Annotated in this window: 85 protein-coding genes, 1 tRNA gene and 1 pseudogene; 56 read left to right on the forward strand and 31 right to left on the reverse strand. The window is 47.6% G+C overall.

Annotation, left to right across the window (positions count from 1 at the left end; genetic code table 11):
- Window positions 1-386, reverse strand: a pseudogene (locus P8H32_RS02790) (aspartate carbamoyltransferase); the annotation flags it as partial.
- 13 nt (window positions 387-399) lie between these two features.
- Between P8H32_RS02790 and P8H32_RS02795 the strand changes: the two are divergent.
- From P8H32_RS02795 to P8H32_RS02810, 4 genes are all read left to right on the forward strand, one after another.
- Window positions 400-1,032 (forward strand): dimethyl sulfoxide reductase anchor subunit family protein, encoded by a 633-nt coding sequence (locus P8H32_RS02795; protein ID WP_367279144.1) that lies wholly within the window; start codon window positions 400-402, stop codon window positions 1,030-1,032.
- Window positions 1,033-1,180: 148 nt separating this feature from the next.
- Complete coding sequence (locus tag P8H32_RS02800; protein ID WP_301088412.1) at window positions 1,181-2,227, forward strand: Fic family protein; 1,047 nt, start codon at window positions 1,181-1,183, stop codon at window positions 2,225-2,227.
- A gap of 631 nt (window positions 2,228-2,858) precedes the next feature.
- Entirely contained in the window at window positions 2,859-3,116 is a 258-nt protein-coding gene (locus tag P8H32_RS02805) for a type II toxin-antitoxin system Phd/YefM family antitoxin (RefSeq protein ID WP_301088413.1), read from the forward strand.
- Window positions 3,104-3,424, forward strand: a complete 321-nt coding sequence (locus P8H32_RS02810; protein WP_301088414.1) for a type II toxin-antitoxin system RelE/ParE family toxin — start codon at window positions 3,104-3,106, stop codon at window positions 3,422-3,424. Before P8H32_RS02805 ends, P8H32_RS02810 begins: the two co-directional genes overlap by 13 nt.
- Before the next feature lie 112 nt (window positions 3,425-3,536).
- Here P8H32_RS02810 and P8H32_RS02815 read toward each other — a convergent pair whose 3' ends face one another.
- Window positions 3,537-4,469 carry a DMT family transporter gene (locus tag P8H32_RS02815; RefSeq protein WP_297290874.1) on the reverse strand — a complete coding sequence of 311 codons (933 nt, stop codon included), beginning with the start codon at window positions 4,467-4,469 and terminating at the stop codon, window positions 3,537-3,539.
- A gap of 377 nt (window positions 4,470-4,846) precedes the next feature.
- Here P8H32_RS02815 and P8H32_RS02820 point away from each other — a divergent pair, with 377 nt between their 5' ends.
- Window positions 4,847-6,145, forward strand: coding sequence for an AAA family ATPase (locus tag P8H32_RS02820; RefSeq protein WP_301088415.1), 1,299 nt, complete (start codon window positions 4,847-4,849; stop codon window positions 6,143-6,145).
- 192 nt (window positions 6,146-6,337) lie between these two features.
- On the opposite strand, the gene trpC is transcribed toward P8H32_RS02820, so the two are convergent.
- Genes trpC through P8H32_RS02835 form a run of 3 tightly spaced genes read right to left on the reverse strand, consistent with a single transcriptional unit; the run spans window position 6,338 to window position 8,765 of the window.
- The gene (gene trpC / locus P8H32_RS02825; RefSeq protein WP_297290875.1) at window positions 6,338-7,132 is read right to left on the reverse strand and encodes an indole-3-glycerol phosphate synthase TrpC; all 795 of its coding nucleotides are present in this window, start codon (window positions 7,130-7,132) and stop codon (window positions 6,338-6,340) included.
- 8 nt (window positions 7,133-7,140) lie between these two features.
- Window positions 7,141-8,166 carry an anthranilate phosphoribosyltransferase gene (gene trpD / locus P8H32_RS02830; RefSeq protein ID WP_301088416.1) on the reverse strand — a complete coding sequence of 342 codons (1,026 nt, stop codon included), beginning with the start codon at window positions 8,164-8,166 and terminating at the stop codon, window positions 7,141-7,143.
- Window positions 8,167-8,180: 14 nt separating this feature from the next.
- Window positions 8,181-8,765: an aminodeoxychorismate/anthranilate synthase component II gene (locus P8H32_RS02835; protein ID WP_297290877.1), complete on the reverse strand. Its 585-nt coding sequence runs from the start codon at window positions 8,763-8,765 to the stop codon at window positions 8,181-8,183.
- 141 nt (window positions 8,766-8,906) lie between these two features.
- On the opposite strand from P8H32_RS02835, the gene P8H32_RS02840 reads away from it, so the two are divergent.
- The 3 genes from P8H32_RS02840 to P8H32_RS02850 are packed head-to-tail and all read left to right on the forward strand — an operon-like array spanning window position 8,907 to window position 11,259.
- Complete coding sequence (locus tag P8H32_RS02840) at window positions 8,907-9,158, forward strand: Trp family transcriptional regulator (RefSeq protein ID WP_297290878.1); 252 nt, start codon at window positions 8,907-8,909, stop codon at window positions 9,156-9,158.
- A gap of 20 nt (window positions 9,159-9,178) precedes the next feature.
- Window positions 9,179-10,579 (forward strand): anthranilate synthase component I family protein, encoded by a 1,401-nt coding sequence (locus P8H32_RS02845; RefSeq protein ID WP_297290879.1) that lies wholly within the window; start codon window positions 9,179-9,181, stop codon window positions 10,577-10,579.
- Window positions 10,580-10,590: 11 nt separating this feature from the next.
- Window positions 10,591-11,259 (forward strand): aminodeoxychorismate/anthranilate synthase component II, encoded by a 669-nt coding sequence (locus tag P8H32_RS02850; protein WP_297290880.1) that lies wholly within the window; start codon window positions 10,591-10,593, stop codon window positions 11,257-11,259.
- 9 nt (window positions 11,260-11,268) lie between these two features.
- Here the strand turns inward: P8H32_RS02850 and rpe are convergent, their stop codons facing one another.
- From rpe to P8H32_RS02865, 3 genes are all read right to left on the reverse strand, one after another.
- Window positions 11,269-11,943, reverse strand: a complete 675-nt coding sequence (gene rpe / locus P8H32_RS02855; RefSeq protein WP_297290881.1) for a ribulose-phosphate 3-epimerase — start codon at window positions 11,941-11,943, stop codon at window positions 11,269-11,271.
- Window positions 11,944-12,046: 103 nt separating this feature from the next.
- On the reverse strand, window positions 12,047-12,727 hold the full coding sequence (gene murU / locus P8H32_RS02860; protein WP_301088417.1) for an N-acetylmuramate alpha-1-phosphate uridylyltransferase MurU: 681 nt from the start codon (window positions 12,725-12,727) through the stop codon (window positions 12,047-12,049).
- Entirely contained in the window at window positions 12,724-13,749 is a 1,026-nt protein-coding gene (locus tag P8H32_RS02865; RefSeq protein WP_297290883.1) for a phosphotransferase, read from the reverse strand. The genes murU and P8H32_RS02865 overlap by 4 nt, the downstream gene beginning before the upstream one ends.
- Before the next feature lie 188 nt (window positions 13,750-13,937).
- Between P8H32_RS02865 and P8H32_RS02870 the strand changes: the two genes are divergently transcribed.
- The 11 genes from P8H32_RS02870 to P8H32_RS02920 all read left to right on the forward strand — a co-directional run bounded on the left by P8H32_RS02870 (window position 13,938) and on the right by P8H32_RS02920 (window position 28,096).
- Window positions 13,938-16,502 carry an LPS-assembly protein LptD gene (locus P8H32_RS02870; RefSeq protein ID WP_301088418.1) on the forward strand — a complete coding sequence of 855 codons (2,565 nt, stop codon included), beginning with the start codon at window positions 13,938-13,940 and terminating at the stop codon, window positions 16,500-16,502.
- Window positions 16,486-17,805, forward strand: coding sequence for a peptidylprolyl isomerase (locus P8H32_RS02875; RefSeq protein ID WP_297290885.1), 1,320 nt, complete (start codon window positions 16,486-16,488; stop codon window positions 17,803-17,805). The genes P8H32_RS02870 and P8H32_RS02875 overlap by 17 nt, the downstream gene beginning before the upstream one ends.
- Before the next feature lie 53 nt (window positions 17,806-17,858).
- The gene (pdxA, locus tag P8H32_RS02880; protein WP_301088419.1) at window positions 17,859-18,863 is read left to right on the forward strand and encodes a 4-hydroxythreonine-4-phosphate dehydrogenase PdxA; all 1,005 of its coding nucleotides are present in this window, start codon (window positions 17,859-17,861) and stop codon (window positions 18,861-18,863) included.
- A gap of 3 nt (window positions 18,864-18,866) precedes the next feature.
- Complete coding sequence (rsmA, locus tag P8H32_RS02885; RefSeq protein WP_297290887.1) at window positions 18,867-19,667, forward strand: 16S rRNA (adenine(1518)-N(6)/adenine(1519)-N(6))-dimethyltransferase RsmA; 801 nt, start codon at window positions 18,867-18,869, stop codon at window positions 19,665-19,667.
- A gap of 1 nt (window position 19,668) precedes the next feature.
- Window positions 19,669-20,046, forward strand: coding sequence for a Co2+/Mg2+ efflux protein ApaG (apaG, locus tag P8H32_RS02890; RefSeq protein ID WP_301088420.1), 378 nt, complete (start codon window positions 19,669-19,671; stop codon window positions 20,044-20,046).
- Complete coding sequence (locus tag P8H32_RS02895) at window positions 20,046-20,849, forward strand: symmetrical bis(5'-nucleosyl)-tetraphosphatase (RefSeq protein WP_301088421.1); 804 nt, start codon at window positions 20,046-20,048, stop codon at window positions 20,847-20,849. Before apaG ends, P8H32_RS02895 begins: the two co-directional genes overlap by 1 nt.
- A 521-nt stretch (window positions 20,850-21,370) precedes the next feature.
- A complete protein-coding gene (locus P8H32_RS02900; RefSeq protein WP_301088422.1) occupies window positions 21,371-23,293 on the forward strand; it encodes a PrkA family serine protein kinase in 1,923 nt (640 codons plus the stop codon).
- Window positions 23,294-23,391: 98 nt separating this feature from the next.
- Window positions 23,392-24,657: a YeaH/YhbH family protein gene (locus tag P8H32_RS02905; protein WP_297291831.1), complete on the forward strand. Its 1,266-nt coding sequence runs from the start codon at window positions 23,392-23,394 to the stop codon at window positions 24,655-24,657.
- Complete coding sequence (locus P8H32_RS02910) at window positions 24,654-26,189, forward strand: SpoVR family protein (protein WP_297291832.1); 1,536 nt, start codon at window positions 24,654-24,656, stop codon at window positions 26,187-26,189. Before P8H32_RS02905 ends, P8H32_RS02910 begins: the two co-directional genes overlap by 4 nt.
- 62 nt (window positions 26,190-26,251) lie before the next feature.
- Window positions 26,252-27,346 (forward strand): multifunctional CCA tRNA nucleotidyl transferase/2'3'-cyclic phosphodiesterase/2'nucleotidase/phosphatase, encoded by a 1,095-nt coding sequence (locus P8H32_RS02915; protein ID WP_301088423.1) that lies wholly within the window; start codon window positions 26,252-26,254, stop codon window positions 27,344-27,346.
- Window positions 27,347-27,349: 3 nt separating this feature from the next.
- Window positions 27,350-28,096 (forward strand): pteridine reductase, encoded by a 747-nt coding sequence (locus tag P8H32_RS02920; protein ID WP_297291834.1) that lies wholly within the window; start codon window positions 27,350-27,352, stop codon window positions 28,094-28,096.
- A gap of 20 nt (window positions 28,097-28,116) precedes the next feature.
- On the opposite strand, the gene folK is transcribed toward P8H32_RS02920, so the two are convergent.
- From folK to tsaD, 3 genes are all read right to left on the reverse strand, one after another.
- The gene (gene folK, locus P8H32_RS02925; RefSeq protein WP_297291835.1) at window positions 28,117-28,632 is read right to left on the reverse strand and encodes a 2-amino-4-hydroxy-6-hydroxymethyldihydropteridine diphosphokinase; all 516 of its coding nucleotides are present in this window, start codon (window positions 28,630-28,632) and stop codon (window positions 28,117-28,119) included.
- Window positions 28,633-28,647: 15 nt separating this feature from the next.
- Window positions 28,648-29,004: a dihydroneopterin aldolase gene (gene folB / locus P8H32_RS02930; protein WP_297291836.1), complete on the reverse strand. Its 357-nt coding sequence runs from the start codon at window positions 29,002-29,004 to the stop codon at window positions 28,648-28,650.
- A gap of 113 nt (window positions 29,005-29,117) precedes the next feature.
- Window positions 29,118-30,155: a tRNA (adenosine(37)-N6)-threonylcarbamoyltransferase complex transferase subunit TsaD gene (gene tsaD, locus P8H32_RS02935; protein ID WP_301088424.1), complete on the reverse strand. Its 1,038-nt coding sequence runs from the start codon at window positions 30,153-30,155 to the stop codon at window positions 29,118-29,120.
- A gap of 235 nt (window positions 30,156-30,390) precedes the next feature.
- Here tsaD and rpsU point away from each other — a divergent pair, with 235 nt between their 5' ends.
- From rpsU to P8H32_RS02985, 10 genes are all read left to right on the forward strand, one after another.
- Complete coding sequence (gene rpsU, locus P8H32_RS02940; protein ID WP_085758431.1) at window positions 30,391-30,606, forward strand: 30S ribosomal protein S21; 216 nt, start codon at window positions 30,391-30,393, stop codon at window positions 30,604-30,606.
- Window positions 30,607-30,652: 46 nt separating this feature from the next.
- Window positions 30,653-31,105 carry a GatB/YqeY domain-containing protein gene (locus tag P8H32_RS02945; protein WP_301088425.1) on the forward strand — a complete coding sequence of 151 codons (453 nt, stop codon included), beginning with the start codon at window positions 30,653-30,655 and terminating at the stop codon, window positions 31,103-31,105.
- A gap of 51 nt (window positions 31,106-31,156) precedes the next feature.
- Window positions 31,157-31,540 carry an aspartate 1-decarboxylase gene (gene panD / locus P8H32_RS02950; RefSeq protein WP_297291839.1) on the forward strand — a complete coding sequence of 128 codons (384 nt, stop codon included), beginning with the start codon at window positions 31,157-31,159 and terminating at the stop codon, window positions 31,538-31,540.
- Between the two features lie 241 nt (window positions 31,541-31,781).
- Entirely contained in the window at window positions 31,782-33,611 is a 1,830-nt protein-coding gene (gene dnaG / locus P8H32_RS02955) for a DNA primase (RefSeq protein WP_301088426.1), read from the forward strand.
- Between the two features lie 159 nt (window positions 33,612-33,770).
- A complete protein-coding gene (gene rpoD / locus P8H32_RS02960) occupies window positions 33,771-35,567 on the forward strand; it encodes an RNA polymerase sigma factor RpoD (protein ID WP_297291841.1) in 1,797 nt (598 codons plus the stop codon).
- 177 nt (window positions 35,568-35,744) lie between these two features.
- Window positions 35,745-36,710 (forward strand): cysteine synthase A, encoded by a 966-nt coding sequence (gene cysK / locus P8H32_RS02965; RefSeq protein WP_297291842.1) that lies wholly within the window; start codon window positions 35,745-35,747, stop codon window positions 36,708-36,710.
- Window positions 36,711-36,798: 88 nt separating this feature from the next.
- Window positions 36,799-36,875 (forward strand) — tRNA-Ile (locus tag P8H32_RS02970).
- Window positions 36,876-36,916: 41 nt separating this feature from the next.
- Window positions 36,917-37,288, forward strand: coding sequence for a glutathione S-transferase N-terminal domain-containing protein (locus P8H32_RS02975; protein WP_301088427.1), 372 nt, complete (start codon window positions 36,917-36,919; stop codon window positions 37,286-37,288).
- A gap of 319 nt (window positions 37,289-37,607) precedes the next feature.
- Window positions 37,608-38,348 (forward strand): VPLPA-CTERM sorting domain-containing protein, encoded by a 741-nt coding sequence (locus tag P8H32_RS02980; protein WP_297291844.1) that lies wholly within the window; start codon window positions 37,608-37,610, stop codon window positions 38,346-38,348.
- Window positions 38,349-38,487: 139 nt separating this feature from the next.
- Entirely contained in the window at window positions 38,488-38,730 is a 243-nt protein-coding gene (locus P8H32_RS02985) for a hypothetical protein (RefSeq protein WP_301088428.1), read from the forward strand.
- 88 nt (window positions 38,731-38,818) lie between these two features.
- On the opposite strand, the gene P8H32_RS02990 is transcribed toward P8H32_RS02985, so the two are convergent.
- Complete coding sequence (locus tag P8H32_RS02990; protein WP_297291845.1) at window positions 38,819-39,061, reverse strand: hypothetical protein; 243 nt, start codon at window positions 39,059-39,061, stop codon at window positions 38,819-38,821.
- Between the two features lie 177 nt (window positions 39,062-39,238).
- Window positions 39,239-40,090: a 3'(2'),5'-bisphosphate nucleotidase CysQ gene (gene cysQ, locus P8H32_RS02995; RefSeq protein ID WP_297291846.1), complete on the reverse strand. Its 852-nt coding sequence runs from the start codon at window positions 40,088-40,090 to the stop codon at window positions 39,239-39,241.
- A 112-nt stretch (window positions 40,091-40,202) separates the two neighbouring features.
- Between cysQ and yrfG the strand changes: the two genes are divergently transcribed.
- From yrfG to P8H32_RS03025, 6 genes are all read left to right on the forward strand, one after another.
- Complete coding sequence (yrfG, locus tag P8H32_RS03000; RefSeq protein ID WP_301088429.1) at window positions 40,203-40,871, forward strand: GMP/IMP nucleotidase; 669 nt, start codon at window positions 40,203-40,205, stop codon at window positions 40,869-40,871.
- Window positions 40,868-41,290: a S4 domain-containing protein gene (locus P8H32_RS03005; protein WP_301088430.1), complete on the forward strand. Its 423-nt coding sequence runs from the start codon at window positions 40,868-40,870 to the stop codon at window positions 41,288-41,290. The genes yrfG and P8H32_RS03005 overlap by 4 nt, the downstream gene beginning before the upstream one ends.
- A 246-nt stretch (window positions 41,291-41,536) precedes the next feature.
- Complete coding sequence (gene hslO / locus P8H32_RS03010; protein ID WP_297291849.1) at window positions 41,537-42,391, forward strand: Hsp33 family molecular chaperone HslO; 855 nt, start codon at window positions 41,537-41,539, stop codon at window positions 42,389-42,391.
- Between the two features lie 311 nt (window positions 42,392-42,702).
- Window positions 42,703-44,307 (forward strand): phosphoenolpyruvate carboxykinase, encoded by a 1,605-nt coding sequence (locus P8H32_RS03015; protein ID WP_297291853.1) that lies wholly within the window; start codon window positions 42,703-42,705, stop codon window positions 44,305-44,307.
- A gap of 269 nt (window positions 44,308-44,576) precedes the next feature.
- Entirely contained in the window at window positions 44,577-45,788 is a 1,212-nt protein-coding gene (locus P8H32_RS03020) for an HD-GYP domain-containing protein (RefSeq protein ID WP_301088431.1), read from the forward strand.
- 124 nt (window positions 45,789-45,912) lie between these two features.
- Window positions 45,913-48,279, forward strand: a complete 2,367-nt coding sequence (locus tag P8H32_RS03025; protein ID WP_301088432.1) for a Tex family protein — start codon at window positions 45,913-45,915, stop codon at window positions 48,277-48,279.
- Here P8H32_RS03025 and P8H32_RS03030 read toward each other — a convergent pair.
- Window positions 48,276-48,929 carry a class I SAM-dependent methyltransferase gene (locus tag P8H32_RS03030; protein ID WP_297291852.1) on the reverse strand — a complete coding sequence of 218 codons (654 nt, stop codon included), beginning with the start codon at window positions 48,927-48,929 and terminating at the stop codon, window positions 48,276-48,278. The genes P8H32_RS03025 and P8H32_RS03030 overlap by 4 nt on opposite strands.
- Before the next feature lie 299 nt (window positions 48,930-49,228).
- Between P8H32_RS03030 and P8H32_RS03035 the strand changes: the two genes are divergently transcribed.
- On the forward strand, window positions 49,229-49,705 hold the full coding sequence (locus P8H32_RS03035) for a peroxiredoxin (RefSeq protein WP_297292942.1): 477 nt from the start codon (window positions 49,229-49,231) through the stop codon (window positions 49,703-49,705).
- Window positions 49,706-49,734: 29 nt separating this feature from the next.
- On the opposite strand, the gene P8H32_RS03040 is transcribed toward P8H32_RS03035, so the two are convergent.
- Both P8H32_RS03040 and P8H32_RS03045 read right to left on the reverse strand, forming a co-directional pair.
- Entirely contained in the window at window positions 49,735-50,166 is a 432-nt protein-coding gene (locus P8H32_RS03040) for a VOC family protein (RefSeq protein ID WP_297292941.1), read from the reverse strand.
- A gap of 25 nt (window positions 50,167-50,191) precedes the next feature.
- Window positions 50,192-50,617, reverse strand: coding sequence for an OsmC family protein (locus P8H32_RS03045; protein WP_297292940.1), 426 nt, complete (start codon window positions 50,615-50,617; stop codon window positions 50,192-50,194).
- Window positions 50,618-50,865: 248 nt separating this feature from the next.
- Here P8H32_RS03045 and crp point away from each other — a divergent pair, with 248 nt between their 5' ends.
- Window positions 50,866-51,501, forward strand: a complete 636-nt coding sequence (gene crp / locus P8H32_RS03050) for a cAMP-activated global transcriptional regulator CRP (RefSeq protein ID WP_297292939.1) — start codon at window positions 50,866-50,868, stop codon at window positions 51,499-51,501.
- A gap of 63 nt (window positions 51,502-51,564) precedes the next feature.
- Here the strand turns inward: crp and P8H32_RS03055 are convergent, their stop codons facing one another.
- Entirely contained in the window at window positions 51,565-51,942 is a 378-nt protein-coding gene (locus P8H32_RS03055; RefSeq protein WP_297292938.1) for a DUF4870 domain-containing protein, read from the reverse strand.
- A gap of 97 nt (window positions 51,943-52,039) precedes the next feature.
- Window positions 52,040-53,413: an SLC13 family permease gene (locus P8H32_RS03060; protein ID WP_301088433.1), complete on the reverse strand. Its 1,374-nt coding sequence runs from the start codon at window positions 53,411-53,413 to the stop codon at window positions 52,040-52,042.
- Between the two features lie 99 nt (window positions 53,414-53,512).
- Here P8H32_RS03060 and moaA point away from each other — a divergent pair, with 99 nt between their 5' ends.
- From moaA to gshA, 6 genes are all read left to right on the forward strand, one after another.
- Complete coding sequence (gene moaA / locus P8H32_RS03065; RefSeq protein ID WP_297292936.1) at window positions 53,513-54,517, forward strand: GTP 3',8-cyclase MoaA; 1,005 nt, start codon at window positions 53,513-53,515, stop codon at window positions 54,515-54,517.
- A gap of 348 nt (window positions 54,518-54,865) precedes the next feature.
- Window positions 54,866-55,318 (forward strand): hypothetical protein, encoded by a 453-nt coding sequence (locus P8H32_RS03070; protein WP_297292934.1) that lies wholly within the window; start codon window positions 54,866-54,868, stop codon window positions 55,316-55,318.
- Window positions 55,319-55,371: 53 nt separating this feature from the next.
- The gene (locus tag P8H32_RS03075; RefSeq protein ID WP_301088434.1) at window positions 55,372-56,001 is read left to right on the forward strand and encodes a DUF502 domain-containing protein; all 630 of its coding nucleotides are present in this window, start codon (window positions 55,372-55,374) and stop codon (window positions 55,999-56,001) included.
- 12 nt (window positions 56,002-56,013) lie between these two features.
- Window positions 56,014-56,385 carry a glutaredoxin family protein gene (locus P8H32_RS03080; protein WP_301088435.1) on the forward strand — a complete coding sequence of 124 codons (372 nt, stop codon included), beginning with the start codon at window positions 56,014-56,016 and terminating at the stop codon, window positions 56,383-56,385.
- A 13-nt stretch (window positions 56,386-56,398) separates the two neighbouring features.
- Window positions 56,399-56,746: a PilZ domain-containing protein gene (locus P8H32_RS03085; RefSeq protein ID WP_301088436.1), complete on the forward strand. Its 348-nt coding sequence runs from the start codon at window positions 56,399-56,401 to the stop codon at window positions 56,744-56,746.
- Between the two features lie 144 nt (window positions 56,747-56,890).
- Window positions 56,891-58,474 carry a glutamate--cysteine ligase gene (gene gshA, locus P8H32_RS03090; protein WP_301088437.1) on the forward strand — a complete coding sequence of 528 codons (1,584 nt, stop codon included), beginning with the start codon at window positions 56,891-56,893 and terminating at the stop codon, window positions 58,472-58,474.
- Window positions 58,475-58,497: 23 nt separating this feature from the next.
- Here gshA and P8H32_RS03095 read toward each other — a convergent pair whose 3' ends face one another.
- On the reverse strand, window positions 58,498-58,929 hold the full coding sequence (locus tag P8H32_RS03095; RefSeq protein ID WP_297291671.1) for a flagellar basal body-associated FliL family protein: 432 nt from the start codon (window positions 58,927-58,929) through the stop codon (window positions 58,498-58,500).
- A 148-nt stretch (window positions 58,930-59,077) separates the two neighbouring features.
- Between P8H32_RS03095 and P8H32_RS03100 the strand changes: the two genes are divergently transcribed.
- From P8H32_RS03100 to P8H32_RS03120, 5 genes are all read left to right on the forward strand, one after another.
- A complete protein-coding gene (locus tag P8H32_RS03100; RefSeq protein ID WP_301088438.1) occupies window positions 59,078-59,563 on the forward strand; it encodes a disulfide bond formation protein B in 486 nt (161 codons plus the stop codon).
- Between the two features lie 51 nt (window positions 59,564-59,614).
- Window positions 59,615-59,971, forward strand: a complete 357-nt coding sequence (locus P8H32_RS03105; protein WP_301088439.1) for a CidA/LrgA family protein — start codon at window positions 59,615-59,617, stop codon at window positions 59,969-59,971.
- Window positions 59,971-60,666 (forward strand): LrgB family protein, encoded by a 696-nt coding sequence (locus P8H32_RS03110; protein ID WP_301088440.1) that lies wholly within the window; start codon window positions 59,971-59,973, stop codon window positions 60,664-60,666. Before P8H32_RS03105 ends, P8H32_RS03110 begins: the two co-directional genes overlap by 1 nt.
- A 245-nt stretch (window positions 60,667-60,911) precedes the next feature.
- The gene (gene rsd, locus P8H32_RS03115; RefSeq protein ID WP_297291675.1) at window positions 60,912-61,376 is read left to right on the forward strand and encodes a sigma D regulator; all 465 of its coding nucleotides are present in this window, start codon (window positions 60,912-60,914) and stop codon (window positions 61,374-61,376) included.
- A 169-nt stretch (window positions 61,377-61,545) separates the two neighbouring features.
- Window positions 61,546-62,529, forward strand: a complete 984-nt coding sequence (locus P8H32_RS03120; protein WP_301088441.1) for a hypothetical protein — start codon at window positions 61,546-61,548, stop codon at window positions 62,527-62,529.
- A 73-nt stretch (window positions 62,530-62,602) separates the two neighbouring features.
- Here P8H32_RS03120 and P8H32_RS03125 read toward each other — a convergent pair whose 3' ends face one another.
- Both P8H32_RS03125 and P8H32_RS03130 read right to left on the reverse strand, forming a co-directional pair.
- Entirely contained in the window at window positions 62,603-63,331 is a 729-nt protein-coding gene (locus P8H32_RS03125; protein ID WP_297291677.1) for an FKBP-type peptidyl-prolyl cis-trans isomerase, read from the reverse strand.
- A 47-nt stretch (window positions 63,332-63,378) separates the two neighbouring features.
- Window positions 63,379-63,741, reverse strand: coding sequence for a DUF4124 domain-containing protein (locus tag P8H32_RS03130; protein ID WP_297291678.1), 363 nt, complete (start codon window positions 63,739-63,741; stop codon window positions 63,379-63,381).
- 301 nt (window positions 63,742-64,042) lie between these two features.
- On the opposite strand from P8H32_RS03130, the gene P8H32_RS03135 reads away from it, so the two are divergent.
- Window positions 64,043-64,816, forward strand: coding sequence for a hypothetical protein (locus tag P8H32_RS03135; RefSeq protein WP_301088442.1), 774 nt, complete (start codon window positions 64,043-64,045; stop codon window positions 64,814-64,816).
- 1 nt (window position 64,817) lies between these two features.
- On the opposite strand, the gene P8H32_RS03140 is transcribed toward P8H32_RS03135, so the two are convergent.
- Window positions 64,818-65,291: a TIGR02444 family protein gene (locus tag P8H32_RS03140; RefSeq protein ID WP_297291681.1), complete on the reverse strand. Its 474-nt coding sequence runs from the start codon at window positions 65,289-65,291 to the stop codon at window positions 64,818-64,820.
- Window positions 65,292-65,347: 56 nt separating this feature from the next.
- Here P8H32_RS03140 and P8H32_RS03145 point away from each other — a divergent pair, with 56 nt between their 5' ends.
- Window positions 65,348-67,243, forward strand: coding sequence for an ATP-binding cassette domain-containing protein (locus tag P8H32_RS03145; protein ID WP_301088443.1), 1,896 nt, complete (start codon window positions 65,348-65,350; stop codon window positions 67,241-67,243).
- Between the two features lie 225 nt (window positions 67,244-67,468).
- Window positions 67,469-69,016 carry a hypothetical protein gene (locus P8H32_RS03150; protein ID WP_301088444.1) on the forward strand — a complete coding sequence of 516 codons (1,548 nt, stop codon included), beginning with the start codon at window positions 67,469-67,471 and terminating at the stop codon, window positions 69,014-69,016.
- 7 nt (window positions 69,017-69,023) lie between these two features.
- Here P8H32_RS03150 and dbpA read toward each other — a convergent pair whose 3' ends face one another.
- The 3 genes from dbpA to P8H32_RS03165 all read right to left on the reverse strand — a co-directional run bounded on the left by dbpA (window position 69,024) and on the right by P8H32_RS03165 (window position 73,870).
- Window positions 69,024-70,406, reverse strand: coding sequence for an ATP-dependent RNA helicase DbpA (gene dbpA / locus P8H32_RS03155; RefSeq protein WP_297291683.1), 1,383 nt, complete (start codon window positions 70,404-70,406; stop codon window positions 69,024-69,026).
- A gap of 53 nt (window positions 70,407-70,459) precedes the next feature.
- Window positions 70,460-71,578: a methyltransferase domain-containing protein gene (locus P8H32_RS03160; protein ID WP_297291684.1), complete on the reverse strand. Its 1,119-nt coding sequence runs from the start codon at window positions 71,576-71,578 to the stop codon at window positions 70,460-70,462.
- Window positions 71,579-71,728: 150 nt separating this feature from the next.
- Entirely contained in the window at window positions 71,729-73,870 is a 2,142-nt protein-coding gene (locus P8H32_RS03165; protein ID WP_301088445.1) for an FAD-dependent oxidoreductase, read from the reverse strand.
- 337 nt (window positions 73,871-74,207) lie between these two features.
- On the opposite strand from P8H32_RS03165, the gene trxA reads away from it, so the two are divergent.
- The 4 genes from trxA (at window position 74,208) to hemW (ending at window position 78,670) form a co-directional block, all read left to right on the forward strand.
- On the forward strand, window positions 74,208-74,534 hold the full coding sequence (gene trxA / locus P8H32_RS03170; RefSeq protein ID WP_301088446.1) for a thioredoxin TrxA: 327 nt from the start codon (window positions 74,208-74,210) through the stop codon (window positions 74,532-74,534).
- 218 nt (window positions 74,535-74,752) lie between these two features.
- Entirely contained in the window at window positions 74,753-76,012 is a 1,260-nt protein-coding gene (gene rho, locus P8H32_RS03175) for a transcription termination factor Rho (RefSeq protein ID WP_297291687.1), read from the forward strand.
- A gap of 45 nt (window positions 76,013-76,057) precedes the next feature.
- Window positions 76,058-77,524: a 4-hydroxy-3-polyprenylbenzoate decarboxylase gene (ubiD, locus tag P8H32_RS03180; RefSeq protein ID WP_301088447.1), complete on the forward strand. Its 1,467-nt coding sequence runs from the start codon at window positions 76,058-76,060 to the stop codon at window positions 77,522-77,524.
- Between the two features lie 12 nt (window positions 77,525-77,536).
- Window positions 77,537-78,670 (forward strand): radical SAM family heme chaperone HemW, encoded by a 1,134-nt coding sequence (gene hemW, locus P8H32_RS03185; protein WP_301088448.1) that lies wholly within the window; start codon window positions 77,537-77,539, stop codon window positions 78,668-78,670.
- A gap of 60 nt (window positions 78,671-78,730) precedes the next feature.
- Here hemW and P8H32_RS03190 read toward each other — a convergent pair whose 3' ends face one another.
- A complete protein-coding gene (locus tag P8H32_RS03190) occupies window positions 78,731-79,570 on the reverse strand; it encodes a PEP-CTERM sorting domain-containing protein (protein ID WP_301088449.1) in 840 nt (279 codons plus the stop codon).
- 406 nt (window positions 79,571-79,976) lie between these two features.
- Between P8H32_RS03190 and ilvD the strand changes: the two genes are divergently transcribed.
- Window positions 79,977-81,821, forward strand: a complete 1,845-nt coding sequence (gene ilvD, locus P8H32_RS03195) for a dihydroxy-acid dehydratase (RefSeq protein WP_301088450.1) — start codon at window positions 79,977-79,979, stop codon at window positions 81,819-81,821.
- 138 nt (window positions 81,822-81,959) lie between these two features.
- Here ilvD and P8H32_RS03200 read toward each other — a convergent pair whose 3' ends face one another.
- The 5 genes from P8H32_RS03200 to P8H32_RS03220 form a co-directional block, all read right to left on the reverse strand.
- Window positions 81,960-83,315, reverse strand: coding sequence for a hypothetical protein (locus P8H32_RS03200; protein WP_301088451.1), 1,356 nt, complete (start codon window positions 83,313-83,315; stop codon window positions 81,960-81,962).
- A gap of 41 nt (window positions 83,316-83,356) precedes the next feature.
- On the reverse strand, window positions 83,357-83,965 hold the full coding sequence (locus P8H32_RS03205) for an energy transducer TonB (protein ID WP_297292499.1): 609 nt from the start codon (window positions 83,963-83,965) through the stop codon (window positions 83,357-83,359).
- A 6-nt stretch (window positions 83,966-83,971) separates the two neighbouring features.
- The gene (locus P8H32_RS03210) at window positions 83,972-84,382 is read right to left on the reverse strand and encodes a biopolymer transporter ExbD (protein WP_297292498.1); all 411 of its coding nucleotides are present in this window, start codon (window positions 84,380-84,382) and stop codon (window positions 83,972-83,974) included.
- Between the two features lie 10 nt (window positions 84,383-84,392).
- Window positions 84,393-84,917, reverse strand: coding sequence for a MotA/TolQ/ExbB proton channel family protein (locus P8H32_RS03215; protein WP_297292497.1), 525 nt, complete (start codon window positions 84,915-84,917; stop codon window positions 84,393-84,395).
- Window positions 84,918-85,871 (reverse strand): MotA/TolQ/ExbB proton channel family protein (locus P8H32_RS03220; protein WP_301088452.1); only part of this gene is annotated, 954 nt, incomplete at its 5' end. It abuts the gene before it with no gap.

Genomic DNA, 85,871 nt, shown 5'->3' on the forward strand with positions numbered 1-85,871 from the left:
GATTGGGTTAGCCATAACAGTACGGGCGTTGCGATCACAGCAATCACCACAGCACCCAGCGTTAGCATAGAGCCGGCAAAGCTGGTGCCGGTTTGCCAGTGGTTCCAAAACGGGCGGGCTTTGATGCGGTAGCAGCGGTACATATAGTAAAGGGCGACTAAACCTGCAGGGATGGCCAGTGCACCAAATACAGTGGCGGTGATGGCGGCAAGGCGGGTGAATTCGCTGAGTGCTGGGACTAGGTCCAGTACAAAGTTATTGGCAGGTAATGACGCCAGCATATGAAAACCGACACAGGCCATAAAGACGACAATGCCTAAACCTTCTCTGGCAACGGGGGAGTAGCGGAGGTTATTAAAGCCTCGATAAAAACGTAGCGAATTCACCCGCCTTGCCGCTATCACCGACACTGTATTTGGTGCACTGGCCATCCCTGCAGGTTTAATCGCACTTTACTATATGTACCGCTGCTACCGCATCAAAGCCCGCCCGTTCTGGAACCACTGGCAAACCGCCACCAGCTTTGCCGGCTCTATGCTAACGCTGGGTGCTGTGGTGATTGCTGTGATCGCAACGCCTGTATTGTTATGGGTAAGCCAATCCCCCGCTTCACTGCTAAGTCTGCTGGGTGGTTTTATGGCGATAGGGATTGCGCTTGAAGGTATTGGTCTTAGTTTTCATCATAAAGATTTAAGTGCTGCGGATCATGAAGGGGCGGCTTCTCACTATATTCAGCGTAGTACGTTTGGGAAAACGTATTTACTGCGTAATGGATTAATGGGTTTGAACTTCTTAGCGGCTATAGGCTTAAGTCTTTGGGCCAGTGAGAGTCTTGCCAGCCTAATGTTATGGACTGTCTTGTTGGGTTCTATTGTGATTACTGCACTGATAGGTCGGGCGTTGTTTTATGTCTTGGTAGTACCAACGACTATGCCTGGGGCCTTTTTCTGGAAGAATAAAGGCTTTGAGCAGCATGCCAGGGATATTGGCTTGGCGGATATGCCTCAGGTTGGGGTGGCGCCGTTGCATTGAGTTATGACATAGATTTAATAAGTAAATAGGCTATCAATAGCTCATAACTACACTCAAAACAAAGCCCTAAGCCAATCCAGCGACTGTACCGGCCATTTTAAGGCTACTTCTCCTTGATTTACGGCTACTTTACGGCTACTTTACGGCTATGACATGGCAACCCAAATACATCATCACAGATAAACTCCTGCTCACCATTCGAGAGATTGGTGAGTCTATTGGCGAGATCAAAGCTCAGCAGCTGACTCACAGCCGTTTGGCCAAACTGGAGCTCAGTGCCAGAGAGCTATCGTCATATGCCTCAACCAGTATTGAAGGCAACCCACTGCCACTGACCGACGTAAAGCGCCTGCTAAAAACCCACAAAGAAAGTATTCGTGATACCGAACGAGAAGTGCTCAATTACAACAGCGCGCTACAAAGCTTATACCAATCCGTAAGCCAGAATCGCTTCAAGTTAAGCGTTAAAACCCTGGAACACATCCAGGGCCAGGTGGTGGATGGTTTGATGGAAAACCCTTCCCATTGCGGCGCCCTGCGACAAGACCCCGTGATTATTCGCAACCCCCGCAAAACAGATGAAATTGTTTTTATCCCGCCAGACGCAAAGCACGTACGGCCACTAACAAAAGAACTCATGGCATTTGTGAATGCAAAGAGCGGGAAAGTTGACCCGGTTATTCTCGCCGGCATTTTTCATCGCCAGAATGTGATTATTCATCCCTTTATTGATGGTAATGGGCGAACCACTAGATTGCTAACAACCGCCATACTAGGCCAGCTTGGTTTGGATTTTTTTGAAATATTCAGTTTTGAAGATTATTACAATCGAAACGTTACCCGCTATTTTAAAGCCGTTGGCCTTGAAGGTGATTATTATGACCTGGCTGATGATATTGATTTTTCTGAATGGCTGGAATACTTCTCCGAAGGCATACTTGACGAGTTGCGTCGTGTTATAAAAATATTGCCAGAACCATCGAGCGCCAAGCCGCGATTAGAGCCGCATCATCAACAGGTGCTAGATTATATATATGAGCGAGGCAGCATTAACCAGCGAGAATATGGCGGTATTTCACAACGTAGTTTGTCGGCGCGTAAGCAAGATTTCGAAAAGCTTCTTAGGTTGAAATTAATAGAAACCAAAGGCACAGGGCGAGGGACTTATTATGTGCTGCCTGACACACCTCTTTAAAATAGACAGCTTGTCAGCAAAAAATTATTCTGCAAAGCTGGCTTACAACCCATAGGGTGGATTACATTCCACCACATACCCCCCGTCATTCCCGCGCAGGCGGGAATCCAGCTTACGGCAACGCCGTAAGCCACTCGGTAAAACCAACAACGAGCCTTCTATTACCTAAGCAATGCAATAGATTTTGAGTTAATCAAAAATCAATGGGGTCGAAATCAATGGGGTCGGAGTCATTGGTCCGAAATTACACCTCAAACCATAGGCTTTCAACGACTCTGACCCCATTGATTATTTCAAAAGTATGTCCGAAGAATCCGGTGTCCCATACCAAAGTCTTATTAATTTGTATCTTCGCGATTGCGCTAATCAGCACCGCAAAGTTGACATCCAGTGGCAGCCTTAAGAATCAAGGGTCAGACTCCTTGATTACTGCATTAAACCAAGCGGTGGGTTTAAATAATTAAACCCGCATATCTTCTTTGTACCAACCAGCATTGGCTCATCAAATTCTTCCCAATCAGCAAAAACGTAGACTTCCCTATTCATCACTATCAACTCATCAATTGTATATTCCTTTAGTCCACACCACTGAATACTTGCAAAGAAAAAAGTATCACTACAGTATCACTCTATGAAAATCGAATTAGTGACCACATTAAAACGTCAGGCCACAAAGATCCTCGCGGATCTGCACGCCTCTAAAGAGCCAGTGCTTATTACAGAACACGGCCAACCCTCTGCTTATTTGGTGGATGTAGACGATTATGAAATGATGCAGGATCGCATCGCATTGCTGGAAGGACTAGCAAAGGGAGAGGTCGCCTTCTCTGAAGGGCGCATTACTTCCCATGCTCAAGCCAAGAATCGAATGAGTAAATGGCTCAAATAATTTGGACGGAATCGGCTCTAAACGAATTAAATGTCATTGCTGAATTTATTGCATTTGATAAGTTTTCTGCTGCACAAAAACCGGTTCAATCTGTCTTCGGATGTGTTGAACAGCTCAAGGCGCACCCTAATTCTGGTCGCAAGCATCCAGAACTTCCCCGAAAATCAATCTATAGAGAGGTCATAGTTGGCCCATGCAGAGTTTTTTATCGCACTGAAAAATCCAAGATCATCATTATTCATGTTATGCGCAATGAGCGAATGTTACGTAAGTTTATTTTGGAAGACCGCGCTAAAGTCAGCAGTTAACAAGTCAAAGCCAAAACCGATATTTTAGTTTGAGTATTGTGCAGAGCACTGCCGAAAACGTCAGGCGATACACTCCAAACCATGCCGATACGCCAGGTTTAGCAACTTCAAATTACCCTCTTCCAACCGCTGCCGCCTTAACGTTCGCAGGCACCACCTGAACCACCAGAATTGCCGCAAACATAATCGCACAACCAAGATACCCAGCCAGTTCCAATCTATCACTTAAAAACCACGCCGCAAACAATGCCGCAAAAACACTTTCCGATGAAAGTAAAATAGCGGCCTCAGCTTCACCGGTATAACGCTGGCCAATGGCTTGTAAAGTAAAAGCAAAAGCGCCGGCAATTAATGCTGCATAGAGAATCTCCGGCAAGGCAGCCCTTAAAGATTCGAGTGCCAGAGGTGGTTCCAAATCGATCCCTAACAAGGCACTACACACCCAATGCCCGATAAGACCCAGCAGGCCGCAACAGGCAAATTGCACGGTGGCCACCAAAACGGGGCGGCGGGTTCGTTGAGCAATTTTTCCCATCATAATAACCTGCACCGCCCAAAATACCGCGCCAGCGGTCACCAGGCTATCCCCGATGTTTAAACCGCCGAGATGACCACCCCCCAGTAAAAATATCCCTAACAAACAGGCCAGGGCAACAGGCCAGATAATCCAGTGCTGTTTTTCTCTTAAAACTATCCACAAAATAAATGGCACAAACACCACATAAAGCCCGGTTAAAAAACCGGCGTTGGTTACCGTGGTTGTTAGCAGGCCAATCTGCTGAAGAATCATCCCCAGAAAAAACACCAAACCCAGTAGCAACATGGTGTTTAGATCTTTAACTGTTAAGGTTTTGGTTTCTTCGGCGTGAATTTTTGATCGTTCGTAATAGACAAAGGGCAATACGGCCAAAGCCGCCAGACAAAAACGTACCCCAACGAACAGAAAGGGACCTATATCCTGCATAGCGGTTTGCTGCGCGACAAAGCCCATGCCCCAAGTTATGCCGGCTACCAATAAAAGAAGATTTGCTGAGTAACGGTACATCTGTTTATACGACCTCTATGATCCTTTCCATATAGCTTTAGTTGCAAAATGGGATTGTGGCCTGCCTCTGATTTTCAAAATCAGGCCCTCAGTGTAAAAGCGCCGCCGGTGACAGGCAATGCTCGCTTCGATAATGAGTTTATTTATGTGGAGGTGAGCTCTGGGCTCATGGGGATAATACTATTGCCAAAAATTAATAAACCCATTTAATATCAATTAGTTATAACGCAAAAAACACAAAAGCCGGGAGAAAATGCACCGCTTACAACACTATCATCGACATAAAAGTGACAAAATACTACACTTTTATTGAGATAAAAGTGATTAAAGCTTACACTTTTACCGACACATGTAATATAGGTGACCCCATGGAGCGCTTGGCAGAGCAGGACCTTGTAGACTGGATACAGCAAAAAACCCGAAAACCTTTGCTACTCGACGGTGCCCGGCAAACAGGAAAGTCATATCTAATAGGAAAGCTGTTTGGCGAAAAATATTTCAAGCACACCCACATTCTGGACTTTCGAACCAACAAAGCGGCCCATGCCTTATTTGAGAACAGCCTGGAGCCGGAAGACATCATTAGCAATATCGAAGTGTTTTTAGGTATTGATATTGACCCTGCTAGCGATCTGATATTTTTTGATGAAATAGGCGAATGCCAGGATGCTGTTGATAGCCTGAAATATTTTGCCGAAAAAAGGCCCGACTTATTTCTTTGTGCGTCCGGGTCAAATATCGGCTTATTGAATTCCTTCCCCGTAGGAAAAGTGCAATCACTGGCATTGCAGCCCTTATCTTTTGAAGAGTTTCTAATGGCGTCGGGAGAACATAAGTTATTAGACAGTTACCGATCAATGTCCAGGCTAAAGATAGTCCACGATAAACTGTGGCATTACCTGCTTGATTACTATTTTGTGGGCGGCATGCCTGAGGCGGTTAAGGTATGGTACGAACATAGCTCTTCCGGCATCAATGAACGAGCAGCCAAAACCAGCAAGGTGCATCAAGATTTGATTATGGGCTATGAAAGAGATTTTGGTAAATACAGTGGCACCATTAGCGCCATTGAAATAAGCGCTGTTTTCAAAAATATTCCTCTGCAACTGTCTAAAAATACAAATGACTCCGTTAAGCGATACTTATTCAAAGATGTTATTGCAAAGAAAAATCGATACCAGCAATTAAAAGGGGCTATTGACTGGCTAGAAAAAACCAAATTAGTTTCTAAGTGCTTCCCCATTGGCTCAGAACCGGTATCACCACTTAAAATATTGACCAAAGAAAATATTTTTAAACTGTTTTTCTTTGATGTTGGTCTATTAGGGCATATTTTAGAAATAACCTATAAAGAGCAAAGGGCGCAATCCATGATTGTAAAAGGTTATATCGCAGAAAACTTTGTACAGAATGAGCTTTATGCCGCCGGTATCAACCCAACCTATTCCTGGAACGAAGGTAATTCTGAAATAGAATTTTTATATAAAACGGCTAGTGGTGACATTCTGCCCGTAGAGGTAAAGAGTGGAAAACGAACACGGGCAAAAAGCTTTGTGGCCTATAAAAACAGATATCAGCCCAAGCGAACAATGAAGCTGATTGGTTCAGTTGGGGGCAACGATACTAAAAGTTTGGTATGGCCTATTTATTATGCAAAGTCTATAAATAAGCTCTGACATCTCCGCAATTTACCAAAACTGTCAGCATCCCTGGCGGTGATAGTGAGAGACGCCGGGCGCATATCATCGGCCCAACTTTTCGGTAACTAAGACATAGTGCAAACCTAAATTTGAAGCTAGTGAACCTTGCCATTGATTGATCGGCAAGCCATTTATCTCGGCGGTAAATTGTTTGCCAAAGCATCTTTCCTAAACAAACAACTCTCGAAGCCTCTCTCCAGGCTCCTCTGCCCGCATAAATTCCTCACCCACTAAAAACGCATTGACATTATGCTTACGCATAGCCGCCACATCTGCTGGGGTATGAATACTACTCTCGGTCACCACAATTCTGTCGTCAGGAATATGCGGTAATAAATCAAAGGTGGTATTCAGGGAGGTTTCAAAAGTATGCAGGTCACGATTATTGATACCGACCAGGGTATTACCTAGCGATAAACTGCGATCAAGCTCTTCCCGGTTATGCACTTCGATTAAGACATCGAGGTTAAGCTCTTTGGCGGCGGCATCCAGTTCAGCCATTTGTTGATCGTCCAAACAGGCAACAATCAATAAAATACAATCAGCGCCAATCGCGCGCGCTTCAACCACTTGATAGGGATCAACGATAAAATCTTTACGTATAACAGGAAGCGAGCAGGCATTTCTGGCTTGTTGTAAAAAAGCTTCGCTACCCTGGAAAAAATCTTTATCGGTTAATACGGACAAACAAGCCGCCCCACCTTGCTCATAGCTGGCTGCAATAGCGGCGGGATCAAAAGACTCACGAATAACACCTTTACTTGGCGACGCTTTTTTTGCTTCCGCTATAACAGCGGATTGGCCGGCAGATAATTTATTCGCCATAGACTGAACAAAACCACGGCAAGGGCTTTGCGCTAAACTCTGCTGTTGTAAATCACTAATGGAAGTCGCTACTAAACGCTCGGCCACTTCCTCATGCTTGCGTTCAACAATTTTCTTAAGGATGGTTGGGGTACTCATAGCAAGCCTTAGGCCTCTTTCATCATTTGCGTGACTTGCGCCAACTCTTTTAATTTTTCTCCGGCGGTACCGCTGGCCAGAACATCCTGTGCAATCTTAACGCCCTCTTCCAGACTGGAAGCTATATTAGCTGCATAAATAGCTGCGCCGGCATTTAAAGCAACAATATCACTGGCACCACCGTCAGTACCGGACAGCAAAGACTGTATTACCGATAAGCTTTCCGCCGCATCCGCAACTTTTAAATCGGTCAGTGAGCTGCGCTGCATACCAAACTGCTCTGGTGAGATGGTGTACTCAGTTATTTCGCCATCTTTTAATTCAGCAACAAAGGTTTTATCAGCAATACTGATTTCATCCAGGCCATCGGCGGAATGCACTACTAAAATATGCTCGCTACCTAAATCTTTTAACACTTCTGCAATGGGGCGGACCCACTGTTTGCTAAATACACCTAATAATTGATTGGGCACACCCGCGGGATTGGTGATTGGCCCCAGTAAATTAAAGACAGTGCGAGTAGCCAATTCTTTACGTGGGCCAATCGCATGTTTCATCGCACTATGATGATTAAGCGCAAACATAAAACCGACGCCAACCGCCTCCACACAACGCGCCACCTCTTCTGCGGATAAATCCAAACGCACACCGGCAGCCTCTAATAAATCAGCTGCCCCGCTTTTTGAACTAACGGAACGGTTGCCGTGCTTGGCCACTTTACCGCCAGCGGCGGCAACAACAAAAGTACTAGCCGTTGAAATATTAAAGGTACTAATACCATCACCACCGGTACCTACAATATCAACCAGGTGATCACCACTAACGGAAACCCCCGTGGCTAACTCACGCATCACGGTAGCCGCACCGGTAATCTCTTCTACGGTTTCGCCCTTAATACGCAGAGCTACTAAAAAACCGGCAATTTGTGCATCGGTGCATTCACCCGTCATAATCTGACGCATCACGGCGATCATATCTTCAGTGTTCAGGGACTGGCCTTCTATAACACTGGCAATAGCTTTTTGTATATTCATGTTAAAGACTCTAATTAAATTCCGCAGCGCAAAAAATTTCTCAGCAAATCATGCCCGTGTTCGGTAAGGATGGACTCCGGGTGAAACTGCACCCCCTCAACACCCAGTGTTTTATGTCTTACACCCATTATTTCATCCACCTCACCGCTCTCGGTTTGCGTCCATGCCGTCATTTCCAGACAGTCCGGCAAGGTTTCTTTCTCTATCACCAGCGAGTGATAGCGCGTTGCCTCAAAGGGGTTGCGCAAGCCCGCAAACACCCCTTGATTATTGTGGTAGATCGGTGAGGTTTTACCATGCATCACCTGGCGAGCGCGAACGACGTTACCACCAAATACCTGGCCGATGCTTTGATGCCCGAGACAAACACCCAATACGGGCACCACACCGGCAAATCGCTCGATCAATGCCATCGACACACCAGCTTCGTTAGGTGTACAGGGGCCCGGTGAGATCACGATTCGTTCAGGGTTTAAGCTTAAAACCTGCTCCACACTGATTTCATCATTGCGCACCACCGTAACATCTGCGTCCAGCTCATAGAGGTATTGCACCACGTTGTAGGTAAAAGAATCATAATTGTCGATCATCAACAGCATGGTCTGGCGTGCTTTTTGTCTAGTGAGCGGCGATTGTACGCAAGCCCTATGGGGAATACACCCCCTCCAATGGATCATCTAAAGCCATCATTTTTAAAACAGCGGTTGACCTCTGCAAATTTTGTGTTAGTGTACTAGTACATGAATACAGAAAGCAAGTCCTATAAGCGGGAATTAATCGACCATTTACTGGCCGCCGACAATGCTGGCAGCCTGGAACAACGGCTGGGTGATTTACTCACACCCTCAGAATTTTCGGAGATCAGCAAGCGTCTGCAGATTTTTAAATTGCTTGAAGCCGGTGTGCCGCAAAGACAGATTGCCGAGCAACTGGGCGTCGGTATTGCCACTGTAACCCGGGGCTCAAGGGCCCTGAAAGAACATTCGTCCTAATTTAGAAGCCACTAATTATTATGAACAAACAACCCGCAACCATTGAACTACCAAGAAAACCCCATTACATCACCATTAGCGATGATGTGGATTTCTTTGGCCTGTTCAAAAAAATTGAACGGCGCAATAAACACTGCTTCTACCTGGAGTCACTGGGTGAAGACAGCCATATGTCTCGCCACTCAATTATTGGCTTTGATCCGGAACAATTACTCTATGCCAATGGCAACACCCTGACCATCGAACAACGCGACGGGAGTGCCGAGCACTTTACCAGCGACAACCCCTATCAGTTGCTACGGGATATTGTGCCGCAAAATATTATTTCACGAAAATATGCCGGCGGCCTGACGGGCTATCTCGGCTATGATGCGATGAATTATTTTGAACCCTCTTTGCAAATGCAGGACAGCGAACTGTTTGACGCCTTTCGTTTTGGCTTATACAAAGATGGCTTGATTCTGGACAAAATGACCGGCGAGTTAATTTATTTTTACTATACCGACAGCCGTCTTGAACTGATCAATGAACTTTTAGCAGAACCCGATGTAATTAACGGCGAGCTGAAGATTTATTCCATGGGTGAAACCATGAGTCGCGAAGATCATCGAGCAGCGGTTTTAAAAGTAAAACAGGATATTATTGACGGGAAAATTTTCCAAACGGAGGTGGGCTTTAAAAAGCGCTTCCGCCTGGAAGGCGACACTATTAATATTTATGAGCAGTTGCGAGAAGTTAACCCATCCCCACAAATGTACTATGTGAAATTCGATCAGCAAAAATTAATAGGCGCCAGCCCCGAATTACTTTTCCGCCTACGACAGGGAGAAATGGAAACCTTCCCCCTCGCCGGCACAGCAAAACGTGGCGACACAGAAAAAGAAGATACCGCCTTAGCCAGAACCCTTTTGAACGACCCCAAAGAAATTGCCGAACACAATATGATTGTTGATTTGCACCGCAATGATATCGGCCGCGTTGCACAATTCGGCACAGTAAAAGTACGCAACTTGATGGACATTAAGCGCTTTAGTCACGTGCAACATATTTCCAGCGAAATTGTTGGCATTATTGCTGAAGATGAAGATATGTTTTCCGCATTAGCCAGTAATTTCCCGGCGGGGACCTTAACCGGCGCACCCAAAATTGAAGCCATGAAAATTATTAACGATTTGGAAAGCGATGGCCGCGGTCCCTATGGTGGCGCTGTAGGTCATTTTTCTTTTAATGGTGATTGTACCTTTGCCATCCCCATCCGTACGGTTTTTGCCAGCGGAGAAGACGCATATGTACAAACCTGTGGCGGCAATGTCTATGACTCCAACCCGGAAGATGAGTACGAAGAAATCGTTCGCAAGTTCGCTGGCACCAAAAAAGTGTTAGACAAATTTATTGTTGATGATTCAACCACAGCCGCCTGACAGGAATAACCATGAACATTTATATTATCGACAACTATGATTCCTTCACCTATAACCTATATCAGTTTATTGGCGAAATACTGACGGCAAAACAAAGCCACGGTGAGATTGATCGTTTTACTATTACCGTAAAACGCAATGACGAAGTAACGCTGGATGATGTCCGCCAGGCAAATCCCGACCGCATTATTATTTCTCCAGGGCCCGGCTCTCCGGATGACAGCGATTATTTTGGAGTTTGTGCCGAGGTTATTCGCGAATTAGGCAGCACCATTCCACTGCTAGGTGTTTGTCTTGGCATGCAAGGTATTACTCATGTGTTTGGCGGCAAGGTAGTGAAAGCCGCCCTTCCCATGCATGGCAAAATCAGCCCGATCACACACAATGCCAAAGGTATGTTTAATAATATACCGGATCAGCTAGAGGTGATGCGTTATCACTCACTGATGGCCGAGCCTGCCAGTTTTCCAGACTGCCTGGCACTAACAGCGGTTGTTGGGGATTTTTCTGCGGAGGACTTTTTTAACCAGGAAAAAATACGTCGAGGTGGCGAGTTTGAAATTATGGGCATCCAGCATCGTGAATATCCGATTTACGGCATCCAGTTTCACCCGGAATCCTTTGCCACCGAAGGCGGCAAAGAATTGATTAGTAATTTTTTATTTTTAGCGGGCCAATAACCCCTGCTATCAGGCGTTAGCCAATGCCAGCTGCTCGCGCATGGCATCAATCGCTGCTTTGTAATCGGGTTTATTATAAATAGCCGAACCGGCAACAAAAGTATCCGCACCCGCTTCAGCGATTTCTCGAATATTGTCTGCGGTGACTCCGCCATCAATTTCCAAGCGAATATCATGGCCGCTGGCATCAATCAACTCACGCACTTCACGCAGTTTATCCAGCGTTGCCGGGATAAATTTCTGACCACCAAAACCGGGATTAACCGACATTAATAAAATCATGTCGACTTTATCCATCACATATTTTAATGACTCCACACCCATGGCAGGGTTTAATACCAAGCCGGATTTGCAGCCCGCATCACGAATCATCGCCAGTGAGCGATCAACATGAGTTGAAGCATCAGGGTGGAAAGTAATGTAGGACGCCCCCGCCTTGGCAAAGTCACCGATCAAACCGTCCACCGGGCTTACCATCAAGTGCACATCAATGGGAGCGGTCACGCCATAGTCACGTAGTGCTTTGCAAACCATCGGACCAATAGTCAGGTTAGGCACATAGTGATTATCCATCACATCAAAGTGTACGATATCGGCACCCGCATTCAGTACCGCGTCAACTTCTTCACCCAGGCGGGCAAAGTCTGCGGATAAGATAGAGGGGGCTATTAAAAAATCACTCATGGGCTGGTTTCTCAGGTTACATTCTTGGAATAAATGACAAAAAAAGTTATCGCTTGGTAATCGACGCCGCTATTCTACTGAAAAGCCAAGCCTAAATCACACTTTAGCCGTTGGCGAGGATTTGCTGTTCCAGGGCTTCCAATCTTTCCGGAGTGCCCACATCCGTCCATCGGCCTTGATGATGCTGGGCACTAACCCTCTGTTCTTTCATCGCTTCGATTAAAGGTTGGCGCAGCGGAAATGGCCCATGGGGGCAAAAGGCAAACAGCCTGGGGTGTAACAGGCTAATACCAGAATAGGTTAAGGCAACACCATCGGCGCTATCGCGGTCCGGTAGCAGGCGGCCATCTTTCTTTAATGAAAAATCACCCTGGGGATTATGCTCCGGATTGGTCACCATCACCAGATGCGCCAACTCAAGTGGCTGGTTGAGCAACTGGCCATAGTTATAATCTGACCAGACATCACCATTGGTTAAGATAAACGGCTTATCTCCCAATAAAGGCAATGCCTTAGCAATACCTGCGCCGGTGTTTAAGGGTTCTTTTTCCGGGGAGTAACTGATGCTTGCACCAAAGTCCGAGCCATCGCCCAGGGTAGCCTCAATCTGCTCACCCAAATAGGCGTGATTGATCACAATCTCGGTTACCCCTACCGCTACCAGTGCCTCTATATGGTAAACAATCAACGGCTTGCCAGCGCAAAGTAACAAAGGCTTGGGGGTATTATCCGTTAAGGGCCGCATACGCTTGCCAAGCCCAGCGGCCAATATCATCGCTTTCATGAGATTTGTACTCGCTTATCCAGTGCTACTAACAGTTGCGTTAAGGCAGGCAGCTCCGGCCGACGCTGGGCAACGGTATTTAAATAATCAAAGAAGCGCGGCGCATCGGCTAAATAGCGGGGCTTACCATCCCGGTGACAAATACGGGCAAAGATACCAATCACTTTCAGGTGGCGCTGGGTCACCATCACATCGCAATCACGCTGGAAATCCTCAAACTGTGCCGGTACCGGCAAACCCGCCTGCTGTGCCATGGACCAATAGCGCTGCAACCACTGGGTGACTTGCTGTTCTGGCCAGCTGATAAAAGCATCTTTAAACAGGCAGCTGATGTCATAGCTAACAGGGCCATACACCGCATCCTGAAAATCCAGCACGCCAACGCCCTGACCCTGATTTACCATCAAGTTGCGGGGCATATAGTCACGGTGAACATAGACATTTTGCTGGGGTAAAATCTGGCTGACTAACTGATCAAACAAGTCTTCAAGTAACTGGCTTAACTCTTCGTCCAGCTCCAGGCCCAAATGGCGCTGTAAATACCACTCCGGGAACAGTGTCAGTTCACGTCTTAACAGCGCCTCGTCATAAGGCGGTAACTGGCCTGGCTGGCTACTTAACTGAAATTTAATCAAGGCCTCGGTGGCATCGGCAAAATAACTATCGGCCTGGTCGAGGGTAAAATCCGGATCATTCATCACATCCAGATAGGTCTGTAGGCCCAAATCACTCAGTAGTAAAAAACCCTGCTCAAGATCTTGCGCCAGTATCTCTGGCACATGCACCCCAGCCTGGGCCAGCATGGCTGCCACTTTAATAAATGGGCGACAATCTTCTTTATCGGCAGGGGCATCCATCGCAATCAGCGAACGTCCCTCGTGCTGGTAGCGAAAGTAGCGCCTGAAACCCGCGTCACTACCGGCAGCCTGGCCCGACAGGCGAACGCCCAGCTGTTCCGCCAGCCACTGTTCCAATTGCTCCTGTCGCCGATCCACTAATGGCTGTGCAGTATCCGAAGGCAAACTATTTCTCTCTATCGATCATTATCATGCGAGGATACTATCATAAAGAGGCCAGAGTAAGGTTTAAAGGCGCTGGCACGGGCATTCCTGCTCATAATGCTTTATGATCCACGTTCTAAAAAACAGGGATAAGCCCCTCTGTAATTTGTAAGATACTGTACTAAGAAGAAGAGAATAACCCACGCGTTATGGCCGCCAATCACTATTCATTACCTACCATTGCCAAGCACCTATTAGTGGCTGCTATTGCTGCTTCCCCGATGCCCGTTGTTGCCAGCGCTGAATTGACGCCAGACCAGCAATGGATCTGTAAAGCGGATGCCAATAACCAGTGGCAGTGTGAAGGCCAAAGTAAGGTGAGCCATAGCACCACCCTATCCCTACCTAATGCAAAAGTAGTGGCCAGCCAGAATAGTCTTGATAGCACATGGGATTGGGTGCCGAAATCCCAACTGGCAGATCCCTCTGTGTGTAAAACCGGCTGTGATGGTGCCTACGTTGCACCGTTAGCGGACTGGGAAGACGCCGACAAGGACCCGGAAGGTGCTCCGTTACGGGCCAATGCCGACCATTCCCATATGCAAGGAAACTCTGTTGCCCTGTCCGGGGAGGTTGTACTAACCCAGGGTAACCGCAGTTTTAAAACCGATCGGGCGCTACTTGATCGTGACAATAACCAGCTCACCTTTGAGGGCAATGTTGAGATCAGGGAGCCCGGGTTACTGATTCGTGCCGACAAAGCCAACATCAATACAGAAAGCAATCTCGGCAATTTCGAACAAGCCCTGTTTTTACAACACAACCATGGCTCCAAGGGAAATGGCTTCAGGGGACAGGCTGCCACTATTGATCGAGCCAGCCAAACCACCCTCGATCTTGAGCAAGGCAAAATTACCCAATGCACGCCGGATGACGAGCTATGGATGATTGATGCCAACAGCATTCATCTCGACAGCGAAGAAGGCTGGGGCTCCGCCAAACACGCCAAAGTCAGAATCAAAGATATACCGGTCTTTTACACCCCCTATATGACCTTCCCCATCGATGACCGCCGCAAAACCGGGCTGCTGTTCCCCGCCCTGGGAACAGGTAATAAAAACGGCTTTGAATTTAGCGCCCCACTCTATTTGAATATTGCCCCTGATTTTGATGCCACCATCGCACCCCGCTTTATTGAAAAACGCGGCACCATGTACGAAGCAGAAGTACGACAACTCAGTAGCTTTGGCACATGGGTAGTCTCTGGCGCCCAGCTAAACGATGATCAATACCAGGAAGTAGAGGATAACGGTGCCCCCATAGAAGAACTGTTAGGCAGGGAGAATGATATACCACCCAGGGAAAATCGCTGGGTTGGCCGGGTTACCCATAGTGGCAAAATCGGCCCGATTATCACCCAGGTTGATTACAACAAAGTCAGCGATGAGAACTTCTTTAGCGACCTGTCTCCGGATAGCCTTGAATTGCAGCGTAGCGATCATTTAAAGCAAACCGCCTCATTGGGCTACCGCAACAATAACTGGCAGGCTGAGTTAATCGCTGAACAATTCCAGACCATTGATGACCTGCTGTCCAGCCAGTATCAATTTATGCCCCGCCTGACCCTTGAAAGAAATAGCACCGGCGCCAACTTCTCACCGGAATGGTTATTTGAAGCGCAGTACACCGACTTTAAACACGATGAGTCCATTGATGACGGCGGTAGATTTGAAACCGGGCAGCGCAGCTTTGCTGAAGCGGGCATCAGCTATCCCATGCGCTGGGCTCCGGGCTTTATTATTCCAACGGCCAAAGTTCGCAGTGTAAACTATAAGCTGGACGCCTTTAAAAACGACAGTGATGACACGCCGTCAGCCACCGTTCCGCTGGTCACCCTGGATATGGGGCTGGTTTTTGAGCGTCAGGCACGCTTTGGTAACAGCAACTACCTGCAAACACTGGAACCCCGCCTTTACTACTTCTATAGCGATTATGAAGAACAGGGAAGTAACCCCAAATTTGATACTAAAGCCTTGAAATTCAGCTATAGCCAACTATTTCGCGACACCCGCTTTACCGGCCACGACAGGCTGGACGATGCCAATCAAGCCTCCATAGGCGTCACCAGCCGCTTTATCAACGATACCGAAGGCCGGGAAGTCCTTAGCCTGAGCCTCGGGCAGATCTTTTACTTTAAAGACCGCCGGGTACAACTATCAACCGCAACACCGGACGAAGTGGTCAGCCACTCAGAAATCGCTGGCGAAATCCAGTATCAACCCACTGAGAAACTCCGGCTGACCAATACCCTGCTCTGGGACTCAAGGCAGGACTACCTGCAAGAAGGCGGTCTGGGAGTGCACTATCAAGCGACCAGCAAGAGCCTGTACAATCTGGGATATCGCTTTAACCGCGAAGCCGCCAGCAACCTTGGCTTTGGTAAGCGGGATGTTTCCCAGGCCGACGCTTCGGTCGTGCTGCCCATCGATGACCGCTGGAGTACCTTTGCCCGCTACCGGTATGATGTAGAGGAAAACCGTGCCATAGATGATATGTTTGGCCTGCAATATGAAGACTGCTGCTGGATGGTGCGCCTGCTTTACCAGCGCAGCCTGAAAGACGAATATGTAGACAATGAACTCACCAGTAACATCGCAGTCGAACGCGATTATGCCTTTATTCTTGAATTTGAACTCAAAGGCTTAGGCAGTCTGGGCAATAAAGCCCGCAGCCTGCTGGAAGAAAATATTTTGGGGTATGAAGATCTTGATTAAGCACAAACACCGCAGCAACATAATAAATACCGTGACTTGCATGGCAGGCTCATTGTTGATCCTTATGGGCAGCCTGTCCGCACCCTTGGCCAACGCCAACAATCAACCGCAGCTACTCGACCAGGTTATCGCTATTGTGGATGACGATGTGGTGATGGCCAGCGAACTGCGCGATCGTATCCAGCAGGTCAAACTCAATATCGAAAAAAGCGGTAAAACGGCACCGCCGATGGATGAAATCCAGCGGCAGATTCTGGACCAGCTCATTCTTGAAAATATCCAATTGCAAATGGCCTACCGAGCCGGCGTACGTATCAGCGATGCTCAATTAAATGACTCCATGCTACGCATTGCCCAGCAGAACCGCATGGACCTGATCCAGTTTAAAGAAGCACTGGAAAGAGATGGCGTATCCTACAACGAAACCCGCGAGCAAATTCGCAAAGAAATGCTGTTGCAGCGCGTGCAACAGGGTAACGTCAACCAGCGAGTACAAATCACTGACCAGGAAATTGCCAATTTCCTATCCTCCAAAGAAGGTCAGGCGATGACAGCGCCGGAGTACCGAATGCTTCACACCCTGATCGCCATACCCAGCGGTGCCGATAAAGCCACCATTGCCTCAGCCAAAAAAATGGCCGATACACTCTATCAGCGGATAGAAAATGGGGAAGACTATGCAAAAGTCATATCCAACTACAGCCAACTAAAGATTAATGACCTGGGCTGGCGCAAGGCTGCAGATTTACCCAGTTTAATTTCTGGCCTGGCCACCACAACCGGCGAAGGCGATACCGCCAGCCCCGTACAAAGCGCCAGCGGTTTCCACCTGGTAAAACTGTTAGACAAGCGCGGTGATGGTAAAATGATTCCACAAACCAAAGCTCGTCATATTTTATTAAAACCTTCTGCTATTCGTAATGAAGCAGCCACTGAAGCTGAGATTAAAGCGCTGCGCCAACGTACTATCGATGGCGAAAGCTTTGAAGAACTGGCCCGTGAATTTTCCGAAGATATCGGCTCTGCCCTTGAAGGTGGCGATCTGGGCTGGACCAGCCCCGGCCAATTAGTCGGTGCCTTCCAGGACGCCATGGACAGTACCAAACCCAACGACATCAGCCCGGCCTTTAAAAGCCAGTACGGCTGGCATATCTTGCAAGTCATAGAACGCCGCGACAAAGATGTCACCGATGATATTCGCCGCAATATTGCCCGCAACCATATACACCAACGTAAATACGATGATGAACTGCAAACCTGGTTGCAAAAAATTCGCGACGAAGCCTATGTAGATTTTAAATAAGTCAGCTCACCCTTTACCGGAAGTTATGCCTCTAACATGATGACACCATTGTTATGACCCTACTGCGAATAGCATTAACTCCCGGCGAACCTGCCGGCATTGGCCCTGACCTTATTATCCAGCTAGCCCAAACTGAACACTCTGCCGAGTTGGTCGCTATTGCCGACCCTCAATTATTGCAACAACGGGCTGAACAGCTGGGGCTACCTTTAACTATTCGTCTACTTGATGTAGCCAAAGCCCCACAAATTAATGCCGCTTCAGAGATCTGTGTGTTACCGGTTGAGCTCGCTCAATCCTGTGTTGCCGGTGAACTTAATATCAGTAATGCAGCCTATGTTTTAGCAACGCTGGATGCCGCTATTCAAGGCTGTATGGACAACACCTTTTCCGCCATGGTCACAGCACCCGTCAACAAAGCCGTCATTAATGATGCCGGTATAAACTTTAGTGGCCATACCGAATATCTCGCGGATAAAACCCATACTGAGCAAGTCGTCATGATGTTAGCTACTGAAGGCTTACGCGTTGCATTAGTCACCACCCACCTGCCATTACTCGATGTGCCAAAAGCCATCACCTCTGCCCAGGTGGAAAGGATTACCCGAATTCTGCATCGTGACCTGCAACGGCATTTTGGTTTAGCACAACCCAAAATCACAGTATTGGGCTTAAATCCCCATGCCGGTGAAGGTGGCCATATGGGACGTGAAGAAATTGATGAAATTATTCCCTGTATGGAAAAGTTAGTTAACGAAGGTATGCAACTGACAGGGCCCTTACCTGCTGATACCGCCTTTACTGAAAAGCACCTCACGCAATGCGATGCCGTTTTAGCGATGTATCACGACCAGGGCTTACCGGTTTTAAAATATAAAGGCTTCGGCAATGCGGTCAATATCACGCTGGGCTTACCGATTATTCGCACCTCGGTTGATCACGGCACAGCGCTGGATTTAGCCGGTAGCGGCAAGGCCGATATGGGCAGCTTACAAACAGCGTTGAATTATGCAATCAGTATGGCTCAACATCGTTCGCCAACATTGAAAGAGCACTAACTAATGGCGAACCCGGATAACAAACACCGCGCCCGTAAACGCTTCGGCCAAAACTTTTTGCAAGATGCCGGCGTTATTCATCATATTGCCCGCTCGATTAACGCCAGCAGCAATGACCACATCGTAGAAATCGGCCCCGGCCAGGGAGCACTCACCGCAGATATTCTGGCCAGCGGATGCCAACTGGATGCCATCGAACTGGACCGTGACCTTATTCCTATTTTGCAGCAACGCTTTGCTAATGAAAGCCGTTTCAGTTTGCAACAAGGGGATGCACTGGCATTTGATTTTTCCTCTTTGCAACAAGGCGACGAAAAATTACGGGTAGTGGGCAACCTGCCCTACAATATTTCAACACCGTTGATTTTCCATTTACTGGATCAACAAGCCTTGATTCACGATATGCATTTTATGCTGCAACTGGAGGTGGTTAACCGCCTCGCCGCTGTACCGGGTAATAAGAATTACGGACGCTTAAGCGTGATGGCGCAATACTACTGCGATGTACATTCCCTGTTTGAAGTCCCACCGGAAGCCTTTGACCCAAGACCCAAGGTGCAATCCGCCATTGTACGGTTAGCGCCCCATCAGCAATTGCCACACCCCGCCAATAATGTGAAAACACTCGAGCATGTGTTGCGCACAGCATTTAACCAGCGCCGCAAAACACTGCGCAACTCATTAAAAACCGAGATAAGTGAACAGCGCTTAACCGCCCTGGACATTAACCCCGCAGCCAGACCAGAAACCTTATCGTTGCAGCAATTTGTCGCCATTAGCAACGCCATCAGTGAAGACACCTAATATGCTTACCGACAATCCCATCAGTGTTCATGTCGATACACAATATATTCCCCAGCAGTCCAGCCCGGAAGAACAACGCTTCGCCTTTGCCTATACCATCACCATTAGCAATCACGGCATTGAACCGGTAAAACTAATTAGCCGTCACTGGATTATTACCGATGGCAACGCCAAAGTTGAAGAAGTACGGGGCGACGGTGTAGTGGGTGACCAACCGATCATCAAGCCCGGCCAAAGCTATCGCTATACCAGTGGTGCTTTATTAGAAACTGCCGTGGGCACCATGAAAGGCAGCTATCAAATGGAAAGCGCATCGGGTAGCAGCTTTGATGCACCTATCCCACAGTTTTCCCTTATCCACTCGGGGTCTTTACATTAATGACACGTTACGCTGTTGGCGATGTACAAGGCTGCCTGGAGCCTCTGCAATGTTTGCTGGAGGAAGTAAACTTTGACGCTGGCAAGGATGAACTCTGGTTGGCAGGTGACCTTATCAACCGCGGCCCAGCCTCCCTGCAAACCTTACGTTTTGTAAAATCCTTAGGCGAATGCACACGGATCGTATTGGGCAACCACGACCTGCACTTTTTGGCGATAGCTTTCGGCACCAGGAAAACGGGAAAATCCGATACCTTTGACGAAATCCTTAACGCTGATGACTATGCAGAACTGGTGCAATGGCTTCAACAGCAGCATTTATTCTACAGCGACCCCAGTGGTGACTACCATATGGTTCATGCGGGTATCCCACCCATTTGGACCGTAACACAGGCCAGACAATACGCCGCCGAAGTTGAGCAAGTGCTGCACAGTGACCAGGCTAAGCCATTCTTCGAGCATATGTATGGCAATGAACCCGCCGTATGGAGTGATGGGCTGGAAGGCTGGACACGATTGCGAGTCATTACCAACTACTTAACACGAATGCGTTTCTGTAACCCTGAAGGCGTGCTGGATTTTGAAAATAAACTAGCGACTATCGATAAACCGAACTTTAATCCCTGGTTTTCTTACTCCCGTGACCAAAGCACCAACATTATCTTTGGACACTGGGCAGCACTGGAAGGAAAAGCCAACAGCGAGGGGGTTTTTGCTTTGGACACCGGTTGCGTTTGGGGGCATGCCCTAACCCTGATGAATCTGGAAACACAACACTTACACCATTGTAACTGCGCCAACTGAATCTGCTGGGTGGTTTCGGACACGACCTTTAATCTACAAATACGTCATTCCCGCGCAGGCGGGAATGACAACCTTTTGGAAATCTATGAGGCAGCGGTGGATTGCAATCTACCCTACGCAGACTATTGCTTAAATTTTTTATTTATATAAAACACATTTCTTAAACGAATTAACCATTAAAACCATATAAGTCTGGCATCGACTATGCCTTGCATTTGCTGCAAATATTCCTCTTGCCCCGTTATAAATAAATCATCTATCCAGATTTTTGTTTATTAAACAATTCCTTAAGTTTGTACGAGCAAAAATCAAACAAAACTGTAATTTTTACCCCTCGATAAATCAAAGAAATAATAAAACAAAAAACCCATCGCGCGGTCTATCCATAGAGGCTATGATGAATACAAGAAGAATGATTTTTTCTCTTCATTTTCTATTTGAGTGAAGCTGTTCTTTACAACCAGTTCTGCATTTTTATTGAAATGTAATCACTGATTTACTGTAAGGAGTTACTTATCGCCATGGGAATATTTGATCACTTTCAAGACCGCTACGAATCCACACAGCAAGAAGAACTGAGCCTTCAGGAATATCTTGATCTGTGTAAAACCAACCCTAACACCTACGCTAATGCCTCCGAGCGATTACTGGCTGCCATCGGCGAGCCGGAAATGATTGATACGGCTTCCGACCCGCGCCTTAGTCGAATATTTTCTAATAAAATCATCAAACGCTATGAAGTCTTTAGTGAATTTTATGGCATGGAAGAAGCTATCGAAAATATCGTTGCTTACTTTCGTCATGCGGCGCAGGGGCTGGAAGAAAATAAGCAAATACTTTACTTGTTAGGACCGGTGGGCGGCGGTAAATCGTCATTAGCGGAAAAGCTTAAATCCCTAATGGAAAGAGAACCCATTTACTGCCTTAAAGGCTCTCCGGTGTTTGAATCTCCCTTAGGGCTGTTTGACCCCGCTGAAGATGCTCAAATACTGCAGGAAGACTACGGTATTCCCGAGCGCTATCTCGGCACTATTATGTCTCCATGGGCGGTTAAACGCCTGCATGAATATAATGGTGATATTTCCCAGTTTAAAGTGGTTAAGCTCTACCCTTCCCGCCTCGACCAGATTGCAATTACCAAAACCGAGCCCGGTGATGAGAATAACCAGGATATCTCATCGCTGGTGGGTAAAGTGGATATTCGCCAATTGGAAGAGTTCCCGCAGAACGATCCTGATGCCTATAGCTTTTCAGGCGGGCTATGCCGCTCCAACCAGGGCATTATGGAATTTGTCGAGATGTTTAAAGCACCGATAAAAGTGCTACACCCCTTGCTCACCGCCACTCAAGAAGGCAATTACAACAGCACTGAGGGCTTAAGCGCCATCCCCTTCGAAGGTATTATTCTCGCTCACTCCAATGAATCTGAGTGGCAGTCTTTTAAGAACAATAAAAACAACGAAGCCTTTATTGACCGCGTCTATATCGTCAAAGTGCCCTACTGCTTACGGGTTTCTGAAGAAATCAGAATCTATGAAAAGCTGCTACAAAATAGCTCCCTGGCCAAGGCTCCCTGCGCACCAGACACGGTTAAAATGCTGGGGCAGTTCACCGTATTGTCGCGGCTTATTGAGCCGGAGAACTCCAATATCTTTTCTAAAATGCGGGTCTATGATGGCGAGAGCTTAAAAGATACTGACCCTAAAGCCAAAAGCATTCAGGAATACCATGATAACGCCGGCGTTAACGAGGGTATGAATGGTCTCTCCACACGCTTTGCTTTTAAAATCCTGGCCAAAGTATTTAATTTTGACCCAACCGAAGTGGCGGCCAACCCGGTTCATTTGCTCTATGTATTGGAGCAACAAATTGAGCAGGAGCAGTTTCAACCCGAGGCGGCTGAGCGTTACCTCAATGTCATTAAAGAATACCTGGCTCCGCGTTATGTAGAGTTTATCGGTAAAGAAATCCAAACAGCCTATCTCGAATCCTATTCCGAGTACGGACAGAATATTTTTGACCGCTATGTAACCTATGCTGACTTCTGGATTCAAGACCAGGAGTACCGCGACCCTGAAACCGGAGAGATTCTCGACCGCCCAGCCATTAATGAAGAGCTTGAAAAAATTGAGAAACCGGCAGGTATTTCTAACCCAAAAGACTTCCGCAATGAGATTGTTAATTTTGTCCTGCGGGCAAGAGCCAATAATGATGGCAAGAACCCTAACTGGAGTAGTTACGAGAAACTACGTACTGTAATTGAGAAAAAAATGTTCTCTAATACGGAAGACTTGCTGCCGGTAATTTCCTTTAACGCCAAGGCCTCTGCCGATGACCAGAAAAAACACACTGACTTTGTCTCTCGTATGGTGGAGCGTGGTTATACCGAGAAACAAGTCAGACTCTTATCAGAATGGTACTTAAGAGTCAGAAAATCGCAATAACCAGACCTGTCATTCCCGCGAAGGCGGGAATCCAGCCTGCATGACGGCATTTTATAACAAAGGGCTTTTATTCATTATGTAGCCACAGGAGCGAAACTTTGAGTTATCTGATTGATAGACGTCTCAATGCCAAAAACAAAAGCGCTGTTAATCGCCAACGTTTTATTCGCCGCTATAAAAAGCATATAAAAAAAGCAGTCGCCGATGCCGTTAGCTCACGCTCCATTACCGATATAGAAAAAGGCGAAGAAATAACCATTCCCAATGATGATATCCAGGAACCCGTATTTAGCCATAGCCCCGGTGGCAAGCGCACCACCATCCACCCCGGTAATAAAGAGTTTGTTAAAGGCGATAAAATACCCAGACCTAAAGGCGGCGGTGGAGCAGGCGGCAGCAAGGCCAGTAATACCGGTGAAGGCATGGATGATTTTGCTTTCCAGATCACCCAGGATGAATTTCTTGAATTTATGTTTGATGACCTGGAATTGCCAAACCTGGTCAAAAGACAGCTGGCAGGGTCAGACACCTTTAAATATAAACGCGCCGGTTATTCCACCGTCGGCACCCCCAACCAGATTAATATTGTCAGGTCACTTAGAGCCGCTAATGCCAGACGCATTGCATTGGGCTCCCCGTCGAAAAAAAAGCTGGCACAGTTGCAACAACAATTGGAGCAGCTATTAGAAGAACACCCTCAACAAAGTGATAAGATTAGGCAGCTCGAGGAGCAAATTGAGCAACTAAGCGCTAAAGTCAAACGCATCCCTTTTCTGGATACCTTTGATATCAAGTACAACCTGACAGTTAAAGAGCCACAACCCACCTCTAAAGCCGTGATGTTTTGCATTATGGACGTCTCTGGCTCGATGAACCAGGCTACCAAAGATATGGCCAAGCGATTTTTTATTCTACTTTATCTGTTTTTACAGCGTAACTATGATCGCACCGATGTCGTTTTTATCCGTCACCATACCAACGCCGCTGAAGTCGACGAGGAAGAATTTTTTTATTCAAGGGAAACCGGCGGCACCATAGTCTCCAGTGCATTATCTTTGATGAAAAATATTATGGACACCCGTTACCCCACCTCAGAGTGGAATATTTATGGTGCCCAGGCTTCAGATGGCGATAACTGGGATAATGATTCCAGCAGATGTTATGACCTATTAGTCAACGAGATCATGCCCCACACCCAGCATTACTCCTATGTTGAAATATCACCCAGAGAGCACCAATCTCTCTGGCATGAGTACGAGCAGGTTAAGTCTCAATTTGAAGATACCTTTGCCACTCAGCAAATTATACAGCCCTCCGATATCTATCCGGTGTTCCGTGAACTATTCCAAAGGAGGCCCGCGTGAATCAACCACAACTTAAACAGCAGCCTATTTCTACCGGTTCAGATTGGACCTTTGAACTTATCCAGCAATATGATGAAGTGATCGGCGGTCTTGCACAAGAGTTTGGTCTGGACACCTACCCCAACCAGATAGAAATCATTAACTCAGAGCAAATGATGGATGCCTATTCATCCTCCGGTATGCCACTGTTTTATCACCACTGGTCCTACGGCAAACATTTTCTTGGCATAGAGAATAACTACAATCGCGGGCAAATGGGCCTGGCTTATGAAATAGTCATCAACTCCAATCCCTGTATTGCCTATTTAATGGAAGAAAACTCCATGACCATGCAGGCACTGGTTATCGCCCATGCCTGCTATGGCCATAATTCATTTTTTAAAGGCAACTATTTATTTCGCGCCTGGACGGAAGCCGATTCGATTATTGATTACCTGGTGTTTGCCAGAAACTATATTGCCAAATGCGAAGAGCGCCATGGCGTTGATGCTGTCGAAAAAATACTGGATTCCTGCCACGCCCTGATGAACTACGGTGTCGATCGCTATAAACGACCCCACCCCATTTCAACCACTGAAGAAATGCAAAGACAGCATGAGCGGGAAGTATTGCTGCAACAGCAGGTCAATGATCTTTGGCGAACAATCCCCGTAACCAAATCCACTACAGCAAAGGATAAACTACCCCCCTTCCCGGAAGAGCCGCAGGAGAACCTGTTATATTTTCTGGAAAAAAATGCCCCCTTGCTCGAGCCCTGGCATCGGGAAATTTTGCGCATCGTTAGAAAAATCGCCCAGTATTTTTATCCCCAGCGCCAAACCCAGGTGATGAATGAGGGCTGGGCCTGCTTCTGGCATTACACCTTGCTCAACGAAATGTATGACCGCAACCTGGTCACCGATGGTTTTATGATGGAGTTTTTGCAATCACATACCAGTGTGATTTTTCAGCCAGATTTTGACAGCCCCTACTACAGCGGCATTAACCCATACACCTTAGGCTTTGCCATGATGATGGATATCCGCCGTATCTGTGAAAACCCCACTGATGAAGACCGGCAATGGTTCCCCGACTTTGCTGGCTCCAACTGGCAGGAAACCCTGCAATTTGCCATGAGAAATTTTAAGGATGAAAGTTTTATCCAGCAATTTCTTTCCCCCAAAGTAATGCGTGACCTTAAATTATTCTGCGCACTGGATGACGACAGACTCTCAGAGATTGAGATTACAGCCATTCATGATGACAGTGGTTACCAGATCATCCGGGAACATTTGGCGGGACAATATAATATGGGGGACAAAGAACCGAATATCCAAATTACCAATATTGATATTCGCGGTGACCGCTCGATGCGATTAGAACACCGCCAGCATAACCGCAAGCCCCTTAATGACTACAGCCAGGAAACCCTAAAACACCTCCACCGACTTTGGGGCTTTGATATTCACCTTGACTCTATTCAGGATGGCAAGGTTGTCAACAGCTATCACTGCCCGGATATTAATGACTACCCGGATCCGGAAAACGAATAGGCCGTCACCTTTCAACTCCTGCTATAATCCGTCACAACTTCAACAAACATGTATCAAGCTCTATGAAAACGTATTTGGTGGGCGGTGCCGTCAGGGACAAATTATTAGGCGTGCCTTATCACGAACACGATTGGGTGGTGGTCGGCGCAACCCCCGAAGAGCTTTTATCCCAGGGCTACCAGGCCGTTGGCAAAGATTTTCCTGTTTTTCTCCACCCGAACACCAAAGAAGAATACGCATTAGCCAGAACCGAGCGCAAGTCCGGCCCCGGTTATACGGGCTTTGACTGTCACACCAGTCCTGACGTTACCCTTGAGGAAGACCTGGTCCGGCGCGACCTTACTATCAACGCCATGGCGCAAGATAGCAACGGCACTATTATTGACCCCTATGGCGGCCAGCGTGATCTTGAACAAAAACTACTGCGCCATGTATCTGATGCCTTTATTGAAGATCCGCTTCGAGTACTGCGCATCGCTCGTTTTTACGCCCGCTATAGTTATTTAGGCTTTAAGATTGCCGATGAAACCCTGCAGCTTATGCAAACCATTAGCGCTGGCGATGAACTGCTTGCCCTACCCGCCGAAAGAATTTGGAAGGAATTGGAAAAAGCACTGGGCGAGAAAACACCCCAGCAGTTTTTTATCGCTTTGCAACAGTCAAACGCACTGGCCAAGCTAATGCCAGAGCTATCAAACTTTAGCGCACAACAGTTTCTAATTCTGGAAAAAACCAGCACAGAAAAATGCCAGCTTATCCGCTTCGCCTTATTACTCAGCCATCTCGATGCCACCCATGCAGAAACACTCTGCGCAACACTTAAAGCCCCTAAAGAGTATAAAGAGCTGGCCATTCTATTCGCCCGCCACCAGACCCCATGTTCAAAGCCTTTTAGCAGCGCCGAAGCATTGCTCGATACGATTGAACAACTCGACCCCTTCCGCCGGGAGAGTCGGTTTGAACATTTTTTGCAATGCTGTGAACTTAAGTTTGATTCTGGCCGTACAACTCAGCAACTACGCGAAGCTTATACAGCCTGCAAAGCCATCAATGCTGGCGAACTGGCCAGGCAGGGACTGAAAGGCAAAGCCATTGCCAAAACGCTATATATCCTTCGCCTTGAAGCCATCAATCAATTACTGAACCAGAATGGATAACGAATGAGCGAACAGAACACACAACGGGTTGCCTTAGTCACAGGTGCCGCCCAGCGGATAGGGGCAGAAATTTGCAAAACACTGCATGCTGCCGGCTTTAATATTGTTATTCACTATCGTTCATCGTCCCAGCCCGCGGAAGCACTGGCCGAACAACTCAATCAGCAGCGCAGCCATTCAGCCCACTGCCTTAAGGCCGACCTGACCAATAGTAGCGATGTTCAAGCCCTGGCCACCGCTGCAGAAAAACAATGGGGGCATATCGACGCCTTAATTAATAATGCCTCTACCTTTTACCCCACTCCTCTCAATACATCGACCGAAGATGATTGGGATGCCTTATTTGATAGTAATGTAAGAGGCCCGTTTTTTCTCAGCCAGGCACTAACGCCGACGCTAAGCGAGCGTAAGGGCTGTATTGTGAATCTGGTGGATATTCATAGCGAAAAGCCCATGGCGGAACACACCATTTACTCTATGGCGAAAGCCAGCGTGGCGATGATGACAAAAACACTGGCCAAGGAAATGGCGCCGGTAGTAAGGGTAAACGGGGTTTCTCCCGGCGCAATACTTTGGCCGGAACAGGCGTTAGACCCCAATAACAAATCTTCAATACTCAATAAAGTACCGATGCAGAAAATTGGGGATGTTAGTGATATTGCAAAAACGGTTGCATACTTAGTGAATGATGCACCTTATGTGACCGGGCAAATTATTGCTGTCGATGGTGGCCGCTCTTTAAATATGTAAAGTTAAATAGGTAAAGCGGCTTAAGCATGGACAGAGACCATCTCACCACGCCATTCAAAATCTACCGACCATAACTTCTGGCTTGACTGATCATATTCCCGCCACAGTTCGGTATAAGTTTTATGCGCTTGCGGGTGGCTATCTTCAGGGGCAATATCATATAGAGGCAATAGCACAAAGGCGTTTTTAACAATCTCATCCCGTGGTAACTCAACACCGTCGATAACACCAACTTCATCACCGTAGGTTAGAATATCAATATCCAATGTACGCGGGCCAAATTTAGGGCCATCGCGTCGACGACCATTAACATGCTCAATGTCACGCAACATCCGAGCTAATTCACCTACACTGAGATGACAACAAAAACCGACCACCAAATTAAGAAAGTTATCACCTTCAAAACCCACTGCTTCACTTTCATAAACCGGTGAAATAATCATTGCGTCAAAATGTTTATCCAGTGCGTCTAACGACGCGCTAATATGTTGATAGCGATCAATATTGCTACCGATACTTAGATAAACTTGGGGCACTGTATTCTCCAGTCTTTAGGTTTTTTCGCCACGCTCAATAATAACGCCCACATCCTGTGAACCGCGAACGGCGCCTGGTTTGCTAAGACGTAACTTTAACCATGGCACTGAAAATTCAGTGCGCACAATGTCTGCACAGCGCTCTGCCATGGTTTCTACTAATAAAAATTCACTGTCACCAATAAACGAAATTAAGCGCTTGGCAACGGCTTTGTAGTTTAAGGTGTCTGCAATATCATCGGTCTCTGCGGCGCGACGTATATCGTGGGCCATTTCCAAATCGAGACTAACGGTTTGCTTAATTTCCCGCTCCCAGTCATAAATCCCAATAACGGTTTCAATTTTTAAATCTCGAATGTACACAATATCCATGAAGCTGCTTCCTAAATCTGCCAGTTAATTATTATCGTCATTCCTGCGTAGGCTGGAACAACGCACTTTAGCATCTTACGTTTCATTTCAGGCAATCGGTTCAACTCGACAATTCAACTCTGGGTTAGTGCTGGCAACTGGTCCATTGGCCAGCGAGGCGTAGCGATAACCGCCAATGTATCAGCCTGACCTGCCAGTAAACGCTGGCAGCCAGCATAGGCAATCATAGCCCCATTATCAGTACAAAACTCAGGTCTGGCGTAAAAAACTTTGGCATTGGTTTTAGCCAAAGCCTGTTCAAGCCCGGATCTTAGTTCCTTATTAGCGCTAACGCCGCCAGCCATTACCAACTGGGACAGCGACTCTTGCTTTAACGCTCGCTTACATTTGATGACTAAGGTTTCCACCACAGCCCGCTGGAAAGCATGGGCGATATCGGCCCGGGTTTGGTCATCCACCACACCCTCTTCATTAGCATGCTCGTGGACGGTATTTAGCGTATAGGTCTTCAAACCACTAAAACTAAAATCCAAACCGGGGTGCTTAACCATGGGGCGCGGAAAGGTAAAACGCTCAGGCATACCTGACTCAGCCAATTTAGCGACCTGTGGGCCACCGGGATATGGCAGCTTTAGCATTTTTGCGGTCTTATCAAAGGCTTCGCCGGCAGCGTCATCTAACGACTCGCCCAATAACCGGTACTGACCAATTCCATCAACTCTTACCAACTGGGTGTGGCCGCCAGACACTAACAAAGCGACAAAGGGAAATTCCGGTGGATTATCTTCCAGCATAGGGGCTAATAAATGCCCTTCCATATGGTGAACGCCAATCGCAGGGACATTGAGCGCATAGGCCAGTGACCGCCCAATCATAGAGCCCACCATCAAAGCCCCCACCAAACCCGGGCCTGAGGTATAGGCAACACCTTCTATATCCTGCCGCTGGCAGCCCGATTCAGCCAATACCTGCTCAATTAGCGGTAAGGTTTTACGGATATGATCCCGGGATGCCAGCTCAGGTACCACCCCGCCATACTCAACATGCAGCTCAATTTGGCTATATAAAGCTTCCGCCAACAGGCCCCGCTCGCTGTCGTAGAGCGCGATACCGGTTTCGTCGCAGGATGTTTCTATACCAAGAATTAGCATATAGGCCGTGTTTTATTGGATACCGTGATAATAGCCGCGCATAATACTGGCTGATACCCCGCCAGACCAGTAAAACGGTGACAAAATACCCCTTAAATTCCCCCTTTCAGAGCTTTGCAATTTACTGATCAACCGTTTACAATGCCCGCCCCTTGCGATTGGTGCCCCTTTTCCCTTTGAGAATGAGCCCCCATTAGCAACCACAAATTTTATTAACCAGTTAAAGGAAGGGTAAATGCCTTCAGTTAAATTAAAAGATAACGAGCCATTCGATATCGCCCTGCGTCGCTTTAAGCGCTCTTGTGAAAAAGCCGGTGTTCTGGCTGAAGTACGTCGTCGTGAATTCTACGAGAAGCCAACAGCTGTGCGTAAACGCAAAGCAGCCGCTGCTGTTAAGCGTCACGCCAAAAAAGTATCTCGCGAAACTCGTAAGCACCAGCGTCTCTACTAAGCACTAGCTACGCTGTTTATCACCTTCTGCCGGGAGCCTGAAAGCCATGACAGAACAAACGCTAAAAGCCCGCATTTATGAAGCAATGAAAGCGGCAATGCGAGCCAAAGATAAGCAGCGCCTTGGTACCATCCGGCTGATTCAAGCCGAAATCAAACGTATTGAAGTTGATGAACGCATCGAAGTCGATAATGCGCGGCTTTTGGCTGTGCTCGACAAAATGTGCAAGCAGCGTCGCGACTCTATCCAGCAATATACCGATGCAGGCCGCACCGAACTGGCCGAAATTGAGATTGCGGAAATCAACGTAATTCAAGACTTCCTACCCGCTCAACTTAGCGAAGAAGAACTCAACAACATGATTGCCGCCGCGGTTTCCAGCACCGGTGCCGAGTCCATGAAAGATATGGGCAAAGTGATGGGTATACTTAAACCCCAGCTACAGGGCCGTGCCGATATGGGCGAAGTCAGCAAACTCATAAAGTCCCAGCTCTCTTAAGACCCTCACTGCTCCACTCACTGAGCACCCCTTATGTAAAAGGACCAAGTGATGCAACTACGCAGTTTTATGTCATCCAAAATTCACAAAGCCACTGTTACCGAAGCCAATTTGGACTATGTCGGTAGCATTACGATTGATGCCGACTTATTAGATTTGGCGGGGCTTTTACCCAATGAAAAAGTCCTGGTGGTCAGCAATACCAGCGGTGCCAGACTGGAAACTTATATTATCGAAGGCAAGCGAGGCACCGGCTATATCGGTATTAACGGTGCTGCATCTCATCTGATTGAGGCCGGTGAAGAAATTATTATCATCGCTTTTACTTTAGCCACTGAGCCGGTTGAACCCAAAGCTATCCTGGTGGATAAGAACAATCGCTTTGTCTGCAACCTACCCGAAGAACAGGCAGCCTTCGCACCCGAGACCGCATAACCACCATTACCTCGTCATTCCCGCCCTCAACTAAAGCACTCGAGGGCAGGCTTCGGCGAAAATGACTCTCGTCATTCCCGCGAAGGCGGGAATCCAGTGCTGTCAATTTCCGCTTTAGCGGAAATAACAGCATCATGCAGTCTGGGTCCCCGCCCTTGCGGGGACGACATCGCTCTCGCTTATTGCCGGCAAACCCCCTAAACTTCGCTCCCTTAATCATTTAAAACCAAGCACCTTTTTCATGGCCGGCCTTATACCCCAAAGTTTTATCGATGACCTGCTGGATCGCCTCGACATTGTCGAGGTGATAGACCGTCGTGTCAGCCTGAAAAAAAATGGCCGCAACTTTACCGCCTGCTGCCCTTTTCACGAAGAAAAGACCCCCTCCTTTAGCGTTAACCAGGAAAAGCAATTCTATTACTGCTTTGGCTGCGGCGCCGGGGGTAATGCCATCGGCTTTATTATGGATTACGAACGCATGGACTTTCCCCATGCCGTTGAAGTGCTGGCGGATACCGCAGGGTTGGAAGTCCCCCGCGAAGCCGCAGCCTTTCAGGAAGAGCCCCAACAAAAGAAAAACATCTATACCATTTTAGAAAAATGCGCCGATTTTTACCGCGAACAACTTAAGCGCAACCCACAAAAGCAAAGGGCTGTGGACTACCTGAGAAACCGCGGCCTAAGCGGCGAAATCGCCCGGGATTTTGATATTGGTTACGCTCCTCCCGGCTGGGACAACCTGCTTAAGCATCTTGGCGCCACCCAGGAAGACAAACAATTACTGATTGATGGCGGCATGCTGATAGAGAAGGAAGAAAACAACAAGCTCTACGACCGCTTCCGCGACCGCATTATCTTCCCAATTCGCGATAACCGCGGGCGAATTATCGCCTTTGGCGGGCGGGTACTGGGAGACGACAAACCCAAATACCTGAACTCCCCTGAAACTCCTGTATTCCACAAAAGCAAAGAGCTCTATGGGCTCTATCAGTCCCGCAAAGCCAACCGCAAACTGGAGCGACTGCTAATTGTTGAAGGCTATATGGATGTTGTCGCTTTGGCACAGCATGGTGTGACCTGGGCTGCAGCCACACTGGGTACAGCGACCAGTACCGAGCACTTAAAACGCGTGTTCCGCCAATGCCCTGAAGTCGTGTTTTGCTTTGATGGCGATGAAGCGGGCCGCAAAGCCGCAAAACGTGCACTGGAATCCGCCCTGCCCGCCATGGAAGACGGTCGGCAAGCCAGGTTCCTGTTTCTACCACAGGGCGAAGACCCTGACAGCATGGTGCGCAACATTGGTGCCAGTGACTTTGTCCGCCTGATCGACAAGGCCGAACCATTAGAAGACTATCTGTTTAACTCACAGGCTGAAGGACTGGAGCTCGGCTCACTGGATGGTAGGGCCCGCCTTAGCACTCTGGCGGCACCACTGATCGATCAATTACCGGATGGCGTCTTTAAAGAGCTGATGATGTCCTCACTGGCCGAACGCACGGGGCTTTCACAGGACAAGCTGACCGAAATCCTGCAGCGACACCAAGTCAATAAGCAGCCGGAGCCTGCACCTGACAAGCCCGCTGCAGCTGCCAACCGGGAGATTAGCCCCGAACCCAGGCAGCGCCCGCCCCAATTTGCCAAGCAACAAGACTCCACCCGGGACCCGATTCTCTATGCGATTGCCCTGCTGCTGCACGAACCTAAAGCCGCCAGTCATGTCGCCATCCCCAGCGCCCTAAGCCGCAGCGAAGACAATAAGGCTCCCCTGCTAGCTGCCATGCTGGAATTACTCCATAAACGCCCCGATTCCACCTCCGCCATGCTGGTTGGCCACTGGTACGGCGAAGCCTGGGGGGAAACCTTGCAGCAACTACTGCAACTGGAGCAATTTATTCCTGGCTCAGATATTGAACTTGAACTCAAAGAAACGCTCCAACATCTCGAGCGTAAACATCAGCAACAACAACTTGACCATCAGGTCGACAAACTACTGGCCAAAGACTACGCCCAGCTAAACGATGATGAAAAGCAGGAGCTCAAGCGATTACTCAGTCAAAAGCACGACTTATAGCCCCTTATTCATCACCATTAAGCACTCGTATAGCTGCGCCCGATACCGCTACAGCCCCCATTTTTCAACAACCAACCGGTTATGAGGCTAGTATTTGTTCAGCATATACCGTTATAATGTCGGGCTAACTTCAGCAAACGTCCCAGTGAAAGATTGACTATGAGCGATACCGAACAAAAGCAGTCTCGTTTAAAGACCCTGATTGCCAAGGGTAAAGAACAAGGCTACCTGACCTATGCCGAGGTTAATGACCACCTGCCTCAGGATATTTCCGACCCGGACCAGGTTGAAGACATCATCCAAATGATCAACGATTTGGGTATTCAGGTGTTTGAAAACGCCCCTGACGCCGATGAGATCCTACTGTCAGAAGAAGATTCCACCGATGATATCGCCGCCGCCGAAGCCGCCGCCGCCCTGGCTGCCGTTGAAACAGAAGCCGGTCGTACCACTGACCCGGTACGTATGTATATGCGTGAAATGGGAACGGTTGAACTGCTGACCCGCGAAGGCGAAATCGCGATTGCCAAACGCATCGAAGAAGGCATCCGCGATGTAATGGCCGCCGTTGCCTACTACCCCAGCACAGTACAAGATGTTATCGACGACTATGACAAAGTAGCCACTGAAGAACGCCGTCTTGCCGATATCCTGGTTGGCTATCTTGACCCTACCGACGTAGTGCCACCAGCAGCCCAGCAACAGCAAGCCGCCGCCGCTGATGACGATGACGACACCCCTTCCGGCCCAGATCCAGAAGAAGCAAAAAAACGCTTCACCGCCATTCGCAAGCAGCAAAATAAACTCGACAAAGCGATCGACAAGCATGGCCGCTATAGCAAAGAAGCCGCCAAAGAGTTACAAAAACTGGGCGAACTATTTAAGTTCTTAAAACTAACGCCACGTATTTTTGAGCCGCTATCGATCCGCGTTCGCTCAAAACTTAACGTTATCCGTGAAAATGAGCGCTTGATTATGGGCATCTGCATTAAGCAGGCAAAAATGTCCCGCAAAGATTTTGTTAAAGCCTTCCAGGGTTCTGAAACCAACCTTGATTGGCTGGACACACAAATCAAGGCTCATAAAGATGCAGCCCCTGCACTGGAAGCTAACCGCGAAGATATTCTTCGCGCCCAGCGCAAGATTGCCTTTATTGAAGAGCAAACTGACTTAACCATTATCGACATTAAAGAAATCAACCGTCGCATGTCGATTGGTGAAGCCCGCGCCCGCCGCGCGAAAAAAGAAATGGTCGAAGCCAACCTTCGCCTGGTTATCTCTATCGCCAAAAAATACACCAATCGCGGTTTGCAATTCCTCGACTTAATCCAGGAAGGCAATATCGGCTTAATGAAAGCGGTTGATAAATTTGAATACCGTCGCGGCTATAAGTTTTCAACCTACGCCACATGGTGGATTCGTCAGGCGATTACTCGCTCGATTGCCGACCAGGCCCGCACTATTCGTATTCCAGTGCATATGATTGAGACCATCAACAAACTCAATCGTATCTCCCGTCAAATGCTTCAGGAAATGGGTCGTGAGCCTACTCCGGAAGAATTGGGCGAACGCATGGATATGCCAGAAGATAAAGTTCGCAAGGTACTTAAAATTGCCAAAGAACCCATCTCTATGGAAACCCCTATTGGCGATGATGAAGATTCACACCTGGGTGACTTTATCGAAGATAACACGATTGCCCAGCCAGTGGACTCTGCCACGGGCCAAGGCCTGCAGGAAGCCACTAAAGATGTGTTAGGCGGCCTAACTGCCAGAGAAGCAAAAGTATTACGTATGCGCTTCGGCATCGATATGAATACCGATCACACATTGGAAGAAGTGGGCAAACAGTTCGATGTAACCCGTGAACGTATCCGCCAGATTGAAGCCAAGGCACTGCGTAAATTACGCCACCCTTCACGCTCCGATCACCTGCGCAGCTTCCTCGACGAATAATCAAAGCAACAACACCAAAAGCCGGCCCAAGCGCCGGCTTTTTTTTACCCCGTCATTCCCGCCGCAGCCTGCCCTCGAGTGCATTTATCGGGAGCGGGAATGACGATATGGCCTCTATCACAAACCCGTAGGGTGGATTACAATCCACCAATGCCCCCATCAGGACGGAGACCTGCCATGACAGTCTACAAAGATATCAGCCAAACCATCGGCCAAACCCCACTGGTCAAAATCAACCGCATCAGTGAAGGCAGCATCTTCGCCAAAATCGAAAACCGTAACCCGGCCAACTCGGTTAAATGCCGTATCGGTGCCAATATGATCTGGCAGGCAGAAAAAGATGGCATCCTGAAGCCCGGCATGGAAATTGTTGAACCGACTAGCGGCAATACCGGTATTGCCCTGTGCTTTGTCGCCGCCGCCAAAGGCTATTCCATGACTTTAGTGATGCCCCATACTATGAGCCTTGAACGCCGGCAGATTATGAAGGCACTGGGCGCCAATATTATTATTACCGACGCAGCAAAAGGCATAAAGCTATGCATTGAAACTGCCCGCGCCCGCGTTGCCGAAGCGCCGGAAAAGCGCTGGATGCCAAGTCAATTTGATAACCCCGCCAATCCCGCCGTACATGAGGAGACCACCGGCCCTGAAATCTGGGAAGACAGCAATGGTGAAATCGATATCCTGATCAGCGGTGTAGGCACCGGCGGTACTATTAGCGGTATCTCCCGGTTTATCAAAAACACCAAAGGTAAGGCCATCACCTCTGTGGCGGTGGAGCCAACCAGCACCACCATGATTACCGCCGCCAAGGCCGGTGAAGAGCCAGTCCATGCTCCTCATAAAATCCAGGGCATAGGCGCAGGCTTTGTACCTGACAACCTCGACCTTGATATGGTTGACCAGGTCGAGCAAGTCTCCAACGAGGAAGCGATGGAGTGGGCGCACAAGCTAATGCAACAGGAAGGCATCCTGGCGGGTATCTCCAGTGGTGCAGCCATGGCGGTTGCCGATAGAGTCTCCAAACAAGCCGGCAATGAAAATAAAACCATTGTCGTAATACTTCCGGACTCCGCTGAACGCTATTTATCCACCCCGTTATTTGAAGACACTTTTACCGACAATGAAACGGTTCAATAAAGCCTGCCCCAGTGCTGGAACTATCTACTCCAGAACCGTATAATGCGCGACTTCTGTGAAACCCATGCAGAGCCAAATTTTCAAATTTGGGCCCTTAGCTCAGTTGGTTAGAGCATCCGACTCATAATCGGCAGGTCCCGTGTTCAAGTCACGGAGGGCCCACCATTTTCTTATTGATTTATTAGTTTATAGATTCAGGTTTCACCATGCGCATCATCCATAAGTTATTAGGTACTTTGATTTTATTGATTGATTGGTTAACAGCACCGAAAGGTATTAAACGCCCTGAGGAAGTGCAGGCAGTCATCAATGAACAAACCAAGGCCATCACACTGTACCAATACAAAGCCTGTCCGTTTTGCGTGAAGGTCAGGCGATCAATGAAGCGCCAGTCGCTGTCTATTGAAACCCGTGATGCCAAACGCTGTGAAATGGCAAAGATTGAATTGCTGAAGGGCGGAGGAAAACTCAAAGTGCCTTGCTTAAAAGTTGTCAATGATACGGGCAGTGAAAAGTGGATGTATGAATCCAAAGACATTATCGGTTATTTGGAACAAAGATTTAGTGAAGCTGCTTGAATCTTGAGTTAGATACACTGTGAAAACAGTGAGGGATGAGCTGGCTTAACCCGTTGCAATATTTTCAACCACTTTGATTCCTTTTATATGTAACAAATCTTATAACAAAACCTGCAACAACACCTGCAACAACACCTGTAACAACACCTGTAACAACAACCGCAACAAAGCCTGTAGCAAAACCTGTAACAACACCAAATAGCTTAGCCGTTTAATTTATAAGACTTTGTTTTATAACGCCTTTATTTTTGGCAGGTTTATTGCTCCCTGAATTAACACAAAAACTACAAAAGCTGCAAAAGCTACAAGGATAGCAATCATGAAAACATTAAAACAATCTGGCTTAAAGAGCCTATTTTTAGCCTTCTTATCTCTAGCCTTACTCACCAACGCATTAATATTCAATAAAGCCGAAGCAGCCATAGTGGTTTATAGCTTCTCCGGGTTGGTTGATGATTTAAGTGATAAAAAAGTCGACGCGGCTGATTATGGATTTAGCGAGGGAGATGTTTTTAGCGGCACTGTAACTATTGACGATGCACAACCCGACCTGGATAACGACACCGACATCGCCCTCTATGAAGGAACAAATATAGTATTTTCGTTCACTATCAGCTCATCATCAGGTGTCTTGCTGTATTCAGATAATACCCTAGCTGATGATTTTGAATTGAAGATTGAAGACAATCATGGCAGCTCATCAAACCCTCACGATAAATTTGAAATCAAAGACAAAAGCACCAGGGCAGCGATCTCAACGATCAATGGTAATGCGCCTGTTGACTTCTATGAATTAAAATTAAAACTTGAAGATGATCAAAATGCTGATGCATTTAGCAGTACCATTCCAACTGTAGATGGCAGTCTGGGTATTTCAAACTTCAATAAAAAACATGAGTTTGAGATAAAATTTAAATCTAGCGGCGATGAGATAAAACTGAAAGGTGATATTGTCGCTTTTGCAAGCTTGAGTGAGATATCAGAAGTTCCCATTCCGGCTTCGGCCTGGCTTTTTATCTCATCTATAATCGGACTTGTTGGAGCGAAACGAAAAAGCTGAAAAAATAAAAATCGAGCATTCAGCTCTACCTTTTTCTATCAGGCACAAAAATTTAATGGCTTCTTCGCAACCATGTACTGCCATATCTGGTATGATCTCGACCAGTGTTTCAAAGCTTTTTATTTTTTGAGGTAACAGGGTGAGCAACAAAAACCGCTCGATTTTTAGTGACCGGCGTCTTGGCGCCGACAGGCGGGGCCAAAAGCTGCCCATGCCTGCAGACCTTGACCGCAGAGGCAGATGCCGAAGAAACCGTCACTTTCAAGCCCAACCCTGGTGGCTGAGAATTGATTATGCGGTTGAGTTGATTAGCAAAGAAAAAAATCTCGAGACCGAACTTCCAACAGTAAAGTTACCGGGCGAAGGCTTTCCCAATACTTGAAGCTAAGCGTAATCGTTAGCTACGTCTTACAATAAAAATTTTTACTTATTCTTAAACCTACCAAGCTGATGGTCTTTCACCATTACCACTAGTGATTAAGCTCGTTAAAAAACACTCGTCGGCTGTGAATCATTTCTTTATAGGTTTGCAGCATGGAAAAATCAACAGTGGCTGCCCGGGCTTCCAGTGCCTCCATCTGTTTTTCCAGCTCAACTAATTCTTGCAGTAACTTTTCTTTCACGGAATCTGTATTTTGAAGAGCAACACCACCGGCGGTTTCATGCCGTAATTCGGGTCGATTCAGATCCAAATATCCAATCGCCTTTTTCATTATCATTGCCTCTACGCTTGCGTCCTGTCATTCACATTTATCTGTCTGGACTGGTTAAGATCCTCTTTATGCCCAGAAAAAACAAGCAAAAACAGCGATGAAACAGTCAATAATAGCCTGGCATGAACTTTTTAAAACGTCAGAGAATAAGAAAAATTGCTTTATTACGAATAGACCCTAAGAGCCAGCTCCTGCTTGAAACAGGCCCGCCCATTCCTCCGCAGTACCGCCAAGGGCATAAAAATTGGGACTCATCACCGAAGACTGGCGGTTGTACACCAGAGGGTTGAATTCAATATCGACCAGACTCCCGCCAGCCGCCTCAAGCACTGCCTGCCCCGCTGCAGTATCCCACTCACAGCAAGGAGAAAAACGGGGATAAATATCAGCAGCTCCTTCGGCCAGACGACAGAATTTAAGCGCGCTGCCTGCGGTCACTCTTTCAACCTGTTGAAAGTGCCCTGCCAGTTTAGTGATGCAGGATTCAAACTCAGCACCGCCATAGCGACTGCTGCTGATCACACGAACCGAATCATTCAAGGCAGGTGTTGCTGCACTCACCGCAATCTCCCTGCGCCCACCACTATCAATACGCAAGGCTCGCCCTTGCTCTACAAAACCCAGATAAGCGGCCTGCTCCAAAGGGATATAAACCACCCCCAACACCGGCCGATGATTTTCAATCAGGGCAATATTAATGGTGAACTCGCCAGTGCGATCGATAAATTCACGGGTACCATCCAGAGGGTCGACTAACCAGTAGCAAGGCCATTGGCTGCGCTCGGTAAAATCCGGTAAGGCCTGCTCTTCAGATAACACCGGCCATTGTGGTGTAAGCTCCGCCAGACCTTTTAAAAAAATGTCATGGGACCGCGTATCAGCCTCTGTCACGGGTGAATCATCCAACTTCAGCTCAACAGCAACTGGCTTATCAGCACTATAGACCTCCACGATGGCGCGTCCCGCCTGCCGGCAGAGTAATAACAACTGCTCCGCTATCCGCTCTGTTTCTTGCTGCCCTATACTCAATCAATCAACCCCTGCATTGCGATTTACCCACTATAACCACATACATACCCATATTACACTTAACAAAGACCAGCCGGCCCTTCATAATCGCTTCCCCGAAAAAGGAACAGCAATGATCAACTGGCAGCAAATAGAAACAGTTATGCTCGATATGGACGGCACTCTGCTGGACCTGCATTTCGACAATTACTTCTGGCTGCATTACCTGCCTAAACGGGTCGCAGATATTCACCAACAAGATGAAGAGCAAACCCGGCAACATTTAGTCGCCCGCTTTGAACAGGAGCGCGGTACCTTAAACTGGTACTGCCTGGATTATTGGACAGAGCAATTACAGGTAGACATCCCGGCATTAAAGCGTGAAATCCAGCATATGATCGCCATCCGCCCCCATGTAATGACCTTTTTGCAACAACTGCAGCAAAGCTCAAAGCACGTTATGCTGGTCACCAATGCCCACCGAAACAGCCTGAACATCAAGATGGACAATACCGGCCTGGGCGATTTGTTTGATGAACTGGTGGTCTCCCATGACTTCAGGCACCCCAAAGAACAAAGAGAGTTTTGGCACCAACTGAAAATCAGCCACCCCTTCAATCCGGCCACAACCCTATTGATTGATGATACCTTCAGCGTACTGCAATCAGCCCAAAACTATGGCATCAAACATCTCTTAACTCTGCTACAGCCAGACAGTAAACTGAGTAAACGTGAACACACCGAATTTCCAGGCATCTTACATTTTGATGAAATTATGCCTATTACTGATATCAAGCTATGAGCGACGATACAAAAACAGAGCACCCCTTCCCTGCCAGCAAAGTCAGGCTGGATAAATGGCTATGGGCCGCCCGCTTTTTTAAAACTCGCAGCCTGGCAAAACAGGCGATAGAAGGGGGCAAGGTTCACTACAATGGCGCCCGCAGCAAAGTTTCTAAAGAGGTTGATATCGGTGCCAAACTGACGATCCGTGCCGGCTGGGATGAAAAGGAAGTTGAAGTCATTGCCCTCTCCGAACAACGCCGCGGAGCCACCGAAGCCCAGCTGCTCTATACAGAAACTGAAGCCAGCATAGCTCGCAGAGCCGCCGAAGCGGACCAGCGCAAAGCCTTTAAAGGCCTGGGCCTAACCCAAAAAGAGCGCCCCAATAAAAAACAGCGCCGCCAGATCCACCGCTTTAAACAAATCCAGCACGACTAACACTAACCCACCGCCACTCCCGCAAACGTACACCCCACAAACGTACGTCCCACAAACGTACGTCATTCCCGCGAAGGCGGGAATCCAGTGCTGTAGATTTCCGCTTTAGCGGAAATAACAGCATAAGCATGCAGGCTAGATTCCCGCCTTCGCGGGAATGACGTACGCCCGCGGGAATGACGGTGGTTGGGGGAATGGCAGCAGGCTGGTGGATTGTAATCCACCCTACCTCTATAATCCCCGCCCATGACTGATCAACTACAACGTTTTATCTTCGACAATACCGATATTCGTGGCGAAATCACCCGTCTGGATAAAAGCTACCAGGATACGCTGGCCAACCACAACTACCCCGAAGTGGTCGCTCACTTACTTGGAGAGTTCATGGCTGCAGCCACCTTGCTAAGCGCCACACTGAAATTTGAAGGCACATTAACACTACAGGTCCGCAGTGAAGGCGAGATACCACTGATAATGGCGGAGGCAAGCTCTGACCACAAACTACGAGCCATTGCCCGTGAAGCCGATGCCGCCAGCAGCAAGGAATTCACCCAACTACTGGCCAACGGCCAACTCATCATTACCGTCGACCCTAAAAAAGGCCAGCGCTATCAGGGTATCGTTGTCCTTGAAGGCAACAATTTATCAGAGTGCCTCGAAGCCTACTTCCTGCAAAGCGAGCAACTCTCTACCCGGGTATGGCTAGCCAGCAACAATCAACAGGCCGTCGGCATGATGCTACAGGAACTCCCCCCCAGTGATGCTATAGAACCTGCACAGCGACAGCAGCAGTGGCAACATGTCACCAAACTGGCTGAAACCCTGACCGCTGAAGAATTACTCTCCCTGCCCTTTGATGAACTGCTCTACCGTCTTTACCACCAGGAACAAGTCCGCCTGTTCGAAGCCGATACCCTCGCCTTCCAATGCAGCTGCTCAGAAACCCGAACCCTGAATGCACTGCGCACCTTAGGAAGAGAAGAGCTGGACAGTATTATTGAAGAAACCGGTGCCATTGATATCAATTGCGAGTTTTGCCACCAGCATTACCGCTTTGATAGCGCCGCCGTTGCCAGCTTATTTGAGCAGACTCTGCACTAGGCCACTATTGCAGTAATATTTACAACAGTACCCCCTGCATTTTTGTAGTTTTACTACGGGAAGCCACAGAGCAAAATCATCGGGTTTTAACACTCAAGGGCCTGCGCCAACCGCCAGCCAGGATAAACCCCGGCTTTATCTGGCCTGGGCCTCTGCCATACCTGTAGTTTTATTACTCAAAAGAGCCGTAAAAACCCCCCTCAAGGGTTAGCGTCACCCTATATTTTTTGCCATAATGGCGCCCCCCAAAAGAGCGGGTACCGGTAGACGCCTATCTTAGTCAATAATAAGTCTTTAGGCAGGCTACCGAGATAACAAAATACTTAAGCCAGCTCGGGCACAAGGCCACTAGACAGGAAAAGAGAACTAGCATGACCACACACACCAATTTATCTGCCTCCGAATTAATCGAACAGGCACTACTGCGCGGCGAAGGTCAACTGACCGATACCGGCGCACTTTATATCACTACCGGCAAACGCACCGGTCGCTCTCCCGCTGACCGCTTCGTAGTGCAGGAACCATCAACTGCAGATGCTATCGATTGGGGTTCAGTCAACCGTCCCTTTGATGCCGACAAGTTTGATGCGCTATGGAACCGTGTTGAAGACTACCTGGCGCAGAAAGATCGCTTTGTTTCTACATTGCATGTAGGCGCCCACGACGAGCACTACATTCCTGTACAGGTTAATACAGAAACGGCCTGGCAAGGCCTGTTTGGTTACAACATGTTTGTTCGCCCGGAAGGCGGCAAATACAACCCCAAGTCCAAAGAGGAATGGACCATCCTCAATGTAGCCAGCTTTGAATGTGACCCCGAGCGTGACGGCACCAATTCAGACGGCGTTGTGCTGGTTAACTTTGCCCAGCGCAAAGTATTATTGGCGGGCATGCGTTATGCCGGCGAAATGAAAAAAGCTATGTTCTCGGTACAAAACTTCCTGTTGCCAGAAAAAGACGTAATGCCAATGCACTGTTCGGCCAACGTTGATGAAGAAGGTAACACCACATTGTTCTTCGGTTTATCCGGCACCGGTAAAACCACTTTATCCGCAGACCCTGCCTGCCACCTGATTGGTGATGACGAGCACGGTTGGTCCAAAGGCGCGGTCTTTAATATCGAAGGCGGTTGCTATGCTAAAACCATTAACCTTAGCCAGAAAAACGAACCTATTATTTGGGACGCGATTCGCTTTGGCGCCATTGTTGAAAATGTTGTGCTGGATGAAAAGCGCACCGCTGATTACGACGACGTAAGCCTGAGTGAAAACGGTCGCTGTTCTTATCCTTTAGAGCACGTTGAAAAACGCGTTATTGAAAATGCTGCCGGCGAGCCAAAAACCGTTATCTTCCTTACCTGTGATGTATCCGGTGTATTGCCTCCTGTTTCTATCCTGTCTAAAGAAGCAGCGGCATTCCACTTCCTGTCAGGTTATACCGCTCGTGTTGGTTCAACAGAAATTGGCGCAGAAGCGGGTATCCACCCAACCTTCTCAACTTGTTTTGGTGCGCCCTTTATGCCTCGCCCTGCCGGTGACTACGCAGAACTATTAATGAAGCGTATTGAAGATTTTGATTCACAGGTTTACCTGATCAACACAGGCTGGACTGGTGGCTCAGGCGGCGAAGGTGGCAACGGTTCACGCTTCCCAATCCCTGTAACCCGTGCCGTTGTATCAGCTGCGCAAAACGGTTCTTTACTCAACGCTGAAACAGAGCATCTGGATGCACTTAACCTGGATATTCCTGTTTCAATCCCCGGTGTTGATGAAAAATATATCAACCCACGTAAAGCATGGGGCAACGAAGCCGGTTACGATGAGCAAGCTGGAAAATTAGCCAACCTGTTCCAGGATAATATCAAAAAGTTTGATGTTTCTGATGATATTGTTAAGGCGGGCCCCAAAGCCTCCTAAGCTGTACCTTCTAAGTTATACCCCCTAAACTATACACAGAAAGTGAAAAGGGACGGCTTGCCAAAGCCGTCCCTTTTTTATGTCTATAAAATAGTGTCAAAAGTGTTAAACCGAATATCATAACTTCGGTACCGGCCTTGTAAAAACATATAAAACCATATTTAAAAAGCTTTATTAAAGTCTATAATAAAATACGATATCAATATCGAGAACAAAGGACTGAAGCATATCGTAAGCAGCTTCCGCATTCATTGAAGAGTATTATTTCTTTGGCAAGTGACAGCACAGCAATACGCATTAATTGTGAACACCTCAATATTGGCATGAAGGTTGTCGAGCTGGACCGCCCGTGGGTCAACTCTCCCTTTACCGTTCATGGGTTTCGTATTAGCTCCCACAGTGAAATCCAAAAACTACAGGCAAGCTGCGAATATGTTTATATCTCAGCGCCCAAGGCAAAGCCTGAAGACGAAGCCAGCGGCCAACACCTAAAGCGTCAAAACTATACCAATACACAATCTTTTCAACAGGCATTGCCGCGGGCCAAAAGCGCTCATCGCCAGGCTAAAAGCGTCGTTAAAGGCTTTTTTAAAAACCTCAGCCTGGGGCAAGACTTTGAAACCTCCGTCGCTAAAAAAGCCGTCAAGCAATGTGTAGACAGTGTTATCGCCAACCAGGAGGCTATGCTGTGGCTAGGCCTATTGAAGGATGTCGATGAATATACCGCCAGACACAGCTTAAATGTTGGCCTGCTATCCATCATTCTGGGCCGTGCCGAAGGCCTTTCGCCAGCCGAACTGGAAACCGTGGGACTTTGCGGCATGATGCATGATATGGGCAAGTCAAAAATCCCTTTGGAGATACTTAACAAGGAGGGGGCATTTACCGACGAAGAATTCGAGATTATGAAAACCCATACCACTCTGGGTTACGACATCTTACGTGAAAAATCAGATATCACGGATGAGGTAGCCAATGTTGCGCACAGTCATCACGAGCGCCTGAATGGCAGGGGCTACCCCCGCGCACTACCACCGGAAGAAATCACCTACTTTAGTCGTATTGTCGCCATTGCTGACGCCTACGATGCTATGACCAGCAAACGGATCTATAGCTCGGCCATAACCTCTCTTGAAGGCTTGCGTATTCTTATCGGCGCCAAGGGCAGCCATTTTGACCCCGCACTGGTGGACCGTTTTGTCGAGTGCATTGGTATATACCCTGCTGGTAGTGTTGCTGAACTTAGCACCGGTGAAATTGCTTTAGTCTTGCCCTCCCCACTCGAGCAACGCAACTCTCCCAATGTGTTAGTGATAAGGGATAAAGACAAAAACCCCTGCGAAGAAAGGCGAATCAACCTGAATGAGCACCATGAAGATAACAAAGGCCAACGTCTAAAAATCAAACATTTATTGTCTGATGATGCCTTTGGTATTGACCTGGCCAAGTACCATGAACAAGGCTCAATACTCGGCGGTTGATGGCTAATCGCACAATTAATAATAACTCCCTAGCAAAAAAAAAATTACACCACAAGCTGCCAACCTGCGATAGCTTTTTGCATAATAGCGGTCCGAAAAATAAGCGGTATCAATATCTTCCATTATGAGCAGTACAAACCAGCAAGCCTCCCAAAATACCTTTGGAAAAATCACCCAACGAATTGCCGAAGAACTCAACGTCAATGCCAAGCAAGTTGAAGCAGCGGTTGAACTATTAGATGAGGGCGCCACTGTTCCCTTTATCTCCCGCTACCGAAAAGAAGTTACCGGCGGCCTGGACGATGCTGAAATGCGGCAACTGGAAAACCGCCTGCACTACCTGCGTGAACTGGAAGATCGTCGTAGCGCCATCTTAAAAAGTATTGCCGAACAAGAGAAGTTAACACCTGAGCTTGAGCGCGACATTATTAACGCCGACACTAAAAACCGGCTGGAAGATTTATACCTGCCCTACAAGCAAAAGCGCAGAACCAAAGGTCAAATCGCCATTGAAGCGGGGCTGGAACCACTGGCTAATGCATTATTTGAAGATCCTGGCCTTGAACCCGAAGAGCAGGCAAAAGCTTATATCGACACCGAGAAAGGTATTGCGGATACTAAAGCCGCTTTAGATGGCGCCAAATATATTTTAATGGAACGCTTTAGTGAAAATGCCGACCTGCTAGCCAAGCTGCGAAATTTTCTCTGGCAGGAAGGCTTACTATCCGCGCGGTTGGTTGAAGGCAAAGAACAGGAAGGCGCCAAGTTTAGCGATTACTTTGAACACGATGAAGCGATCAATAAAACCCCTTCCCACCGCGCGCTCGCCATGTTCCGCGGCCGCAATGAAAGTATTTTAAACCTGTCAATTGTAGTGGGTGACCCGGAAGATAAAACAGCCACCCACCCCTGTGAAATCATGGTAGCCGAACACTGGGGCATCAAAGATCAACAACGCCCAGCCGACCGATGGTTAAAAGAAGTCATACGCTGGACCTGGCGGATTAAACTCTACACCCACCTTGAAACTGACCTGATGGGCAAACTAAGGGAAGCCGCAGAAGAAGAAGCGATTAGCGTGTTTGCGGGCAACCTTAAAGATTTATTACTGGCTGCCCCGGCGGGCCCCAAGGCCACCATCGGTCTTGATCCCGGCCTGCGTACCGGCTGTAAAGTCGCGGTAGTCGATGGCAATGGTAAAGTGCTGGACCACTGCGCTATTTACCCTACACCACCGCAAAATAAAATTGCCGAAGCGGCCGCCATAATCATTAAACTGGCCAAAGAGCATAACGTAGAACTTATAGCGATAGGTAACGGCACCGCCAGTCGCGAGACTGATCGCTTTGTAGGGGATATTATTTCCGCGCATCCTGAATTAAAACTTAACAAGGTTATGGTTAACGAAGCGGGGGCTTCTATTTATTCCGCCTCAGAATATGCGTCTAAAGAGTACCCTGATTTGGACGTTACCATTCGCGGCGCCATTTCTATTGCCCACCGTTTACAGGACCCACTAGCCGAGCTGGTAAAAATTGAACCCAAATCCATTGGTGTTGGCCAATACCAGCACGATGTAGGCCAAACCCAACTGGCACGCTCGCTGGATGCCGTCGTGGAGGATTGTGTTAACAGTGTTGGCGTTGATGTAAACACCGCCTCAAGCGCCTTACTCAGCAGAGTGTCTGGCCTTAACCAAACGATTGCCCACAATATTGTGGAGCTAAGGGACCAGCAAGGTTCTTTTAAAAACCGTGAAGCCCTGAAAGCCGTAAAACGCTTCGGCGATAAAACCTTTGAACAGGCCGCGGGCTTTTTACGGATTATGGATGGCGACAACCCCCTGGATGCTTCCGCCGTTCACCCCGAAAGTTATTCCGTCGTAGAAAAAGTTGTTAACATTAATGACCGCAGTATTGCCAGCACCATCGGTGATAGCCGATTTTTAAAATCATTAAACCCCGCTGACTTTACCGATGAAAAATTCGGCCTGCCCACCGTTACCGATATTTTAGGCGAATTAGATAAGCCAGGACGAGATCCTCGCCCCGAGTTTAAAACCGCCGTATTTAAAGAGGGCGTAGAAAAAATCTCTGACCTGATTCCAGAGATGATTCTAGAAGGCACGGTGACTAATGTAACTAACTTTGGTGCCTTTGTAGATATTGGCGTGCACCAGGATGGCCTGGTTCATATCTCGGCGCTTTCCGATACCTTTGTTAAAGACCCAAGAACTGTCGTCAAGGCAGGTGATATTGTTAAAGTTAAAGTATTGGAAGTGGATGTCAATCGTAAACGCATAGCACTAACAAGACGCTTAAGTGATAAAGCCGAGCCACAACAAAAAACAGACCGAGACAGAAAGCCCAGAGGCAATGGCAACAAAGCCCATAAAAATAACCAGAGAAACGACAAGAGCAATGGTGGCAAACAACAAGGCACATTTGCACAACTATTTGCCGATGCAGGTAAAATAAAAACCAAAGGCTAAGGTTTAGTCAAGATAATCACATCCTGCCCAATAAACTCCAGTTGAGCATTCCATTTCCCGGCCAGCCACTGAAAGGTTGGCTGGGAAAAGAAGCACACATGGGTGGGATCATTTTTATAATACCAGTTGGAAAACGCCTGCTGATCAATCACCAACTTAGTCATTAAAGCTAAAACACCACCACTTTCTAACAGCGCCCATAGTTGTGGTAACACCTTGCCCGGCTCGAACAAATGCTCAGCCACTTCGGTGGCGGTTACAAAATCATAATGATGATTAAAGACTGCTTTATCATTATGGTAAAAAATATCGTAAACCGACATGTTATAACCCTGCTCAGCCAACATCACAGATAGAGCCGGGCCAGGGCCACAACCAAAATCCAAACCATGGGCGCAAGGCTTAATGCGCTCTTGTAGCGGTAACTGCATCCGAGATAAAAATTCCCGATAGCCTAAGTCCTCAACAGAATTTTCATGTAACTCGTACACCGCTTTTTCTTGCTCGGCATTGAGTCGCTGAACAGGATCAACAAACACCAACCGGCACTCCCCGCACTGATAAAAATCACGCGCAGGTTTTTTCTTTGATAGTTGCTGGTAGAAATGCTGGCAATTAACCCCAGCACAAAGCGGGCATACTAAATTCAATACTTATCTCTTTTTTTACCTTCCAGTGATTCCTGCAAAATTCCCCGTCATTCCCGCGAAGGCGGGAATCCAGACTGCATGCTTATGCTGTTATTTCCGCCGAGGCGGAAATCTACAGCGCTGGATTCCCGCCTTCGCGGGAATGACGGGGAATTTTTCAAATGACGTGCTGCAGTAGATAATACCCTTGCATAGCCTAAGGAAACAATAAAAACCACACCACTGTGTCTCTAACCATGATTCTGTTAAGATCAGCCCTCTTAATTTTACCTCCATCCCTACCCCTTAGGAGAACAACAATGACCGTACAAGTTGGTGACAAACTTCCCGCAGGTAATTTAAACATTATGGGCGCCGAAGGCCCGCAAGAAGTATCCATCAGTGAATTATTCGACGGTAAAAAAGTCATTATGTTTGCCGTACCCGGCGCGTTCACCCCCGGCTGCTCAATGACACACCTGCCCGGCTTTGTGGTTAATGCCGACAAAATCAAGGCCAATGGCGTTGATAGCATTATCTGCTTATCAGTTAATGATGCCTTCGTTATGGATGCCTGGGGCAAAGCCCAAAATGCTGAAGAACTGATTATGGCTGCAGATGGCAGCGGCGATTACACCAAAGCATTGGGCCTGGTATTAGACGCCAGCGCCTTTGGTATGGGTGAGCGCAGCAAGCGTTATGCCATGATCGTAGACAATGGCGAGATCACCTACCTGGGTGTTGATGCCAAAGGCATTGAAGCCAGTGCAGCTGACGCAGTTATTGCAGCACTGTAGCAAGCTTTACAGATACAAGGCGGGTTGATTCATGCAACGCTATCGGGGCAACCTGCACTAATCGGCGGATGGAAGATTATCTGCACGACATTGCCATCGGGGTCCAGGCAATAAAAACTGCGAGCGCCATCCCGGTGTGTGCGAGGTTCATTTTTAATTCGCACACCATGGGACTTCAAGAACTCATACCAGACATCCACCTGGTCGATATCATCGATAATAAAACCAATATGATCGAGGCGCTGTACGGCGGGGGGACGCTCGGCACCAGTAAAACGATGCAGGGCTAAATTATCATTACCAGAGGTCAGGTAAACATTGTCGGTGTCGGGCTCCCACTCAATACTCATACCCAACAACTTGGTATAAAACATCACCGTTTCTTCAAAGCTTTCTACAAACAGCGCAATATGGCGCATACCCGCCGTAGGCGCTGGGCGATTACTTTCATCAACTGTCATGACAATGTCCTAATATTAAAAAAACTTAACTGGATAATTCGACTAATTCATAGCTATGAGTGACTTCCACTCCAGCCGCTTCCATCATAATAGAAGCCGAGCAGTACTTCTCAGCAGACAAGCTGACCGCCCGTTTTACATGAGCTTCTTTCAAACCTCGGCCACTAACGATAAATTTCAGGTGGATTTTAGTAAATACCGCAGGCACCGCATCAGCGCGCTCTGCATCCAACTCTGCCACACAGCTTTCGACATCCTGGCGGGATTTTTCCAGCATGCCAAGCACATCAAAAGAAGCACAGCCGCCCATACCCATCAATAACATTTCCATTGGCCGAGGGCCCAAATCACGGCCACCCAAATCCGGCGGGCCATCCATCACTACGCGGTGACCGGTCTCAGATTCAGCGGCAAAACTCACGCCATCCATCCATTCAACTGTTGCTTTCATTGACTTGTTCACTTCTTCTATTAATGGCTAATACCCGTGCTAGCTGAGCGGCACTCTCACGACAGTTCTCTCGGTAACTCTCAGGGCAGCAAGCTTAGCACATCCATTGTGACTGCCAAATATGAAAACAGGCACACAAAAACGCCTGGGGCCTAGCGAAACTGCACATTTAAGCCATACTAACTAGTCAGTAGACCACTGTTCGTAAACTGGCATTAAAAATAACAGATCAATATGAGGAAAGACCGTTGGTTAGCCTAGCTTTAAGCCCGCACATCGAGAATGTAGACGAATTTTTAAATCATTGTCACCGCCGCCGCTTTCCGGCTAAAAGCACCCTTATTTATGCCGGTGATACCAGTGACTCCCTATATTACATTATCGAAGGTTCTGTCACCGTTATGATCGAAGACGATGACGGCAAAGAAATCATTGTTGCTTATTTAAACAAAGGGGATTTCTTCGGTGAGATGGGCCTGTTTGATGACCAACAGGAACGCAGTGCCTGGGTCAAAGCCAAAACCGCCTGTGAAGTGGCTGAAATCAGCTACGCCAAATTCCTTGAGGTTAGCAAGACTAATCCTGAATTCCTCTTTGCTGTAGGTACCCAAATGGCGAAAAGCCTACGGGACACTACCCGCAAAGTGGGTGACCTGGCCTTTTTGGATGTAACCGGCCGTGTAGCCCGCACTCTGCTGGACCTGTGCAAGCAGCCGGACGCCATGACCCATCCCGATGGTATGCAGATTAAAATTACCCGCCAGGAGATTGGCCGAATTGTGGGCTGTTCTCGTGAAATGGTAGGTCGTGTATTAAAAACCCTGGAAGAACAAGGTTTGGTGGAAGCCAAAGGTAAAACCATGGTGGTTTTCGGTACCCGCTAGCCTCCAGAGCCTCTTTAGCGTGCCGGGCTGCGACACGCCATTTCTAATTTACTGATTACCAGCCTACTGCTTATCAATCTTATGGGACGGATCAGAATCGCCATCGTCATTACCTTTAGCCAATAACTGGTCAGCAAAGTTAGCAACCACCGGTAACCGTGGCGCATTGCCCGCCAGCGACATCGCCATCATCACCAACCATAAAATCAGCGATACCGGCGCCAGCACCACCATAATCAGTGGACCAAGGGCGGGAATAATCGGTAAAAAGATATTAAGCACCGTCAATGAGCCAAATAGCACTATCGACTGGGCGCCATGGAAACGGACGTCGACATCCTGCTTTTCAATAAAGAAAATCGCCAAACCCGAGATCCAGCCAAAGACATAGGCAAGACACTTGGCAATATTATCCGGTAACCCGGTAGATGAACCGTTCATAGCTGTTCCTTATTTCTGGTTGTGAGCCTTAAATGGCGATAGTTTACACTGCAAAACCACCCCTACTCCAGTACTGCAGGATCAATTGCAATCCACACTACAATAATAGTAAGTAACAAGCTGACCCAACAACCGCAGCCCCCATCAAGTTAAGCGCAAACCCCTCCCGCGCCATTCTTTGGGTGCTGACAAAACCACTCCCATAAACAATACTGTTAGGCGCCGTTGCCACCGGCAACATAAAGGCACAACTGGCACTGATTGCGGCGGGCACCATTAGTAATCGCGGATCAATATCAGCTGCCAATGCCGCGGCCGCCAATACCGGCATTAATAACACCGTACTGGCTGTATTGCTTGTCGTTTCAGTCAAAAAAGTCACACACAAACAAAGCACCAACATCATCAATAGCACCGGCCAATAAGATAGCACCGTTAATGTTTCGCCAATGACATCGCTTAACCCCGAAACGACAAAACCTTTAGCCAAACAAATACCGCCGCTAAATAACAGCAACACCCCCCAGGGAATAGTAGACGCCGCCTCCCAATCCATTAACTTACCCCCGCGACCATTGGGCAGCATAAACATAATAACCACAGCCGTTAGCGCCACAGAAGCATCGTTAGCGTTAATACCCAATAACTCAGACCAGCCACCAAAAGGCTCACGACGGGTAATCCAGGCCAAAGCTGTTAAAGCAAATACAATCAATACCCGCCGCTCTTCAACCCGCCAATTGCCCACTACCGGTAAATGAAAACCGCCGCGATAACTCAGAGAACGTGTTAGCCATAAACCTGCTACAGGCACCATAATCGCCACCACCGGCACAGCCCAGGACATCCACTCGGTAAAACCAACGGTTTTACCCACTTGCTCTTCATACACTTGCATAAAGACCAGGTTGGGCGGTGTGCCGATGGGCGTGCCCATACCGCCAATACTGGCAGCGTAGGCAACCCCCAACATTAAAGGTGCAGCAAGAGCTTTATCTTCAGCTTTTTCCAGAACGGCCATGGCCACTGGTAAAAGCATCAGGGTTGTGGCTGCATTGGACATCCACATACTGAGTACAGCGGCGGTAGCCATAAAGCCAAACACCAACTGCCGGCTACTACTACCGCCAAATACATTAATCATACCCAGCGCAATACGACGGTGCGCCCCACTGCGCTCCATCGCTTTTGACAAAATAAACCCACCCAGTAACAGTAAAATCAAAGGGCTGCCATAGGCCTGGGCAATCTGGTTTTTATCCAACACACCGGTCAGCTGCAGCAGGGCAAAAGGAATCATCGATGTCACGGGAATGGGGATAGGTTCAAATACCCACCAAAGAATACACAACAAAGTAACCCCCGCCGTAATAGAGGCATCCCGTGATAAGCCCTGCTGGCTTAGCAAAAAAGTCACTAACAATGCCAATAGCGGGCCAGCTATCAGCAGTCCATTTCTAAAGGTTGCCAAAGAAATTTCTCCAAAATTATTATTGCCCGGTATTTTGCCATGCCAGCAAACGAATAGAAAATAAAGCTTTTACCCCTCCACCGGTGTAATATCATCTCCATGAACGAAGCTGCATCTCCCCTACTTATTGATCGATTTAACCGTCAAGTTGAATACGTCAGACTGTCGGTGACAGACCGCTGTGACTTCCGCTGCGTGTACTGCATGGCGGAGGAAATGACCTTTGCCCCAAGGGCAGATATTTTAACGCTGGAAGAACTGGAGCTTATCGCTCGCGCGTTTGTTGAATTGGGGGCAAAAAAAATTCGCCTAACCGGTGGCGAGCCTTTAGTTCGGCAGAATATCATGGCACTGGTAGAAAATATCGGCCAGCTTGATGGCCTCCATGAATTAACACTGACTACCAATGGTTCGCAACTGACCAAACAAGCTTCAGCTTTGCATCAGGCTGGTATCAAACGCATCAATATTAGTATCGACAGTTTAAAGCCGGCGCGGTTTAAAAAAATCACCCGTACCGGTGATTTGCAAAAAGTACTCAATGGTATTGATGCTGCCATTGCAACGGGCTTTAAACGCATTAAATTAAATACGGTGATTTTAAAAGGTCGCAACGAGGATGAAATTATTGATTTGGTTAATTTCGCCCGCGATAAAAAAGTCGATATTTCATTTATCGAAGAAATGCCGCTGGGCTTAATTGATGAACATAACCGCGCATTGAGTTTTTGCTCCAGTGATGAAATACGCGATATCGTTTCGGCGCAGTACCCGCTCACATCCACAGATGAAACAACCAGCGGCCCTTCCCATTATTATTCCATGAATGACAGCGAGTCTCGCATCGGTTTTATTTCACCCCACAGTCATAATTTTTGTCATCTCTGTAATCGGGTTCGCGTTACGGTTGAAGGTCGCTTACTGCTCTGCCTTGGCAATGAACACTCAGCAGATTTAAAAACCGTATTAAGGGCCAACCCCGGGGAGATTGATCCCTTGAAGGATGCGATTATTGCCGCCATGGACCTTAAGCCTGAAAAACATCATTTTAATCTCGAAGAAGAGCCGCAAATTGTTCGCTTTATGAATATGACGGGGGGCTAATTAAACGGAGTTAAATCCACTATGAGTCTGTGCACTCAAGCGGCTTTATTTTCCGACCTAAGTTTCCCCGGCGCCGGTCATTCCCGCGAAGGCGGGAATCCAGCCTGCATGCTTATGCTGTCATTTCCGCCAAAGCGGAAATCTACAGCACTGGATTCCCGCCTGCGCGGGAATGACGTTGCTTTGTAAAACCAACACAACACTTCAACTAACAGCCTCAAGCCAATGAATCAATTGAAAAAATACTTGCCTTATACCGCGAATCGCTCTTATTATTGCCTTCCAAGTCATAGTCATTTTTTAAATCGATCTATGTTTTTCATCTGCCGCTAATTAACGGACATTGCGATGACCACTTGGAACTACCGCGTGATAAGGAAAAACTGCGCGAACACCCGAGAAGTCACATACCAAATCCACGAAGTCTACTATCTGGCAGACGGCAGCATCGACTGCTGGAATCACACACCGGTTGAGCCACTAGGCGTTAGCGAACCCAGCCTGCGCAATGATATTCAATCGTTTCTGGGTGCTTTCAGGCAGCCGGTACTGGAAGAGTGCTATATCAATGGCAAAGCCAAGCTAGTGGCTGAAAGGTTAAGTGAACCCGGCAGGGATTTACAGGCAGACTATGTCAGCAAAACCTCCCGCGCCTCAGGCTATATCAACCAGATTCTCGGCAATCACCTGCTGCTAAAACAAGAGCCGAGCTTGCGCCAGGCTTATGACAAGGTTGACCAGGCACTGGCAGAGCTTCACGATATTGTTAACAGCAAGCACTACCGCTCTGAAACCGCCTAGCTTCTTACTTACAGCAACTATTGGGCATAAAGCTATAAACTGCCGAGGCCGACATGAAACCTATTAACCACTTTATCAAACAATCCGTGATTGGCGGCCTGCTGGTGATATCTCCTGCAGTTATTTTATTTTTTGCCATCCGCTGGGCCTTCTATACCGTTACAGAAATTATTCAACCCCTGGCCACTCCCATCGCCCGCCATACCAATGCACCCGAAGTAGTAGTCGACCTGTTAGTGATTATACTTATACTGCTTGCCTGCTTTATTGTCGGTAATATCGTCTCAACCAGCGCGGGCAAATGGCTGCACGCACGCTTTGATCAAGTACTGGCTAAATTTGCACCGGGGTATAACCTGGTACGGGATATCATTCATCAATTTCTCGGCAGCAATGCCAACTCCCCCTTTAGCCGTGGCGAAGTTGCCAGAGCCAAACTATTTGGCCCCACCATCGCCACCGAAGCCACCGTGATTGTTACCAGCACCCATGACAACGGCTGGTACAGCGTATTTGTGCCCACCGGCCCCAACCCGACCTCAGGCATGATTTATCACCTACCCCCGGAACAGGTGGAACTTTTGCCCAACATCAAAGTCGATGAAGCACTAAGAACGATTATTGCCTGCGGCGCTGGCTCCGGTGAGCTGTTTAAGAAACAGGCTGAACTTGTATCATCCTAACAGCACTCTTTTATGAACAACAAAGCCAAAAATCTTTTACCTGTCTTCATTGCTGTTGTCCTGTTTTTTGTTTTTCAAAACTGGTGGCGAATAGACCTGGCTTTAAACCCCATCAGCAATCAATCACTCAAGGACGAAGATGTAGTGATGTACTCAACCAGCTGGTGCCCTTACTGCCGTAAAGCGCGGCGTTTTTTTAGGCAGGCCAATATCCCTTATACAGAATACGATGTAGAAAAATCCGCCAGGGCTTATGAAGAATATCAACGCATTAGTGGCAGGGGCGTGCCGGTTATAGTAATAGGCGACCAAGTGATTCAGGGCTTTAACAAACCCGCCATCAAAAGCGCTTTAGCACAGCTGGATATGGCCTACCCCGAATAACAAGGAAATAACCATGAGTGATGATCGCCGTAGTGAAACGCGCATTGACGAAAAAACCAAAATTTTTATCGAGGTATGCTCAGCGTCATTCGACAACACATCTCCCGCCAATATTATTATTTGCAACAGTCTTGACTTGTCGGCCAATGGGCTTCAGGTAGAGATAGACCAGGAGGTTGCTATTGGGGCCATCCTTCGCCTTTGCGCTGAGTTTGGCGATGATGAAACACTCTACCTGGTAGGCGAAACAAAATGGGTTAAACCTGCCGGAGAGCACTTCAATGTCGGCTTTGAGCTTTATGACGCTGAAAATACCGACATTATTGGCTGGAAAAAATTAATCGCAGCAATGCTTGATTAAACTCACTAGCCATCTACCCCCATAAAACACTATCTTTACTGATGTTAACCCTTGTACCCCATTCGCCCCACCAGTAAACTGCCGCCCTAACAATACAGTGTTCTTTACCCTTGTTAAGCCAGACGCCAAAGCGGAGTATGCATTTTGCCTGATCAACTAACAGAACGGCTAGAGCTAATAGCCAACCCTGAACATTCACATCTGTTGACTGGCCTACAACGCGGTATTGAAAAAGAAAGTTTACGGATCTGCAATAACGGTAAACTGGCGCAAACCCCGCACCCACAAGCCCTGGGCTCGGCACTGACTCACCCCCATATCACTACCGATTTTTCTGAAGCCTTGCTTGAGTTTATTACTCCGGTGTTTAGCGATATTGACGAGAGTCTCGAATGTCTGGATAAGGTGCATCGCTTTACTTACCCCAATCTCGATGGTGAGTTATTGTGGACTGCCAGCATGCCCTGTATTTTGGAAGGGGATGATAATATTCCCGTTGCGCAATATGGCAGCTCCAATGTTGCCACCATGAAAACGGCATACCGCAAAGGTTTGGGTAATCGCTATGGCCGCTTGATGCAAACCATTTCCGGTATTCACTATAATTTTTCTTTACCGGATGATTTGTGGGCGTCGTTACAAAAGCAAGACTATGACAAACGTTCCTTACAAGATTATAAAACCGAATCCTATTTTAAATTAATTCGAAACTTCCGCCGTTTTTCCTGGCTGCTAATTTATTGTTATGGCGCCTCCCCCGCTGTGTGTAAAAGCTTTTTACGAGGCAACAGCGGTCACAATTTAGAAGAGCTGGATAATGGCACCGTTTATTTACCTTACGGCACTGCCTTGCGTATGGGTGACCTTGGCTATCAAAGCAACGCCCAGGAAAACCTGAAAATTTGTTATAACAGTATTGATAATTATATTGATACTCTGCGCCGGGCCATCACCAATACCCACCCCGATTATGAAAAAATCGGCATCAAAGTCGATGGTGATTATCGTCAACTCTCCGATGCTTTATTGCAAATCGAAAATGAGTTTTATAGCCCCATTCGCCCCAAGCGTGTTACTCAATCTGGCGAAACACCGATAGGCGCTTTAAAGGAACGAGGCGTTGAATATATCGAAGTGCGTTGCATTGATGTAAACCCTTATTTACCGCTGGGTATTGATGCTGACCAAATTCGTTTTATTGATTGCTTTTTATTGTACTGCCTATTTGAACGCAGCCCCTTGTGTGACGACGACGACCGCGAACTGATTAATTATAATTTAAAAGCTGTTGTTAACCGCGGCCGCGAACCCAATTTACAACTCAAAGCCCGCACTGGTGATCGCAGCCTTAACGACTGGGCAAACAAACTACTGGACGGTGTTGATAAGATTGCCGCGCAACTCGACACTGCATATGGCGGCGATGATTATCAGCGCGTATGCCAGCAACAGCGAGAAAAAATCGATGATGCATCATTAACACCCTCTGCAGCTATTCTTGCGGACATGGAAAAGCAGCAACAACCTTTTTTCCGTTTTGCCATGGATTTAGCTGAACAACATGGCAATGATTTTTGCAGCCGTCCCTTAACCGGCGAAGACCTGGATTATTTTCTGCAAAAAACAGAACTCTCAAAACAACAGCAAGCTGAAATTGAAGCTGCCGACACTATCAGCTTTGATAAATATTTAGCCGATTATTATCGGCAGTACAGTGATTTAACATAGTGATGCCTTCACCTTAGCTACCATTACCGCTGCACAATAAACGAGCTAAACAACAAATCATCCACAAACTGCTGCCCTTCTTCCTTGATCAACATATTCCGCGTCTCTTCCAATACATCCTGACGCAGCAACTCCCTACCCTCCATTGAGGACAACTCCTCTTCAGTAGCACGGCTTAAACGCATCACAATAGTATGGCGGATATAAGGCATATGGTGGCGAATCTGGCTTTGACCGGCAGAGCCACCGCCTAAACGCAGGGCAACATCGGCTTTTAAATAGCGCAACTTACCGGCGCCACCGTAATTCACAATAAAAGCTGGCTTAAGGTCCAAATAACTGGTTGAACCACCAACAGCAGCCCTTCTCTCACCTCCAGCCTTCTCACCCTGCGCCAATGACGGGCCAGGTAAAAAACTCAGGGACAGCAACAGGGCTAGCAAAGGGAAACGCATTCTATAAACTCCGGTATTTAACAATCTTATGGCTAATTTTAGCTGTTCTTGTGCAGTTTGCCGCTTGAGTCGGGAACGGCTTTGCCCTAATGTAGCCGCCTAAACCAATAACCGCTGTCTTTAACGATAAAAAGCAGAGATAAAGCGTATGACCCTACCCAACATCAGACAAACCAACCTAATGATGGTTCTCAGTGTTATCGGCCTGATGTCCTATGCACTTTATACCCAATATTATCTTTTTCTGGAGCCCTGCCCCCTGTGTATGACCCAGCGGTTCTTTTATGTGTTGATCGCCCTATTTGCCCTGATAGCGTTATTCCACCCAACAAAATATAAACTTTATAGCATCCTGGCTCTGTTCAGCGCCTTTGGCGGTATGGCTACCGCAGGCCGGCAGGTCTGGCTGCAACACCTGCCACCGGACCAAGTCCCGGCCTGCGGTCCAAGCCTGGGATATATGCTGGAAACCTTCCCACTCAGTGAGACCCTGATGACCATGATCCGCGGCGATGGCAATTGCGCCGAAGTCGTATGGTCCTTTATTGGCTTCAGTATGGGAGAGTGGTCGCTGATTTGCTTTACCGGCTATGCCGTTGTGTTTATCTGGCAACTACTGCGTCGTCGTAGTTAAAAACTAAAAGTAAAAACTAAAAGTAAAAACTAAAACGTTGAGAATTGAGCCATGTCGCTAATTAACGGTCTGCTAGTTTTATTAGTTTGCCAATGTGCTGGCGAAGCGATTAAAGCCTGGCTTGAGCTTAGCTTGCCCGGCCCGGTGCTGGGTATGTTTATCCTGTTTATTGGCCTGATGCTCTATCAGGGTATTCCTGAAGCCATTGCCAAATCCAGCCGCACCCTAATCCCAATGTTAGGGCTAATGTTTTTACCTGCCGCCACCGGTTTATTTTTTCTTGGTTCGCAGTACAGCAATCAATGGCCGGCGATTATTGCCGCGGTGGTAATCGGCTCTTTGCTATCACTGATCTTTAACGGCCTGTTGATGACATTCTTAGCCCGTAAGCGGGGTTCCAAATCGTGATGGATCAAGCGCTTCTCAATAGTCCATTATTTGCACTCACCTTAAGCCTTGCTGCGTTTCAGCTGGGCAATACCCTCTATCGCCGCCTTAACGAATTTCCTCTATTGCACCCTACGGTCACTGGCGCCAGCCTGGTCGCATTATTACTACCCAGATTAGATATTGACTATCAAGACTATCTGCAAGCCAATGACCTGTTAATGTTTTGGCTAGGCCCCGCTACGGTCGCACTGGCGGTACCCTTGTATCAGCAACTACACCTGATCCGTAAAATGGCAATACCCATGTTACTAACCTGCGCCTTTGGAGCCATCTTTGCCGCCGGGTCGGCCGTGGTCATCGCCTACTCACTGGGCGCTAGCGAAGTCACCATGTTATCCCTTGCACCCAAATCAGTCACCACCCCCATCGCTATTGACCTGGCCAATGAAATTGGCGGCCTGGCAACGCTGGCCGCAGGCTGTGTAGCCTTAACTGCAGTGTCTGCCATGTGTTTGGCACCGATTGTGTTTCGCCTGCTGAATATCACTGACCCGCAAATCTGGGGGTTTTGTTTAGGCATTACCGCCCACGGCATGGGTACCGCCAGAGCTTTTGAAATGAATGCCACCGCCGGTGCTTTCTCCAGCTTGGCAATGTGTCTAACAGGTGCCTTTAGTGCGGCCTTGATCCCTGTCGTGGTAAACCTGATTTAATAAACGCTCCCCGCTTAATACATCAGCGCAATTATTTTTAAAAAAAGTATTTTTTCTAATAGTTTCCTCAGCTTAAAGCTTGTTCTTAAAGCAAACCTCACTTATATTGAAACTATTATGTTCAGACCATTATATTGAAAGGGGCCGGAGGCTTGAGTTGACGAGTCAAAAAACAACCAGCCATAGAACAACCTAATCAAAAAGGTAATCACTTAAAAATCAGATGATAAAACAGGACTAACATCATGCTGGACAATTGCACTATCGAAGAACGCTGGGCTGGAGTTAATAATCTGGTGACACGCTGGTTAGAAGAACGCCAGTCGATCATCATACAGTTTTGCGCACTGAGTGGGGTTCATGAATTAAAAGCAGACGCCGACCCTTCAAATAATCGCTTGCAGCAGTTTTGCCAACAATTGGTCGACTATATGTCCGCCGGTCACTTTGAGATCTACTACGAACTCATCCGTGAAGCCGAAGCCTTTGCCGATGGCAGCGCCGATATCGCCAGCGACCTGATGCCACAAATCACCCTGACCACTAAAATCGCTATGGACTTTAATGATCGCGACGCCAGCACCGAAAGCGGCTTGATGACTTTACCTAAAAGCCTGTCCAAATTGGGTGAAACCCTGGCCTCCCGCTTTGAAATGGAAGACCGCCTTATCGACACCATGCACGAATCTCACCGCGAAGCGGTTGCTTAAGCTGCGCTCAACTGCAAACCCTTCCCATGCCATAACTCTACAACAGTTGATTGTCTGGCCATCCAGTTTCTGTCCTACAGTCCGATAAACACTACAGAGATTTTGGGGTTTTCCTCCACGTAAGCTATAACAATGAGTGGACCCATACCTTTTCCCAGCTACCATTAGGGTGAATACCATTAGCACCATTAAATACGCCACACTCCTTTGCCTACTAACATTGCTAACCGCCTGTGATAGCGGCCCGGATAAAAGCTGGGAAAACGCCGCTAAAGGCAGCTATAGCGCCACTCTCTCCGAGGATGGCACACTCAGTATTATCGGCTCCATTATCCACGGCGGTAGCCTATGGGCTAACGGTAAACACGAACGCCTGTTTGACTGGAACCACAAACAGGGCAAGTACAGCAATATCATAGCCAGCGGCTTTTCCCCCGAGGGCTTATTTGCCCTGACAGCGGACCATCAAACCATGGTGCTATGGGATACTACCTCCGGCAAAGCCCTGACCTTTTGGACCGCCCCCAACGAAGTCATGGATTTGGACCTCACCCCCAATGGTAACTATGCCCTGCTCGGACTGGAGGATTACAGTGCAGTACTGTTCGATGTTAAGCGTGGTGGTATTCAGCGCACTTTTTATCATCAGGATCGAGTTCGTAGTGTTGAACTCAGCAATAATGGCGAACTGGCTATTACCGGCTCGGAAGATCAAACCGCCAAGTTATGGAATGTGAATAGCGGCGAAGAGTTATTTAGCTGGCAGCATAAAGATGAGGTAGTCACCGTAGCTATTTCACCGGATGGCAGCCGGGCTTTTAGCGTTGCCAAATATGATAAAGCAGTAATCTGGGATACCGTTTCCGGCAAAGCCATTGGCCAGCTACCTCTTCGGGCTACTGCCATAAAGCGCGGACAGGCTTTTACCAGTGCCCGCTTTTCTAATGATGGCAAACAATTACTGACCGGTAATTCCGATCGCCTGGTGCAATTGTGGGATGCTAAAACCTTAAAGGAATTAAAGCGATGGACGGTTCCGAAAAGAGATCTCTGGAAGCCAACCAGCGCGGCTATTACTGCGGTAAGTTTTAGCGGAAAAAAAGGGCAGTATTATGTGGTGGCCTCTAATGGATTTACCCATTTGCTGAAGTAACACTTTCGTCATTCCCGCGAAGGGGGGAATGACGTTCTTTTGTGGGGATGGCGGATGATGTAAAAATAAAAACTTAACCTTCCGCAGCAGCATTCTTAATCGCCACCAACTCAACTTCAAAAATCAAAGTTGCATTAGGGCCAATAGGACCACCACCAGTACCACCAGGGCCGTAGGCCAAATTCGATGGAATCACAAAGCGATACTTGGAGCCAACAGGCATTAATTGCAAACCTTCAGTCCAACCGGGGATAACACCGTTTAGTGGGAAGCTAACGGTCTGGCCGCGCTTGTAAGAACTATCAAATTCAGTGCCGTCCAACAAGGTACCGGCATAGTGCACTTCAACCGTATCAGCAGCCGATGGCTTGGCGCCTTCACCGGCGGTAATCACTTCATACTGCAAACCACTTTCTGTAGTTGTTACACCTTCTTTGCCACCGTTCTCCGCCAGATAGGCTTCACCGGCTGCCAGATTTTCTTCACCCAGTTTACTGGCGGCTTCCTGTTGTGCTGCCATTTGCTGCTGCTGGAAAGCCTGCATCTCAGCCATAATCTCTTCCTGGGTCATCAGCTGCTCACCGCCGTTAACCGCATCTGTAACACCTTGCGCAAACGTATCAACATCGATTGTAAAAGTTTCTTGTTTGAGGCGCTGCCCAAGACCAATGCCCATACCATAGCTAATACGTTTTTCCGGGGTATCAAGGCCGGCGGCTTCTGCTGCAGGTTCAGCGGCTTGCTGGTTGCAACCGATCAATGCCGTGCTGATGGCAGCGGCGAGTAATAATTGTCGTTTCATTGTGATTCCTGTTTCTGGATTAAAGTCCTGATTGAAAAAGCGGGCACTTACTGTCCAAGATTAAAGCCGCCGGGGAAACGTATACTACTACTGTTATCCCCCTTATTAACAGGGGCTTCTATCACGTTTTCTACCTCGGGTAACTCCTCCACACTGACCCGGGTCATAGCCGCAGGTTTTTGATAGGAAAAATGCCAGCGGCCCTTTTCATCCTGCCACTTATACATTTTGCCAGAACTGGCTGAAAGGGTGGTTGGTGCAGACTCAGGTAGAGCCGGTAGTTGACTAGTATCGGGAACCCAATCGTCCAGGCTCATCAGTGGCCGTCCATCCGGGCCCGTCATCAGTAGCGGTAAACCCAGCGTCAGTAATACAAATAACACCAGCGTAAACTTCATCTTAAAGCTCATCGTTAGATCCCTTGTGTTTGTTGTTAAGTGGTATTGATCACCCTCAATGATCAATAATTGATCACCTGGAGCCACCTTAAATCAGGCTTAAAAAGTCTTCAAAGTACAAATATAGTCGACCATAAATTAGAACCTGTCTAGACTGTGCCTTATCTAATCAGGGCAAAGCCACATTTCCACAAAATCACGACTATAATGTCCTTTAATACTTCGATAGGAGCTATATAAAAGGCCTATCTAGACGACCGGGTTATATCGTCTATACTAAATAAATATGAGGGAATACAAAGGGTTATGACCTATGGCAACTAAAAATAAGAAAGCTCCGGCCAAAAAAGCAGCTACCAAAAAGAAAACTCCGGCTAAAAAAGCACCTGTTAAAAAGGCTCCGGCTAAGACCACCGCTAAAAAGACAGCCACCAAAGCCAAGGCCGCCCCCAAAAAAGCCGCGGCCAAAAAGGCAGCCCCCAAGAAAAAAGCAGCCCCTAAAAAGGCAGCAGCCAAGAAAGCAGCCCCTAAAAAAGCGACCTCAAAGAAAGTGACCTCAAAGAAAGCGACCTCAAAAAAGGCTGCGCCGAAGAAGGCCGCCGCCAAAAAAGCCGCGCCTAAAAAGGCAGTAGCGAAGAAGGCTGCACCGAAAAAGACAGCGGCCAAGAAAGCACCCGCTAAAAAGGCACCGGCTAAAAAGACAGTAGCCAAGAAAAAGGTTGCCCCCAAGAAGGCATCGGCAAAAAAAGCAACTCCCAAAAAAGCTGCACCGAAAGCTAAAGCCACAGCGAAAAAGCCAGTAAAACCGGCAGCAGCTCCCAAAAAAGCAAAAGCGGCAATCAAGCCCGGGAAGCGGGCACAAAAACCTAAAGAACCCTCAACGCTGGAAGAAGTCAAAGCCGAGCTGAAAGTAGCAACTCCGATAGAAAAACCGGCGCCTAAAGTAGTACCCCCTGTGAAAAAGGTCATTCATCGGGTTGAACAAAGCCTGGCTGAAGACCCGATGGAAAAGCTTGAAGAAGAAGTCAGGAAAGAAAATGCCAAAGAGGGTGATGGCCCAGCCATTCGTAGCCTGTTTGATTTTTAACTCAGCTCCGCATCAGCTCAACCAAATCCGCAAGACTCTGTGATAAGCCATGTTGATTAGCCGGGTTTAACAACGTGCCATAGAGACTCAAGTTTTCCCCAACCGCAGTAGCAGGGTCAGCCGTTAGTAAGTTAAGCGACTGTAATTGCTGGTATATCATTGCCTGCTGCCGCTGCTCTGCTGCAATCTCCAGAGCTTTAACCTGATCGCGAAAGGCTTCATCCTCTTTGCCTTTAAGAAAGCGCCGCACAGCTCGCAGGGGCTGTACGCAATGCTGTTGCCACGGCATTGAAACATCAACGAGTAACCGCATACTATCAAGACTGAGCTGTTGGCCCTCGCGGCCCAACCAACCACAACACAGCAACATATTGACATCCGCCTGATAGCTATCTTGCAGCATGATCATCAACGACTCTACCCCTGGCCGGTTGTAGACCGCCAGGGAGTATTGCCATAATGGATTGTCTTGCATAGTAAATTCCTTACTTTCCGTACTGTCAGTTCATCATTTCCAGTACAATGCGCGCCATGATTACACTGGAAGAGATAAGCTTACAACGGGGCAGCAAGTTCTTGCTAGAGCAGGCGAGTGCTGTTTTTCACCCCGGCCAGAAAATAGCGCTAATCGGGGCCAATGGCACCGGAAAATCCAGCCTGTTTCAATTATTGCTGGGCCAGCTTAGCGCCGATGATGGCACCGCCTCCATCCCCCAGCAATGGCGTATAGCTCATATGGCCCAGGAAGTGGCCACCAGTGAACGCAATGCACTGGACTATATTATTGATGGCGACCAGCAACTGCGCGCGATTGAAGCTGAGATGCAACAGGCCGAGCAAAGCGACAACCATGAAAAACTGGCGATATTGCATGAGCAGCTGGATACCATCGATGGCTATAACGCCAAAGTGCGGGCCGAGCAGCTTATGCTGGGGCTGGGTTTCCAGCTCCGCGATATCAATAAATCCGCCAATAGTTTTTCTGGTGGTTGGCGTATTCGCTTAAATCTGGCACAGGCGTTAATGAGTTCCTCTGACTTATTGCTGCTAGATGAACCGACTAACCACCTTGATCTCGATGCGGAGCTTTGGCTTGAACAATGGCTGCAACGCTACCAAGGCAGCCTGTTATTAATTTCCCACGACCGGGATTTTATCGATAGCGTCTGCGAAGGTATTGTTCATATTGAGCACAAACGCTTGAACACCTATAAAGGTAACTACTCTGCCTTTGAGCGCCAACGGGCCGAACGCCTGGCGCAACAGCAAGCCAACTATGAAAAACAACAAGTACGCAAAGCAGAAATCAACGATTTCGTACGCCGCTTTCGCGCCAAGGCTACCAAAGCCAAGCAGGCCCAGAGTCGCTTAAAAGAATTGGCACGGATGGAAGATATCGCACCGGCCCATATCGACTCTCCCTTTGATTTTAGTTTTCCCGAACCCGGAAAATTCTCAGATCCCTTATTAAATTTAAGCCACGCTCATTTGGGTTATGGCGACACCATCATCGTTAAAGAAGTCAATCTCAGCATCCACCCCGGCAGCCGTATCGGTTTACTGGGAGCCAATGGCGCGGGTAAATCCACCATGATTAAATCCCTGGCCAACGAAATTGCTTTGTTGTCGGGAGATTTTACTGAAGGTGAAAACTTACAACTGGGTTATTTTAGCCAGCACCAGTTAGAAGCACTGGATTTGGATGCCAGCCCTGCCCTGCATTTACAACGCATAAGCCCCAAAGCTCGCGAACAGGAAATCCGTAATTTCCTCGGCGGTTTTAATTTTCATGGTGATATGGCTATGGAGCCAATACGGCATTTTTCCGGTGGTGAAAAAGCCCGTTTAGCATTGGCCATTGTGGTGTGGCAAAAACCAAACTTATTGTTATTAGACGAACCCACCAATCATCTTGACCTGGAAATGTGCCACGCTTTAACCGTTGCTCTGCAAGCTTTTGCCGGTGCCGTTATTGTCGTATCACACGACCGCCACTTGCTGCGCAATACAGTGGACCAATTTTTACTGGTCGCCGATGGCAAGGCGGACTTATTTGAAGGCGACCTCGATGACTATAGCCGCTGGCTAATGACGCAAAAAAAATCAGCCAACAACAAAGATGATGGCCCTGACGACAAAGCTGGCAACAAAAAAGAACAGCGGCAGCTAGCGGCAGAAATCAGGAAAAAACTGAACCCGATTACCAATGCTATTAAAAAAATTGAAAAGCAGATGACTAAAACGGATGTGCGCCTGAGCGAAATAGAAGCATCACTAGGCGACAATGCACTGTATGAAGCAGAGCATAAAGACAAACTGCAAGCACTACTACAGGACCAGGCCACCGTCTCACAGGAAAAAGCGCAGCAGGAAGAAACGTGGCTGGAACTCAATGACGAACTGGAAAGTCTGCAAAATACACTATAGCGGTTCAATAAAATAAACCAATCGCTGCCGATATGGAAAAATCTTTTAGCCTGATTAATGCGTAGCATTTTTGTCTCAAATCAAACCTTGCTCAAGGCCATCTCCCCGCAATCTTTATGACCCATACGCTAATTGTCAATTAGCGTTTCTTCAACTATTGTCTAAGTACAAAAAATAATCACAAGTAAAAACAAATCACGTCCCGGTCTGTTAAGGAAACTAATCATGGAAATGAATAGCGGCGTTTTTTACATGGTTCTGGAGATATATTTTGTTCTAATAGCCTTGATTGCCATCCTGCTTTTTGTATTAAAGAGTAAAATCAATCGAATAAGAGTGTTGGAAAATAAAATAGTTACAGCCCTACCAGAATCAATTTCAAAGCCTCTATCAAAAACAAGCAGTGATCACACCATCGAACTGGTTGATGCCGGCGAACACCAAGCACTAAAGGATAAACTGCAGTCACTGCAACAAAGCCTGATAAAACGCAATAAACTGGTGATAGAACTTACCGAAAAGCTAGACCAGTCACAGGCCGGCTGCGATACAGCCAACAAATTACGTAGCAATATTGAGGACGAATCCAGCCTGATCGCAAACCTCAAAGGTGAGCTGGATAATGCTGAAAACATGTACCAGCAAGCCCAGACTAAAATCCAGCAGCTTGAAAACGCCAACAGTCAGCACGCCATTCTTACCCGAGATAAAAACACCGCACCCCAGGACCACTTCGACCAGAATGAGATTGCAAGACTGAGGGATGTACTGGAAGACTTAATGGAGAAATATAACGGTGCCAAACACCAGCTTGAAGAACTCAGGCTTAGCAACAGCGAAAAACGCAGCATTATTTTAAGGCTGGCAAGCGAGCAGACCAAAATGAGCGTGGACACCAGCGAAGAGATTGGTGACATTATTGACAAACTGAAAATTGAACTGCGCGATTCCGAAATGTGCACCGCCGTATTGGAGTCCGAGACCGAAAGCCTGCGTGAAAAAGTCCATGAGCTCACTGAAGAAATTAATATCATCCATACAGCCGGCGCCGAGGTAGAAACACCCGAAGTCAAAAAAGACAACAAGCTCGACGAGTTTGGGCAGATGCTGCTGGATAGCCTGACTTCCATCACCGGGCTAAACGAGTCGGAAGATATCGCCACACAACTTATCCATCTTGCCAAAGGCATTAATGTCGAGATCTGTTTTTTACTCAGGAATAACTTGACGACCTATTGGGGCGGCACCCACGAGCATGTAGAAGAAAAAATTCAAAAATTATTACTGGGCATCGAATCCAGCGGCGATGAGCGCTGGATTGAAACCACCGACGGCGCCATTCTGTCACTGGATTATTGTCGGGTTATTATACTGGGCGTCAGCATCGAAAACCCTCCCGTAGACTTGCAGCGCCTGGCCAAAGCTTTCTCGACTGCCAATGCCGCCACCAAGCAAATTGAGCTGCAAATAAAAGTAACGCAACAAAAAAATCGGCTTAATAAGATTATTAACAACACCAAAAGCTCGGTTAGTGCCATGGAAAGCCAGCACAAGCAAATCATTGACCAAGCCAAAGAGGCCGTCAAAATCTTTAATGCGGAGTTTGATCAGTTTTCTCAAAGCGTTGAATTTTCGCAACTTCAATCGGAGTGTATTAGCGATATTATCAATGACCTTAGCGAGAGAATGAGTGCCTTATTTGCCACCGATTTTTCCATCGACAAGTCATACCTTGAACTAACGACCTTACTGGAAGCCGATGATGCCTCTTAAACAAAAGCTAACGTAATTGGCGAACCTTAAATTTACGGCCTTTAATCTTTCCTTTTTCAAGGCGCTTCAAAGCCTGGCCTGCCACTGCGCGATCTATAGCGACATAAGCCACGTGATCAAGCACGGTAATTTTTCCCACGGTCTTACCCTCAATGCCCGCATCACCGGTTAATGCGCCCAGGATATCACCCGGCCTTACTTTTTCTTTGCGGCCACCGCCTATGCACAGACTGACCATAGGCGGCTCGGCAACGGCATCTTTATGGGGGTCCAAAGTGTCAATGGCATCGAAATCCAACGGAAGATTTTGGTACTCAGCTATAGCTTCCACTTTGTATTTTTCAGCATCGGAAAATAAGCTAAACGCTAAGCCCTCTTTACCTGCACGGCCGGTACGACCAATACGGTGAATATAAATTTCAGGATCACGGGGCAGATCAAAATTTATCACCGCCTCCAAATTATCAATATCCAGACCTCGTGCGGCAACATCCGTGGCAATCAACAAGGAACAACTGCGGTGTGAAAACTGTACCAGCACCTGGTCGCGGTCACGCTGCTCTAAATCACCGTGCAAGGCCTTGGCGCTCAATCCCTGTTCGCGTAAGTACTCGCAGACGTCTTTAACCACTTTTATCGTATTACAAAAAATTACCGCGGACCCTACCGAGTAATTCCCCAGCAATACCAACAAGCCCTCAAGTTTATTAGATTTGCTGGTAATAAATAATCGCTGCTGAATATGATTGCTGCTATGAATAGACTCTACCGTAATCTCAATAGGATTCTGCTGGAAACTGGCACTAAGCTTTTTGATTTCTTTGGGGTAGGTTGCGGAAAACAATAGCGTCTGCCGCTGTGACGGTGTTTCCTTGATAATGGTTTCCATATCCTCATAAAAACCCATATCCAACATTCGGTCCGCTTCGTCTAACACCAGAGTGTTGACCCGTGACAGGTTCAGCGTTTTCTTACGCAGATGATCTTTAATCCGCCCGGGCGTACCCACAATAATATGCGCACCATGCTCAAGCGAACCGATTTGCGGGCCAATAGATTGACCTCCGCACAAGACCACCACTTTAATATTTTGCCGATAGCGGGCCAGGCGGCGAATTTCTGTGGCTACCTGAGTACTAAGCTCACGGGTTGGGCAAAGCACCAAGGACTGCGCACCAAAATCCCTGGGGTTAATTTTGGTCAGCATGGCAATGGCAAAAGCGGCGGTTTTACCACTGCCGGTTTTGGCTTGGGCGATAATATCCTTGCCCTCCAAAACCAGCGGTAGGCTTTGTTGTTGAATTGGTGTCATCGCTTGATAACCCAGTTGATCAAGGTTATCGAGCTGGGCTGGCGGTAAATTCAGGGCAGAAAAACGGGTATCAGTCACAGGGGCTCTATCTGAAATTGTTCAAGGGGGCGAGACAATGGCACAGCCAGCCGTTAACAGCAAGCCTCGCTGGTGCCCGTACCCACTTGCAACCCACCCTTAGTCTCACTGGCAGCACGCAAGGTACCGGCAGGTTTCGAGAAACACCCCAGATTGATATCCTGTGCCGGTGACATGCAAACAAAATCTTTGGCATAGGGACCATCTTTAATAAGGTCAAAAGTGCGGCGCGAGACAGCAATACGCTCGCCTCTTGGATAGCGATTACCCAAATCATCAAACACTTCACTATAGGGGCCGCGATATAATACGGCTTCACCCGCATCATATAGATTTTCTTTGCTGGGCTTTGTGGCTAACAAAGTTACTGAGCGGAATTCAATATCCTCGACCACCTGCCAGGGCTGGTCATCCCATTTGTCATAGCCTACGGCAACAAAACCGGCATCAAGAAATGCCTGTAGAAATTCTTTTTCCTCAAAGGCACCAGAGATACAACCACTCCATAGGGTTTCATCTTGTTGCAAACTTTCAGGCACATGCTCATCAGAAATAATATCGGAGATAGCCACACGGCCACCAGGTTTAAGTACCCTAAAAATTTCACTGATCATTTGCTGGCGGTTACTTTTATCCACCAGATTTAAAACACAGTTTGAAATCACCAAACTCACTGTATTATCTGCAACCATAGGATTAGTTTTACGTTGCTTTTTCTTCCATGAATCCAGTAAATTTAACTGTTCGGCATCGACTACCGGCTCGGCCTTTAATTTCGCTTCCAGCGATTCAACACTAAGTCCTAAATCCTGAATATAACCTTTATGAAAAGTGACTCTGTCACCACCTAACTTTTCTGCCATGGTTTGTTGATGACTGCGGGCCAATGCCAACATATCGTCAGTCATATCAACACCGATCACATGCCCCTTTTCACCCACTAACTGAGCGGCCATATAACAAATTTTTCCACCGCCGGACCCCAAGTCCAATACCACATCCCCCTCCTGAACATAGCGGGAAGGATCACCACAGCCATAATCTCTTTCAATAATTTCCTGCGGCAACATTTTTAATAGCGAGGTATCGTAATCAACGGGGCAACAAAGTGCTTCCTGGCGTTCATTGGCGCCTTCGGCATAACGCTCACTGACACTGGCTTCAACGGACATAGTTTTTCCTCATAATTGGTGTCGTTCCCGCGAAGGCGGGAATCCAGACTGCATGTTCATGCTGTTATTTCCGCTAAGGCGGAAATCTACAGTGCTGGGTCCCCGCCTTCGCGGGAACGACGTTGTAGTACAGAAATGACGGTGTTTATTTCATCGACGCCATGTATGGAATTTTTCCACCCACCGCAATAAACCTTCAGGTTTATGGGCTTTTTTCCATTCACCGGCAGCGTATTTATTCGCTTCACTTAAGGTGGGATAGATATGAATCGTTCCCATAATTTTATTTAATCCCAACCCATGGCGCATAGCTAAAATATATTCTGCAATTAACTCACTGGCATGGTAGCCAACGATGGTGACGCCAAGGATCTTATCTTTACCCGGTACGGTCAACACTTTTACAAAACCATGGGCTTCACTATCGGCAATCGCCCGATCCAGATCATCAATACCGTACTTAGTCACTTCATAAGCAATTTCTTTTGCCTTGGCTTCTTTTTCGCTTAGCCCCACTCTTGCCACTTCAGGGTCAGAAAAAGTAACCCAGGGGATGACTGAATAATCGACTTTGAATTTTTTAAAGCTGCCAAACAAAGCATTAACAGCCGCATACCAAGCCTGGTGCGAGGCAACATGGGTAAATTGGTAAGGACCTGCAACATCGCCACAGGCATAGATAGTTGGACAGCGGGTTCTCAAATGCTGATCAACGGCCACTGTACCATTGTCATTGCAGGCAACACCTACACTCTCAAGGCCAATATGCTCAGTATTGGCCTGGCGGCCAATGGCCAATAAAACCTGGTCGCAGTCAATACGGATCTCATCGCTGCTATTAATCGAGACCACCACGGTTTTACATTCATCGCCCTGCTGCAGCTCCACAATGGCACTTTGCTCTAACACTCTTATACCATCTTGCTGAAACTGCCTAATCACCTGTTCCGCCACATCGGCATCTTCTTTGGGTATTAACTGGCTGCGTACCACCATGGTGACTTCACTGCCTAAGCGCACCAAGGCCTGGGCCAGCTCACAACCAATGGGACCACCGCCAACCACCACCAAGCGTTTAGGCAGCTCACGAATATTCCAAATGGTATCTGAGGTTAAATAATCACAGCTTTCAATACCGGGAATATCTGGCACTGCTGGCCGGCCGCCGGTTGCCACCACAATATTACGGGCACTGAGTGTTTCACCATTAACCTCCACTTCCCAGGGAGAAACAATCTTCGCCTCACCCTGCACACAGTGAACACCTAATTCGGTATAGCGCTCAACCGAGTCATGGGGTTCGATTGTCGCAATAATTTTTTCTACTCGGGCCATCACCGCGGGAAAGTCCACTTCACCGGATACATTTTTCAAACCGTAATCCGTGGCGCGCTGCAGGTAATGATTGATTCGACTGGAACGAATAATGGCTTTACTGGGCACACAGCCGGTATTTAAACAATCACCCCCCATCTTATGTTTTTCAATCAGGGTAACTTTGGCTTTAACCGTAGCCGCAATATAGGAAGACACCAAACCACCGGCACCCGCACCAATAACTAACAGGTTGTTATCAAATTGCCGGGGCTTTTTAAAACCGGCCTTTTTGTAGTCAGACCAAATTTTTCGCCGTTTCACCACAGCAACAATCAGCTTGGCAATCCATGGAAATAAACCCAACAGCACAAATGAACCCAGCAAAGCCGGCGATAAAATGCCGCTTAAGCTATCCAGCTGCGCCAACTGCGTACCGGCGTTTACATAGACTGCAGTGCCAGCCAACATCCCTATCTGGCTCACCCAATAAAACGGCCAAAGCCTAATAGGGGTTAATGCCATTGCCAGGTTGATTACAAAGAAAGGAAACACCGGCACCAGGCGCAAGGTAAAGAGATAAAACTCTCCCTCTTTTTCTACCCCCTGGTTAATCGCCGTAAGATGACTGGCAAAACGCTGCTGCACCCAATCACGCAACAGGCCGCGAGCAATCAAAAACGCCAGACTGGCGCCAATGGTTGAAGCAAACGACACAATCAGCAAGCCCCAGCCCAAACCAAATAATGCGCCACCTACCAGAGTCATAACCGCAGCACCCGGTAGAGAAAAGGCCGTCACCGCTACATAAATAACAAAATAAACCAGCGCCACAAACAGGGGGTGGGCCTGCTGGTATTCGCTAATGGCCTGTTTCTGGCTATTAAAAAAATCCAGACTGAGATACTGGCCAGCATCAAAATAGAAAAAGCCGCCAATAGCCAACAATACGATAATCAATAGGATGTTTCGTTGCATAGATTTTCTGCGCCTGAATAAGCAATGGCGAGTGGACTCAATACCACCCGTTAGGTTCCCTGTTACGGATTTATACTACCCTCAAACAGTACTACTTGTTAGATCAGGGATAAGCTAAGCACCAAATGGTCTAGCATCTCCACCTTGAATTCACCTTTTACGCCCCTATTATGGTCAGCATTAGCAGTTCAAGCCTTGTCTGTTAAGCACGCAATGGTATTATACCGCACCCGATACAACAGACGACACGGTGTTGTATTAATGTTGTTACTAATAAGAATGCTCAGTGTAGCGAATATCACAGGCCCCCGAGCCTCATAGTTTTGGAGAAAAAATCATGAGCGACAGTATCGTTCACGTCACAGACGCAAGTTTTGAAGCCGATGTATTAGGTGCCGATGTACCGGTATTAGTAGACTTTTGGGCCGAATGGTGTGGCCCTTGTAAGATGATTGCACCCGTTATTGCCGAAATTGCCGCACAATATGAAGGCAAGCTTAAGGTCTGCAAAATGGACGTTGATGCCAATACTGAAACAGCTCCCAAGTTCGGTATTCGGGGTATTCCAACGTTAATGATCTTCAAAAATGGCAATGCTGAAGCCACTAAAGTCGGTGCTCTATCCAAGACTCAGCTCAGTGAATTTATCGAAGGCGCCCTATAAGCGTCTATATCCGGCCCTGATAGCAAAAAAGTGCTATTCAGGGCTGGACGCGTTGTCTTTTCAGTGTTAGATTCACTCCCGACTGCACGTTCTGCGTCACCCCAGTACCCTATTTCCTTAATTTAACTACCTAAAACTATCCCTTAAATACCCGAAAATCTACACGCGTCCGCGTACTCCATTGTAGTTTTCGTAACTTGAAAAATTCCAATAATCTTATGAATCTAACTGACTTAAAAACCAAGCCAACCCAAGAATTGCTCGATATCGCCAAAGAAATTGGCCTCGACAATATCGCCCGCCAGCGTAAACAGGACATTATTTTCTCGATCCTGAAGCGGCACGCCAAAAGTGGCGAAGATATCTCCGGTGATGGCGTATTAGAGATTCTGCAGGACGGTTTTGGTTTCCTTAGAAGTGCCGACTGCTCTTATTTAGCCGGCCCAGACGATATTTACGTCTCACCCAGCCAAATTCGCCGCTTTAACCTGCGTACCGGTGATACGATTTCCGGCAAAATTCGGCCCCCTAAAGACGGCGAGCGCTATTTTGCCCTACTGAAAGTCAGTGAAGTTAATTACACCCAGCCCGAACAATCCAAGAATAAAGTCCTGTTTGAAAACCTTACCCCCCTATTTCCCGATGAGCGCTGTGTGCTGGAAGTGGGTAATGGTTCCACAGAAGATTTAACCGGTCGTATCATCGACCTGACCTCTCCCATTGGTAAAGGTGCACGGGGCTTGATCGTAGCGCCGCCAAAAGCCGGTAAGACATTAATGTTGCAGCATATTGCCCAAAGCATGGTGCGCAACAACCCCGAGTGCTACATGATCGTACTACTGATTGATGAGCGCCCGGAGGAAGTCACCGAAATGCAGCGCTCGGTACGCGCTGAAGTGGTGGCATCAACCTTTGATGAGCCGCCAGCCCGTCACGTCCAGGTGGCCGAAATGGTTATCGAAAAAGCCAAGCGCCTGGTTGAGCACAAGAAAGATGTTGTTATCCTGTTAGATTCGATTACCCGTTTAGCCCGCGCCTACAACACGATCATTCCTTCATCCGGTAAAGTACTAACCGGTGGTGTAGACGCCCACGCCCTTGAGCGCCCCAAGCGCTTCTTTGGTGCTGCCCGTAATGTTGAGGAAGGCGGTAGCTTAACCATTATTGCTACGGCACTGATTGATACCGGTTCAAAAATGGACGAGGTTATCTACGAAGAATTTAAAGGCACCGGCAATATGGAATTACACCTTGACCGCAAGGTAGCTGAAAAACGGGTTTACCCCGCTATCAATATTCGCCGCTCCGGTACTCGCCGCGAAGAGCGCCTGACGGACGAGGAAGAGTTGCAGAGAATGTGGATACTGCGCAAATTATTACACGGTATGGAAGACACCCCGGCCATCGAGTTTTTGTTGGATAAACTGAAAGACACCAAAACCAACGACGAATTCTTTTTGTCGATGAAGAGAAAATAATGCTTGGGGCGCGTTTTACTAACTCGCCCCAACGTATTTATTCCCATGAAATATAAAGACCTCCGTGACTTTATAGACTTTCTCGAACAACGCGGCGAATTGGTGCGCGTTACCGAGCCCGTCAACCCCAAACTGGAAATGACTGAAATTTGCGACCGTGTTTTACGCAGCGGCGGCCCAGCCATTTTATTTGAAAACCCCATAGGCTTTTCCACCCCCGTCCTGACCAATTTATTTGGCACCGAAAAACGGGTAGCACTGGGTATGGGGCAAGACGAAATCCTTAAGTTGCGGGAAGTTGGTGAACTGCTGGCCTATCTGCGCCAACCCGACCCACCCAAAGGTTTAAAAGATGCCTGGGACAAAGCGCCGATTTTAAAAAAGGTGCTAAAGATGGCACCCAAAATCATCAGCAAGCCCGACTGCCAAAAAAATATTATCAGCGGCGACGATGTCGACCTTTATCAATTACCGATCCAGACATGCTGGCCCGATGATGCCGGCCCGTTAATTACCTGGCCTTTGGTGGTAACGCGCGGACCGAATAAAGAACGGCAGAACCTCGGTATTTACCGGATGCAGTTAATCGCTAAAAATAAATTAATTATGCGCTGGTTATCCCACCGTGGTGGCGCTTTGGACTTTCAGGAATTCCAACAACGAAATCCTGGCAAGCCCTACCCGGTTTCCGTGGCTTTAGGTGCAGACCCCGCCACTATTTTAGGGGCAGTGACACCTGTTCCTGATAACTTAAGCGAGTATGCCTTTGCCGGTTTATTGCGCGATAGCAAAACCGAATTGGCGAAATCCTTAAGTAATGATTTAAATATTCCCGCCAGCTCAGAATATATTTTAGAAGGTTATATTGCCCCGGGTGAAATGGCTGACGAAGGCCCTTTCGGTGATCATACCGGCTATTACAATGAAGTCGATCAATTCCCGGTAATGACCGTGACCCATATCACTCACCGTGACAATCCAATCTACCATAGCACCTATACCGGAAGACCACCGGATGAACCGGCTATTTTAGGCTTGGCATTGAACGAAGTTTTTGTGCCGATTTTGCAAAAACAGTTTCCGGAAATCAGTGACTTTTATTTACCACCTGAAGGCTGCTCTTATCGCATCGCCGTTGTCACCATGAAAAAACAATACGCCGGCCACGCCAAGCGCGTGATGATGGGGGTATGGTCTTTTCTGCGACAGTTTATGTACACCAAATTTATTATTGTCACCGACGATGATATTAATGCGCGGGATTGGAAAGATGTCATTTGGGCCATGACCACCCGCATGGACCCACGCCGCGATTGCGTATTTATTGATAACTCCCCGATTGATTATTTGGATTTTGCCTCACCTGTTTCAGGCCTGGGCTCTAAGGTCGGCTTTGACGCCACTAATAAGATGGAGGGAGAAACCACCCGCGAATGGGGCTTGCCCATCACCATGGACGAAGCCACCCAGCAACGGGTTGATGAACTATGGTCCTCGCTGGGCCTGGATTAACGGTCACTGTCCGTGCTCGAACTACCACCGCTTAGCTTATATATCCATATCCCCTGGTGCATTCGAAAATGCCCCTATTGTGATTTTAATTCTCACACCACTGAAACACTGCCCGAACAAGACTACACCAAAGCGCTAATAGAAGATCTCGAACAAGAACTACCCCTGGTACAAAACCGCTCACTACATTCCATTTTTATTGGTGGCGGCACACCGAGTTTGTTTTCCGCCGCAGCTATTGCCGAAATACTTAACGCAGTAGAAAAACGCATCCCCTTTTCAACAGATATTGAAATTACGCTGGAGGCAAACCCCGGTACGGTAGAGCAAGAAAAATTTTCAGGCTATGCCGCCGCAGGGGTGAACCGTTTATCCATTGGCGTACAAAGTTTTAATGCTCAACACCTGCAAAGCCTTGGCAGAATCCATAGCAATACTGAAGCCATCAAAGCAGCAGCGACCGCAAAAAGTGCCGGTATCACTAATTTTAATATCGACTTAATGCATGGCCTGCCTCAACAAAGCCAGCAGCAAGCACTGGATGATATTCAGCAGGCTATCGACTTAGCGCCTGCCCATATTTCCTGGTATCAATTAACCATTGAGCCCAATACCGCTTTTTATAACGCACCGCCCACCCTACCCCCAGATGATAGTCTTGCCGATATCCAGGCTGCCGGTGAGCAACACTTGCAACAACACCGTTACCAGCAGTATGAAATTTCAGCCTATAGCCAGCCAGGCAAACAATCACAGCACAATATTAACTACTGGTCTTTTGGTGATTATATTGGCATTGGTGCAGGTGCCCATGGCAAGCAAAGTGACATTGCCAATCAACAGATCTTACGCCGCTGGAAAACCAGGGCACCTAACGATTTTCTCAATCCGAAAAAACATTTTAAGGCAGGGGAAAGACTATTAGCGGCCGATGAAATTCCGCTGGAGTTTATGATGAATAGCCTGAGACTTAACCAGGGCTTTCAAACTCAATTGTTTGAACAAAGGACAGGAATAGCACTGGCCACCCTGAATCAAAAGCTGGCATCATTGATAAAACGCGGCCTGTTACAACAGGCCGGTGACCGCACCTACCCAACAGCAACAGGCAGACGCTTTTTAAATAGCCTGCTGGAAGAATTTTAAATTCATAAATAGCAGGCAAAAAAATAGCCGCTAAGCGGCTATTCTAAACAGACTAAATTCTTAAGCTTTACGGCGCAACACCGTCAGACCAATAACACCTAGAGCTAATAACGCCACTGAAGAAGGCTCCGGCACTTTACGGGTGCCAATCTTTTCTGCATAACCCATCAAGTTATCGTTACCGCAGCCCATAGTGTTATGGAAATAGGCACTATCAATACCATTTTCAACAAACCAACTTAAATCAAAGTTATAGGCTGTTTTGTGAGTACCTTTTTTCCTTCTGCCATCACCTTTATAGCCGGCTTCAGCATCAGTCAGGCCTGTCTCATAATCAAATGAACCGCTGGCAACAGAATCAGCAAGGCCGTTATTTCCATCTTCCCCCACGTAAAGCCAAGCGCTAGAGCTGTAATTTGCTTTATAGAAAGCCTCACTCGTTACCGAGCTATCGGTCAGCTCCCTAAGTTCGTAGGTTTGGGCTTCCCAATCAATGTCGAATACGTAATCATAACCAAAGGTATCTACAACTTCGGTATTGCCCTTATCGCCACCGTGAACACCGCCCTGATTAATAGCGATATTGTCGCCATCGATATCCACAAAGATATCACCTGCATCAAAGCCGCTCTGGCCGTTCTTAAAGTCATAGCCACCAACTATAGCCAGGCCGCCGTTATCCTGAAGCCAAAAACCTTCTAAATCCCAAATTTGGCCATGCTGCATACCCGGCTCAACCTCACCGTCTTCCCTGGGTTTTGATACGCTGCCACGATGCCACTTCTCGTTAGTACTGTTGCCATCAAAAATGGTGATTTCAGTACCAGTAAATGGCAATGCCTCCAGCTGTACTGAATTCATCAAACCCATAGCTGCAGCCACTATCATTAACTTCTTCATTTGATACCGTCCAAAATATATCGCTAAATCAACAGCTTGCCATCCGAGACAAGCCAAACTTTACACACCGGCTTACTAAGCACAAATAATGCCGATATTATAAAAACCAATAAAAACAAGGAACTAGTAACATTTTTGTCATTCACAAAGACCTATTTGTAAACATTTTCGACGCAAAGCGTGGCTTTATATCCATAAAGTCTATATAAAACAATTACTTAGAACAATATTGACTGTTGCAAAGTTTTCCAACTACCAGATCGCTTTGTTACATTTTCTCCTGTAACACCTGTTACAGCGATGCACCTATTCCCTTATTGTGATAGTGACGCAATTTATCCCGCGAAGATAAACTCTATGCTATCCTTGCCGCCCTGGAATTACCCGCTTCACCAGAGGTTTAGCTATGCCACAGTACCGCTCCAAAACATCCACCGCCGGCCGCAATATGGCGGGCGCCCGCGCCCTATGGCGCGCCACTGGAATGAAAGATGACGACTTCCAAAAACCAATTATTGCTGTCGCCAACTCTTTCACCCAGTTTGTGCCTGGGCATGTTCACCTGAAAGATATGGGGCAACTGGTAGCGCGGGAGATCGAGAAAGCCGGCGGTGTGGCCAAAGAGTTCAATACTATTGCTGTCGATGATGGTATTGCTATGGGGCACGATGGCATGCTCTACAGTCTGCCTTCAAGGGACCTGATCGCCGATTCGGTAGAATATATGGTCAATGCCCACTGTGCCGACGCGATTGTCTGTATCTCCAACTGTGACAAGATCACCCCGGGGATGCTCAATGCCTCTATGCGGCTAAATATTCCAGTAATTTTTGTATCTGGCGGCCCTATGGAAGCGGGTAAAACTAAATTATCAGACCACAAACTCGATCTCGTGGACGCCATGGTAATTGCTGTTGACGACACCGCATCGGATGAAAAAGTCGCCGAGTATGAACGCTCTGCTTGCCCGACCTGCGGCTCATGCTCTGGTATGTTTACCGCCAACTCAATGAACTGCCTTACCGAAGCCTTAGGTTTATCCCTTCCCGGCAATGGCTCCATGCTGGCCACTCACGCTGATCGCGAGCAACTGTTTTTACAAGCGGGCCGAACCATTGTTGATATCACTCGTCGTTATTACGAGCAGGATGATGATGCGCTATTACCTCGCTCCATCGCCAATTTCAATGCCTTTGAAAACGCCATGAGTTTGGATATTGCCATGGGCGGCTCTACCAATACCATTCTGCATTTATTGGCAGCGGCACAGGAAGGCGGTATTGACTTCACTATGAAGGATATCGATCGCCTCTCACGTCGCGTTCCACAACTGTGTAAAGTGGCCCCTAATACCCCGCTTTACCATATGGAAGATGTTCACCGCGCCGGTGGTGTTATGGGCATACTGGGAGAATTAAACCGCGCCGGCTTATTGCACGAAGACAGCCCTACGGTTCACAGCGGCAGTATGAAAGAAGCTTTGCAGCGCTGGGATATTTGCCAAACCGAAGATGACACCGTTAAAACATTTTTTAAAGCAGGCCCTGCAGGTATTCCTACGCAAACCGCCTTCAGTCAAAGTACTCGCTGGCCATCGCTGGATAATGACCGCGCAGACGGCTGTATTCGCTCGTTAGAGAACGCCTTTTCGTTAGAAGGTGGTCTTGCCGTACTGTTCGGTAATATCGCTGCAGACGGCTGTGTGGTTAAAACCTCGGGGGTTGATGAAAGCATCCATGTATTTGAAGGCCCCGCCCATATTTGCGAAAGTCAGGACGTCGCCGTTGCGGATATTCTTGAAGGCCTGGTAAAAGAAGGCGATGTTGTGATTATTCGCTACGAAGGCCCTCAAGGTGGACCGGGTATGCAGGAAATGCTTTACCCAACCAGTTACTTAAAATCCAAAGGTTTAGGCAAAGCTTGCGCACTGTTGACCGATGGCCGCTTCTCCGGCGGTACTTCCGGTTTATCGATTGGTCATGCTTCACCAGAAGCTGCCGCGGGTGGTGCAATTGGCTTGGTGGAGCAAGGGGATACGATTAAAATTGATATTCCTAATCGCAGCATTAATGTTGATTTATCCGATAGTGAATTAGCACAGCGCCGTGAAGCGATGAACAACCGTGAAGATGGTGGCTGGAAACCTGTTGCGGATCGCCCGCGTAAAGTCACGGCCGCTTTAAAAGCCTATGCCAAAATGGCAACCAGTGCTGATAAAGGCGCAGTAAGAGATGTCTCAATGCTGGATTAATCCGTCATTAATTATTCTTCTTCCGGTTCCTCAACCGCCGTAATAAAATCAATATCCACCCTACGGCTCATTAGAGCGGGAGACTGGCACAAAAAAAGGCGCTTTTCAGCGCCTTTTTTTGTTGAGATGAAGCAGATTTTAAACCCGCTCCAAACTCTTCTGGCGAGCCAGTTCACGGTCCATAAACTTGATCCACTGCTCAGCGTATTGCTTGCTGCGCTTGTCCTTAGCGGCTTTATTAAAGGCAGAGCGAGCTGACTTGTACTGCTTAAGGTTGAAGTGCGCCATACCTTTGACCAGATAGGCAGTATCAGAGCGTTTTACACCGCCCTTCTTCAAACCTTTGTCACAAGCGTTAACCGCTTTTTTGAATTCGTCGTTATCCAGGTAGATGCTGCATAGGCGTGCCCACAGGTCACCCTTGTCGGACTTGCCGGCGGCTCTGGCCATTTCAGGAATGGCTTTTTTCACTTCCTGGGCCTGCCGCCATGAGTTACCTAGTAGCTCTAAATTCTTTGACGTAGCTTCAATGGTTTTCTCTTTGATGCCTTTGTCCAGAACTTTGGCCGCTTTGTAGGGCACATCGTTAAGTAAGAGCAAAGAAGCCATATTGATCAGCTCTTTTTCTTTATCCAGCATACCCTGAACATAGGCCGTCTCCATAGCATGCAGCTGCTTGGGTTCGTTTTTCAATTCAGAGTACATACCGGATAACTGCATCCAGTATTGCTTTTTAGGATAATGAATTAGCATCTCATTAAGAATAACGACTACTTTTTTGTAGTTTTCTTTTTCGTAATAAAGGAAACGCTGTAGGCCGTACCAGTTTTCTTTAGGTACTTTGCCTTTCTCTTTATACATGTTGATAGCGATCTCAACATTCTTTAAAGAGTTGTCATATTGCTTTAACTGGTAGTAACCCTGAGACAACAGCATATAAGCGCTGGCTGTTGGCGCTTCAGTAACTTCAAACCACTCCAATAGGGCTTCAACACCTTTGGCATAGTCTTCAGTGACGAAGTACAACTGGGCAACACTGTAACGCGCCTGAATCAAGGTACCTTCAGGGGCTTCAGGTAAAGTCAGGATTTGAGAATAAGCTCTTAATGCGCCGCGATAGTCTTCTTTACTGTAGTAAATAAACGCATCCATATTCAGAACGTTAGCCATTTCAGCATCGTTCAATGGCTTTCTACCGTTCTTCAAATCATTAAGAATTTCAAGCGCACCGGCAATATCTTTTGCTTCAACAGCTTCTTGTGCTGCCTGCAATTTTTCATAGACCTTGTTGTTCATGGCCTGGGTGCGTTTGGTTTTTCGCTTTTTCTGCTCTTCTTTCTTTTCCTGCGCCTGGGCAACACCCATCAACGCTTGATCGCTGTAGGGCTGCAATAAAGCAGGAACTACCGCTTGCGCGGCTAACACTGGTACGCTAATTAAAAAAGCGCGGCCCCAGCGTTTTAGTGGTGTAAGTGATAAAACATTCATAATCATTCAGCTAATTCCGAAGTTTTAAGCCTGATTACTTACGAGCTTTATTTTTCAAGCTCGTAAGTGAATCGGTTCTGTACGCCCAGTACATCGATAGCTTCGCCATCAATAACACGCGGCTTATATTTGAACTTAAGGGCCGCTTTCATAGAGGCACGTTCAAAATAACCTTTAGGCTGACAGTCGACTGCGACAGGATCTTTAATAGAACCTGATTTTGTCACGGTATACTCAATCGTACAGTAACCTTCAATACCCCGGCTATTTGCACGGCGAGGATACATGGGCGCTACCTTAACAATTGGCAGATATTCACCGTCAGCACCGCCAAGACCATTGCCCAAACCGATATTAACGTTGGTGTTCATGTTTGGAGACATGTTAACCGCGTCTGGATTGATATCCACATCGTCGATTTCAGGCTGATCAAGATCAGGTGGAGGTTCTTCTGGATCATCAGGCTTGTCGGGCTTGGGATCTTTGGTGTTAGCCTCAATCTCCCGGTCCGGCATGGTGATGTCGGCAATTTTAGTGGCCGGTTTTTCATCCAAAGTTTTGTCCGCCATTTCAATTAACAGCGGCATTAAATAGAAGAGCCCGGTAGTGACTAAAGCAGCTAACCCGGCACCTATTAATATGCGTAGGTAATTCATAATGGCTTAATCGTTTTCCGTGGCCAATGAAACATCGTAAACGTCCGCTGCGCGAGCTGAGTCGATCACGCTAGCAACAGTTTCAGTGTTGGATTCGTTATCCGCTTGAATAACAACAGCACCTTTAGGGTTCTCAGCATGCATACGTTCAATAACAGAACGAACAGCGCGCTTGTCGATGCGGCGTTTATCAATCCAGATTTCGTTAGTGGCACTAATGGCTATAAGGATGTTTACGTTTTCTTTCTTGGTAGCCGTCGAGGCTTCAGGACGGTTTACCTCGATACCGGCTTCTTTAATAAACGAAGCGGTAACGATAAAGAAGATAAGCATGATAAAGACAACGTCCAGCATGGGCGTTAAATCAATCTCGCCGCCTTCTTCTCCACCTGCATTTCTATTAGCATTTCTGCGCATGATATTTCTCTTAATGATCAGTTGTCAGATGGTCTTCAAGCAATACGCTTTCACGTTCTGCAATTTGCGTTACATAGGTATTGGCAAATACGCCGGACAGTGCAGCGACCATGCCAGCCATAGTTGGGATGGTCGCTTTCGACACACCACCAGCCATTGACTTGGCGTCACCACCACCTGTCACCGCCATGATATTAAATACTTCTATCATACCGGTTACCGTTCCCATTAATCCGAACAGTGGTGCCAGGGCAACCAGGGTTTTGATCATGGGTAAGCCAGCATTAATTTTCAGGTGAGCCTGGGAAATTAACTGACGACGGATTTGACGGGCGTTCCAGGACTTGCGTTCACGACGGGCTTCCCAGGTACTAATTGCGGAATCCAAATCTTGACGCAAGCTGGTTTTAAAATACCAAAAACGCTCGAAGACCAGTGTCCACAACGCGAAGGTAAGGGCGGCGATAAACCAGAGTACTGGCCCGCCCTGCTCCATGAAGCGAAAAATAAAGTCTAGTACGTCATTGAGATACATTTATTTTCCCAGTTGGGCCTCAGTATGCTCAGCGATAATGCCAGTTGATTGCTCATCTAACACATGAATAACTTTCTTGGCTTGACCGTTAGTAACGGTGTGCAGCAATACTGTTGGGATAGCGACAAGCAGACCCAATACAGTCGTTACTAGTGCACCCGAGATACCACCCGCCATCGCTTTAGGATCACCAGCACCAAAGATAGTGATAGCCTGGAATGTAATGATCATACCGGTTACCGTACCTAACAGACCCATCAAGGGAGCTACGGCAGCGATGATCTTCAATAGGTTAAGACCAAATTCGATCTTCGGTACTTCTTTCATAACCGCTTCAGAAAGCTTCAGCTCAAGCGTTTCAGTATCCATCGTTGGATTCTCTTCATGAACCATCAACACACGACCCAGTGGGTTGTTGTTGTTAGCCTTATCGCTCCTTAACTGGGCAGACACTTTAGAAGACATAGCTGCAAGAACAATCAGTCTCCAGATGGCTAACAAGAAGGCTAAGGCACCCACAGCTGTGATGGCATAACCAACGTTACCACCTTGATGCCAACGCTCTTGGATAGTCGGAGAGTTGATCAAAGCCGCCAGGAATGAACCGCCGCTTGGGCCAGTAGGGTCAGCACCGAAAGGGACTTTACCGCTAGTAGAACCCGCCAGGTCAGAAGCCCAACCCATATAGGCGCCGCTTGGCTGACGAGCCAATTCAGCTAATGTGTCAGTTTCAGCAATGTACTGTAAGTAACGACCTTCGTCGCTGATCACGTTGAAAGTACCAACACGAACAACCGTGCGGCTTTCTTTCTCGCCACCAGGCTTGGCAACTTCAGCAGTAAAGCTAACAACCTTACCTGACTCAGTCATTTCACGCTGAATTTCAAACCACAGACGCTCAATTTCTTCAATGCTAGGTAGCTGTTCAGCACCTGTCATTTTAGCAATCAACTG

Origin of the sequence: Oceanicoccus sp. (genome assembly GCF_029238675.1) — a bacterium.
GTDB lineage: Bacteria > Pseudomonadota > Gammaproteobacteria > Pseudomonadales > Dasaniaceae > Oceanicoccus.

What these genes read in the sequence shown, in the direction of transcription:
- P8H32_RS02800 (WP_301088412.1), top strand. Translation starts at nt 1,181, where the DNA reads ATGACATGGCAACCCAAATACATCATCACAGATAAACTCCTGCTCACC.
- P8H32_RS02805 (WP_301088413.1), top strand. Translation starts at nt 2,859, where the DNA reads ATGAAAATCGAATTAGTGACCACATTAAAACGTCAGGCCACAAAGATC.
- P8H32_RS02810 (WP_301088414.1), top strand. Translation starts at nt 3,104, where the DNA reads ATGGCTCAAATAATTTGGACGGAATCGGCTCTAAACGAATTAAATGTC.
- P8H32_RS02815 (WP_297290874.1), bottom strand. Translation starts at nt 4,469, where the DNA reads ATGTACCGTTACTCAGCAAATCTTCTTTTATTGGTAGCCGGCATAACT.
- trpC (WP_297290875.1), bottom strand. Translation starts at nt 7,132, where the DNA reads ATGAGTACCCCAACCATCCTTAAGAAAATTGTTGAACGCAAGCATGAG.
- trpD (WP_301088416.1), bottom strand. Translation starts at nt 8,166, where the DNA reads ATGAATATACAAAAAGCTATTGCCAGTGTTATAGAAGGCCAGTCCCTG.
- P8H32_RS02835 (WP_297290877.1), bottom strand. Translation starts at nt 8,765, where the DNA reads ATGCTGTTGATGATCGACAATTATGATTCTTTTACCTACAACGTGGTG.
- P8H32_RS02840 (WP_297290878.1), top strand. Translation starts at nt 8,907, where the DNA reads ATGAATACAGAAAGCAAGTCCTATAAGCGGGAATTAATCGACCATTTA.
- P8H32_RS02845 (WP_297290879.1), top strand. Translation starts at nt 9,179, where the DNA reads ATGAACAAACAACCCGCAACCATTGAACTACCAAGAAAACCCCATTAC.
- P8H32_RS02850 (WP_297290880.1), top strand. Translation starts at nt 10,591, where the DNA reads ATGAACATTTATATTATCGACAACTATGATTCCTTCACCTATAACCTA.
- rpe (WP_297290881.1), bottom strand. Translation starts at nt 11,943, where the DNA reads ATGAGTGATTTTTTAATAGCCCCCTCTATCTTATCCGCAGACTTTGCC.
- murU (WP_301088417.1), bottom strand. Translation starts at nt 12,727, where the DNA reads ATGAAAGCGATGATATTGGCCGCTGGGCTTGGCAAGCGTATGCGGCCC.
- P8H32_RS02870 (WP_301088418.1), top strand. Translation starts at nt 13,938, where the DNA reads ATGGCCGCCAATCACTATTCATTACCTACCATTGCCAAGCACCTATTA.
- P8H32_RS02875 (WP_297290885.1), top strand. Translation starts at nt 16,486, where the DNA reads ATGAAGATCTTGATTAAGCACAAACACCGCAGCAACATAATAAATACC.
- pdxA (WP_301088419.1), top strand. Translation starts at nt 17,859, where the DNA reads ATGACCCTACTGCGAATAGCATTAACTCCCGGCGAACCTGCCGGCATT.
- rsmA (WP_297290887.1), top strand. Translation starts at nt 18,867, where the DNA reads ATGGCGAACCCGGATAACAAACACCGCGCCCGTAAACGCTTCGGCCAA.
- apaG (WP_301088420.1), top strand. Translation starts at nt 19,669, where the DNA reads ATGCTTACCGACAATCCCATCAGTGTTCATGTCGATACACAATATATT.
- P8H32_RS02895 (WP_301088421.1), top strand. Translation starts at nt 20,046, where the DNA reads ATGACACGTTACGCTGTTGGCGATGTACAAGGCTGCCTGGAGCCTCTG.
- P8H32_RS02900 (WP_301088422.1), top strand. Translation starts at nt 21,371, where the DNA reads ATGGGAATATTTGATCACTTTCAAGACCGCTACGAATCCACACAGCAA.
- P8H32_RS02915 (WP_301088423.1), top strand. Translation starts at nt 26,252, where the DNA reads ATGAAAACGTATTTGGTGGGCGGTGCCGTCAGGGACAAATTATTAGGC.
- P8H32_RS02920 (WP_297291834.1), top strand. Translation starts at nt 27,350, where the DNA reads ATGAGCGAACAGAACACACAACGGGTTGCCTTAGTCACAGGTGCCGCC.
- folB (WP_297291836.1), bottom strand. Translation starts at nt 29,004, where the DNA reads ATGGATATTGTGTACATTCGAGATTTAAAAATTGAAACCGTTATTGGG.
- tsaD (WP_301088424.1), bottom strand. Translation starts at nt 30,155, where the DNA reads ATGCTAATTCTTGGTATAGAAACATCCTGCGACGAAACCGGTATCGCG.
- rpsU (WP_085758431.1), top strand. Translation starts at nt 30,391, where the DNA reads ATGCCTTCAGTTAAATTAAAAGATAACGAGCCATTCGATATCGCCCTG.
- P8H32_RS02945 (WP_301088425.1), top strand. Translation starts at nt 30,653, where the DNA reads ATGACAGAACAAACGCTAAAAGCCCGCATTTATGAAGCAATGAAAGCG.
- panD (WP_297291839.1), top strand. Translation starts at nt 31,157, where the DNA reads ATGCAACTACGCAGTTTTATGTCATCCAAAATTCACAAAGCCACTGTT.
- dnaG (WP_301088426.1), top strand. Translation starts at nt 31,782, where the DNA reads ATGGCCGGCCTTATACCCCAAAGTTTTATCGATGACCTGCTGGATCGC.
- rpoD (WP_297291841.1), top strand. Translation starts at nt 33,771, where the DNA reads ATGAGCGATACCGAACAAAAGCAGTCTCGTTTAAAGACCCTGATTGCC.
- cysK (WP_297291842.1), top strand. Translation starts at nt 35,745, where the DNA reads ATGACAGTCTACAAAGATATCAGCCAAACCATCGGCCAAACCCCACTG.
- P8H32_RS02975 (WP_301088427.1), top strand. Translation starts at nt 36,917, where the DNA reads ATGCGCATCATCCATAAGTTATTAGGTACTTTGATTTTATTGATTGAT.
- P8H32_RS02980 (WP_297291844.1), top strand. Translation starts at nt 37,608, where the DNA reads ATGAAAACATTAAAACAATCTGGCTTAAAGAGCCTATTTTTAGCCTTC.
- P8H32_RS02990 (WP_297291845.1), bottom strand. Translation starts at nt 39,061, where the DNA reads ATGAAAAAGGCGATTGGATATTTGGATCTGAATCGACCCGAATTACGG.
- yrfG (WP_301088429.1), top strand. Translation starts at nt 40,203, where the DNA reads ATGATCAACTGGCAGCAAATAGAAACAGTTATGCTCGATATGGACGGC.
- P8H32_RS03005 (WP_301088430.1), top strand. Translation starts at nt 40,868, where the DNA reads ATGAGCGACGATACAAAAACAGAGCACCCCTTCCCTGCCAGCAAAGTC.
- hslO (WP_297291849.1), top strand. Translation starts at nt 41,537, where the DNA reads ATGACTGATCAACTACAACGTTTTATCTTCGACAATACCGATATTCGT.
- P8H32_RS03025 (WP_301088432.1), top strand. Translation starts at nt 45,913, where the DNA reads ATGAGCAGTACAAACCAGCAAGCCTCCCAAAATACCTTTGGAAAAATC.
- P8H32_RS03035 (WP_297292942.1), top strand. Translation starts at nt 49,229, where the DNA reads ATGACCGTACAAGTTGGTGACAAACTTCCCGCAGGTAATTTAAACATT.
- P8H32_RS03040 (WP_297292941.1), bottom strand. Translation starts at nt 50,166, where the DNA reads ATGACAGTTGATGAAAGTAATCGCCCAGCGCCTACGGCGGGTATGCGC.
- P8H32_RS03045 (WP_297292940.1), bottom strand. Translation starts at nt 50,617, where the DNA reads ATGAAAGCAACAGTTGAATGGATGGATGGCGTGAGTTTTGCCGCTGAA.
- P8H32_RS03055 (WP_297292938.1), bottom strand. Translation starts at nt 51,942, where the DNA reads ATGAACGGTTCATCTACCGGGTTACCGGATAATATTGCCAAGTGTCTT.
- moaA (WP_297292936.1), top strand. Translation starts at nt 53,513, where the DNA reads ATGAACGAAGCTGCATCTCCCCTACTTATTGATCGATTTAACCGTCAA.
- P8H32_RS03070 (WP_297292934.1), top strand. Translation starts at nt 54,866, where the DNA reads ATGACCACTTGGAACTACCGCGTGATAAGGAAAAACTGCGCGAACACC.
- P8H32_RS03075 (WP_301088434.1), top strand. Translation starts at nt 55,372, where the DNA reads ATGAAACCTATTAACCACTTTATCAAACAATCCGTGATTGGCGGCCTG.
- P8H32_RS03080 (WP_301088435.1), top strand. Translation starts at nt 56,014, where the DNA reads ATGAACAACAAAGCCAAAAATCTTTTACCTGTCTTCATTGCTGTTGTC.
- P8H32_RS03085 (WP_301088436.1), top strand. Translation starts at nt 56,399, where the DNA reads ATGAGTGATGATCGCCGTAGTGAAACGCGCATTGACGAAAAAACCAAA.
- P8H32_RS03095 (WP_297291671.1), bottom strand. Translation starts at nt 58,929, where the DNA reads ATGCGTTTCCCTTTGCTAGCCCTGTTGCTGTCCCTGAGTTTTTTACCT.
- P8H32_RS03100 (WP_301088438.1), top strand. Translation starts at nt 59,078, where the DNA reads ATGACCCTACCCAACATCAGACAAACCAACCTAATGATGGTTCTCAGT.
- P8H32_RS03105 (WP_301088439.1), top strand. Translation starts at nt 59,615, where the DNA reads ATGTCGCTAATTAACGGTCTGCTAGTTTTATTAGTTTGCCAATGTGCT.
- P8H32_RS03110 (WP_301088440.1), top strand. Translation starts at nt 59,971, where the DNA reads ATGGATCAAGCGCTTCTCAATAGTCCATTATTTGCACTCACCTTAAGC.
- rsd (WP_297291675.1), top strand. Translation starts at nt 60,912, where the DNA reads ATGCTGGACAATTGCACTATCGAAGAACGCTGGGCTGGAGTTAATAAT.
- P8H32_RS03125 (WP_297291677.1), bottom strand. Translation starts at nt 63,331, where the DNA reads ATGAAACGACAATTATTACTCGCCGCTGCCATCAGCACGGCATTGATC.
- P8H32_RS03130 (WP_297291678.1), bottom strand. Translation starts at nt 63,741, where the DNA reads ATGAGCTTTAAGATGAAGTTTACGCTGGTGTTATTTGTATTACTGACG.
- P8H32_RS03135 (WP_301088442.1), top strand. Translation starts at nt 64,043, where the DNA reads ATGGCAACTAAAAATAAGAAAGCTCCGGCCAAAAAAGCAGCTACCAAA.
- P8H32_RS03140 (WP_297291681.1), bottom strand. Translation starts at nt 65,291, where the DNA reads ATGCAAGACAATCCATTATGGCAATACTCCCTGGCGGTCTACAACCGG.
- P8H32_RS03145 (WP_301088443.1), top strand. Translation starts at nt 65,348, where the DNA reads ATGATTACACTGGAAGAGATAAGCTTACAACGGGGCAGCAAGTTCTTG.
- P8H32_RS03150 (WP_301088444.1), top strand. Translation starts at nt 67,469, where the DNA reads ATGGAAATGAATAGCGGCGTTTTTTACATGGTTCTGGAGATATATTTT.
- P8H32_RS03160 (WP_297291684.1), bottom strand. Translation starts at nt 71,578, where the DNA reads ATGTCCGTTGAAGCCAGTGTCAGTGAGCGTTATGCCGAAGGCGCCAAT.
- P8H32_RS03165 (WP_301088445.1), bottom strand. Translation starts at nt 73,870, where the DNA reads ATGCAACGAAACATCCTATTGATTATCGTATTGTTGGCTATTGGCGGC.
- trxA (WP_301088446.1), top strand. Translation starts at nt 74,208, where the DNA reads ATGAGCGACAGTATCGTTCACGTCACAGACGCAAGTTTTGAAGCCGAT.
- rho (WP_297291687.1), top strand. Translation starts at nt 74,753, where the DNA reads ATGAATCTAACTGACTTAAAAACCAAGCCAACCCAAGAATTGCTCGAT.
- ubiD (WP_301088447.1), top strand. Translation starts at nt 76,058, where the DNA reads ATGAAATATAAAGACCTCCGTGACTTTATAGACTTTCTCGAACAACGC.
- P8H32_RS03190 (WP_301088449.1), bottom strand. Translation starts at nt 79,570, where the DNA reads ATGAAGAAGTTAATGATAGTGGCTGCAGCTATGGGTTTGATGAATTCA.
- ilvD (WP_301088450.1), top strand. Translation starts at nt 79,977, where the DNA reads ATGCCACAGTACCGCTCCAAAACATCCACCGCCGGCCGCAATATGGCG.
- P8H32_RS03200 (WP_301088451.1), bottom strand. Translation starts at nt 83,315, where the DNA reads ATGATTATGAATGTTTTATCACTTACACCACTAAAACGCTGGGGCCGC.
- P8H32_RS03205 (WP_297292499.1), bottom strand. Translation starts at nt 83,965, where the DNA reads ATGAATTACCTACGCATATTAATAGGTGCCGGGTTAGCTGCTTTAGTC.
- P8H32_RS03210 (WP_297292498.1), bottom strand. Translation starts at nt 84,382, where the DNA reads ATGCGCAGAAATGCTAATAGAAATGCAGGTGGAGAAGAAGGCGGCGAG.
- P8H32_RS03215 (WP_297292497.1), bottom strand. Translation starts at nt 84,917, where the DNA reads ATGTATCTCAATGACGTACTAGACTTTATTTTTCGCTTCATGGAGCAG.